Genomic DNA, 115343 nt, shown 5'->3' with positions numbered 1-115343 from the left:
CCGTCCGCGTCCAGCCGGATCAGTCCGTCGCCGACCCGGGGCGCGGCATCCATGTCGGCCTGCTCGACGCCGGGGAACGGGAAGCTGCCGGCGGCGATCATCTGGGCCAGGTCGGAGGCGCTCTGCAGGTAGGTGAGCTCCAGCCGGCTGGGGGTGCGGACGGTCAGCAGGTTGGTGTTGCGGGCGATCACCCCGAGCACCTTGCCCTCACGCCGGACCGGGATGGACTCGACCCGGACCGGGACCTCCTCGCGCCACTCGGGGTCGCCCTCGCGCACGATCCGCCCCTCGTCGAAGGCGGCGTCCAGCAGCGGGCGGCGTCCGCGCGGGACGAGGTGGCCGACCATGTCGTCCTGGTAGGAGGTGGGTCCGGTGTTGGGTCGCATCTGCGCCACCGAGACGTAGCGGATGCCGTCCCAGGTGGGGATCCACAGCACCAGGTCGGCGAAGGAGAGGTCGGAGAGCAGCTGCCACTCCGAGACCAGCATGTGGAGCCATTCCACGTCGGCCCCGGTGAGGGTGGTGTGGCGGCGGACGAGTTCGTTCAGCGAGGGCACATGGCGAGCGTAGCGCCGCCGGTCGGGGCCGGGCGCGGCGGACCGTGCGGTGGCCGCCGCTGACTGTCCGGAGTTGTTTAGACCACTTTCCCGGTCGACCTGGACAACCCAGATTGGTCTAGTCCACAATGAAAGGGCACCAAGGAGAGACCCGCCGCGCAACTGCCCTGACCGCGCGCCGCCTTCTCCTCGGTCGGACGCCACCGAGTGAGGACCCCGCACAGTCCTCGGTCGACTCCGGTGCCCGACGACAGCTCCGGGCTGCGGTGCCGCACGGGTTGAGGGTCCCGTGTCGGCGCCGTGGCCCGTAGTGCTTTCCGGACACTTCACCGTCAGCGGCGGACCGTCGGGCTCCCCCGTCGAAACCATGTTCCGCCGCTCACAGGGCCGGCCCCCGTCCACAGCCTGTGGACGGGGGCCGGTTCGATCCGGCTGCGCCCGTCAGCGGGTCTCGGTGACCTTGGCGAGGGCGCGCGGGGCGTCCGGGTCCTGGCCGCGGGCGATGGTGACCTCGTAGGCCAGGTGCTGCAGCGGCATGATCTCCAGGATCGGCTGGACCTCCTCGGGCACGCCGGCCGGCAGCGCGAAGCCCGCCGAGGCGGCGTCCACCTGGGCCTGCTGGCCGATCACCATGAGGTCCGCGCCGCGCCCGCGCAGCCGGTCCAGTACCGGCTGCAGGGCCTCCCCTCCCTTGCCGTCCGGGACGATCGCGATGACCGGCGAGACGTTGTCCACCATGGCCAGCGGGCCGTGCAGCAGGTCGGCGCCGGAGAACGGGGTGGCCGGGATGTACGTGGTCTCCATCAGTTTGAGCGCCGCCTCACGGGCGGTCGGGTAGCCGTAGCCGCGCGAGGTGATGACCAGGCGCTGGGCGAAGCGGTATCGCTCGGCCAGCGCCTTCACCTCGGCCTGGCGGGACAGCACGCCGGCGGCCAGCGCGGGCAGCTCCTCGGCGGCCGAGCCGTCCCCGCCGCGCAGGCCCTCGACCAGCAGGTAGAGCGCCAGCAGCTCGGCGGTGTAGGTCTTGGTGGCCGGCAGCGCCTTCTCCGGCCCGGCCAGCACGTCGATGTGGAACTCGGAGACCTCGGCCAGCGGGGAGCCGGGGTTGTTGGTGACCGCGAGGGTGATCGCCCCGGCCTCGCGGGCGGCCTTGGTGGAGGCGACCAGGTCCGGCGAGCCGCCGGACTGGCTGACGGTGATGACCAGGACATCGGTGAGGTCCGGCTTGGCGCCGTACGCGGTGGTGGTGGACATCGAGGTCAGGCCGGCCGGCTTGCCGAGCAGAATCTCGATCAGGTACTTGGCGTAGAGCGCCGCGTTGTCGGACGTGCCGCGCGCGGTCAGCAGGACGAAGCGGGGGCTGCGGGCGGCGATCTGGGCCGCGATGTCGCGGATCTTGGGCGCGCCCTCGTCGAGGATGCGCTGGAGGACGGCCGGCTGCTCGGCCATCTCCGCCGCCATGATCCGGCCGGGAACGGAAACAGTCTGCGGGTCGGACATCTGGATGTGCCTCCGATGAGATGGGTCCACCCCGCCCGGGCGGTCACCCGACGGGGATCTCTACGGCGGCGAGTCCGCACACTCGCTGCGGTCTTCCTGGTTTCCTGGTTTCCTGGCGCAATCCTACGAGGGCGCCCCGCGCCGGGCACCCCCGGACCGGCAGCGGCCTTGCGGTGTCAGGACGGGTTGTTGATCAGCTGGTCGATCGCGGCGTCGGCGTCCTTGGTGGCCTGCTCCACGGACTTGCCCTTGAGGATCGAGGTCAGCATGTCGGGGATGATCTTCTGCTTCTCCACCGATCCCCAGCCGGGCGCCAGCGGGGTGAACCAGGCGTCCGGGACGGCGTTGGCCGCGGCGGCGGTGGTGGGCTTGTTCTTCAGCGGGTTCAGCTGGGTGAGGTTGTTCGGCAGGATGTCCTTGTCGGCCAGCGCCTGCTCGGACTTGGTACTGGTGAACATCCGGATCCAGTCGGCGGCCAGGGCCGCCTGCGGGGACCTGGCGGTGACCGCGAGGTCGGAGCCGCCGATGAAGGTGGGCAGCGGCTTGCCGTCCGGACCGGGCATGGTGGCCACCTTGACGGCGTCCTTGAGGCTCGGGTCGCCGGTGACCGGCGCGGTGACGCCGGCCGCCTCGAAGCCGTTGCCGTAGAAGGAGGCGGCGTGCCCGCGGGCCATCGACTCGGACTGGTTCTGCTCGTTCACCGTCAGGTCGCCCTTGTTGTACTTGCGCACCAGGTCGGCGAAGTGGCTGATGCCCTGCTGGGACTTGGGGTCGTGCAGGGTGCCGTGCCAGTTGCCGGCGCTGTCGAACTTGGCGATGCTGCCGCCGTACGCGGCCACGTAGCTCATCGCGGCGTACCAGTACGGGCCGGGCAGGTAGAGCGGGGAGAAGGTCCTGTCGGCCTTGTTCTTGTCGGCGATCCGGTCCAGGGCGGCCAGCAGGTCGGCCTCGGTTCTGGGGAACTCCGCGCTGCCGGTGGCCTGTTGGAAGCTGGTGGAGTTGTAGATGGCGACCCGGGCACCGGCGTAGTACGGCACGCACCACAGCTTGTCCTGATAGGTGCAGGTGTTGGCGAGCGCCTTGATCCAGGTGTCGGAGTTGTCGAAGGTGGTGCGGTCCACCGGGGCGAGCGCGCCGGAGAGCACGTACTTCATGGTCTCGGTGTTGCCGAGTTCGACCACGTCGGGGGCGTTGCCGTCGGCGAGGACCTTGTCGAGCCTGCCGACCTTGTCGGCCCAGCCCTGGTAGACCAGCTTGAGGCTGACGCCCGGGTACTTCGCCGCGAACCCGTCGTTGACCCGCTGGACGATGTCGGGCCAGTTCTTCTGGGCATCGTCCATCAGCCAGACGGTGACAGTGCCGGTGGCGGCCTTCGGGTCGACGGAGGATCCCGTGCCACCTCCCGAGGGCGAGCCGGACGAGGAACAGGCCGTCAGTCCGGCCACCAGGGCCGCGATCCCGGGCGTGGATACGAGCTGGCGCTTCTTCACGCCATCCTCCGAGGGTGTTCAAGAGCCGGTGATGCCCGCCGACAGCGTGATGGGCGCCCGCGGCGGAGAGTCCGGGCAGGGGCGGCGCAGAGCTTCGAGGAGGGCGCGGTACCACATCCGGCGACGTTCGAATTCGAACCGGATGCATGGACTCTGGCCTAGACCAAGTGTGGTGTCAACGGCCAACAGCCCCTGTTTCCAGGGCCGTTGCAGAGCCGTTGTACCGCGCGTCGATCAGTCGTCGGACCGTCACCCTCGGTGGGACCCGAGGCGGATTCAAGGCGCACCTGAGGGAGCCCGGTCACCCGACGAAAGCGCAGGTGGACGCCGGGGGAACGGGACGGGCCCGCCATGCGGCATGCGCACGGCGGGCCCGTCGGCCGACGCCTCCCGGGCACGGCCGGTGACGTCTCGTCGATCCGTTCAGCCGATCGCTCCCGGCTGCCCGGTGAGCACCTCCACGGCCGCCAGCCCGCAGACCCGGGCGGCGCCGTGGGTGGCGATGTGGAGCGCGCCGATCGGCTCGGACTGGGGCAGCCCCATCTCCACCACCGCGGCGTCCGGCCGGGCCGCCACCAGGCGGCTCAGCGCGGCGGACATCCACGCGTGCCGGTGGGCGTCCCGGACCACCAGCACCAGGCGGCGGCCCTCGGCGTCGGCCACCAGCTCGGCGACCAGGGCGTCCAGCAGCTCCGGGGCCGCCTCCGCGGCCGACACCTCGCGGGTGCGGGTACCGGGGAAGCGGTCCGTCAGCATGCCGGCCACGCCCCACGGGGTGACGTCGCCGACCGCGATGTTCGGCTCGTCCGAGAACGAGGCCACGTACGGGCGCTCGCTCACCGGCAGCACCTCGCGGCCCGGCGCCCGGACCACCCGCAGCGCCCGGCGCGCGGCCCGCAGGCCCACCGCCAGGTCCGGCTCCACCCGCTCGCCCTGGGCCGAGATCCGGCCCCAACTGCCCAGCGCCCGGACCCGTTCGGCGGCGTCCGCCAGCCGCTCCTCGGCGAGCCGGCCGGAGCGCACGCCCGCCACGATGGCGTCGCGCAGCATCAGCACGGTCTCCTCGTCGGCCAGCCCGCCGCCGACGCAGATCGCGTCCGCGCCGGCCGCCAGGGCCAGCACGGTGCCCTCGCCCATGCCGAAGGTGTCGGCGATGGCGCCCATCTCGATCGCGTCGCTGACGATCAGGCCCTGGTAGCCGAGGCCGCCGTCGGCCGGGGCGGCGCGCAGCAGGTCGCGCAGCACGGTCGGGCTCAGGGTGGCCGGCAGCATCGGGTCCAGCGCCGGGATCATGATGTGGGCGGTCATCACGGCCTTGGTGCCGGCCGCGATCGCGGCCTGGAACGGCACCAGGTCGCGGGCGCGCAGCACGTCCAGGTCGACGTCGATGACCGGCAGGCCGTGGTGCGAGTCCACCGCGGTGTCGCCGTGGCCGGGGAAGTGCTTGGAGCAGGCAGCCACGCCGGCCGACTGCAGGCCCTCGACCCAGGCAGCGGTGTGCCGGGCGCACAGCTCGGGGTCGGCGCCGAAGGAGCGGACGCCGATGACCGGGTTGCGCGGGTTGGAGTTGACGTCGGCGGTGGGCGCCCAGTTGTAGTTGACCCCGGCCGCGGCCAGTGCCCGACCCAGCTCGCGGGCGACGTCCCGGGTCAGCGCCGGGTCGTCGATCGCGCCGAGCGCCAGGTTGCCGGGCCAGGACGAGCCGGAGCCCGCCTCCAGCCGGGTCACGTCGCCGCTCTCCTCGTCGATGGCGATCAGGAGGTCGGGGTTCTCCGCACGCAGCGCCCGGGTCAGCGCGGAGAGCTGGTCGAGGTCGGCCACGTTGCGGTCGAACAGCGCGACCGAGCCGAGCCCGGCGGCCAGGTGGCGGCGCAGCCAGGCCGGCGGCTCGGTGCCGACGAAGCCGGGCTGCAGGACGGTCAGGGCGTCGCGGTGCAGCTGGTCGCTGTCCGGGGCGGTGGGAACGAGGATGCTCACGTTGGCTCAGCCCTTCACGGCGCCGTCGGTCAGACCGCCGACCGCCTTGCGCTGCAGGAAGAAGAACAGGATCAGGATCGGGACCGCGAAGAGGGTCGACGCGGCCATGGTGGCGCCCCAGTCCGTGCCGAAGTTGGTCTGGAAGGACGACAGCCACAGCGGCAGGGTCTGGCTGTCGGGCTTCTTGTTCAGCCACAGGACGAGCGGGAACTCGTTCCACGCGGTGACGAAGCCGAACAGCGAGGTCGACATCAGGCCGGGGGCCAGCAGCGGGAAGATCACCTTCAGGAAGGCCTGGGTGCGGGTGCAGCCGTCCACCATGGCCGACTCCTCCAGCTCCTTCGGCACCGCGGCGATGAAGCCGCGCAGCGTCCAGATGGTGAAGGGCAGCACCATCATCATGTAGAAGGCGGTGAGCGGGACGAGGCTGTTCAGCAGGTCGTTGTCACGGGAGAGCATGTAGACGCCGATGGTCATGACCTCCCACGGCGCCATCTGGGCCGCCATGACGACCAGCACGAAGGACTTGCGGCCGCGGAACTTCATCCGGGCGACGGCGAAGGACGCCAGGGTCGCGATGAGCAGCGAGATGAGCACCGCGCCGATGGTCACCGTGAGGCTGTTGGTGACGTACGTCCAGAAGTTGTCGGCGTGCACGGCCCGGTCGAAGTGGGCGAAGGTCGCGTCCAGCGGGAGGAAGACCGGGGTCCGGCTGATGATGTCCTTGTCCTGCTTGAAGGACGTGGAGATCATCCAGTAGACGGGGAAGACGAAGAAGACGAACAGGACGACCGCGATCACGTTCGGCCAGGTACGTCCGATGAGCGAGCGCCTCACAGCTCGTCCTCCTGCTTCAGGATGATGCGGAAGTAGTACGACATCAGCGCGGCCAGCATCAGGATGGTGAGCACCGCGATCGCGGAGCCCGCACCGAAGCGCTGGGCTCCGATGCCTTCCAGGAAGGCGTGCACCGGCAGCGTGCGGGTCAGCCCGTCCGGTCCGCCGTGGTTGATCAGGTAGACCTGGGTGAAGGCCTTGAAGACCCAGATGATCTCCAGGAAGGTCGTGGCCAGGAAGAAGGGCTTCAGGCTGGGGAAGACCACCGCGGTGAAGGTCTTGACGGGGCCGGCGCCGTCCATCCGGGCCGCCTCGTAGAGCTCCTTGGGGATGGTGGTCAGCGCGGCGTACATGTTGATCGCCACGAACGGGATCGACATCCACACGATCAGCAGCACGATCACGAAGAAGGTCGAGTACTCGCCGCTGTACCAGTTGAAGTGGGCCATCGAGTGCCAGCCCAGCTGGTCCAGGAACCAGTCGACGACGCCGAAGTTCTGGTCGAAGAGCCAGGTGTAGACGGTGGTCGCGGCCACCACCGGCATCGCCCAGGCGAGGACCAGCGCGACCGACAGCGCCAGGCGCATCCTCTTGCCGAGGCGGTTGAGCAGCAGGCCGATCAGGGTGCCGCCGACCATGATCAGCACCACGTTGACCGCGGTGAAGCCGATCGTACGGCCGGTGACCGTCCAGAACTCCGAATCGGTCAGCTGCTCCTTGTAGTTGTCGAAGCCGTTCCACTCGGTCAGGTGCTGGATGAACTGCCGCTTGTTGAGGTTCTGGAACGACAGCAGGACCGTCTTGAGCAGCGGCCAGCCCAGCAGGCCGATGGTCGCCACGGTGGCCGGCAGCAGCAGCAGGTACGGCGCGAGACGGGCGCCGAGGCCCGGTTCGCCGGTCGTTCTGCCGGCCTTCCCCGGAGTGCTTCCGGTGCCGTCGCCGGCGATCGCGTCGGTGGTGGCCACGGCGGCCTTCCCTGTGCCCGGGGACTGTGTCCGCACCGGGTCCGAATGCACGGCCATCGTTCTCTCTTCCTCACGACCTGACCACGACGGACGGGCGCCGCCCACCGGCCCCCGCCGGGAGCCGGTGAGCGACGCCGCTCAACTGCTTACTGCTTGGTGTTGAGACGCTTCGCGATCTCGTCGTCGGCCTTCTTGGCCGCGGCGGCGTAGTCGCCGGTCAGCGCCGCGGTCAGGAAGTCCTTGATCGGGTTCGGCTCGTTCTCGACGTTGGTCCAGGTCGGAACGTTCGGGGTGATCGCGCCGTTGGCGGAGGCCGGCAGGGCGGCCTTGGCGAAGTCGCCGGCCACCTTGCTGTTGAGCGAGGTCTTGTTCGGGATGGAGCCGGCGGCGGCGAACAGGCCCTCGTTCTTGTCGCTGAGGGCGATCTTCAGGAAGCCCTTGGCGAGTTCGGGGTTCTTGGTCTGCTGGGCGATCGCCAGGTTCGAGCCGCCGAGGAAGACGCTGGACGGCTTGTCCGCGGTCTTGCCGGGCAGCGGGAAGTAGCCGATCTTGTCGGCGGCCAGCTCCTCGGGCTTCGGGACCTCCCAGCCGAGGCCGATGATGGTGCCGATGTCGCCCTTGGCGAAGACGTCCTTCTGCTGCGGGGTGGCCTCGTCCTTGTCCTTCGGCGCGGTGGCCGAGTAGCTCTGCAGCTTCTTGTAGGTCTCGAAGGCCTTCTGCGCCTCGGGGGACGACAGGCCGCCGGCCCACTTGTCGCCGTCCTTCTTGGCGAACTTGCCGCCCTCGCTGGTCAGCAGGCCGAAGTAGGTGTACCACTCCTGACCCGGCATGTAGAGCGGGTCGGTGACGCCCGGGACGGCCTTGACCTTGTCCAGGTCGGCGTAGAACTCGTCCAGGGTCTTCGGCGCGGCGGTGATGCCGGCCTTGGTCCAGATGTCCTTGTTGTAGGTCACCACGCGGTTGGTGAAGTACCACGGGGCGGCGTACTGCTTGCCGTCCAGGACCGAGGACTCGTTCAGGTTCGCGGCCCAGTCCGCGCCGCCCAGGTCGGTCTTGTCCTTGGTGATGTCGAGCAGGCCGCCGGTGGCCGCGTAGCCCGCCGTCTGGGTGTTGCCGATCTCCAGGACGTCGACCGAGCCCTCGGAGAGGCCGGCGGTGACCTTCTGGCCGATGCCGTTCCACTTCTGGGTCTGGATGTCGAGCTTGGCACCCGGGTAGGCGGCGGCGAAGTCCGCCTTGACGCTGTCCTCCCAGCCCTTGGGGGCCGAGCCGTCCATCAGCCACACGGTGAGGGTCTTGCCGTCGAAGTTCTTGGCCGCCGAGGACGAACCGCTCTTGCCGTCCGAGCCGCAAGCCGCGAGACCGACGACCATTGCTGCGACGCCGACCGCCGCGATGAGCTGACGCTTCACGCCATCCTCCTGAGGGATGCCTGGGTTACCCCCGTCGGGCGGCAGCGGCAGACCCACGCGAAGCGGGAGAATTGGTGCCGCGGACCCTGCGGGCGGGTGGGGGGATTCATCGTTACCGGCCTAGTGGTGTAGACCAGATGCCTGGAGCTTGGCCTAGACCAATGGGCCTGTCAACGGCTGTTCGACCGATCTCGACCACCCGTTATCAAGCCGACACCGCACATCGTTCATCGCGTGATGAGGTATTCGTTCCGTAGCCATACATGCAACGATGTGACCCGTTAACGATGTGGCGGGGCTGTAAAGGGCCCCGCGAGAAGCGGGAGAACAGGTCCGATGAGCAGCGACGGGGGAACCACCGCCCAGGCCGACGACCCCGAGGTGAAGAACCTCCCGACGCAGGCCGGCGCCGACCCGACCGCGCGCGTCCCCAAGTACTACGGCCTCAAGCGCCACCTCCTCCAGCTGACCGAGACCCAGCCCGCGGGCACCCCGGTCCCGCCCGAACGGGCGCTCGCCGCCCAGTTCGACACCTCGCGCACCACCGTGCGCCAGGCCCTGCAGGAACTGGTGGTCGAGGGCCGGCTGGAGCGCATCCAGGGCAAGGGCACCTTCGTGGCCAAGCCCAAGGTCGCCCAGGCCCTGCAACTGACCTCCTACACCGAGGACATGCGCGCCCAGGGCCTGGAGCCCACCTCCCGGCTGATCGAGATCGGCTACATCACCGCCGACGACCGGCTCGCCCCGCTGCTCGACATCAAGCCCGGCGGCCGGGTGCTGCGGATCGAGCGGCTGCGGCTGGCCAACGGCGACCCGATGGCCATCGAGGTCGCCCACCTGTCCGCCAAGCGTTTCCCCGCCCTGCGCAAGAACCTCGGCAAGCACACCTCGCTGTACGCGGCGCTGCGCGAGGTGTACGGGGTCACCGTGGCGGAGGCCGAGGAGACCATCGAGACCACCCTGGCCAACCCGCGCGAGGCCGGGCTGCTCGGCTCCGACCTCGGCCTGCCGATGCTCCAGCTCTCCCGGCACTCCTTCGACGCCGAGGGCGCCCCGGTGGAGTGGGTCCGCTCGATCTACCGCGGCGACCGCTACAAGTTCATCACCCGGCTGAAGCGGCCGGAGTAGCCGTACGGAGCAGGCGTCCGACCTGGGCGCACTTCGCCCTTCGGGCCCCCTTCGCACCACGGGCACCGGCGCACGCGACCCGCGCGCCGGTGCCCGCACTGCGAGCAGGCGAGTCCCCGCCCCGAGCGGGCGAGAAGCCCTGTCCGGATGGCGGAAAGTTCCGCCATTCCGGTGACATGGATCACCTCATGCTCTAGATTGCGCAGCCGTACTGACTGCCGATCACCGATGGTGCTGCTCGGCGGGCTCACGGGGGTGCGCGTCGGCTCCCGGGGCTGCGGCGCCGACGGCGAGAACCCTCCGGAGCGGAGCCGATGATGCCGTCTGAACAAGCCCCCACCGATCCTGTCATGCCCGAGCCAGCCGGGCGGCCCGTCCCGGCCGTGACCCCCGAACGGGTGCTGGCCGGGCTCGCCCTGCTCGTGCCGATCGTCGCGATGCTCTGGGTGTCCTCGTACGACAAGACCGACCCGGCGGTGGCCGGGGTGCCCTTCTTCTACTGGTACCAGCTGCTCTGGGTGCCGGTGTCGGCGGTCTTCACCGTCGCCGCCTACCTGCTGATCACCCGGGACGAGAAGGCCCGCGCGGCGGCCCGCCAGGGCGGTGCGCGATGAAGGACGTCAACGTCCCGGCCCTCGTGGTCTTCGTACTGTTCTTCGCCCTGGTCACCGTGATGGGCTTCCTCGCCTCGCGCTGGCGCCGCGCGGACGACGCGGCCCACCTGGACGAGTGGGGCCTGGGCGGGCGCAGCTTCGGGACCTGGGTGACCTGGTTCCTGCTCGGCGGCGACCTCTACACCGCGTACACCTTCGTCGCCGTCCCGGCGGCGGTGTACGCGACCGGCGCGGCGGGCTTCTTCGCGGTGCCGTACACGATCATCGCCTACCCGCTGGTCTTCCTCTTCCTGCCGCGGCTCTGGTCGGTCTCCCGGGTGCACGGCTACGTCACCCCGGCCGACTTCGTCCGCGGCCGGTACGGCTCGCGGCCGCTGTCCCTGGTCGTCGCGCTGACCGGGATCCTGGCCACCATGCCGTACATCGCCCTCCAACTGGTCGGCATCCAGGCCGTGCTGGACGTGCTCGGCGTCGGCGGCGGCGAGAACGCCAACTGGTTCGTCAAGGACCTGCCGCTGTTCATCGCCTTCGGCGTGCTGGCCGCCTACACCTACTCCTCCGGCCTGCGCGCCCCGGCGCTGATCGCGTTCGTCAAGGACGCCCTGGTCTACATCGTGATCATCGTCGCGGTGATCTACATCCCGATCCGCCTCGGCGGCTACGGGCACATCTTCAGCGCGGCCGCGGACCACTTCAAGCAGACCAGGACCGGCTCGCTGACCGTCCCGGACAACAAGCAGTGGACGTACGCGACGCTGGGCCTCGGCTCGGCGATGGCGCTGTTCATGTACCCGCACTCGGTGACCGGCGTGCTGGCCTCCAAGTCCCGCAACACCGTGCGCCGCAACATGGCGATCATGCCCGCGTACTCGCTGATGCTCGGCCTGCTGGCGCTGCTGGGCTTCATGGCGATCGCGGCGGGCGTCGGCAGCGGCGTCAAGGGCTACAACTCCCAGCTCTCGGTGCCGCAGCTGTTCGCGAACATCTTCCCGGACTGGTTCACCGGCGTGGCCTTCGCCGCGATCGGCATCGGCGCGCTGGTGCCGGCCGCCATCATGTCCATCGCCGCGGCCAACCTGTTCACCCGCAACGTCTACAAGGAGTGGCTCAAGCCCGCCGCCACCCCGGCCGACGAGACCCGCATCGCCAAGCTGGTCTCGCTGCTGGTCAAGGTCGGCGCGCTGGTCTTCGTGCTCGGCATGGACAAGCAGGCCGCGATCAACCTCCAGCTGCTGGGCGGCCTGTGGATCCTGCAGACCTTCGTGGCCATCGTCGGCGGCCTGTTCACCCGCTGGTTCCACCACTGGGCCCTGTTCGCCGGCTGGGCGGCCGGCATGGTCTACGGCACCTGGAAGGCGTACGGGATCGCCAGCCCGGCCACCAAGCACTTCGGCGGCAACGCGGACAAGATCCCCGGCATCGGCGAGATCGGCTACATCGGCCTGACCGCCTTCGCGCTCAACCTGATCGTCGCGGTGGTGCTCACCCTGGTCCTGCGCGCGGTCAAGGCGCCCGACGGCCCGGACGAGACCAAGCCGTCCGACTACAGCGCCGAGGCCGGCGACGACGAGCTGGAGAACGCGCCGGAGCCCGTAGCGGCGCACTGATTGCCGCTGCGCGCGCCCTGTGATCGCGCCGCCTTCTCCGTGAACACTGGAGAAGGCGGCGCGATCATATGTATGAACAGGCGTGCACGCCGGGCACCACCAGACCGGACCGGCAACCGGCCGGAACCTGATCGACCCACGGGGAGCTCGCGGCATGGCAGAACTCGGCACCACCCTCAACGGCCAGCACCAGTCCACCCAGAGCCCGCACCACCACGTCGCCGCCCACCGCCCGGCGTCGGCCACCCGGCTGCCGTCCGTGCTGATCGCCACCCGGCACGGCGAGTCCACCGCCAACGTCGAGTTCCAGCTGGCCGAGGCCGCCGGCGCGCTCAGCGTCCCGATCAGCTGCCGCGACGCCGACATCCCGCTGTCGCTGCAAGGCCAGCGGCAGGCCCAGGCGCTCGGCCGCTGGTGGGCCGCCCTGCCCAGCGCCGACCGCCCGCGCAGCGTCTGGTGCTCGCCGTACACGCGCACCGCCGAGACGGCCCGGATCGCCCTCGCCCAGGCCGCCGGGCTCGGCGCCGTCCCCGTCACCCTGGCCGTCCGCTACGACGAGCGGCTGCGCGACCGCGAACTCGGCGTCCTGGAGATGCTGCCGAAGGCCGCCATCGAGACCAAGCACCCCGAGGAGGCGGCCCGGCGGCGCAAGATGGGCGAGCTGTACTACCGCCCGCCCGGCGGCGAGTCCTGGGCCGACGTCGCGCTGCGGGTGCGCAGCCTGCTGCGGGACGTCTGCGAGGAGGAGGCCGGACGGCCCGTCCTGCTGGTCGCCCACGACTGCACGGTGCTGATGCTGCGCTACGCGCTGGACCGGCTGACCGAGCAGCAGCTCACCGCGCTCGGGCCGGTGCACAACTGCTCCACCAGCCTCTGGCGGGCCCAGGAGGGGCGGCTGCGGCCGGACCGCTGGAACACCGTCGACCACCTGGCCGCCGACACCGGCTGACGACCGGCCGGGATCAGCAGCTGTCGGCGAAGCAGCGCCGGTAGGCCAACGGCGTGGTGCCCAGCCGGCGCCCGAAGTGGTGGCGCAGCGCGGCCGCGTTGCCGAAGCCGCAGCGCGCGGCGATCACGTCCACCGACTCGGTGGTCGACTCCAGCAGCCGCTGCGCCAGCAGCACCCGCTGCCCGGTCAGCCAGCGGTGCGGGGTGGTGCCGGTCTCCTGCTGGAAGCGCCGGGCGAAGGTGCGCGGCGACATGTGCGCCCGAACGGCCAGCTGCTCGACGGTGGCCTCCTCGTCCAGGTGGTGGCGCATCCAGTCGAGCAGCGGCGCCAGCGAGTCGCCGTCCCCCTGCGGCAGCGGACGGTTCACGAACTGGGCCTGCCCGCCCTCCCGGTGCGGCGCCACCACCATCCGGCGGGCGATCGCCCGGGCCACCTCCGCGCCCTGCACCTTGCGCACCAGGTGCAGACAGGCGTCGATGCCGGCCGCCGTCCCCGCCGAGGTGACCACCGGGTCGTCGTCCACGTACAGCACGTCCGGCTCGACCACCGTCCTCGGGAAGCGCTCGGCCAGTTCCTCGCTGTGCCGCCAGTGGGTGGTCGAGCGGCGGCCATCCAGCAGCCCGGCGGCGCCCAGCACGAAGGCGCCGCTGCAGATGGACAGCACCCGGCCGCCGTTCGCCACCACCGCGCGCAGCGCCTCCAGCAGCGGCTCCGGGTACCGCTCGCGGATCCCCGAGGCCGTCACCACCGCCAGGTCCGCCGCGGCCAGCCGCTCCGGGCCGTACGGGACGTCCACCGCGAAGCCCGAGTGGGTCGCGTGCGGGCCCGGACGGGCTCCGGCCAGCGCGAAGTCGTACCCGGGCAGGCCGTCCGCGGTGCGGTCCAGGCCGAAGACCTCGCAGGCCACGCCCAGTTCGAAGGGGTGGATCTCCTCCAGCACCACCGCGACCACGTTCTTCAGCATGCCGACCAGCATGCCCCGGCCGACCGGATGCGGGGAAGGGGCGGGGTGGCAGGATTTCGAGGCAAATGGTCATTCCTGCCACTCGTGGGCACCCGCGCCGCCCGGCCACAGTGGTGCCTATGGAACCCGGCACCCTCGCAAGCGCACTCGGCCTGGTCGGCGCCGTCGGCGGCTTCGGCCTGCTCGGCACCCTGATCGGCCGCGAACTCTCCCGCGGCCCCGCCTCCGGCCGCGACAACTACCACCGCCCGGGCGGCTACCCCGCCGACCCCGACCGCCCCGACCGGCTGTACGGCACCATGCCCGCCGCCTCGCTGCGCCCCTCCGCCGACCCGGCCACCCTCCCGGTCCGCTCCACCCCCGACATCAGAACCCCGCACGGCTCCGGCACACTGGCCCGATGGACTTCCTCATCCGCCAGGCCCTCCCTCACGACCTCGAAGAGGCCGGCCGGATCACCGTCGAGGCCTTCGTCGGCGACGGTTACACCAAGCCCACGAGCGGCTACGTCGACCTGCTGCGGGACGCCGGACGCCGCTCCCGCGAGGCCGAACTCCTGGTCGCCGTCGACACGGCCGACGAACGGGTCCTCGGCTGCGTGACCTTCGCCGTCGGCGGCACCGAGTGGGCCGACATAGCCACCCCCCGGGAGGGCGAGATCCGGATGCTCGCCACCGCCGCCGCCTCCCGCGGCCGCGGCGTCGGCGAGGCCCTGGTGCGCGCCACCGTCGGCCGCAGCCGCGAACTCGGCCTGGCCGGCATGGCCTTCTCCACCCGCCCCGAGATGACCGCCGCCCACCGCGTCTACGAGCGCATCGGCTTCGTTCGCACCCCGGCGCGCGACTGGGCGCCGTACCCGGGGATGGACCTGATGGTCTACACGATGACGTTCTGACACCCCACGGCAGCTCACCGGCCGTCCCCCTCCCGGTGACCGGCAGACGATCACCAAACGTCTTTTGATATAAACCACAGATCAAGACACGTCTCATTGACACGTCGCGACAGTCGATCGACCCCGGGGGGACGCACCACATGGACGACGCGCCCGGCCTCGGCGCGCCCGGAAGCGGCCCCACGCTCCAGGACATGCGCGAAGCGCGGGGCTTCCAGGCCCCGACCGTCAGCCGTTACGCGATCCCCGCGCCGACCCCCGAGCCGCGCGGCCCCCTGCCGCCCTCGGTCCGCTTCAAGGCGGTCGACGGGCTGCGCGGCCTCGCCATCGCCTCCGTCCTGCTCTACCACACCGACTGGTTCCAGAACGGCCTGTTCGGCGTGGACGTCTTCTTCGTGCTCTCCGGCTTCCTGGTCAGCCTGGTGCTGATCCGCGAGCTGGACCGCACCGACGGCATCCGGCTCGGCGTCTTCTACCGCCGCCGCGCCAAGCGGCTGCTGCCCGGCCTGCTCGCCACCATCATCCTGGTCGTCGCGCTGTCCGCCCTGGTCAGCCCGCTACGGGACGTCAAGGACCTGCGCCCGCAAGCGCTCGCCGCACTCGCCCAGGTCGCCAACTGGGCCCAGCTGGCCCGCGGCGACGCCTACTGGCAGCACTTCGCCTCGATCGACCCGCTCGCGGCCATGTGGTCGCTCAGCATCACCGAGCAGTTCTACCTGGTCTGGCCGCTGCTGCTGCTCATGGTCTTCGGCCTGTGCCGCCGCTCGCTGCGCGCCACCGGCATCGCCACCGCCCTCCTGTTCGTCGCCGCCGCGGCGGTCGCCCCGCTGCTGTGGAACGGCCACAACAGCGACCGCCTCTACCTCGGCACCGAGACCCGGGCCGTCGGCTTCGCGGCCGGTGCCACCGCCGCCTTCGGGGTCTACCTGTGGCTGCGCCGCCGGGCCCGCGCGGCGGCCGCCGACGGCGCCCGCACCCCTCGGAGGCTGCCGGGCGGCGCCGCCCTGCCCACCCTGGTCGGTACCGCGGCCCTCGGCGGCCTGGTCTGGGCCAGCCTGTCCGTCAGCTCTTACCACGAACCCTTGCTCTACCAGGGCGGACTGGCCGTGGTCGCGGCGCTCGCCGCCGTCCTGACCGCCTCGCTCTGCTTCGACCGCGGCCCCCTGGTGTGGCTGCTGTCGCTGCCCCCGGTGCGGCTCACCGGCACCATCTCGTACAGCCTCTACCTGCTCCACCTGCCGGTGTACTGGCTGCTGCAGCACTACGTCGACGACATCTCGCCGCAGAAGCTGCTGCTGATCGGCGGACCGGTCTCCTGGGTGCTGGCCTGGCTGCTGCACACCGCCACCGAGAAGCTGCGGGTGCTGCGCTGGCGGGCCTTCCCGGCCGTCCCGCTGCTGGCCGTCACGACCGCGGTGGCCACCACCGGCGCCTGGTACCTGCCGGCCTGGATCACCCACGACATGAAGTCCGGGCCGAGCAGCAAGCCCGTGGTCCTCGTCCTCGGCGACTCCTTCGCCCAGGACCTCGCCACCGGCCTGTACCGGCAGGGCGACCGCTACCGGGTGGTCGACGGCGGGATCAGCGGCTGCGGCGTGTTCGACCCGGACGAGGTGCGCACCACCTCCCAGACGGAGTTCGAGACCAGCACGGACTGCCGCGACCGGGCCGCCGAGTGGGACCAGCGCCTCGCCTCCGCCGCGCCGAAGGCCGTCGTGATCCACCTCGGCTGGGACGCCGCCGAGCAGTACCTGGACGGCACCTGGCTCAACCCCTGCGACGAGGACTACCGCAACCGGTACCGCACCCAGCTCACCCAGGCCGTGGAGCAGGTCCGCCGGCGCGCGCCCGGCGCCCAGGTGCTGCTGATGAACGAGCGCGTCGAGAACGGCGCCATCAGCAAGGCCTGGGGCACCTGCTACAACCAGCAGGTCGGCGACTTCGTGAAGTCCGCCGGCGGCACCGTCCGGCTGGTCGACCTCGACACCTTCTACTGCCCGTACGACACCTGCGTCTGGAAGGACAAGGACGGCCACTGGGTCACCCCCGCCAACGACGGGGTGCACCTGACCCCGGCCGGCATGCGGTTCGTGACCCCGTGGCTGGAGAAGCAGATCGCGGACGCGCTGTCCGGGGCCCAGCCGGACCACCCGGCCGGCCCGGCGCCCACGCCGACCCCCACCGCGACGCCGACGGCCACCCCGACGCCCACGCCCACGGCCACCCCGACGCCCACGGCGAGCGCCAGGCCGACGGGCCGGCCGACGACCACGGCCAAGCCGACCCGGACGCCGACCGCCAAGGCGACGTCCGGCGCGGGCGAGCACCCGGCCGAGCCCCAGCCGTAGCCGGGCCCCGGCCGGGACTGCGGCCGGGGCCGGGGACCGCTACTGCTGCGGGACCTCGTAGGTCTGCGCGAAGCAGTCGCGGATCGCCTTCTCGGAGCCCGGGCGCCCGGCGTAGTCCATCCGCGGGGTGTCCGGGTTGGTCGGCAGGGTCGGGTCGATGCCGAAGTACAGCGACCAGAAGTACACCCCGCGCAGCTTGCGCTCCTGCGCCACCTGGCAGACCGCGGTGAACCAGGTGGCCTGGACGGCCTCGTTCAGCTCGGTCTTCTTGTAGTACTCACCGGGCGTCTTGTACGCGCCCTTCTGCGCCGGGATGCCCACCTCGGTGAGCTTGGTGGTCGGCTGGGGCCCCTTGCCGCGCTTGTCGAGCCAGGCGTTCCAGCTGGCCTTCAGGTCGGCGATCGGCGCGTCGTCGTCGGCGTTCTTGGCCGGCGGGTAGGCGTCCACGCCTGTGCCGTCGACCGGTATCGCTATCGGGCCGTTGGACCAGTTGTCGAAGTTCGCGTCGTACACCAGCTCGCCGTGGAAGGTCTTCCGGGCCTCGTCGATCAGGCCCTGCCAGTGCGGGTCGCCCTCCAGCGAGTTGAACTCGGTGCCGACGGTGAACTCGGCCGCCGAGTGGTCCTGGGCGGTCTTCAGGTACGGCGCCAGGAAGGCGGCGTAGCTGGCGAACCAGGCGTCCCGGTCGGCCGGCGCGATGTTGCCGCGCCACTTGAGGGTGTGGACGTAGTCGAACACCTCCTCGTCCATGATCGGACGCACGGTGGTGCGCAGACCGGCCCGGTGGGCGGCGTCCAGCAGCAGCGCGAGGCGCTCCGGGCTGGGCGAGGTCGGCCGGGCGGCGACGGCGTTCGACTTGGTGCCCGTGGTGTAGTACGGGAACGACACCGACAGGGAGTTGGCGTTCAGCCCGACCACGTACTTGACGATGCGGTCGACCTTGCCCTGGACGAAGCTGTCCGGGTCCGCCGGGTCGTCCAGCCAGTACACCTGCACGCCCCACTCGGGGCTGCCCTTGGTCCACGGGCGGGCCACCTTGGGGCCGGTGTCCGCGGGGGTCGGCGGCGCGTCCTTGCCGAAGCCCCAGACCCGGCCCTGCTCGGTCGGGGCGCCGGCCCAGTGCACCTCGGTGGGGCGCCGCTGGTCGAACCTGATCGGGTGGTCACCCCAGACCATCGGGACGACGACGGTGATGCCGAGCACCAGGGTCGGCAGGACGAAGATTGCGGGGCGTTTCACTGTCGTGGATTCCGATCAGGCCGGCTTGGCGATGACGACGAACTTGTTCTCCTCGCGCTTGAGGAACTTGATCAGTCCCCGCAGGCCGCCCCAGCCCTCCAGGAAGGAGAACACCGGGATGCAGGCCACCACGACGATCGGCTCCCACCACTTGCGCCGGTGGTTGGCCGAGGCGACCACGTTCAGCCGCAGCCCCTCCCAGTAGGTCCAGATCACGTAGGCGAAGTTGATCGCCCACAGCAGCACCACGGACTGGGTGACCGGCGAGGTGTTCCAGGTGCCGGTGAACCAGGCGACCATCAGCACCAGGCCGACGTGCTGCAACGGGCCGAGCACCCAGCTGACCATGCCCATCCCGATGAACAGCCGGTACCGCAGCGGGATCGTCTTGTTGAAGCAGAGCGCGACCAGGCCCCAGGCCCAGCGCTCGCGCTGCTTGAGGAAGTCCTTGACGCCGGCCGGCGAGGCGCCGTAGCAGCGCCCGTTGAACCAGTCGCTGCGCCCCGGGTAGCGCTGGCAGAAGTTCAGCGCCATCTGGGCGTCCTCGACGATGGTCTTCGGCCCGAAGTCCCAGCCGATGGTGGCCTCCACCGAGGAGCGCACGATCAGCAGCTCGCCGTGCACGCCGGCGATCGGGGTGCCGGTGCCGGTCATCGCGCGGAAGCGGGCGATGTCGTCGGCCGGGCGGATCGCGTCGGCGAGCCAGGTGAAGGTGGAGACGGCGTTCTCCCGCGGGTACGTCAGGATGCCCTGCGCCATGTGCTTGGCGTCGTCCCCGGCCCGGCGCTGCCGGTTGACGAACTGGGCGACGGCGGCGGCGGTGTCCGGCCCGACGCCGGTGTCGTCGTCCATGTGCAGCACCCAGACGTCGTCCTCGGCCTCGCCCTCCTCGATCCGCAGCTCGTGCGAGTAGTGGTTGGCGCGGGCCTTGAACTTGGTGCCGTTGGCCGTCTCGTACGCCTTCGGCACGGTCACCACCCGGATCAGCGGGTGGCGCTCGGCCAGCTCGTCGATCTTCTCGGCGGCGGCGCAGCCCTCCTCGGTGAGGATGTCCACCCGCATCCACGGGAAGTACGGCGGCAGGTGCTCGACGTACGAGAGCACCGAGCGCTCCAGCGCCGGGTAGGTGTCGTGGCGGCCGATGGTCGGCACCAGCACGATCAGGAAGTCGTCCTCGGCCGGCGCCGGCGGGGTCATCCTGTTCACCTGGCGCAGCCGCCGACGGACCATCAGCACGCCCTGGAAGCCGATCAGCACGCCGAACACCGGCATGCCCCACAGGATGGTGATCGCCCAGCCGAGCGGGGTCGGGTTGGGCACGTACGCCCAGATCGAGAAGGTGAAGATGATCAGGAAGGCGACGTAGAACGGCAGCACCCGGGGCTTCCACGACATCTGTCGCTCGGCGAGCCGGGCGGCCTCGCGGGACGTGGTGAGCACCGTCCGCACGGGGGCTGTCGATGTCATGGTGAAAGTCGTTCCTCGTCTGCTGTGGGTCCGGTCCCCGGGCGGGGCACGGGTTCTTCGCGGTCGGTCAGGCCTGCGGCGGACGGTCCGCGGGCGGGGCGTCGGCCGGCGGCGGCACGACCGGGCCGGGCGCCATCGGGCCGGGGGCGACCGGCCCCGGGGGCACCGGGCCGGGGGCCGGCTGGCCGGGCGCGGGCGGGGCGGCGGGCCACTGCTGCTGGGCGACGGTCGGCTGGTACGGCGGCGCCGGCTGGGTCGGCTGCTGGGCGTACGGGACGGGCTGCGGCGGCACCGGCTGGGCCTGCTGCGGCTGGACCGGCTGGGGCTGCGCGGGCGGCCAGGCGCCGGGCTGGGGCTGCTGCGGCGCGACCGGCTGCTGCCACGCGGGCTGGGCCGGCGGCTGCTGCGGCCACCCCGGCTGGGCCGGCGGCTGCTGCTGCCACCCGGGCTGCGGCTGGACCGGCTGCTGGGGCTGAATCGGCTGGGGCTGGGCGTACGCCACGGGCGTCGGCGCGGACGGCACGGTCTGCATGATCGACCAGTGCGCCTCCCCGCCCGGCGCCCCCGCGCCCTCCGGCTGCTCCCGCCACTTGGAGCGGGCCAGCAGCAGGATCAGCGCCGTGGTGACGACCACGCCGAGCGCGAAGGTCGCGAGCTTCAGCCCGCCCTCGGTGGTCCCGGTGAACCACTCCCGCTGCGGCTTGTCCAGCAGCGCGCCGGTCAGGCTGCGCACCCGGTTGTAGCCCTCGACCAGCGCCACGCCCGCCGCCACCCCGAGCGCCCAGTTGCGCCCGCGCAGCAGCAGCAGGCCCGCGACCAGGTACAGCAGGCCGTAGTTGAGGCTTCCGGTCTCGGCGTCCACCGAGGTCCCGCCGTAGTAGAAGATGCCCTTGAGGTACGTGGCGAAGCCGACCTGGCCGAAGCAGTTGTACGCCGCCCAGCCGAGCAGCACCACGCCCCAGCCGATCGCCAGGCCACCGGCCCCACGCATCGGACGCGTCTGTGTCATCCCCAACCCCCGCCCCTTCGGCCCTCTCCCGACCGTCCACCCAGCCCTCGGTTTCGCCGCCACAGGATGCCACACGGCGCAACGGACCCGGAATTCCACCCGTTCGACGAATCCCGAGGAATCTCGGCGGGCCTCGCCGGACCTCGCCCGCCCTCAACGGACGTGCAGCCCGCCCCAGTCGATGCTCCCGCCGGACGGACCGGAGCCGCCGGTGATCGCCAGCGGGCTGTGGTAGGTGGCGTTGACGTCCGCACCGGAGTTGCGCGGCTGGTCCGGGGCCTGGTTGTTCGCGGTGAGCGACTGCCCCCAGACCGTCCAGATCGTCCAGGGCGTGCGCCGCAGGGTGTCCGGCTGGCGGGAGTTGACGGGCACGGCGAAGGACTCGGCCAGAATCCGCGGTTTGTCGTAGGCGGCGAGCCCGTCGTAGTAGCGCTTGGTCCACACCTCGCCGGTGCCGATCGGGTGCGCCGGACTGCCGCTGTAGTCGTCCACCCCGACCACGTCGACGTACTGGGCGCCCGGGTAGTAGTCCCACGGGTCCACGCCCGGGGCGCCGTCCCAGGACACCGGCGTCCAGGCGAACAGCAGGTTGTGCAGGCCCCTGGTCTCCACCAGGTACTTGTAGGTGATCTTCCACAGCGCCTGGTAGTCGGCCGGCTTCTGGCCCGCCCACCAGAACCGGCTGGAGCAGTCCTGGACGTTCATCTCGTGGTACGGGCGCAGCAGCACCGGCACGTCGTGGGCGGCCAGGTACTCCAGGTGGTCGGCCAGGTAGGACAGGTCGGTGATCAGCGCGCGGTACTCGGGGGTGTCGTGCGCGGCGTCCACGACCCGGCCGAACCAGCCCGGGTCCTTGGCCGCCGGGGAGTTCGAACAGAGCACCCGGTCGAAGGACTTGACGTCCGATCCGGGGTAGGGCTCGTGGAAGGACATGCCGACGATCCCGGCCGGGGCGCCGCCGTTGTCCGGCAGTTCGGTGCTGCTGCCGTCGCAGTTCTGCTGGACGCCGGAGCTGCCGTAGGTGCCGTCGTCGGCGCGCGGGTGGCCGGACCAGACGGCGGTCATCAGGTCGACGGCGTCGTCTGTGTACTGCCAGCCGGTCCGGCAGGTGGGCCAGCGGCCGGCCGAGTAGGAGCGCGGGTTGCCCACGCCCCAGGCGTTCTGGCCGTATCCGGGGCCGAGGTCGGTCTCCAGGAAGCCGGGCAGCCTGCCGGTGATGTCGGCGGCCTTCTTGTAGTAGTAGCCGACCTGCTTGGTGCCCCGGTAGTCGCCGTACTCGGGGTTGTTGCGCTCGTTGTGCGCCTCGACGTGCTGGCCGATCACCGTGCCGCCGCTCTGCCCGGTGCGGGCCTGGCTCTCCAGGTCCGCGAGGAACTGCTGGACGGCGCGGGCGTTCGGCGAGGCCTGTGGGTCCCGGGCCAGCAGGTCCCGGCCCACGTCCGGCGGCAGGGTGCGTCCGGGGGCGCCCACCGACACCGGTACCCGCGCGGGCTGTTCGCCGTCGACCCGGTCGTCCCGGCCGAGCAGCGCGAAGGTGCCCGCGACGACCACGATCCCTGCCGCGGCCAGGAGGGCGGGCTTGCCGCGCAGGGCACTGGGCAGGGCCACGACCGCTCCTCCGGTTGCTTGCCGGCACCGACCCCCACGGACGCAACCGGAACACACGTACGAATGACCCCTGAGAGCCTGCCACACTCCCCCGGCCCCGGCGAACGGATCCGCCGGCACCGGGGTGTCACGGCAGGTCAGCCGGCCGGGGTGGCCGCCGGCGTGCCCTGCGAACCGGGCGTGGCGGAGCCCGCCGCCTTGGCCCGCTGGAGCAGCTGGCCCTTCACGTGCTCGGCGAAACCGGAGGCCGCCGCGGTCGCGGTGGCATCGGGGGCGTTGCCGCCCTTCGCCGAACCCTCGACGGTGAAGTAGTCGTACCGGCCCAGGCTGCTGTGCGTGCTGGTGCAGCCGGGGTTGGCGCAGAACGCCGGGGCGCCGGGCGCCGGAAGGCCCTTGAGCTGGCCGGCGTAGTTCTTCACCGCGGTCTCGGCCTGGATCTTGTGGTCGAAGACCGCGACACCGACGGTCACCGCGCTGTCGCCGGAGACGTACGTCGCCCGGAGCACCTTCTGGCAGCCCTGGTCGCCGAGGATCTTGCCGAGACCGCCGGTGGTGGAGTTGCCGTCCCAGCAGGGCTGGTCCAGCGAGACCACGGTCCGGTTCCAGGTCGCGCCGTTGACCGTCACCTGCATCGCGGAGAACAGCGCCCCCGCGTCCTGCGGCGCCGGGTCGGTGGCGGCTTCCCAGATCGGCTTCGACGGGTCGTCCGTCTGGCCGCCCGGGGTCGCGCTCGCGCTCGACGGCCCGGGGGTCGGCTTGTTCGAGGCGGACGCGGTGGTGACCGGACCGACCTTCTTGGTGTCGTCCTTCTTGCCCATGAGCAGCACGCCGCCCGCGGCCAGACCACCCACCACGACGACGGCGGCCACGATGCCGATGACCCTCATCCGGCGCTTGCGCTTGCCGTCGGCCTCGTTGCGGTCCGCCAGCGCCTCCCAGTTCGGCTCGACGCGCTGCGGCGGCACGGGCTGCTGGGGCGGCTGCTGCTGCCACTGCGGCTGAGGGGCCGTCGGCTGCACCGGCTGCGACTGCGGCTGCGGCTGCGGCTGCGGCATCGGCTGGGGCTGGGGCTGCGCGACCGGCTGCGGCCGGGGCTGCGGCACCGGCGGGACGGGCTGCGAGAGCGGCTGCGCGGACGGCACCACCGGCCCGTACGAGGCCGGCGGCGGGCCGAAACCGCCGCTCGGCGGCGGCACCGGACCCGGCGCCACCGACTGCTGATTCTGTGCGCCCCCCGGCCCGGCGGGAGGCGTTCCCTGCGGCCCGTGCCCAGGTACGCCGGTTCCGTCGCTCATGCGCCCAGATCGTAGGGCATCCCCCTGACCGTCGATCCGCCCGGTGACCATTCCGTGCCGAAACCAGGACGCGGGCGTGTGGATCCGGGCCGCCCGAGGCGCGGATCCGGGCACCGGACGGGCACGAACCGCCACCCGCCCCGGTACCGCCGGTCATCGCGCCAACACACCACGCCGCACTACATGTGGTGCCACATCAGTGAGGCACCACTACATGTATGCTCGTTCCTGCTGTCGATGCAGGGGAACCCGGTGGGAATCCGGGACTGCCCCGCAGCGGTGTGCGGGCGGCTCCAGCAGCCGTGTCCGCGAGTCCGAGTACCTGCCGACGGCGTGCCCACGGCCCTCCCGCAGAGGCCGCGCCAGCACCAGCAGTACACCTCCGGGCCTCGCGGGCGGGCCGGGGAGACACCGTCGCGCGGCGCCGTTTGCGTTCGCGCCGTGCTCCCCTGCCCAGATCGGTCCGGTGCCACCCGATCACTGCCGCCGATCGCCGCCAGGAGAGAGCGCCTTGACCACCGCTGCCTCAGCCACCCTGCCCGCCCAGGGCTCCGGTACCGCCTTCACCGACCGGACGGTCTCCGACCCCGGCGGAGCGCTGCTGCGGCTTCTCACCGACCGGAGCGCCGACCTCACCGAGGTGGACCCCGGCCATGTCGCCGCCGCCGCGCTGCGCGGCCGCCACGCCGGCTCGGACTTCGCCGAGCTGCGCGGGCTGGCCGTGGACGCCGCCGCGTCGATGATCGCCGAGGACCCCCAGTACTCGAAGCTGGCGGCCCGCCTGCTCGCCCTGGAGATCGTCGACGAGGCGAACAGCCAGGGCTCGGTGTCCTTCTCCGCCTCGATCGCCGTCGGCCACGCCGAGGGCCTGATCGGCGACACCACCGCGGCCTTCGTCGCCAAGCATGCCGCCGCCCTGGACGCGCTGATCGACGCCGCTGGCGACGACCGCTTCGAGTACTTCGGCCTGCGCACCGTGCAGTCCCGCTACCTGCTGCGCCACCCGATCACCCGCAAGGTGATCGAGACCCCGCAGCACTTCCTGCTCCGCGTCGCCTGCGGCCTGGCGGTCGGCGACTCCGAGCAGTCGGTGCGCGAGGTGGCCGAGCTGTACGGCCTGATGAGCCGCCTGGAGTACCTGACCTCCTCGCCGACGCTCTTCAACTCCGGCACCCGGCACCCGCAGATGTCGAGCTGCTACCTGCTCGACTCCCCGCTGGACAACCTGGACTCGATCTACAACCGCTACGCGCAGATCGCCCGGCTGTCCAAGCACGCCGGCGGCATCGGCCTGTCCTACTCGCGCATCCGCTCGCGTGGCAGCCTGATCCGCGGCACCAACGGCAAGTCCAACGGCATCGTCCCGTTCCTGCGCACCCTCGACTCCTCGGTCGCCGCGGTCAACCAGGGCGGCCGCCGCAAGGGCGCGGCCTGCGTCTACCTGGAGACCTGGCACGCCGACATCGAGGAGTTCCTGGAGCTGCGCGACAACACCGGTGAGGAGGCGCGCCGCACCCACAACCTCAACCTGGCGCACTGGATCCCGGACGAGTTCATGCGCCGGGTCAACGCCAACGCCGACTGGTCGCTGTTCTCCCCCGCCGACGTGCCCGAGCTGGTCGACCTGTGGGGGGCCGACTTCGACGAGGCCTACCGCAAGGCCGAGCTGGCCGGCAAGGCCGTGCGCACCATCCCGGCGCAGACCCTGTACGCCCGCATGATGCGCACCCTGGCGCAGACCGGCAACGGCTGGATGACCTTCAAGGACGCCTCCAACCGCGCCGCCAACCAGACCGCGCTGCCGGGCCGCACGGTGCACTCCTCCAACCTGTGCACCGAGATCCTGGAGGTCACGGACGACTCCGAGACCGCCGTCTGCAACCTCGGCTCGGTCAACCTCGGCGCGCACGTGGCCGCCGGTGCCTCGGTCGAGGACCTGCTCGGTGCGATGGACTGGGAGCGGCTGGACGCCACCGTGCGCACCGCCGTCACCTTCCTCGACCGCGTGGTGGACATCAACTTCTACCCGACCACCGAGGCCGGCACCTCCAACTCCCGCTGGCGGCCGGTCGGCCTCGGCGTGATGGGCCTGCAGGACGTCTTCTTCAAGCTGCGGATCGACTTCGACTCGGCGGAGGCGAAGCAGCTGTCGACGCTGATCGCCGAGCGCATCATGCTCACCGCCTACGAGCGCTCCGCCGACCTGGCCGAGCAGCTGGGCCGCCACGAGGCGTACGGCGAGACCCGCGCCGCCCGCGGCGAGCTGCACATCGACCACTTCCCGAGCGCCGCCCCGCAGTGGGCCGACCGCTGGACCGCGCTGCGCGCCCGGATCGCCGAGACCGGCCTGCGCAACTCGCTGCTGCTCGCGATCGCCCCGACCGCGACCATCGCGTCCATCGCCGGCGTGTACGAGTGCATCGAGCCGCAGGTGTCCAACCTGTTCAAGCGCGAGACGCTGAGCGGGGAGTTCCTCCAGGTCAACCCGTACCTGGTGCGCGAGCTCAAGGAGCTCGGCGTCTGGGACCAGCAGACCCGTGACGCGCTGCGCGACGCCAACGGCTCCGTCCAGGAGTTCAACTGGCTGCCCGCCGAGGTGCGTTCGCTGTACCGCACGGCGTGGGAGCTGCCGCAGCGCGCGCTGATCGACCTGGCCGCGGCCCGTATGCCGTACCTGGACCAGAGCCAGTCGCTGAACCTGTTCATGGCGGCGCCGACCATCGGCAAGCTCAGCTCGATGTACGCCTACGCGTGGAAGGTCGGTCTGAAGACCACCTACTACCTGCGCTCGCGCCCCGCCACCCGGATCGCCCAGGCCGCGTCCGGCACCGCCCGCGCCGCCGCGCCGGTGCCCGCCAACACGATCCCTGTGGGCACCCCGACCCTCACCCCGGAGCAGGAAGCCGCCATCGCCTGCTCCCTGGAGAACCCCGAGTCCTGCGAGGCCTGCCAGTAATGTCCGACGACCGCGAGAAGATGCTGCTCGACCCCGGGTTCGAGCTGACCCTGCGCCCGATGCGCTACCCGTCGTTCTACGACCGGTACCGCGACGCGATCAAGAACACCTGGACCGTCGAGGAGGTGGACCTGCACTCCGACGTCGCCGACCTCGCCAAGCTGAGCGAGGGCGAGCGGCACATGATCGGCCGGCTGGTCGCCTTCTTCGCGACCGGTGACTCGATCGTCGCGAACAACGTCGTGCTGAGCCTCTACAAGCACATCAACTCCCCGGAGGCGCGCCTGTACCTGTCGCGCCAGCTGTTCGAGGAGGCCGTCCATGTGCAGTTCTACCTGACGCTGCTGGACACCTACCTCCCGGACCCGGAGGACCGCGCGGCGGCCTTCGCCGCGGTGGAGAACATCCCCTCCATCGCCCAGAAGGCGAAGTTCTGCTTCAAGTACATGAACGCGGTCGACCACATCGACTCGCTGCAGACCAAGGAGGACCGCCGCGCGTTCCTCCTGAACCTGATCTGCTTCGCGGCCTGCGTCGAGGGCCTGTTCTTCTACGGCGCGTTCGCGTACGTGTACTGGTTCCGCAGCCGCGGCCTGCTGCACGGCCTGGCCACCGGCACCAACTGGGTGTTCCGCGACGAGTCCATGCACATGGACTTCGCGTTCTCCGTGGTGGACACCGTCCGCGAGGAGGAGCCCGACCTCTTCGACGACGAGATGGCCAAGCAGGTGACGGAGATGCTGGAGGAGGCCGTCGAGGCCGAGCTCCAGTTCGCCCAGGACCTGTGCGGTGACGGCCTGCCCGGCATGAACACCGCCTCCATGCGGGAGTACCTCCAGGCTGTCGCGGACCAGCGCCTGGCCCGCCTGGGCCTGCCGATCCGGTACGGGTCGGCGAACCCGTTCGGCTTCATGGAGCTCCAGAACGTCCAGGAGCTGACCAACTTCTTCGAGCGCCGGGTGTCGGCGTACCAGGTCGCTGTCGAGGGCTCGGTCTCCTTCGACGACGACTTCTAAGAACCGAGGTTCAGAGGGGGAGCGCCGCTCGGCGCTCCCCCTCTTTCGGTGCTCTCGGCGATGGGCCAGCGGGGGCCGTCCGGATCGCGCAGCCACACCCACTGCCGCTCCGGCGTGACGGTGACCCCGTAGTCGTACGGCGTCGGCCGGCCGTTCGCCTCCCACTGCGACCAGGCGGTCAGCAGCTCGTCGCCGATGCGGCGCGGGCCGCCTTGGTACAGTGCGGCGCTGCCGTCACCACGCGCGGACAGCGCCGCCCATGACGCATTGCCGTCGTGGACCCACGCGTTGACGCCGTCCTCGTCCCGGCCGGTGATCACCACGACATCCGGGACGGCGACGCGCACCGCGAACCGCAGATCCCAGTCGCCGGCGAGCGGGGCGAGGTCGCGTTCGACGACTTCCTCGGCCTCAGGTTCGCCGCTGCCGCGCACCTTCGCATAGCCGTCGTACCCGGCCGACACCAGGGCTGGGCCGCATCGGTCGGCCATGAACTGGCCGAGCCCCTGAACCCAACCACTCGCAGTACGCCCGTCGGCGGCCACGGTGAGCGCCACATGGCCGAGCCGTCCCCACGGGTAGACGATCCGCCCGCCCGGCCTGGCGGCTTCGATCCACTCGTAGGGAACGGTTTCGACGGAGTAGGTCACGTGGATCCGGTCGAACGGGCCACCGGGCGGCACGCTCCTCGTGCCGTTGCCGACGAGCACCTCGGCATCGACCCCGGCGGCGGCGAGCCGCTGCCGGGCGAGCACGACGAGGCCTTCGTCGATCTCCGTGGAGACGACCAGTCCGGGCCCGGTGCGCCAAGCGGCAAGCGCAGAGGTCCAACCCTGCCCGGTGCCGATGTCCCACACCGTGTGGCCGGGATCCAGCACCAGGCTGTCCAGCATGTCCGCCACCACGGCCGGTGCCGAGAGGCTGGAGGACGGAAGTCCGTCGGTGACCTGGGTGACCGCCGCCGCGTCCGGACCGGCGTACAGCTCGTCCGCCCACTCCACCGGATCGGTCGCACGGTCGAGCGGCACATGGGCGCGGCCGTCCCACCGCCACAGCCGATCCGGCGCGAACGCATCACGGGGTAGCGCGGCCATGGCTTCGCGCAGCCACGACGCGCAGGCCGACCACACCCCACGCCGGTCCAACACCGCGTCCAGGTGCGTGCGGTGGCCCACCAGGTCACCACTCACTTCTTGTGCTTTCCGTCGCTCGGCGGCGGAGGCGGCACCTGCCCATCGGCGTTGCCCGGCGGCGGGTTCCCCTGCCCCGGGTCCGGCGGCGGCTTCTCGTGCTGACCCATGCGTCGCTCCCTCTCAGAGGCGGAACTCGCTACCGGTCACACATTGTTGTGGCGCGCTGGCGCTCGACGGTAGGTGGCGCGGACGCGCACCTGGGGCGTGCCCACCCGAGACGCGCGCCGGTGCGGCCAGGCATGGGGCATGAAAAGTTGCGCCCGCACGGCCACAGCCCGTGCGGGGCAAGGGTTGGACTTGTTGAGCACCTGCTGCCGCTCCATCCGAGCAGTCACCAGGGCATCCACCTGCTCGACTGTCAGCCCGGAAGGCTTGGCCTGCATCACCGCGCGAGCGTAGTCGGACGTCTGCAACAGGCCCGAGATCAGCGTGTTCTCGAACGATCCTCCGTCCAGCACGCCCGTGCCCCGCGCGGCCGCCTGATCTTCGTCCGCTTCCACCTCAGCCCGGACGCCCGTCGACCGCCACCGCGACCAGCCGCTGCCCCTCCCCGTAGATCGCGGTCACTTCGGAACCGTCGTACCGCTGCCAGGACAGCTCGCCCTCCACACCCTGCGACACATAGGCGATGGCCCCGTCCAGGGCCGCCTTCACCTCCTCGGGGCTCATCCCGAACCGCAGCGGCCCGACCCCCACCAGCGGATCGAGCACCCACCGCTCCCGCTCATCCCCCGGCTTCCTGCTCCACCAACGCACCACGCCACACACCCCCGCAAGCTCGCTCCACCCGCCCCCGGCACCACCTACCGACGATCTTGCCGGTCACCCAAGGGGCCCCTACCGACAGCTGGCCCCGCCGACTTCCCGGGCAGCGCGCGCAACCGGAACTCCAGGGAAACAGAAAAAGCGGACAGGTCCGGCATGCCGTGCATGCCGGGCCTGTCCGCACTGTCGAGCAGGACGACCCTGCGGCCTCCGAGCCGCGAGCTCAGCGAACCACCGAGCCGTCCGCTCGGACGTCAGGAGGTGCGCTGGAGCGTGATCTTGTTGACCCCGTTGACGGTCGAGCAGGCGAGCACACCACTGTTGTCGAGGTAGCTCTTCTCGATGGTCCAGCCCGCCGGAATCGGGCTGTCGGCACAGGCGGTCACCTGGGTGCCGATCGGGAGGCCGTCGACCTTCTCGATCATCCGCACGCCGGCGGGGAACATCATCCAGCACCCCGGCTGCATCCACCCAAGGTCGACGTACCCGGCCGGCGTCGGGGTACCGAAGCACACCGTCGTGGTGCTACCCGGGGCCGCGGTGTCGGCCTGGGCAGGGGCAACGGACAGGACGGCGGTGGCGGCGGCGAAGCCCAGGGCTATGCCGACGCGGGTGACGCGCTTCATGGTTGCGAAACTCCCCTTCAATACAACATTGATATGTACATGGATCTTTATAGCTCGCGACAGAGCCGGCCCGACAGTGTTTTTCGGGTATCAGGCGACGCGCCATGTCCGAAAAAAATCGCCTGCAGAACCAGCGAACAAAGGCTTTGCAGGGAATGCCAGTTTTCGACTGCCATCCTCGCCCCCGCGACCGACGCGCTCGCCGCCGGCCGGCTGCGCTCGTCACGGCCGCAGCCAAAACCCCCAGGGCGTACCGAAGTTGTCCCACCCGCCCTCGACCAGCCGCTCATCGACAGCGAGTTCCGCAGGAGCATCACGGCGATCCCGGCGACCGGCGCGACCGGCGCGACCGGCAAGGCCGACCGGAACGTCGTCCGGCGACTCGTCGAGGCAGGCGAGGAGTGCGTGCGCCGACAAAATGATTCGCACGCTCGCTCACAGCCACGCTTCCCATTCGGTGGCATCCGGAGCGAACGCCAGGAGGGCGGCAATCCGGGGGCAACCGAAAATCAGACAGGTCCGGCATGCCGTGCGTGCCGGACCCGTCCGCACCATCGGGCAGGACGACCCTGCGGCCTCCGAGCCGCGAGCTCAGCGAACCACCGAGCCGTCCGCTCGGACGTCAGGAGGTGCGCTGGAGCGTGATCTTGTTGACCCCGTTGACGGTCAAGCAGGCGAGACCACTGTTGTCGAGGTAGCTCTTCTCGATGGTCCAGCCCGCCGGAATCGGGCTGTCGGCACAGGCGGTCACCTGGGTGCCGACCGGGAGGCCGTCGACCTTCTCGATCACCCGCACGCCGCCGGGGAACATCATCCAGCACCCCGGCTCCCTCCACCCAAGGTCGACGTACCCGGCCGGCGTCGGGTAACCGGCGCACACCGTCGTGGTGCTACCCGGGGCCGCGGTGTCGGCCTGGGCAGGGGCAACGGACAGGACGGCGGTGGCGGCGGCGAAGCCCAGGGCTATGCCGACGCGGGTGACGCGCTTCATGGTTGCGAAACTCCCCTTCAATACAACATTGATATGTACATGGATCTTTATAGCTCGCGACAGAGCCGGCCCGACAGTGCCTTTTCGGGCACCAGGCGACGCGCCATGTCCGAAAAAAATCGCTTGCAGAACCAACGCACAGGGCTTTGCAGGGAATGCCACTTCCCGATCCCACAACCCCGAATCATTACGCCCTCGATCAACCGGAATTACTGCCGGTTCACGCCTCGCAGTTTCCTTCCCCGACTGACCCCCCTCCCCGCGGACCACAGCACGAAGGCCGGTGCGGATCGCTCCGCACCGGCCTCCAACTGACCATCAAGCCTTACTCGTTCGGCACCGTCGCGTACTTCGCGGTGCCCTCGGCCATCTGCTTCAGGGCGTCCTTGCGGTCCCGCTTCGACAGCTTGTCGATGTAGAGGGTGCCGTACAGGTGGTCGGTCTCGTGCTGCAGGCAGCGGGCGAAGAAGCCGGTGCCCTCGACGCGGATCGGCGTGCCGTCCTTGTCGACGCCGGTCACGGCCGCGTAGTCCGGGCGCGGCAGTTCGGCGTAGGCGGTCGGGACGGACAGGCAGCCCTCGTTGCCGTCGTCGAGCACCCGGCGGCGGTCGGCCGGGTACTCCTCCAGCGTCGGGTTGATCACGTGGCCGATGTGGCGCACGCCCTCGTCGTCCGGGCAGTCGTAGACGAAGACCTTGAGGTCCACGCCGATCTGGTTGGCCGCGAGGCCCACGCCCTCGGCGGCGTACATCGACTGGAACATGTCGTCGATCAGCGCGGACAGTTCGCCGTCGAAGGCGGTGACGTCCTTGACCTCGCGGTGCAGCACCGGGTTGCCCACGACGGTGATCGGACGCGCGGTGCCCTTGGTGAGGTCGGGCTCCTCACCGATCACCTTGGCCGGCGCCTCGGGCGCCGCCCCCTCCACGTCGTGCTCGTGCTCGTGGTCGTGCTGCTCCGCCATGTCTTCCGCTTCCATAGGTCTACGCGTACCTCACCAGGGTACTCAGCACACTTCTTCGAGATCCCGGTAAGCCCGGGTTCCCGGGGCGGCCGCGACCCAGCGGTCCAGCAGTGCGCGGACCAGGTTCGCCGGGGCGGCGATCCCGCACTCGCGCTCGACCAGCCAGGACATCCCGGCGGCGCCGCCCTGGCTGAGGTGGCTGAGGTGGCCGGGGTGGGCGGCGTCGCCGTCGTCGTGCGGGTCGTGGTGGGCGACGATGCCGTCGTCGGAGGCCATCCGGCTCTCCGAGCAGGCCCGGCACAGCAGCCGCACCGAGGAGGTCCAGTCCTCGGCGGCGTAGCCGGCCTCGGCGACCAGCCGCTCCAGGGCGTCCCGGTCACCGGACGTGGCGGCCTGCAGCAGCACCACGTAGGTCGGCACCGGGGAGGGCGCCCACAGCTCGATCTCGTCGAACACCGGGTAGGCGACGCCGTCGGTGACCCGCTCGCCGTGCGGGGCGCCGTCGTGCAGCACCACCTCGCCCCAGCGGCGGCCGGAGGAGGGCAGCGGGATGGACAGCACCTCGATCCGGGCCGGGTCCAGGCGCCGGCCCCACACCACCTCGGACTCGCCCTCCGGGGACAGCCGCACCGGGGTGGTGCCGAGGTCCAGGCTGACCGGGCCGTCCCCGCCGGGGCCGCCGGGCAGCTTGAGCCCGTACGCCTGCCAGGCGCGGCGGGCCAGCGGCCAGTCCTGCAGGGCGGTGGCGGTGATGCCGAGGTTCCACCAGTCGGGGGCGCCGTGCTCGCGGTCCAGCAGGGCGACGGCGCGCAGGCCGGCCGAGCGGGCCTGCTCCCAGTCCCGGCGGAACTTGTGCAGCAGGGCGAGGTTGAACCAGGAGTCGGACAGCCAGGGCTCCAGGTCGGCGGCCATCACCAGCAGGGCGCCGGCGTCCTCGTAGCGGCCGTCGCCGATCAGCGTGAAGGCCCGATCGGTCGTCTGCCGCCAGGTGGCGGACGGCCGGTGCCGTGCCCGGTGGAAGATCCTCACGTTCGTCCCTGCCGTCGTCGTCCGCTCAAGTCCCGTGACCGACGGGCCCGTCCCGTCCTCGACGGGGTCCGGGTCCCGGTGCCCCGGGTCGGTGTTCCACGCTACGACCGCATCCAACCACGCTCGCCCCCGCCCGCGCTCCCCACCGCCGAGGTTGGGGCCCGCCCCTCCCCAGCCTGCCCGCCGGAGCGCGCCTCCTCAACCCCTGGACGCACGGGCCCGACCCGAGGCCGAGCGGGCCTCGATCCACCGACGGGACGGTCGCGGACGGGACGGGCTCAGCCGCGCGCCTGCCCGCCGACCCGGACCAGGGCGTCCACCACCCGGGCGTCGTAGAGCCGGCCGCGGCCCAGCCGCAGCACCTCCAGCGCCTCCAGCCGCCCCACCGCCTCGCCGACGCCCCGGCCGCGGGCCGTGGTCAGCAGGTCGTCGTGGGCGTTGGCGACCCGGATGATCCGGGCCGCCAGCGGCGCCGGGCCCTCGCCGCCGACCGGCCCTGCGCAGGGATCCGCCAGCCGGGCGACCTGCTCGGCGACCTGCCGGGGCACCCCGGTGCGGCTGATCACCTCGCTGCCGAGGCGGGCGATGCGCTGCTGCTCGTCGCAGGGCAGCAGCGCGGTGGCGCCGTCCGGTACGGGCTCGACCAGGGACAGCTGACCGACGTCGTGCATCAGCGCCGCGTACTCCAGCAGGGCGAGCTCCCGGGTGCCCAGCCCCAGCTCGCGGCCGAGCGCGCACGCCGTGTCCGCGACCCGGCGCGCGTGCCCGTGCGGGGTGTAGCCGGCCACCTCGGTGGCCCGGGCCAGGCTCGCGATGGTCTGCCCGGTGGTGGCCCGCACCGCGGCGGCCCGCCGGAAGGACACCTGGGCGAGCAGCAGCGAGGTGCAGAACAGCGGCAGCGCCCACAGCCCCACCTCGCCGGCCGCGAGGCTGACCAGCATCCCGGTGGCGACGATCGCCGAGCCGATCCCGAACAGCGAGCGCAGCTCGTCCTCCAGCGCCGCCGGGAGCCGCAGCCCGCTCTCGGGGCCGGCCGAGTCGCAGCGCAGCAGGGCCGCCAGGGTGGCGTCGCAGAGCGCGGCCAACGCGGCGACCGTGGTCAGGAACGCCCCGTAGGCCGGGCCCTCGGGCGAGAAGCGGTCGACCAGGCCGCCGTTGTACAGCGGCTGGAAGACGGCGGCGGCGAAGCCGACCGCGAGCAGTCGGCGGGCGGCGCCGTCCCGGCGGGCCGGGTCGGCCCAGGCCGGGCGCCGGTGCGGGCGCTCGGGGCGGTGCGGCAGGGCGAGGCCGGGCAGCCAGGCCAGCAGCAGGCCGGCCCCGGTCACGGCGACCACCTGGAGCGTGCCGTGTGCGGTGGGCACTCCGCGCAGCGGCCCGAGCAAGGCGTACGCCAGCGCGCCGGCCGCGCCGATGGGCGCCTGCTCGCGATCACCCGGAAGGGTGATCCGGACGCACTCGCCGAGCGCGATCAGCGCGGCGAACGCCAGCGCGACCCCCGGCTCCGCGACCCCGCGCAGCGCGACCGCGCCGAGCGCGAGCGCCAGCAGCACGGCGGCGGCCGTGTGCACCGCGCGGGCGGTGCGTCCGCGGGCCGCACGGCCGGGCGTCGCCCGACCGAGCCCCTTACGGCCGAGCCTCTTACGACCGGGCCCCGTACGGCCGAGCCCCTTACGACCGGAGCCGGCCCGACCGGGGCCCGTCACGGCTGCCCGACCGCGGGGACGGTCCGGCCCTGGGCGGGCACCCGGCCGGGCGCGGCCCGCACCGGCTCGGGCACCCCGAGCGGGATGTCCGGGACGGCCCGCACGCAGTCCTCGGAGTACACCACCGGCTGCCAGTCGTGCGCGGCCAGCGCGTCGATCAGGGCGCGCACCATCACCGGGTCGAACTGGCTGCCCGAGCAGCGCTCCAGCTCGGCCACCGCCTCGGTGACCGGGCGCCCGCGCCGGTAGGAGCGGGTGGAGGTCATCGAGTCGAAGGCGTCGGCGACCGAGATGATCCGGGCGAACTCGGGGATCTGCTCGCCGGCCAGCCCGCTGGGGTAGCCGCGCCCGTCCATCCGCTCGTGGTGGTGGAGGATCCCGGCGTGCGCCTCACCGAGGAAGTCGATCCCGCGCACCAGCTCGTACCCGTACACCGGGTGGACCTCCACGGCCCGGCGTTCGTCCTCGCTGAGGGGACCGTTTCTGCGCAGCAGCTCGGTGGCCACCCCCAGCTTGCCGATGTCGTGCAGGATCCCGGCGAAGCGCAGGGTGCGCAGTCGCTCGGCCTCCATGCCGAGCTGAGTGGCGATCAGCACCGAGGCCCGGCCGACCCGTTCGCTGTGCCCGCGGGTGTACGCGTCCTTGATCTCCACGGCCTGCACCAGCGACTGCACGGTGGCCTGGTGGGCGTCCCGCTCGCGCTGGCCCTGGGCGAACACCCAGGCGGAGATGGACAGCGGCAGCAGCGCCAGCAGCGCGGCGAACGCCCCGTACGGGCCCTGCCAGAGCACCGAGACCATCAGCCCGCCGGCCGCGTGCACCAGCACCGGCAGCCCGCACACCGAGCAGGCCCCGCGCAGCACCACCCCGGCCCCGCGGCCCTCGCTGAGCATCACCATCACCCCCACCACCACCCCGTTGACCAGGCAGAACGTGGCGACGGCGACGAAGCCGGGCACGAGCGCGGCCGGGAAGCGGGAGCCGAGCAGCAGCTGCGGGCCGTGCAGCAGGTGGAAGGCGACGGAGGAGGCGAAGGCGCACAGCGCGAGCTGCGCGCCGTTGAACAGCTGGCGCCGGCGACAGCCGGGCCCGGTCGGGCCGCCTAGCAGCGCGGCGGGGGCGGCGACCAGGGCGGCGGCGGCCGGTGGGAGCATCAGCACCCCGGCGAACAGCACCGGGAAGAAGGCGTTCACCCCGGGCCGGGCGGGGGCGCGCCTGGTGGGCGCGGGGCGGCGCAGCAACCGGCGCACCAGGAGGGAGCAGGGGGTGGGCAGTCCCTGGGCGAGTGACTCCCAGCAGCCGTGCAGGAAGGCCAGCAGTCCGACCTTGGGCCAGTCCACCGGGTGGCCGAGCCAGCGCGGCACCCCGGGGGTCACGGCCTGCGGCAGCAGCGGCAGCAGGCAGCACAGCGCCGCCACCGGGACGACCGCCAGGTAGCGCGCCGCCCCCTGCGGCAGGGTCGCGCCTCCACTGTCGGTAGCGATCTCGACCTCCCCGCCATCCGGGCCCGTGTTGCCTCAGCGCGCCGGGGGTACCGACGGTGAGTGTCCGTCAGGAGGATAGGCCGCCGTCCGGGCACGGGGACGCATGATCGCGCGATGACGCAGTTGGCGCACCGCCAACTCACTCGAACGAGTGACGGCGCATGCGGGCAGAACGGGAGCGGCCCCGGGAGCGCACGCTCCCGGGGCCGCTGAACTCCTTGCCCGAACCGCCGGGCCGCCCTCGTCGACGGGCCGGCGCACTACCGTGCCCGGTCGGCGGCCGTGTGGCCGCGCGCCGACCGGCCGCTCACTCCGCCGGGGCGCCGGCCTCGACCGGCGCACCGGGGCGCACGGCCGGCTCCTCGGCCGCGCCCTCCCCCGCCTGGGCCTTCGTCATGGTCGGTGCCGGGCGGGCGGACTCGGCGTGCACCTCGACCGAGGTCTCCGCGGCGACCACCACCGGCTCTCCCGAGCGCTGCCCGGCCCGGATCGAGTCGATCCTCGCCAGCACCTTGCCGCGCAGGTCGGTCGGGGTGTCGTCGCAGCCGCAGGAACGCTTGATCAGCGCCTTGATCGCCTGCTCCAGCCCGTACTGCTTCAGGCACGGCGAGCACTCCTCGAAGTGCACGCGCAGCTTGGCGCAATCACCCTCGGCCATCTCGTTGTCGAGGAATTCATAGAGGTGGTCGAGGACCTCGCCACACTCCGTTTCGTGCGGATCGCCGCAGCTCATGAGCCCGAGCCCTTCGCTTCCTGCCCTGCCCCGCTGCCGGCCGGGACCAGCCCGCGCTCACGGGCGTAATCCTCCAGCATGCCGCGCAGCTGCCGGCGGCCGCGGTGCAGCCGGGACATCACCGTACCGATGGGAGTACCCATGATGTCCGCGATCTCCTTGTACGCAAAGCCTTCTACGTCCGCGAGATAGACGGCGATCCGGAATTCCTCCGGGATGGCCTGGAGCGCGTCCTTCACATCGCTGTCGGGGAGGTGGTCGAGCGCCTGGGTCTCGGCCGAGCGCAGACCGGTCGACATGTGCGACTCGGCCCGGGCCAGCTGCCAGTCCTCGATCTCCTCCGCCGCGGTGCGCTGGGGCTCCCGCTGCTTCTTGCGGTACGAGTTGATGAACGTGTTGGTGAGGATGCGGTACAGCCAGGCCTTGAGGTTCGTGCCCTCACGGAACTGGTGGAAGGACGCGTACGCCTTGGCGAACGCCTCCTGGAGCAGGTCCTCCGCATCCGCCGGGTTGCGCGTCATGCGCAGCGCCGCCGAGTACATCGGATCCAGGTAGCCCAGGGCGTCGCGCTCGAAGCGCTCCCGCCGGGCCTCCTCGGTCTCCTCCGCCGACACCCGGAAGGTGTCCTCGCCGATCGCCTCGGCCAACTCCTCACCAATGAGCGCCTCGTCCGCAGGCAGGGCCTCGTCCGGGCCACGGCCCGGCTCGGCCTCGTGCTCGGTCCCGACGACCGGACCCACCTCCTCGGCATGACGGGAACGACCCACGGCGGGCCGCCCAGAAATGGAGGATATCGGGCTGACGGGCTTCTCGCCCGCGTCGAGCCACTCCGACCAGGAGGGGGCGAACGCCGTGGTGGCCTCGCGCTCCTCAGGCCGTTCGGGGCACGCGATCGAACCCATCTGCCCTGCCTCTCACCGGTCACTCGTGCTGACGGACACGACAACCGCCCGGGCCCCGCCCGCATTCCCGCCCGCGCACACCATTCACTCGCACGAGTGATCGATCGCGAACTCCCTGCTCACGGCCCTCCCGGCGACGCCCCACTCACACCAGCCGCAGCACCCAGTCCCCCACCGCCGAGCAGATCAGCCCCAGCACCTCGTCCTCCCCGACCGGCGCCCGCTTGGGCACCGCGAACCCGTGACCGCCGTACGGCACCTCCACCAGCTCGTGCCCCCGCGGCAGCTCCGGGAACTCCGCCGGCCCGCCGAACGGATCCGCCGTCCCCTGCACCACCAGCGTCGGCAGCCCCGACGCCAGCAGCTCCTGCGCCCGGCTCTTCTCCGGCCGGCCCGGCGGGTGCAGCGGGAACGCCAGCGCCACCACCCCCACCGCCCCGGTCGACGCCCCTGTACGGCACGCCACCCGCGCCCCGGCGCTGCGCCCGCCGACCACCAGCGGCAGCCCCTGCCCGGCCAGCCGCTCCGCCACCGGCCGCCAGCCCAGGTCCAGGGTCTTCGGCGCCGGCCCCAGCTTCCGGCCCGCCACCCGCCACGGCTGCTCGACCAGCGCCACGGTGATCCCGCGCGGCGGCAGCCGCTCGGCCAGCGCCACCAGGTCCGGCGCCGCGGTCCCGCCGCCCGCGCCGTGCCCCAGCGCCAGCACGGCCCTCGGGGCGGCCGCCCGGTGGTAGGTGATCCGGGCCTCGCCGGCCCCGGTGGCAACGAGTTCGGAGGTGGTCATCTCGGCGGCTCCAGCCGGCTTGAATCCAAGGACGTGGATCCGGGACGCGAGTCCGGAAAACGTCAGAACAATGTGGTCTCGTACTCGGTCTCGGCCCACGGCTCCTTGAGCTCCGGGCCGTTGTTGCGGATGCTGCCGACCGCCGGGGACACCGGGGTGGCCAGCAGCGCGCCGGGCGGCGGGGGTATCAGCAGTCGGCGCAGGCGGTCCGGGTCGCTCAGCCGCGGGTCCAGCCACTCGCTCCAGGACTCCCGGTCGAGGAACAGCGGCATCCGCTCGTGGATCGGTGCCAGCGCATCCTCGGCGTCCGTGGTGACGATGGTGAACGTCACCAGCCAGGCCTGCGGATGCTGCGGCGGCACCGCCCGGTCGCGCCAGAACTCGTACAGCCCGGCCAGTGCCAGCGGGCCGCCGTCCGCCCGGGAGACGAAGAACGGCTTCTTGCGCGCCTTGCCCCGCTCGCCCGGCACCGTCTGCCACTCGTAGTAGCCGTCCACCGGCAGGATGCACCGCCGCGAGGCGAAGGCCTGCCGGTACGCCGGCTTCTCGTGCACCGTGTCCGACCGGGCGTTGATCATCTTCACCGCCGTCCCGGCGGAGTCCGACCACGGCGGCACCAGCCCCCAGCGCAGCGCCCGCAGCTGACGCAGCGGCTGCGGCCGCTGCTCGGACAGCCGCTCCAGCACCACGAACGCGCTGTTGGTCGGCGCCACGTTCCAGTTCGGGTCCAAGGTCTCCTCGGGATCCCAGTACTCCACGTCGAACAGCTCGACGATGTCCTCGGGCTTGCTGCTGGCTGCGAAGCGACCGCACATGCGGGCCAGCTTGCCATGCCGCCCCTTCTCACCCCTTCCTCATCCCCCGACCGGAACCGCCCGCTCCCGCCCACCCGTCCCCGCATGGGAGGCTGCCCCGAACGGCCCAACGCAGCGAACGGAGGCGAGACCCCCCGATGAACGCCAACGACCAGAACCTCGGCGCCCTGTGGGACCAGGTCACCGGCACCCAGGCCGCCCCGCCCGGCTGGCTCGTCCTGGCCACCGGCGCCGCCGCCCTGCTCACCGTCCTCGCCCGCCCGCTCTGGCACGTCGCCCGCAACGCCGTCACCATCGCCCACGAAGGCGGCCACGGCCTCGCCGCGCTCGCCACCGGCCGCAAACTCGCCGGCATCCGGCTGCACTCCGACACCTCCGGCCTCACCCTCTCCTACGGCCGCCCCACCGGCCCCGGCATGGTGCTCACCGCCGCCGCCGGCTACACCGCCCCCGCCCTGCTCGGCCTCGGCTGCGCCGCCCTGCTCGCCGCCGACCGGATCACCCTGCTGCTGTGGCTCGCCATCGCCCTGCTGCTGGCCCTGCTCATCCGCGTACGCAACGCCTTCGGCCTGTTCACCGTCCTGGTCGCCGGCGGCGCCTTCTTCCTGGTCTCCTGGTTCGGCAGCGCCCAGGTCCAGGCCGGCTTCGCCTACCTCGGCTGCTGGTTCCTGCTCATCGGCGCGGTGCGCCCCGTCCTGGAACTCCAGCACCAGCGCCGCATCGGCTGGGCCCGCGACTCCGACGCCGACCAACTCGCCCGGCTCACCCACGTACCCGCCCTCGCCTGGGTGACCGTCTTCCTGCTCGTCGCCCTCGCCTGCCTCGCCCTCGGCGCCGCCTGGCTGCTCCAGCCCCTGCACTGACCGCCACGCCCACCCGCCCGGCGCGCGGGCGGGCGGGCGGGTATCGCCATGCGGCCACCGACCGGGGTCGTTCCGGTACGGCGCCTAGACTGGCCTCCATGACCGAGACCCTGTGGCCCGCCCCCGTCGCCACCGCCCCCGTCGACGCCACCGTCACCATCCCCGGCTCCAAGTCGGTCACCAACCGGGCCCTGGTGCTGGCGGCACTCGCCGACGGACCCGGCTGGGTGCGCCGCCCGCTGCGCAGCCGCGACTCCCAGCTGATGGCCGACGGCCTGCGCGCCCTCGGGGTCACCATCGAGGAGAAGGTCAACAACGACTCCGGCGGCACCGGCGGCGGCGAGGCCTGGCGGGTCATCCCCGCCCCCGTCCTGCGCGGCCCCGCCAACGTCGACGTCGGCAACGCCGGCACCGTGATGCGCTTCCTGCCCCCGCTCGCCGCCCTCGCCGACGGCCCCGTCCACTTCGACGGCGACCCGCGCAGCCACGAGCGCCCCCAGCACGGCGTGATCAACGCCCTGCGCACGCTCGGCGCCCGCATCGAGGACGACGGCCGCGGCACCTTCCCGCTCACCGTCCACGGCACCGGCGGCCTCGACGGCGGCCCGGTCGAACTGGACGCCTCCTCCTCGTCCCAGTTCGTCTCCGCCCTGCTGCTCTCCGGCGCCCGCTACAACCACGGCGTCGAGGTCCGGCACGTCGGCGGCCCCGTCCCCTCCCTGCCGCACATCCGGATGACCGTCGAGATGCTGCGCCTGGCCGGCGTCCAGGTCGACGCCCCCGAGGACGGCGGCGAGAAGGACGTCTGGCGGGTCACCCCCGGCGCCCTGCTCGGCCGCGACCTGGTGGTCGAGCCCGACCTGTCCAACGCGGCGCCGTTCTTCGCCGCCGCCCTGGTCACCGGCGGCCGGGTCACCGTCCGCGACTGGCCCAAGCACACCACCCAGCCCGGCGACCAGCTGCGCGACCTCTACACCCGGATGGGTGGCGCCTGCGAGTTCACCGACGAGGGTCTGCAGTTCACCGGCACCGGCCGGATCCACGGCATCGAGGCCGACCTGCACGACGTCGGCGAGCTCACCCCGGTGATCGCCGCCGTCGCCGCCCTCGCCGACTCCGAGTCCCACCTGTACGGCATCGCCCACCTGCGCCTGCACGAGACCGACCGGCTCGCCGCGCTCGCCAAGGAGATCAACGACCTCGGCGGCGACGTCAGCGAGACCGAGGACGGCCTGCGGATCCGCCCGCGCCCGCTGCACGGCGGCGTCTTCCGCACCTACGAGGACCACCGCCTGGCCACCGCCGCCGCGGTGGTCGGCCTCGCCGTGCCCGGCGTCGAGGTGGAGAACGTGGCCACCACCGCCAAGACCCTGCCCGACTTCCCCAAGATGTGGTCGGAGCTGCTCGGCGGAGCGGCGGCGGACGCCTGAGCGGAGACTGAAGCCATGCGCCGCTACGGCAAGGACGCCGACGAGGACGACATCCGCAACCGCCCCGCCCGCCGGGGCTCCCGGCCGCGGACCCGGATCCGGCCCAAACACGAGGACGCAGCCGAGGCGATGGTGCTGACCGTCGACCGCGGCCGGCTCACCTGCCTGGTCGACCCGGGGACCAAGCAGGAGCGCCAGGTCGTCGCCATGAAGGCCCGCGAGCTGGGCCGCAAGGGCGTCGTCGTCGGCGACGTCGTCAACCTGGTCGGCGACCTCTCCGGGGACGCCGACACCCTCGCCCGGATCGTGCGGGTCGAGGAGCGCAGCTCCGTGCTGCGGCGCACCGCGGACGACGACGACCCGTACGAGCGGATCGTCGTCGCCAACGCCGAGCAGCTGGCCATCGTCACCGCCCTGGCCGACCCCGAGCCCCGCCCCCGGCTGATCGACCGCTGCCTGGTCGCCGCCTACGACGCGGGCATGGAACCGCTGCTGGTGCTCACCAAGTCCGACCTCGCCCCGGCCGCCCCGCTGCTGGAGTCCTACGCCCCGCTCGGCATCGCCTACGTCGTCACCCGCCGGGACGAACTGGAGACCACCGGCGCCGAGGCCGTCCGCGAGTACCTGCGCGGACGCTCCACGGTGTTCATCGGCCACTCCGGCGTCGGCAAGACCACCCTGGTCAACGCCCTCGTCCCGGACCGCCAGCGGCAGACCGGCCAGGTCAACGCCGTCACCGGCCGCGGCCGGCACACCACCGTCTCCGCCCTCGCGCTGCGGCTGCCCCCGCCGCCCGGTGCCAAGGAGGGCTCCAAGAAGGCGCTCAACTCCGGCTGGGTGATCGACACCCCCGGCTTCCGCTCCTTCGGCCTCTCGCACATCGACCCGGCCCGGGTCATCCACGCCTTCCCCGACCTGGAGCCCGGCACCGTCGACTGTCCGCGCGCGTGCAGCCACGACGAACCGGACTGCGCCCTGGACGCCTGGGTCACCGAGGGCCACGCCGAGGCCGCCCGGCTCTACTCGCTGCGCCGCCTGCTGGCCAGCAAGGAGTCCCGCGAGGGCGACTGAGGTCTCCCGCGGTCCGTGGGCCGTTCGAGGTGTCGGAGCGGGCCCGCCTGGCGATCATAGGAAAGTCGGGCCGGGCACGGTCCGTCCGTCGATCGACAGGAAGGGCACGCGATGGCATGGGCCCTGGTGGTCCTGGCCGGCCTGCTGGAGACCGGCTTCGCGATCAACCTCAAGCTCAGCGAGGGCTTCACCAAGCTCTGGCCCACCGTCAGCTTCTGCGTGTTCGCCCTCGGCAGCTTCGGCCTGCTCACCCTGTCCCTGAAGAGCCTGCCGGTCGGCCCCGCCTACGCGGTGTGGACGGGCATCGGCGCGGCCGGCACCGCGGTCTACGGCATGGTCTTCCTGGACGAGACCACCTCGGTGCTCAAGCTGGTCTCCATCTCCCTGGTGATCGCCGGCGTGATCGGCCTGCAGCTCAGCGGCACCGCCCGCTAGCCGGGAGGCGCCCGGTGGGAGGCATCCGGTGGGAAGCGTCCCGCTCCGCGAGCCCGGCTGTGCCGATCGGGGCGGGCTCGCTAGGGTTTCGGACATGGCCGACTACCACGACGATCTCCGACTCGCCCATGTCCTCGCCGACTCGGCCGACTCGGTCACCCTGGAGCGCTTCCGCGCCCTCGACCTGACGGTCGAGACCAAGCCGGACCTCACCCCCGTCAGCGACGCCGACAAGGCCGCCGAGGAACTCGTGCGCGGCGTGCTCCAGCTCGCCCGGCCGCGCGACGCGGTCCTCGGCGAGGAGTTCGGCCTGCAGGGCTCGGGCCCGCGCCGCTGGGTGATCGACCCGATCGACGGCACCAAGAACTACATCCGTGGCGTCCCGGTCTGGGCCACCCTGATCGCCCTGCTGGAGGACGGCCCGGACGGTGTCCAGCGCCCGGTGGTCGGCATCGTCTCCGCCCCGGCGCTGCAGCGCCGCTGGTGGGCCGCCAAGGGCCTGGGCGCCTTCGCCGGCCGCAGCCTGGCCAAGGCCTCCCGGATCCACGTCTCCGGGGTGTCCCGGATCGAGGACGCCTCCCTGTCCTACTCCTCCCTCACCGGCTGGGAGGACCGCGGCCGCCTCGACCCGTTCCTGGACCTCACCCGCGCCTGCTGGCGCACCCGCGCCTACGGTGACTTCTGGTCATACATGATGCTCGCCGAGGGCGCCGTGGACATCGCCGCCGAGCCCGAGCTGTCGCTGTGGGACATGGCCGCGCCCTGCATCGTGGTCGAGGAGGCCGGCGGCCGCTTCACCGGTCTGGACGGCATCCCCGGCCCCGGCGGCGCCGACGCCGTCGCCTCCAACGGCCTGCTGCACGAGGAGACCCTGCGGCGGCTGTCGGTCTGAGGGTTATTCGCCCACTCGCAGCTGCTCGCCCGCTCGCCTCCGGGGCGCTCTGATACTCGCCCGCTCGCCTCCGGGGCGCTCGGACCCGGTGCCGACGGTCGGCGCTCCCTCGCTCCTCCGTCGCTCCCTCGCTTCTCCCTTTCGGCACCGGCGCGCCCCTTCGGCTCGGGGCGGCTTCGGTTCGGAGGCGGGCACTTCGGCTCGGGCGGCAATGGTGCGGGCCCCTTGACCAGTTCGTGCTGGTCAAGGGGCCCGCCGCTTCAGCCGGTCCGGGCTACTGCTTGCGCAGCTCCCGCACCGCCGCCTCCAGCCGCTGCCCGTAGTCGGCGTCGGCCTTGCGGAAGTTGTCGACCGCCCGCTCCACGATGTCCTCGCGGTCGGCGGAGACCTTGGCGATGAAGCCCGCCAGGTTGGCGATCAGGCGCTGCCTCTCCTCCTCGGAGTACAGCCGGTACAGGTTGCCGGCCTGCACGAAGTCGTCGTCCTCGGCGTGCGCGGGCGTCGCGTGGTTGCCGGTGGGGCCGTCGACGACGGTGGCGGCCCACAGCGGGCGGCCGGTCTGCACCGGGCCGCCGAAGCTGTTCGGCTCGTAGTTCTTCTGGCGCCCGTGGCGGCCGTCGTACAGGTAGCCGTCGCGGCTGTTGGTGCGGGCCTCGGTGGCGTGCGGACGGTTCACCGGCAGGTGGTCGGCGTTGATGCCGACCCGGTAGCGGTGGGCGTCCGCGTAGGCGAACAGGCGGCCCTGGAGCATCTTGTCCGGGGACGGGCCGATGCCGGGCACGAAGTGCGCCGGGGAGAAGATCGACTGCTCGACCTCGGCGAAGACGTTCTCCGGGTTGCGGTTGAGCTCCAGTCGGCCGACCTCGATCAGCGGGTAGTCGGCGTGCGGCCAGACCTTGGTCAGGTCGAAGGGGTTGAAGCGGTAGCCGGCCGCGTCGGCCGCCGGCATGACCTGGACCTGCACCGTCCAGGTGGGGTACTCGCCGCGCTCGATCGACTCGCGCAGGTCGCGCTGGTGGCTGTCCGGGTCCTCGCCGGCGAGCTTGTTGGCCTCGTCCTGGGTGAGGTTGCGGATGCCCTGGTCGGTCTTGAAGTGGTACTTGACCCAGAAGTGCTCGCCGGCCTCGTTCTGCCACTGGAAGGTGTGCGAGCCGTAGCCGTTCATGTGCCGGTAGGTGGCCGGGATGCCGCGGTCGCCGAACAGCCAGGTCACCTGGTGGGTCGCCTCGGGCGACAGGCCCCAGAAGTCCCAGACGTTGTCGGCCTCCTGCGAGCCGGTGTACGGGTCGCGCTTCTGGGTGTGGATGAAGTCCGGGAACTTGATCGCGTCCTTGATGAAGAACACGGGGGTGTTGTTGCCGACGAGGTCGTAGTTGCCCTCCTCGGTGTAGAACTTCACCGCGAAGCCGCGCGGGTCGCGCACCGCGTCGGCCGAGCCGAGGTTGCCGGCCACGGTGGAGAAGCGCAGGAAGACCTCGGTCTGCTTGCCGACCTCGGACAGGAACGCCGCGCGGGTGTACTGCGAGACGTCGGCGGTCACCGTGAAGGTGCCGTACGCCGCGGCGCCGCGGGCGTGCACCACGCGCTCCGGGATCCGCTCGCGGTTGAAGTGCGCGAGCTTCTCGAACAGCAGCTGGTCCTGGATCAGGGCCGGGCCGCCGACGCCCGCGGTCTCGGTGTTCTGGTTGTCGGCGACGGGGGCACCCGCCTCCGTGGTGAGGGTCGGGCGCAGCTCGTCCTGCGTGGTCATAACGGGTGCCTCCGAGGGATCCGGTCGTGATGACACGATCCTAACCTGGACTTTGTCTAAGTCAACACTGGAACCAAACTCAGAGCGTGACTTACTCTGGTGCCATGAGTGACCTGCTGGAGAGACTGCGCGGACACGGCTGGCGGCTCACCTCGCAGCGCCGGGTGGTGGCCGAGGTCCTCGACGGCGAGCACGTCCACCTCACCGCGGACGAGGTGCACGCACGCGCCGCCGCCCACCTGCCCGAGATCAGCCGCGCCACCGTCTACAACACGCTCGGCGAACTCGTCGCCCTCGGCGAGGTGCTGGAGGTCGCCACCGACGGCCGCGCCAAGCGCTACGACCCCAACGCCCACCGCGCCCACCAGCACCTGATCTGCTCCGGCTGCGGCGCGATCCGCGACGTCCACCCGCACGGCGACCCGCTGGCCGACCTCCCCGCCGCCGAGCGCTTCGGCTTCACCGTCACCGCCGCCGAGGTCACCTACCGCGGCCTGTGCCCCGACTGCCGCCCCTGACCGGCGGCCGGCCGACGGCCCCGTTCGGGGCGACGGGCTACGCGCTGAGCTCCGCGTGCAACGCACCCAGCAGCCGCCCGGCCCGCTCGGCGACCTCGGCCGGCCCGTAGTCGATCGCCCGGCGGCACCAGTTCTCGGCCTGCACCGGCTCGCCCCGGCGCAGCGCCAGCAGCGCCAGGCGCAGCGCGGCGCGCCCGTGTCCGGCGTCGGCGGCCCGGGTGTACCAGAGCATCGCCTCCGCCTCGCTGTCCTGCCGGGCCAGCAGCAGCCCCAGGTTGAACGCGGCGCTGCGACTGCCCGCCTCGGCGGCCCGCCGGTACCAGCTCTCGGCGATCTCCAGCGCCCCGCGCTCGGCCGCCCGCACGCCCATCCGCACCTGCGCCCGCCGGTGCCCGGCGTCGGCCGCCACCGCGTACCAGTGCTCGGCCTCGGCGTCGGCGTCCCCGCGCCGGTCCAGCACCGAGGCCAGCCGGAACGCGCCCTCGGCCGAACCGCCGGCCGCCGCCTGCCGGTAGCGCTCCAGCGCGCCGGGCAGGTTGCCGCGCTGCTCCTGGGCGACCGCCAGCTGCAGGGCCGCCTCGCCGTGACCCTCGGCGGCAGCCCGCGCGTACCACTCCTGGGCCTGGCGGTGCTGGCCGCGCCCGGCGTGCAGCACGCCGAGGTTGAAGGCGCCGTCGACGCTGCCGGCCTCGGCGGCCTTGGAGAACCACGGCTCGGCGCCGGACTCGTCGCCGCGCTGGAGCAGCACCACGGCCAGCGCGTTGCAGGCCTCCCGGTGCCCGGCGTACGCGGCCCGGCGGTACCACTGCTCGGCCTGCTGCTCGCGGCCGGTGCCGGCGCAGAGCAGGCCGAGGTTGAAGGCGCCGTTCTGGTCACCCGCGTCGAGGGCGGTGCGGTACCAGTGCTCGGCCTGCTCGGCCTCGCCGCGGCTGGCGTGCAGGGCGCCCAGCGCGTTGGCGGCGTTGCCGTCACCGGCCTCGGCGGCCTCCCGCCACCACTCGGCGGCGGCGACGACCTCCCCGGAGTCTCGCAGCAGGAAGCCGAGCGCGCAGGCGGCGCGCGGCTCGCCGTTCTGGGCGGACTGGCGGTACCAGCGGGCCGCCTCGTCCAGCAGCGACTGGTCGGTGCCGGCGCGCTCCTCCAGCAGCACGCCCAGGCGCAGCGCGGCGCGGGGGTGGCTGCGGGCGGCGGCGGTGCGGTACCAGGCCTCGGCGGTGTCCTTGTCCCCGGCGGCCTCGCGCATCCGGGCCAGCCGGTAGGCGGCCTCGCGGTGCCCGGCGTCGGCGGAGACCTTGAACCAGCGCTCGGCCCGCACGTCGCGCCGGTGCTCCATCAGGTCGCCCAGCGCGTAGGCGCCGAGCGGGTGGCCGTGGTCGGCGGCGAAGTGCAGCCAGTACTCGGCGGCCTCCTCCTCGCCCTGGTCGCGCAGCTGGAGCCCGAGCGCGTGCGCGGCCGGGGCGCTGCCCGAGACGGCGGCCTGGCGCCACCACTGAGCGGCCTCGGCGCGGTGGCCCTGCTGGTGCAGCAGCACGCCGAGGTTGTTGGCGGCGGCGCGCAGCCCGGCGGCCGCGGCGGCGCGTAGGTAGGGCTCGGCGTCCTCCAGGTCGCCGCGGCGCAGCAGCAGGGTGCCGAGCCGGCAGGCGGCGTCCGGGTCGCCGTCGTCGGCGGCCTGCCGGTGGCGGGCCTCCAGGGCGGCGCACTCGCGGGCGGCCAGCGCGGTCTCGAAGCTGGTCGGGTCCAGGCCGGCCGCATCCAGCGCGGCGCCGGCAGGCGCGTCCTCGCCACCGGCCGCGCCGTACGGGCCGACGGCCGCGGAGAACTGACGGGTGGACACGTGGACCAGGCTGTCCGGGCCGAAGCCGCCGACCGAGGGGCGTTCGGACAGTCCGCTGGTGCGCTGGGCGGGCAGGGCTCCCGGGCGACCGTCGGGGTTCTCGGCGCTCTCCGCCCAGGCGTCGGTGTCCGCCTCGACGGCCGCACCGGACCTGGTCCCTGACTTGCCGATCAGCCTCATGCCGACTCCCGCTCCCCCAGAGTGTCGCGGCATCGTGCCCCGGCCCGCGGCCGGAGGGACTCGCGGGAGAGGCGCCGGACCCGACGGCCAGTCAGCAACCGTGCACCGTCCCCCATGTGTCCCATCGTCGCATCACCCGCTACCCGCGTACACCTGCCCCGGCCGAATTCAGGCGGGGCGAACCCGAAGCCGACGAAATTGCTTCGGCGCTTTGTCGATTTCCCGACACTTCCACCCCACAAACCCCAATGCCGTCCCCGTTGGCGACGGTCGATAGTACCGGAGCGGTTCCCCCCGCTTGGGGAGGGAAACGTCCGCGCCCGAAAACGCGAAGGGCCCGGAGGAAGAATCCTCCGGGCCCTTCGGCTACTGAGTAGCGGGGACAGGATTTGAACCTGCGACCTCTGGGTTATGAGCCCAGCGAGCTACCGAGCTGCTCCACCCCGCGTCGGTGGTTAAACCATAGCACGGACACGAGGTGGAACCGAAAACGGTTACCGCGGCTCAGCAGGGACTACGGGGTCGGGCTCGGCGACCCCGAGCCCGTCGGCGTCGCCGCCGGGGTCGGCGCCGGGCCGCCGCCGCGGGCCGCCTCGGCCGCCTTCAGGGCGTCGCCGAGCGCCTTCTGGGCGTTGCCGTACGCCGCCCAGTCGCCGTTCTTGAACGCGGTCTGGCCGTCGCTGTACGCCTTCTCCGCGTCCGCGAGCGCCTTCTGCAGCTCCGGCGAGATCGTCCCGCCGGCGCCCGGGATGGCCGGCCCGGTGGGCGAGGGCGTCGCCGGCGAGGTCGGCGTCCCGCCGACGCCCGTGGTGGACGGCGCGGTCGGGGTGGTCGCCGGGGCCGCCCCCGCGAACACCTTCTTCAGCGCGTCCTCCAGGGTGTTCTCGAACGCCACGTTGTCGTCCCCGTACACCGCCAGGACCTTCTGCAGCGTCGGGTACTTGGCGCCGCGTCCGCGCACGTACACCGGCTCGACGTTCAGCAGCCCGTTGCCGACCGGCAGGGTCAGCAGGTTGCCGTACTCCAGCTCCGAGTCGCCGCCGCTCTTCAGCAGCGTGATCTGCGAGGCCACCTCCTGACGGGAGTTGAACTTCGACTGCACCAGGCCCGGGCCGGGCGCGCCGCTGTCCCCCGTCATCTTCAGGATCCGGATCTTCCCGTAGTCGTCGCCCGGATCCGCGTCCACCGCCATGAACGCCGCCAGGTTCGGCCGCTGGTTGGGAACGAAGGTGCTGGTCAGCGAGAAGCTCGCGGCCTTGGTGTCCGGCATCCGCACCGTCACGTAGTACGGCGGCTGGACCTGCTTGGTGTCACTGGTCGGGTCCACCGGGACCTGCCAGATGTCGCTGCCGTTGAAGAAGGAGTTGGCGTCCGTCACGTGGTACTGGCCCAGCAGGTCGCGCTGCACCTTGAACATGTCCTGCGGGTAGCGCAGGTGCGGCAGCAGCGACTGCGGGATGTCCGCCTTCGGCTCGACCGTGCCCGGGAAGGCCTTCATCCAGGTCTTCAGCACCGGGTCCTTCTCGTCCCACTGGTAGAGCTTCACCTCGCCGGTGTAGGCGTCCACCGTGGCCTTGACCGAGTTGCGGATGTAGTTGACCTGGTTGGCGACGGCCAGCAGCTCACCACGCTGGTTGGTCAGCGAGTCCTTGGTCGCCGTGCCCAGCGTCGTCTTCGACGAGAACGGGTAGCCGTCCGAGGTGGTGTAGCCGTCCAGCACCCAGACCACGCGGCCGTCCTGCACCACCGGGTACGGGTCGGCGTCGATCGACAGCCACGGCGCGACCTTCTCCACCCGCTCCTTCGGCGTCCGGTTGTAGATCACCTTGGCGCCGTCGGTGATCGCCCCCGCGTACAGGATCTGCGGCTCGGTGAAGCGCACCGCGTACGCGGCCCGGGTGATCGGGTTGTCCAGCGAGACCCCGCTGTCCCCGGAGTAGGTGTACTCGGCGTTCTGGCCGGTCTTGGAGTCGGTGTAGTCGATCTCCTTGTTCGAGCCGCCGACGATCGAGTACGTCGTCGTCTTCTCGCCGTAGTAGATCCGCTGCTGGTAGTCGCCCAGCGTGCCGGTGGCCGGCAGGCCCGACTCGGTGAACACCGGCTGGCCCCGGTCGTCGACCTGGTTGCCCTTGGCGACCACCGCGCCGTAGCCGTGGGTGTACTTGAAGTGGTCGTTGATCCAGTTGCGCTGCACCCCGTTGAGGTCCAGCTCGCGCAGGCCGATCACGGTGTCCTGCTTGCCCGTGCCCGTGCCGTAGCGGTCCACGTCCAGCGTGCTCGGGAAGGCGTAGTAGTTGCGCTGCTGCTCCAGCGACTGGAACGTCGGCGAAACGATGTTCGGGTCCAGCAGCCGGATGTCCGCGATGGTCTGCGCGTCCGGCTTCAACGCGTCCGCGTTGGTCGAGCCCTGCGGGCTGTACTGGGTGGTCTGCGCGTCCGCGATCCCGTACGCCTGACGCGTGGCGTCGATGTTCTTCTGGATGTACGGCGTCTCCTTGGCCTGCTCGTTCGGCTTGACCTGGAACTGCTGCACGATCGCCGGGTACAGCCCGCCGATCAGCACCGCCGACAGCACCATCAGTCCCAGCCCGATCAGGGCCGGCGCCCAGGTGCGGCGGATCGGCGTCAGGAAGAACAGCACCGCGCAGATGATCGCGACGAAGAACAGGATCGTCTTGGCCGGCAGGAACGCGTTGGCGTCCACGAAGCGCAGGCCCGTCCAGCCCGAGACGCCCTTGTACGAACCGGTCTTCACCGCCAGCGCGTACCGGTCCAGCCAGTACGCCACCGCCTTCAGCAGCACGAACACGCCCAGCAGCACCGCCAGGTGCCCCTGCGCGCCCGCGCTCGCCCGCCGCCCCGGGCCCTGCAGCCGCAGCCCCCCGTACAGGTAGTGCACCAGCGCCGAGGTCAGCAGCGAGACGATCACCGCGCTGAACGCGAAGCCCAGCACGAACTCGTAGAACGGCAGGTCGAAGGCGTAGAACGAGACGTCCATGCCGAACTGGGCGTCCTTCTCCCCGAAGGACGTCGCGTTCGTCCACATCAGCCAGGTCCGCCACTGGCCCGACGCCGCCGCACCCGCCACCAGACCGATCACCAGCGAGACGCCGATCAGCGCCCAGCGTTTGAACGGCGCCAGCCCCGCCCGGTAGCGGTCCAGGCTCTGCTGCTCGACCGACATCGCCGACAGCGGCGGGCGCAGCCGGTGCGCCAGCCAGACGTTGAAGCCGACGATCACCGCCATCAGCAGGCCGAACACCGCGAACAGCCCGATCTTCGTCCACAGCTCGGTGGTGAACACCGAGGAGTAGCGGACCGACCTGAACCACAGCCAGTCCGTCCAGAACCCGGCGAACATGACGAACAGCAGGAACAGCACCGCGAGCACGCCCAGGGTCAGCAGGGCCACCCGCGCCCGCCGGGAGGGCGGGCCTACCCTGCGCCGGAAACCCGGCCCTGAGCGTTCCGGCATCTGGAATACCACGGTGGCACCTCAGCTGTGTCGTCTGGAATCGGTCGGTCGTCAGAGCAACTTAACCAGGCTTCGACCGAGTTCCCACCGTTAGCAGACGGTTACTACGCCGCTCCCCCACACCCCGCCACCTCACCCCCGCGCCCGCCGGGCGGGCGCCACCCGCCCGGCGTGTGAGGATTGAGTCATGTCCGACGCGTCTGCATTCACGAACTCCCCCGGCTCTGCCGACGATGTATCCAAGCTCCCCGCCGCCAACCCGCTCACCCGGGCCGCGCTGGAGATCGACGAGTACGCCGCCACCCTCGGCTGGGACCTCCCGGCCCGGCTGTTCGCCCTGGTGGACAGCGCCGCCCTGCGCAAGGCCGACCCGAGGATCGCCGAGCAGCTCGGCCTCGCCGAGGGCGACGAGCCCGGCCTCACCCCGGTCGAGCAGGACGAGCTCCCGGCCGGCATGGAACTCGACAAGTTCCTCGGCACCATCGCCTGGCCCGACGCGGTGGCCGGCTGCGCCCTGGTCGTCGAGCGGCTGATGCTGCCGCCGGGCGCCGAGCAGTCCCGCCCGCGGGGCGCCAGCGACGCCCAGCTCGCCGAGTGGGTGGCCAACCACCCCAAGCGCGAGGAGGTGCGGATCACCGCCGCGGTGCTGCGCGACGGCAAGAAGGAGATCGCCCTGCGGCTGCGTTCCAAGGACGTCGCCCGCGAGGTGCTGACCGGCCCGGACCTGGTGCCCGGCCTGACCGACGCGCTGCTGGCGACCTTCTCGTAACCGTCCCCGGGTCCGGGGCTACTTGGCGCAGGACGGCAGCGCGGCGGTCTGCCCGGAGCGGATCTGCTCCAGCGATTTCAGCGCGCCGTCCAGCGTGTCCGTCTTGATCAGGGTCAGCCCGGACGGGACGTTCTTGGTGGCCTCGGCGCAGTTCGAGGACGGGGTGAGGAAGTACTCGGCCCCGGCGTCCCGGGCGGCGATCAGCTTCATCGATATCCCGCCGATCGGACCGACCTTGCCGTCGTCGTCGATGGTGCCGGTGCCGGCGACGAACTTGCCGCCGGTGAGGTCGCCGCTGGGGGTGAGCTTGTCGATGATGCCGAGCGAGAACATCAGCCCAGCGCTGGGGCCGCCGACGTCCTGCAGGCCGATGTCGATCTGGAACGGGTAGGTGTGCCGGATCCCGGTGCCGATCCCGACCACCGCGAGGTCGGCGCGCTCGGCCGGGGCCTTCGGGTCGAGGTCCTTGGCCCGCACGGTCGGGACGGTGACGTCGGTCCTGGCCCCCGGGGTGGCGGTGCCGTTGCCGGAGGCGTCCTTGGCCCGCGGGACCACGGTGAAGACCACCGACTCGCCCGGCTTGTGCTTGGTGACGGCGGCGACCACCTGGTCGACCGAGGTGACCGGGGTGCCGTCCACGGCGACGATCTGGTCGCCCGCGTGCAGCCGGCCCTCGGCCGGGGCGCCCGCGGTGACCGACTTGACGATCAGCTCGTTGCCGACCGGGATGCCCAGCTGGTTGAGCGCGGCGGTGCGGGCGCTGTCCTCGGAGGAGGCGAACTCCTCGGCGTTCTGCTTCTTGGCGTCGGCGTCCGACTGCCCCTTGGGGTAGACGTTGTCGTGCGGCACCACCAGCACGTCGTCGCGCAGCCAGCCGACCACGGCGTTGACCAGGCTGGGCTCGTACTTGGCCCCGGTGACCTGGACGGTGGTCATGTTGAGGTGCCCGCTCGTCTTGTACGAGTCGTGCCCGGTGATGGTGATCACCGGCTTGCCGCCCTGGTCGCCGAGCGTGTTGTACGTCGGGCCCGGGCTCATCTCCGTGTACGGCACCTTCATCAGCACCGAGACGCAGAGCAGCGCTATGAGCAGCAGGGTGGCAGCGAGCATCGTCGCGGAGCGGCGTGGCATGCCTCGACAGTACGGGACGCGGGTGACGCGACGCCCGGCGGGCTACCGGCCGGCGTGCTCGCCGGGGCCGACGGTGTCGGCGGTGGTGCGTTCCATCGCAGCCATGAAGCGCCGGTGCTCGGCGAGTGAGGCAGGGTCCCCCGTGGCCTTCGGGGCCCGCTGGGCCCAGCCGGCCCAGACGGCGGCGGCAAGGACGGCGATTACCGGAATGATCAACCAGGCGAGCGCACCCATATCAGTACTCCCAGCTCGTCGTGTCTATGAGCAGATTAACCACTCCGGCGGACAACGCGGCTGGCGCCGTCCGGGTAACGGGACGGCCGATCGGCTCACTTCCAGGGACTATTCGGCGCAGCCGCCCAGACCCGTTCGGGTGAGGAGACGGCGCGCCTGACCCCGGGGACGCGCTCCGTGTGCATCCGGTTCCGCCGCACACCCGACGAGGGTCAGCAGCCGCCGGCGCCGACCCACTCCTCCTCGCCGTCGGCGAAGACCTGGTGCTTCCAGATCGGCACCTCGTGCTTGAGGTCGTCGATCAGCCGGCGGGCGGCCGCGAAGGCCTCGCCGCGGTGGGCGCAGGAGACCGCGACGATCACGGCCTTGTCGGTGATCTCCAGCCGGCCCACCCGGTGGACCGCGGCGAGCGCCTTGACCGGGAAGTCGGCGACGACCTTCTCGGCGATCCGGCGCATCTCCTGCTCGGCGGTGGGGTGGCAGCTGTACTCCAGCGCGGCGACCGACTTGCCGCCGTCGTGGTCACGGACCGTCCCGACGAAGACGGTGGTGCCGCCGGCCGCGTCGTCGCCGACCGCCTCGTACACCTCGTCCAGCGAGAGCGGGGTGTCGCGGACGGCGAGCAGTCGGATGGGGTCGTGGTTCTCGGACATGACCCCATGATTCCCCATCCCGGCCGGATCCGGGCAAGGGGTTTCCACATCACGATGTGGAAATTTCGCATCGTGAGAAGTGTCGCCGCTCGACGGGCTCGACGGGCGCCCCGGGCCGATCCGGGGGCCGACCCCGGGCCGGTCAGAACCGGCGGCGCTTGCGCGCCCTGCGCACCAGCGCCGCCGTACCCACCAGCGCCACCGTCGCCCCGGCCGCCCCCAGGCTGGTCGCCGCCTCCTTGCCGCCCAGCCGGCGCCCGGCCACCGCGTGCTTGCCGGACACCTGGGCCAGCAGCTCCGCCAGCACCTGCTCGTTGGTGAACTCCGGACGCCACCCCGCCTCGTGCAGCCGGCTGCCCGACACCACCCACGGGTACATCGTGTACGCCAGGTCCCCCGCCGGGGCCGGGGTCAGGCCCAGCCGGTGCAACCGCGCCGCCGTACCCAGCGCCAGCGACGCCGGCAGCTCCATCCGCCGGATCCCCGACAGCCGCTCCACGTCCTCCTGCTCCAGCCAGCCGTCGCAGCCGACCGTCACCTCGCCCTCAACCAGGCCCAGCGCCGCGTACTCCAGCGCCGCCGACAGGTCGTCCACGTGGCAGAACTGCCAGCACGGGCGCGAGCCGGCCACCACCAGCAGCCGCGGCGCCTCGAAGTGCCGGGTCAGCACCGTGTCCACACCGGGGCCCACCACCACGGCCGGGCGCAGCACCGTCACCTGCAGCCCCGGGTGGGCGCGCGGCGCCCGCCGGGCCAGGCGCTCGATCTCCAGCAGGTCCCCGACCAGCGAGGCCTCCTCGGTCGCCCGCAGCTCCGAGTCCTCGGCCAGCGGCACCTCGTTGTCGGCCAGCGCCCCGTAGACCATCGCGGACGTGCACAGCACCACCCGGTGCACCCCGGCCGCCGCGGCCGCGGTCAGCACCGTCTGGGCGCCCCGCACGTTGTAGGCGCTGCGCGCCCGGGGGTCGGACTCCATCCCGAAGTCCATCGCCAGGTGCACCACCACGTCCACCCCGGCCAGCCGCTCGGCCACCGCCGGGTCCCGCACGTCCAGCACCCGCCACTGCACACCCGGCACGTCACCGCGCCGGTCGTCCACCGCCAGCACCCTGCGCACGTGCGGGGAGGCCACCAGCCGGGCGGCGACCCGCTCGCCCAGCACCCCGGCGGCACCGGTGACGGCCACGGTCAGCGGCCGCCCGCCGTAGGCTGGAGGCGGCGACGCCGTGGTGTCCGACGCGTCCTCTCCTCCGGTCAGCCCAGAGCGAACGTCCGAGGGCGGGGAACTCACCGGCCATCCTCCACGGTTAGCTTATGTGCGTACGGACGTGTGTCACGTACGTCCATCCTGCCCGAGGCGAAGGCCCGGCGGTGCACCCGGCGCGGGCCTGCCGCGTGGGAGCCGCCCACGAGTCCGCTCCACCGCAACCCCGGGCGGGCAGTACTTCCCGCCACACCCGCATGACGGCCGACCGGATCGAGGACCCCGTGAGCGACCTTCCCTTCGGATTCGGCGTTCCGCCCGAGGAGCCCGAGGACGGCAAGGCCAAGCCCGACGACGCGCAGAAGAAGAAGGACCAGGGCCCGGCCGGCTCCGGCGACAGCGGCCCGCAGCCCTTCGGCTTCGGGGTCGGCAACCCCTTCGGCGCGATCTTCGGCATGCCCGGCGCCCCTGGCGGCCCCGGCGGCGCCGGTGCCGACAACCCCTTCGCCGCGATGTTCGGCGGCCTCAACCCCGGTGATCTCGGCGCCGCCTTCCAGCAGCTCGGCCAGATGCTCTCCTTCGAGGGCGGCCCGGTGAACTGGGACCTCGCCACCAACATCGCCCGGCAGACCGTCGTCGCCGAACCCGCCGAGGGCAAGAGCAAGGACCGCTCCGTCAGCGCCACCGAACGCGCCGCCGTCGCCGAGGCCGTCCGCCTCGCCGACCTGTGGCTCGACGGCGTCACCGAGCTCCCCTCCGGCGCCGGCACCGCCGTCGCCTGGAGCCGCGCCGAGTGGATCGAGGCCACCCTCCCGGTCTGGAAGGACCTCGTCGACCCGGTCGCCGAGCGCGTCGGCAACGCCATGGGCGGCGTCCTGCCCGAGGAGATGCAGGCCATGGCCGGCCCGCTGATGGGCATGATGCGCTCCATGGGCGGCGCCATGTTCGGCACCCAGATCGGCCAAGCGCTCGGCGCCCTGGCCGCCGAGGTCGTCGGCTCCACCGACGTCGGCCTGCCGCTCGCCCCGGCCGGCAAGGCCGCCCTGCTGCCGCAGAACGTCGCCGAGTTCGGCGAGGGCCTGAGCGTGCCCGCCGAGGAGGTCCGGCTCTACCTCGCCCTGCGCGAGGCCGCCCACCAGCGGCTCTTCGCCCACGTGCCGTGGCTGCGGGCCCACCTGCTGGGCGCCGTCGAGGCCTACGCGCGCGGCATCAAGGTCGACACCTCCCGCATGGAGGAACTCGTCGGCCAGCTCGACCCGAGCAACCCCGAGGCGCTCCAGGAAGCCCTGGCCGGCGGCCTGCTCCAGCCCGAGGACACCCCCGAGCAGAAGGCCGCGCTCGCCCGCCTGGAGACCGCGCTCGCCCTGGTCGAGGGCTGGGTCGACGCCGTCGTGCACGCCGCCGCCGAACCCCACCTGCCGCAGGCGGGCGCCCTGCGCGAGACCGTCCGCCGCCGCCGCGCGGCCGGCGGGCCCGCCGAGCAGACCTTCGCCACCCTGGTCGGTCTGGAGCTGCGCCCGCGCCGTCTGCGCGACGCCGCCCGGCTGTGGGCGCTGCTCGCCGACGCCCGCGGCGTCGAGGGCCGCGACGCCCTGTGGGAGCACCCCGACATGCTGCCCACCGCCGCCGACCTCGACGACCCGGACGCCTTCGTGCACCGCGGCGGCAGCGACGACCTGGAGGGCGGGATCGACTTCGACGCCCTCGACAAGCTGCTGGGCGAGGCCGCGGCCGGCAAGCCCGACCTGACCAAGAGCGACCAGCCGAGGGCCGAGGAGCCGAAGCCCGACCAGGACGGCACCGATGGAAAGGGCGAGCCCACCGCATGACGGCCACCGACACGGGCGCGTCCGCCCTGCACGCGGACGCCGTCCGCACCCTGACCGACTGGCGGCCCGCCGACGAGGACCAGGAACAGCTGCGGCGCGACTACCTCGCGCACCTGGCCGAGCAGCCCGGCGGCCTCTACCGCTCCTGCCTGCCCGCCCACATCACCGCGAGCGCGGCGGTCGTCGACCCGGCCGCCGGGCGGGTGCTGCTCACCCTGCACCCCAAGGTCGGCATGTGGCTGCAGATGGGCGGACACTGCGAGCCCGGCGACGCCGACCTCGCCTCGGCCGCGCTGCGCGAGGCCGTCGAGGAGTCCGGCATCCCCGACCTGACCCTGCTGCGGGACAACGGCACCCCCGTACCGGCCAAGCTGGACCGGCACCTGGTCCGCTGCACCGGCAAGGACCGGCCGGAGAACACCCACCTGGACGTCCAGTACATAGCACTGGCCCCGGCCGGGGCACAGGCGCTGATCAGCGAGGAGTCGCTGGACCTGCGCTGGTTCGACTACGACCGGCTGCCGGAGCTCACCGACCACTCGGTGCGTGACCTGGTCGCCCGGGCGCGGCAGCTGACCGGCTGAGGTGCGACGCGGAAAGGGGGCGCGGGCCATATCGGCCCGCGCCCCCTTTCGTCGGCCCTTTTCGTCGGCCCTTCTCGTCGGCCCGTTCCCTCGGCCCTTCCCGGTGGCGTTCCTCCCGGACTCAGCCGCAGGAGGCCGCCGGATCCTCCCCCGGGGTGCCGTGCCGGGCACCCGGGATGTGCGGCAGACGGGCGGCGGAGACCACGCCCTCCAGATAGCCGCGGGCCCGCTCCGTACGCGGGTAGGCCTCCAACAGCGCCCAGAACGCCGGCCCGTGGTCCGGCACCAGCAGATGCGCGAGCTCGTGCAGCAGCACGTAGTCCAGCACGTACTCCGGCATGCCCTGCAGCCGGTGGGACAGCCGGATCGTCCCCTCACTGGGCGTGCAGGAGCCCCAGCGCGAATTCTGGTTGGTCACCCAGCGGACCTGCGCGGGTTGGGCGCGACCGTCCAGGTAGGCCGCCGCCAGCTCCCGGGCCCGGGCCATCAGGGCGTCGTCCCCGAGGATCCGCCGACGCTCCTGGGCGGCGAGCTTCTCCAGCATCTGCGCGACCCAGCGCTGCTCCTCGGCATGCGACATCCGGGCCGGGATCAGCACCACGGTGCGGTCGCCCTCGCGGTAGGCGGAGACGGTACGGCTACGGCGGGCGCTGCGCCGCACCTCGACCCGGCTGCGGTCGTGCGCTTCGGGCGGCACCGCCCCGGTGGGCGGGTGCTGCGGCCTCGCCTGCGGCTTCTCGTGCTGCTGCTCGTGCTGCTTCTCGTCCGGGCGCCCACGTGTACTCGGCGCCGCCGCCTGAGACCCGGACGCTGCACGGGCACGCCGACGCGACACCGGTGGATGGGAGTCCCGCTCGGCCGCCATGGCACACGACGTTACCCGGTACCACTGACAGAAGTCCGCTGCCATGGCCGAAATCTTTCGTGGAGCGATCGGGAACGAAAGGCCGACGGAGGGTGTCCGGAAATCGACATTCGGGCGGATGAGCAGTTATCCACAGGGCCTGCGAACAGATGGTGTGATCATGCGCCCGGACCTGTGGATAACTTTCAGCACGCGGTCGGCGCGATGGGGCATGCTGCGGTCAGCCGTCCGGAAACGATCGGAAGGGAGATCGTCGTGCGCCTCGCCCTGAAGCCCGCTCTGTCCCGCAGCTGGCGGGACTCCGAGACCCTGCAGTTCGGCACCGTCACCCGACATGCGGGGGTGCTCGAAAACGCCGACAAGACCCTCTGCGACTTCCTCGGGCTGGTCGACGGAACGCGCGACCGACCCGAGCTCCTGGAGGCCGGCGAGCGAATCGGCCTCGGCCGCGAGCCCGCCGACACCCTGCTGACCGAACTGGAGGAGATCGGGCTGCTGGACGACGCGGAGGCGACCGACCGGGTGCTGTCCCGCTTCCCCCAGCCCCACCGGGACCTCCTCGGTCCCGACCTCGCCTCGCTGTCCCTCGTCCACTCCGGCCCCGGCGCCGCACCGGCGGTCCTGACCCACCGGGCTGAGACCCGGATCGAGGTGCGCGGCGCGGGCCGGGTCGGCGCCGCCGTGGCGGCGGTGCTCGCCGCGGCGGGCACCGGCACGGTCACGGTGTCCGACGGCGGCCGGGTCAAGCCCGGCGACTGCTCCCCGGCCGGGCTGCCACCCGCGGACATCGGGCGGCTGCGTTCGACGGCCGCAAGGGAGGCGGTGCAACGGGCCGCGGGCCGGCCACTGGTGCCCGTCCTGCGGCGGAAGTCAGAGGACCCGCCGCCCGACTTCGTGGTCCTCGCGCCCCGGGACGGCAGCGCCGCCTTCGCGGGCGGGACGTACGAGGCCAAGCTGCTGCTCCGGGCCGGGGTGCCGCATCTGTACGTGGGCGTGGTCGAGGAGTTCGGCATCATCGGGCCGCTGGTGATCCCCGGAAGGTCGGCCTGCGGGCACTGTCTGGTGCTGCGCAGGGAGGACGAGGACGCCGCATGGGCGCGGGTGCTGGCCCAACTGGCGAACAACGGCCCGGGCCGGGCCCGCACCCCGGCCTGCGACACGGCACTGGCGACGGCCGTCGCCGGACTGGCGGCCCTGCATGTGCAGGTGTTTCTGGACGGCGGCCGACCGCCGAGCGTCGACGGCTGGTGCGAGGTGTCGGCGAGCGACGGGATGCCCCGCCGCCTGCGGCTGCGAGGACACCCGGACTGCGGCTGCCTGTGGCAGCCGCTGCCGCCGGGCTGAGGAGTCGTCGAGGGAGGAGGAATGAGAAGGGTGCCGGGAGCAGGCCCGGCGGCTGCGGGGCTCAGCAGCCGCCCGACCTCGACCCGGGGCGCAGGGCGCGGGCCGGGAGAAGCGGGAGCCGCTGTTCCGGGAGCAAGTCGGCCCCGCCGACTTCCTGCGCAGCCCCCGAGAGAACGCCGATGGCCGGCGCCCCCCGAGGGCACCGGCCATCTCAGCGAGCTCCCGGCCGAACCGGCCTCAGGCGGCGATCCCGATCTCCCTCGCCGGCTCCGCGGCCTCCTCGGCCGCGCCCTCCCCCGCCTTCCGGTCCCGCATCACCAGTACGGCCACCAGCGCCGCCGCCAGCACCCCGATCGCGCTGACCGTGAAGGTCGTCGACATCGCCCCGGCGAACGCCTCCCGGGCGGTCCGCACCAGCCCGGCGTCCCCGTTCGCGGCCGCCAGCGCCCCGGCGATGGAGCGCTTGGCCTGCTCCGGCGTCCCGGCCGGCATCCGGCTCGCGAAGCCGCTCGACAGCAGCGAGCCCAGGATCGCGATGCCGAGCGCCGTACCGGCCTGCTGGATGGTGTCGTTCAGCGCCGAGCCGACACCTGCCTGCTCCGACGGGATGGTCCCCATCAGCGCGCCGACCGCCGCCGGCATCGCCAGGCCCGCGCCGAGGCCGAGCAGTCCGAGCGCCGCCGCCGGGACGGCGAAGCCGGTCTCCGCGGAGACGGTGGTCAGCAGCGCGAAGGAGGAGGCCATGACGAGCATCCCGGCGAGGATCAGCAGCCGGTTGCCGAGCTTCGCCGCGAGCTTGGCGCCGACCCCGTTGCCGAGCAGCGCGGCGAGGGCCAGCGGCAGGAACGCGAGGCCGGCCTTGACCGGCGAGTACCCGAGCACGAACTGCAGGTACTGGGTAAGCACCAGCAGCAGCCCGCCATTGCCGATCTGTACGAGGGTCAGCGACAGCGAACCACCGCTGAAGTTGCGGGCCTTGAAGAGTGCCAGCGGCACCATCGGCGCGGAGGTGACGTTCTCCCACACGACGAACCCGGCGAGGGCGAGGACCGCGACGACCAGGGTGACCAGCGACCGGCCGGCGAAGGCGCCGTGCTGCGGGATCTCGATGATCCACCAGATCAGCGCGGTCATGCCGACGGCGGAGAGCACCGCGCCGAGCGGGTCGGGCTTCTGCCACGGGCCCTTGGACTCCGGCATCAGCAGCAGCCCGGCCAGGACCGCCAGCGCGACGACCGGCACGTTGATGAAGAAGATCGAGTGCCACGAGAAGTGGTTGATCAGCACCCCGCCCAGCACCGGGCTGCCGACCAGTCCGAGCATCGACACCGAACCCCACGCGGCCATCGCCTTGTTGCGCTCCTCCTCGTCGAAGACGGTGATGAGGATCGACAGCGTCGAGGGCATGATCAGCGCGCCGCCGACACCCATTGCGATCCGGGCCGCGATGACCTCGCCGGGGCTGGTGCAGAAGGTCGCCGCGAGTGACGCCGTCCCGAAGAACAGCAGTCCGATGATCATGACCTTCCGGCGGCCGAACCGGTCACCGAGGCTGCCCGAGGTGAGCAGCAGTCCGGCGAAGACGAGGACGTAGGAGTCGAGGATCCACTGGGTGTCCTGGGCGCCGGCGCCCAGGTCGGCGGTCATCGAGGGGACCGCGACGGTCAGGGCCATGCTGTCGACCACCAGGACGAGCGAGCTCAGGCAGAGCACGATCAGGATCCACCAGCGGTGCGGGTTGCGGCCCTCGGCCGGGTTGCTCGCTGTCATCGGACACCCTCCCCTTCTTGCGCACACCGTTCCCTCGATGCGCACTGCGTTCCGTCGATGAGAACACTGTACGCACAGCGGAACGGTGTGCGCAACACCCGGCTCCTGTACGCTCAATGCGAACGGCGTGCGCACCTGTCGGCCGGCCGACAGCGCGAGCGGCACCGGAAACAGCGCCCCCGCGAGAGGGCCCAGGAAGAGGAGCCACCCATGGCCGCCCGAACGAACCCCGTCCCGTCCGTCTGGGCCCGCCAGCCGCGCGAGCCCGAGCAGCCCTCCCTGAGCCGGGCCGCGATCGTCCGCGAGGCGGTCGTCATGCTGGACGCCGAGGGCATCGACGCCCTGAGCATGCGCAAGCTCGCCACCCGCCTGAACGCGGGCGCGACCTCCCTCTACCGCCATGTGGCGACCAAGGACGAGCTGATGGAACTCGCGGTGGACGAGGTCTTCGGCGAGATCGCCCTCCCGCCTGCCGACAGCCCGAACTGGCGCGCCGCCGCCGTCGAGGCCGCCCAGGCCTTCCGGGCGACCGCCCTGCGCCACCCCTGGCTGTCCTCGGTGCTGGGCCAGGCCGGTCTCGTCTACCTCGGCCCCAACCTGATGTCCTTCTCCGAGCGGCTGGCCGCCCTCTTCGCCGCGGCCGCCTTCCCCGAGCCGGCCCGGGCGATCGAGACCCTCATCTCCTACGTCGTCGGCATGAGCACCGCCGAGGCGGCCTGGCTCACCGCCGTGGCCCGCTCCGGCGAGAGCGAGGCCGAGTTCGTCGCCCGTCTGATGCCCGCCGCCGAGCAGGCCACCGTCGGCTACGAGCACCTCAACGGCGACTCCACGGCCGCCGCCGCCGAGGACCCGGCCGCCGCACGCGACGCCAAGTTCTCCTACGGCCTGGAGGTCGTCCTGGACGGCCTCGCCCTGCGGCTGCCCCGCTGACCCGTCGGTCCACCGGACCAAGCCGCCCAACTCCCCGCAAAGACCCCGCAAGGGACTCCGCGAGGGAACGGCGCCGCCCGCCCGCCCCGTAAAACACCGGCGGCCGCGGGGTGGGGAGCGGGCACAATGGCGTAGTGATGGTGGGCCGTCCGGTGTCGGGGGGCCAGGGATTGGAGGCCCGGGTGAGCGATCTTCCGCGCAAGGCAGTGACCCGCACGGCACGGCTCGCCGCCCTACCGCTGGGGATAGCCGGACGCGCCACGCTCGGACTCGGCAAGCGCATCGGCGGCCGCTCCGCCGAGGTGGTGACGGCCGAGCTCCAGCAGGCCACCGCCGACCAGCTGTTCAAGGTCCTCGGTGAACTCAAGGGCGGGGCGATGAAGTTCGGGCAGGTGCTGTCCGTCTTCGAGGCCGCGCTGCCCGAGGAGGTCGCCGGGCCGTACCGGGCCGCACTCACCAAACTGCAGGACGCCGCTCCCCCGATGCCCGCCACCAAGGTGCACGCCGCGCTCGCCCAACGGCTCGGGGACGGCTGGCGCGAGCTGTTCCGGGAGTTCGACGACCGCCCGGCGGCCGCCGCCTCGATCGGCCAGGTGCACCGGGCGGTCTGGCACGACGGCAGACGGGTCGCGGTCAAGGTGCAGTACCCGGGAGCGGGTGACGCGCTGCTCGCCGACCTGTCCCAGCTGAGCCGGGTGGCCTGGCTGCTCGGCCCGCTGGTTCCCGGGCTGGACATCAAGCCGCTGATCGCCGAGCTGCGCGAGCGGGTCTCGGAGGAGCTGGACTACGAGCTGGAGGCACAGGCCCAGCGCCGGCACGCCGAGGAGTTCGCGGGTGACCCGGACATCCTGGTGCCGAACGTGGTGGCGCAGGCCGACCAGGTCCTGATCACCGAGTGGATGGACGGCACCCCGCTGGCCGAGGTGATCGCGCGCGGCACCCAGGAGGAGCGCGACCGCGCCGGGCAGCTGCTGGCCCGGTTCCTGTTCGCCGGCCCGTCGCGGACCGGTCTGCTGCACGCGGACCCGCACCCGGGCAACTTCCGGCTGCTGACGGACGACGGCCCGGCCGCGGGCTGGCGGCTGGGCGTGCTGGACTTCGGCACGGTGGACCGGCTGCCGGGCGGGCTGCCCGAGCCGATCGGGGCCTCGCTGCGGATGGCGCTGGACGGGGACGCGACCGGCGTGCTGAAGATGCTGCGCGAGGAGGGCTTCGTGAAGCCCTCGATCCGGCTGGACCCGGACGCGGTGCTGGACTACCTGCTGCCGATCATCGAGCCGGCCACGGTGGACAGCTTCCACTTCACCCGGACGTGGATGCGCGCCCAGGCGGCCCGGATCGCCGATCCGCGCTCGCCCGCCTACAACCTTGGCAAGCAGCTGAACCTGCCGCCCGCGTACCTGCTGATCCACCGGGTGACGCTGAGCACCATCGGGGTGCTGTGTCAGCTGGGCGCCAAGGCGCCGTTCCGCGCCGAGATGCTTCAGTGGCTGCCCGAGTTCTCGGACGGGCCGTCAGCGGAGCCGGCCGAGTCCGTGGGGCGCGCCAAGCCCGCCCGCAGGCGCTGACCGAGGGCACCGAACGGCCGCAGGCCGCTCCCCGTGGACGGGGGGCGGCCTGCGGCACGACAGGGGCGGTACTACGGCGGTCGGCGCTTACATCAGCGCGACGGCGAGGGCCTTGCGAGCCCGCAGCGAGGCCCGCTCGGCCCGCTGCCGGAGCTTGCGGGCCCGGACGACCCGGCTGACGAGCCGTTGGTTCTCGGCCTCGTGCAGCCTGTCTTGCATATGGGCACGGGCCAGGGATTCATGCAGGAGTTGCATCTCGAGGATCCTGTTCTGGGTCTGAAGTTCGGCGGCCTGCTCGGCGCGGACGGTCGGATCGATGGCGGCGGGGGTCATGTGGTGGTCCTGCTCGTGGTGCGTGCTCGGGAATGGGCGGGTGCGGGCCTCTGAGTCAGCCTTGGCGGCGGCGATCCGTACGGACCGGCGGAGGGCGGTATCCAGCGGGGACTGCTCTCCCCGGCGGATGGCCCTGGCGTGGTCGGCGGGGTTCACGCCATGACCTCGGTCTTGCGCGGACGGCCACGCGGCCGCTTGCGGGCCACGACGACGCCCTGGACGAAGAGCTCGCCACCCCAGACGCCCCACGGCTCGCGCCGCTCCAGTGCGCCGGCCAGGCAGGCCTCCTTCACCGGGCAGGTGCCGCAGAGGGACTTCGCGTACTCGACGTCGGCGGGCGTCTCGGCGAAGAAGACCTCGGGGTCGAAGGCGCGGCAGGGGATGGGGAGACCGAGTGCCTCGGCCTGCTCGATCGAGCTGATCTGCATGGAAGGAACCTCCGGGGGGTCGGCCTGGTCGGCCTTGGTGATCTGGCTTGTCGGCGGTACGGACGGGATGGGCGGCGTGATGACCGTGGACACTGTGGGCGTCTTCCTCGTCTTCTCAGTGGTTCCGGCCCAGTGGACTGGTGGTGCTGGGCCGGAGGCCCCGGGGGGCCTGGGTGGTCTTGCGTACCGGACAAAACAGAAGGGCCGCGGATCCCGGTGTGACGGGTTCCGCGGCCCTGGAGGTGCCGACCTGAGGCTGACTCAGGTTCGTTCTCTCCAGGGTTCAGGCCCGCGGAAGGCCCGCATCCGGATGGCCTTGGCGCCGATAAAGGCGGCCGTGGCCTGCTTGATCTGCTGCTCGTTCTGCTCCTGGGCGTTTCCGGCACCGATGACCTGCGCATAGCCGCCATGCATGGCGGCGGCTACGGCCGCCTTCGGTGCCTGGATCGGTCGCTCATCGCACATGGGACGCGACGCATCGACCGACGCCCAGTCACGGGACAGACCGGCCTCGACAACGGTGCCTTCGACACTCCTGCCGCCCGTGATGCGCAGATCAGTGTGTCCAAGACCACTGACAACGGAGGCGACGGAGACACCGGTGGTGTCGAGACCCAGACCGGTTCCACCGAGCTCGGCGAGCGCCCGCAGGCGGGCGGCACGCAGGGAGGCAGCGACAACGGTCTGGCCAGTCATTTTGGTGATCATGATGTTTCCCACTGTCTTCGCCTCCTCTCGGCGTCTCGCGGAGCCTGGTTCCCCTGGCTCCGAATGTTCGGATGTCTGTCTCGGTAAAGCTGTGGGGCGAGGGGAATCGGCACAGGTGTCACCCCGTGCGACCGCGTCCCCTTGACCGCTCCGGCAGGCTATTGCGCTCCCGGTATGCCGCGCAAACTATTTTTCACGCGAGTTCTGCGGCGCGTTACACGGCGCGATCCGCGACACGTTCCGCGGCGGCTTCGAAGTCCCCCGAGCAGTCCCCTGGACCGCGCCCGCGCCGGCTCACACCGGATCGACCGGACCGTCGTCCTCGACGCCGTCCGGATCCTCCTCGGGCTCCTCCCCCGCACACAACGAGAGCACGGCGGCCCCGTACTTGTCCAGCTTCATGGCGCCGACCCCGGAGATCAGGGCCAGTTCCCGGCTGCTGGAGGGCACGTCCTCGGCGATCGCCATGAGCGTCGCGTCGGTGAACACCACGTAGGCCGGGGCGCCCTGCTTCCTGGCCTGCCGGGCCCGCCACTCGCGAAGTCGCTCGTACAGGCCCTCGTCCATGGAGGAGGGACAGTCCTCGCAGCGGCGCAGCTTGCGTTCGACGGCCTCGGTGAGGACCTTGCCGCAGACCCGGCAGGTGACCGGGCCGCGGACCCGTCGGGCGGCTGAGCGCTCGCCGGTCTCGACACTCCCCCTTCCGCCCCGCGCGCCGGTGCGCGCGCCGGGGGCGGCGGAGCCGGGGCGCAGTCCGTCGAGGAAACGGCTGGGCTTGCGGCCGGCGCGGCCACCCGGGGAGCGGGCGAGGGCCCAGGAGAGGCTGAGGTGTTTGCGGGCGCGGGTGACGCCGACGTAGAGGAGGCGGCGTTCCTCCTCGATCTGTTCGTCGGTCTTGGCGTAGATGATCGGCAGGGTGCCCTCGGTGAGGCCGACGAGGAAGACGGCGTCCCATTCGAGGCCCTTGGCGGCGTGCAGGGAAGCGAGGGTGACGCCTTCGACGGCGGGGGCGTGCTGGGCGGCGGCGCGGGCGTCGAGTTCGGCGACGTAGGCGGCGAGGTCGGTGGTGCGGCCGTCGGCGGTGCGGGTGCGCTCGAACTCCTCCGCGAGGCGGACGAGGGCGGCGAGGGATTCCCAGCGGTCTCGGACGGCGCCGGAGCCGGCGGGGGGTTCGGGGGTGAAGCCGCGGCTGGCGAGGACGGCGCGGACCTGGCCGGCGAGGTCGGGGGCGCCGGCGATGAGCGGGTCGGCGGCGGCGCGGGCGGCGCCGCGCAGCAGGACGCCGGCGTCGCGGACCTCGGGGCGTTCGAAGAACCGTTCGGCACCCTTGAGCTGGTAGGGGACGCCGAGGTCGGCGAGGGCCTGTTCGTAGACCTCGGACTGGCCGTTGGTGCGGAACAGGACGGCGATCTCGCTGGCGCGCACGCCGGTGGCGAGGAGGTCCTTGATGCGGCGGGCGGTGGTCTCGGCCTCGGTGGGTTCGTCCTCGTACTCGGTGTAGACCGGTTCGGGGCCGGCTTCGCGCTGGGAGACGAGTTCGAGGCGGTGGCGGGCGGCTTCGCCGCGGGCCTGGGCGAGGAGTCCGTTGGCGAGGTGGACCACCTGGGGGGTGGAGCGGTAGTCCCGGACGAGTTTGACGACGGTGGCCTCGGGGTGGCGGCTGCGGAAGTTGAGAAGGTAGTCGGGGGTGGCGCCGGTGAAGGAGTAGATGGTCTGACTGGCGTCGCCGACGACGCAGAGGCTGGCGCCGCCGCCGGGGCCGGTCCACTGGTCGAGCAGACGCTGCTGGAGCGGGGAGACGTCCTGGTACTCGTCGACGGTGAAGTGCCGGTACTGGGAGCGGACCTGGTCGGCGATGTCGGGGCGGTCCTCCAGGATGGCGGCGGTGAGGAGCAGGACGTCCTCGAAGTCGATGGTGCCGCGGCGGCTCTTGGTCTCCTCGTAGACGCGGTAGACCTGGGCGGTCTCGGCGGGGTCGCGGGGGGCTTCGCGGCCGGACTTGGCGACGGCCGCGGGGTAGTCCTCGGGGCCGGTCTGGGTGACCTTGGCCCATTCGATCTCTGCGGTGAGGTCGCGCAGTTCGGTGCGCTGGACGCGCAGCCCGCAGCGGCCGGCGGCTTCGGCGACGAGCTGGACCTTGCGTTCGAGGAGCTGGGGTACGGGGCCGCCGACGGCGCGGGGCCAGAAGTACTGGAGCTGGCGCAGGGCGGCGGCGTGGAAGGTGCGGGCCTGGACGCCGTCGGCGCCGAGCTGGCGCAGGCGCCCGCGCATCTCGCCGGCGGCGCGGGCGGTGAAGGTGACGGCGAGGACCTGCGAGGGCTGGTAGACGCCGCTGCGCACGCCGTAGGCGATGCGGTGGGTGATGGCGCGGGTCTTGCCGGTGCCGGCGCCGGCGAGCACGCAGACCGGGCCCTGCAGGGCGGTGGCGACGGCGCGCTGTTCGGGGTCGAGCCCGGCGAGCACGGCGTCGGGGCCCGTGGCGGCGCCGGGGTCGGCCCAGGGGGAGCCGTGGGGGCCGTCGTAGGGGCTGCCGCTCAAGAGGTCTTCCTGCATGCGTTCCATCCTCTCAGTCCGGTGGGACAACGGGGGCGGGGTTGTCCACAGGCCCGGTGTGATCGCAGGATGATCGCGCCGCGTGCCGACCGTTGGCATGGCGGAATGCCCGCCGCCCGGCGGACGTTTGGTCCAGGGACCGCGTGAACCTCTCTTTCGAAGGAGCCCCCTCAATGTCCGGCACCGTGACGATGTACAGCACGACCTGGTGTGGGTACTGCAACCGCCTCAAGAGCCAGCTGGACCGTGAAGGCATCGGCTACACCGAGATCAACATCGAGGAGGACCCGACTTCGGCGGCCTTCGTGGAGTCGGTGAACAACGGCAACCAGACGGTGCCGACGGTTCTGGTGCAGCCGGTCGGCGGCGGCGAGCGGGTCGTGATGACCAACCCGAGCCTGCTGCAGGTCAAGAAGGCCCTGGCGGCCTGATCCGCCCGGTCCCGGCCGGGTCGGCGCGCGTCACGGCGCGTCGGCCCGGGCGGGGTCGACGGGGGCGGCGGGGGCGGGCAGGGTGGTGCGCGCGCCGAGGTCGCCGATGCCGTAGACGAGCCGGCTGCGGTCGGCGGAGTAGCGGGTCTCGATGACCCGTACGGGCCCGCGCCGGTCGTAGGTGACGCGGGTCTGCACCATGAGCGGGACGCCGGGGCCGCCCTGGAACCACTGGGCCTCCTCGGGGCCGGGCATCCGGGCGACGAGGTGGTCGACGGCGCCGATCTCGGTGCGGCCGAGGGCGGCGAGGACGGCTTCGTCGCCGCCCTCGACGGGGTCGGGTTCCATCAGCGGGGTGCCGGCGGCGAGTCCGGCCCGGTAGTGGCTCTCCTCGATGGAGTAGGGCTCGCGGTCGAGCAGCCGCAGTTGGCGGCGGACCACGATGGCCTCGCCGGGGCGCAGTCCGAGGCGTTCGGCGATATCGACGCGGGCCCGGACGATCATCATCTCGAAGTCGGTGCCGAGTTCGCGCCCGGCGTCGGCGGCTTCGCCGAGGTAGACGGCGGAGGGCGCGCCCAGGCAGTCTCGGGGCTCGGGGGCCAGGTCGGGGCCGTAGGCGCGGTGGTCGAGGACCGGGTGTTCGCGCAGGTAGGTGCCCTTGCCCTGGAGGCGGACGAGTCGGCCTTCGTTGACGAGGACGTCGACGGCGAGGCGGACGGTGTTGCGGGCGACGCCGTACTGGCGTTCCAGTTCACTCTCGACCGGCAGGGCGGCGTCGGCGGTGAACTCGCCCTCGGCGATCCGGCGGCGCAGGTCGGCGGCGAGGCGCTGGTATTTGGGGGATTGGGCGGTGCCCCGGGGGATTGTCACCCGAGTGAATGTAGCGAGCGCGGCGACGCGGTTTCAGCCGTTTCCGGCAATGTCGTCCGCGCGGGTTGACGGTGGGGGCAAGGGAACGTCCTGCGGTAGCAGAACTGGCCCGTCCGGCCACGAACAGCAGGTCGTGGCGGGTTCGGGAAGGGCTGGAAAAGAAAAACGGGGGCGCGCGGCATAAGCCGCACGCCCCCTTTCGCACGGAAGCATCGGGAATTCGTACAGGATTACCAGCGCGCGGCCGCCGGCAGCGGCTCCCCGTACCAGAGTTCGACCAGGTGACGGGCGATCGAGATGCCGGAGGGCGGCAGGATCTCGCCCGCGGCCATCCCGGCCCGCAGCTCCTCGCGGGAGAACCAGCGCGCCTCGGCGAGCTCCTCGCCGTCCACGGTGATCTCGGTGCCGCCGGGCAGCGCCTTGCCCGCGAAGCCGAGCATCAGGCTGGACGGGAACGGCCAGGGCTGGCTGGCGACGTAGCGCACCTCGCCGACCCGCACCCCCGCCTCCTCCTGCACCTCGCGGGCCACCGCCTGCTCGATCGACTCCCCCGGCTCGACGAAGCCGGCCAGCGTGGACCAGCGGCCCTCCGGCCACAGCGCCTGGCGGCCGAGCAGGCAGCGGTCCTGCTCGTCGGTGATCACCATGATCACCGCCGGGTCGGTGCGCGGGTAGTGCTCGGCCGCGCAGGAGGTGCAGCGCCGCACGTGCCCGGCGCCGGCCTTCTCGGTCGGGTGCCCGCAGCGCGAGCAGAAGCTGTGCAGCCGGTGCCAGTGCTCCAGCGCGACGGCGTGCACCAGCAGCCCGGCGTCCCGGTCGGACAGCAGCGCACCGACCTCGCGCAGCCCGGCCGGGCGGGCGTCGCCGTCCAGCCGGCCGGGCAGGCTCTCGCCGGCCAGCGCGAAGTAGGAGACGCCGTCCTCGTCGGTGCCGAGGAAGTACCGGTCCCCGGTCTGCGGCGCCTCGAAGGAGGGCAGCAGCACGAGTTCGGTGCCCTGCGCGGTGTCGACGACGAAGGCCTCGCCGCCGGCGATCGGCAGCACCCGGGTGGCGGGGTGGCTCCACGCGGCCGCCAGCCAGGGCTCGTCGAACCGGTGCTCGGCCGCCCGGTCCACCCCCGACCTGGCCAGGGCCAGGGCCAGTGGGCGCTCGGTCTCAGGCACGGTGCTCACGTCGTTCCATCCCCACGTGGTGAATCATCCGGATGAGTGATCTGACTGCCATGTGCACGGACCCGTGCACCGAACGGACTCATGCGCCTGCCTCGCTTCGCTCGACAGGGGCATGCGCCCACGCGCACCCCTCGATGGTGAGCTCGCTCCGCTCGCTCACGCGCCCACCTCGCTGCGCTCGGCAGGCGCTTCGCGCAACGCGCACCCTCGATGGTGAGCTCGCTCCGCTCGCTCACGTGCCGGGCCGGAAGTTCTCGGCCAGGTCGCCCCACAGGTACGCGGCGGTCTCCACGCCCTTGGCCAGCAGGTCCAGCTCGACCTTCTCGTTGACCGAGTGCCAGCCGTCCGAGGGCACCGAGATGCCGAGGAACAGCACCGGGGCGCCCAGCACGTCCTGCAGGTCGGCGGCGGGGCCGGAGCCGCCCTCGCGGGTGAAGAGGATCTTCTGCCCGAAGGCGCGGCCCATCGCACGGACGGTGGACTGCAGCGCCGGGTGGTTCAGCGGGGTCAGGCACGGCCGGGTCGCGCCCGGGAAGGCCAGCTCGTACCGGATGCCCTCGGGCACCTGCTCGGCGACCCAGGCGCGCACGGCCTCGCGGACCTTCTCCACCTCCATCCCGGCGACCAGCCGGAAGGACAGCTTCAGGTGCGCCGAGCTCGGCACGATGGTCTTGCCGCCGGGGCCGGTGTAGCCGCCCCAGATGCCGTTGACCTCGGCGGTCGGGCGGGCCCACACCCGCTCCAGGGTGGAGTACCCGGCCTCGCCGCGGGTGCCGTACGACTTGGCGACGCGCAGCCACTGCGCCTCGTCGAAGGGCAGCTCGGCGAACAGCTCGCGCTCGCGGTCGGTCAGCTCCACGATCCCGTCGTAGAAGCCCGGGATCGCGACCTTGCGGTCGGCGTCGTGCAGGGCGGCGGCCAGCTCGGCCGCGACCTGGGCCGGGTTGGGGACGGCGCCGCCGAAGGAGCCGGAGTGGATGTCGGTGTCCGGCCCGTACAGGTCGAGCTGGGCGTCGGCCAGGCCCCGCATGCCGGTGCAGACGGTCGGCGTGGTCTCGGACCACATACCGGTGTCGGAGATGACCACCACGTCGGCGGCCAGCCGCCCGGCCTCGCGCCGGACCAGGTCGGCGAAGTGCGGCGAGCCGGACTCCTCCTCGCCCTCGATCAGCAGCTTGAGGTTGACGGCGGGCGCGGTGCGGCCGGTGGCGGCCAGGTGGGCGCGCACCCCCAGGGTGTGGAAGAACACCTGGCCCTTGTCGTCGGCGGCGCCGCGCGCGTACAGCCGCCCGCCGACCACGGTCGGGGTGAACGGCTCGGTGTCCCAGCCGTCCTCCTGCGCGGCGGGCTGCACGTCGTGGTGGCCGTAGACCAGGACGGTCGGCGCGGACGGGTCCCCGGAGGGCCACTCGGCGAACACCGCCGGCAGCCCGTCGGTCTCCCACACCTCGGCGACCGGGAAGCCGGTGTCGCGCAGCTTGGCGGCCAGCCACTCGGCGGAGCGGCGCACGTCGCCGGCCCGCTCCGGGTCGGCGGAGACCGAGGGAATGGCCAGCCACTCGGAGAGGTCGGCGAGAAAGGCGGCCTGGTGCTGGTCGATGTAGGAGCGGACGGCGCTGTCCGGGGTTCTCGTCATACCGACGACTGTAGTTCGCCCGTGCGGGTGCCCGCCCCGGCCGTCCGGTTGCTGCCGCCCGTCGGGGCTGTAACCTCCGTCACCCCCGCCGCCGGGAGGGGCGGACGGGGGTGACGGAGGCCGCGTGGGAGGTCAGCCCGTGCGGCGCAGCAGCGAGATCCGCGAGCGGGTGAGCAGCGCGGCCAGGCCGGCGGCGAGCAGCGGCAGCGCCACCACGGTGGCGGCGATGGTGGGCCAGGGGAAGACCACGGACGACCTGTCGGCGAGATCCTCGGGGCTCATGCCGGGGTAACTGTCCGCGATGCCCTGGATCTTGCGCAGCGCCACGGCCGGCAGAACGCCGCAGACGGTGCCGAGCAGGGTGCCCATGGCGGCGATCACCCCGCACTGGAAGCCGGACAGCGAGCGCCGGATGCGCGGTTCGGCGCCGACTGCGGCGAGGGTGGTCAGGTCGCGCTGGGAGTCGGCGGCGGCCAGTCCGGTGGCGATGCCGGCCGCGCCGAGGGCGACCAGGGCCGCGAAGCCGGCCAGGCCGAGGCCGACGAGTCCGGCCTTGGACTGGTAGCCGCGTTCGACTTCGAGGACGGTGTGGTCGGTGAGCTTGGCGAGCGCGCCGTCGGCCTTCTGCTGGTCGCCGTCGGAGGGTGCGGCAGCGGGCAGCCAGACCGAGCCGGCCGGCCTGGTGGTGAAGCCGAGCCGGGTGGCGGCGTCCGGGGTGATCACGGCCTGGCCGGGGGCCGGCGCCGCGGCGGAGGCGAGGACGGCGTCGACGGCGGCCTCGGTGATCTTGGGCTTGCCGGGCACGGTGCCGTCGGCGCCCGTGGTCATCGGCTCGCTGTACTGGAGGACGACCTTGCCGTCCTTGATGTAGCGCGGGTCGAAGACCACGGCCTTGCCGGCGGCGAGGGCCTGGCCGGCGGCCGGGTCGGTGACGCCGTACAGGTTGCGCAGCAGGGTGGCGTCGCCGGCCGTGATGTCGCCGTAGTGGCTGCCGCGGCGTTCGTGGACCTGGCAGCGCGGGTCGCTGTTGCGGAGCCGTTCGGCCTCGCCGGAGCTGAGCGGGGTGTCGCCGTCGTAGATCGGGCAGCGCCGTTCCTTGGGCGGCATGACCTGGATGTAGCCGCAGGATCCGCCGTCCCGGCAGTCGCCCTTGTAGTCGACGTGGGAGACGTCGGCGCGCGGGCCGAGGGCGGGGATGCTGCGTTCCACGCTGTCGCGCATCTGCGGCAGCAGCTTGCCGTCGGGGCCGCTGGTGTAGCCGCTGCCGAGCATGACGGCGCCGGAGGGACCGGAGGCGACGTACTCGCGGCGGTACTGGTCGTCGTAACTGGCGATGTAGACGTTGACGGCGACGGAGCCGGCAACGGCGGCCATCACGGCGGCGACGGCGGGTGCGGTGCGGCCGCGGTGGCGGACGGAGTCGCGCAGGGCGAGCCGGGGGCCGAGCGGGAGCAGGCGGCCGAGCTTGCCGAACAGGCCGACCAGGTACGGGGTGAGGGCGACCATGCCGAGTTCGGCGACGAGCGAGCCGCCGAGGACGGCGATGCTGCGGCTGGCGAAGCCGCTGGTGGCGCCGAGCAGGGCGAACGCGGCGCCGCCGGCGAGCATCAGCAGGCCGAGCAGGGCGAGTTTGCGGCTCGGGGGCTTGAGCGAGTCGCGGCCGGTGAGGGCGGAGACGACGTCCTGGCGGGAGGCCTGGACGGCGGGTACGACGGCGGCGAGCAGTCCGGTGACCAGGCCGACCAGGAGTACGCCGAGCAGGTCGAGCGGCTGCAGGTTGAAGTGGCCGAAGCGGGCGCCGGAGTACTCCTCGGCCCGGGTGCGCAGCAGGGCGACCAGGCCGACGCCGAGGCCGAGGCCGGTGGCGGCGCCGGTGAGGCCGAGGACGATGCCGCCGCCGAGGACGACCGCGCGGACGTTGGCGCGGTCACCGCCCGCGGCGGCGAGCAGGCCGAGCTGCCGCCGTGAGCGTCGGGCCCCGACGGCGAAGGCGGGGCCCGCGAGGAGGACGATCTCCAGCAGGGCCATGCCGACGACGGTGGCGAGGATGACGACGGAGGTGCGGTCGAGGAGGGCGGTACGGAAGCCGCTGTTGTGCCGGTCCATCTCGACGTAGTAGGGCACGTCGCCGCGCGCGGGCGGGTCGAGCAGGACGGCGCGGGAGGTCAGGACGAAGCCGTAGCCGTTGAGTTCGGTGACCTTGGCCCAGTCGAGGGTGGCGCCGGCGGGGAGCCTGACCAGCCAGCGGGTGGCCGGGCCGGAGTCGTGGCCGGGGTCCTGGGAGAGCTTTCCGATCAGGGCGCCGGGCCGGGCGATGAGTTCGGTGCCCGCGAGGTCGCCGGGGTACTCGACGACGGCGGTGATGGTGAAGGGGCTGGACTCCAGGCCGCGGACGGTGGTGCGGTCGCCGATCCTCAGGCCGGAGCGCTTGAGGAACGCCCGGGTGACGGCGGCCTGTTGGTCGTTGGTGGGGGCGCTGCCCTCGACCAGGTCGACCCGGCCGTTCCAGATCGGGTCGGTGAGGTCGGCTTCGCTGGTGCGGGTGCTGAGCAGGCCCTGGGTGCTGGTGGCCGCGGTCTCGGGGCCCTGGGACTCGGGCACCAGGGTGCTGCCGGGCGGCAGCAGCTGCCGAGCCAGCTGGGCGGGTTCGGTGTCGAGGGCGCGTCGCTGGGCAGGGGTGTACTGCGGGGCGGCACCCTCCTTGGCCTCGTACCTGGGGTTGTCGACCATGAGTCCCTGGTCGGGGTCGGGGGCCTGCTTGACGGCGGATCCGCGCTGGTCCATGGCCAGTTCGCCGTCGGCCCGGCCCATGATCCGCACGACCTTCTCGGCGGGTTCGAGGGTGGCGCTGCGGAAGACCACGTCGGCGCCGGTGACGCCGAGGACGGGCAGCGCGACCATGGCGATGACCAGGGCGCTGCGGCCCTTGGCGCGTAGGGCGTCGCGGCGGGCGATGCGCAGGGCGAGCCGCCAGGCTCCGGGCTTCACTCGTCCACCTGCTTGCTGTTCGCGGCGGCGCTGACGAGCAGGCTGGCGGCGTCCTGGCTGACGGATTCGTCGACCATGCGGCCGTCGCGCAGGAAGACCACGCGGTCGGCCCAGGCGGCGTGGCGGGCTTCGTGGGTGACCATCATGGCGGCGGCGCCGGCGTCGCAGCGGGCGCGCAGGACGGCGAGGACGGCTTCGCCGGTGGTGGAGTCGAGGGCGCCGGTGGGTTCGTCGGCGAGGACGAGGCGGCGGTCCCCGATCAGGGCGCGGGCGATGGCGACGCGCTGCTGCTGGCCGCCGGACATGTCGTCGGGGAAGCGGTCGGCGAGTTCGGGGATGCCGAGTTCCTCCAGGGCGGCGAGGGCTTCGCGGCGGGCGGCGCGGGCGGAGAGGCCGTCGAGTTCGCGCGGCAGGGAGATGTTCTCGGCGGCGGTGAGGGCCGGGATCAGGTTGTAGTCCTGGAAGACGTAGCCGACGGAGCGGCGGCGGACCTGGGCGAGTTTCTTGCGGGTGAGGGCGCCGAGGGCGACGCCTTCGACGAGGACCTGGCCGTCGGTCGGGGTGTCGAGGCCGCCGGCGAGGGTGAGCAGGGTGGACTTGCCGGAGCCGGAGGGGCCCATGACGGCGACGAATTCGCCGGGGTGGACCTTGAGGTCGACGCCGCGCAGGGCCTGGACCTCGGCGGCGCCCTGGCCGTGGACGCGGGTGACGTTCTCCAAGTGCAGCACCGGTTCCTGCCGGGGCTGTCGGGTGTGGGACATGCTTCCCCCCTTGTTCTGGGACATGGTTCCCCCGTTGTGCTGGGTGCGGGTCCGGCGCCGGGGCGCCGGCCGGTGGTTCGGGACGGCCGGTGGTTCGGGACGGCCGGTGGTTCGGGTCGGCCGGGGCCGATGGGACGGGCTCTAGGTGCGGGTGCGGCGGCCGAGCCGGGTGGGCTTCTTGGGCGTGGCCTCGGCGTCGCGGGTGGTTTCGGCGGCGCGGGCCCGGTGGAGTTCGGCCTGTTGGGCGAGTCGGGTCTCGCAGTGGTCGAGCCAGCGGATCTCGGCTTCGGTCTGGAAGATCAGCTGGTCGAGGACGAGCAGCCAGGCGAGTTCGTTGCTCCCGGTGGGCACGGTGCCGGGTCCGACCTCGCCGGCGAGGGCGCGGCCCTTGAGCCGGGTGTAGTCCTGCAGTGCCTTGATGCTGTGCCGGCGCTGGCCCTGGACGACGGCGGAGACGTCTACTCCGGGGACGGTGACGGCCATGGCGAGTTTGATGGCGAGTTCGTCGCGCGGGGGGTTGGTCCGGGGCACCGGGGTGTCGAACCAGGCCCGCAGTTCGGCGCGGCCGGCGTCGGTGGCGGCGTAGAACTGGTGGCCCTCCTCGTCCTCGCCCGCCGGTTCGACCAGGCCGTCGCGCTCCAGTCGGGAGAGCGTGGTGTAGACCTGCCCGACGTTGAGCGGCCAGGTGGCGCCGGTGCGGGCCTCGAACTCGGTGCGCAGTTGGTAGCCGTAGCGGGGGCCCTGGTCGAGCAGGGCGAGCAGACCGTGGCGGATGGACATACTCGGTATGTATACCCGGTATGCCCTGCCGCCTCAAGCCGCGGCCCCTCGGGTACCGTCGTGCGGTGTGAGCCATTTGCGCATCGCCACCTTCAACCTGTTGCACGGTCAGCCGCTCGCCCCGGACGGCGCGCCGCGGCCCTACCCGGCCGACGCGGGCGCCCCGTTGGCGGAGGCGGTGGCCGCGCTGGACGTCGACGTGCTGGCCCTGCAGGAGGTGGACCGGCACCAGGCCCGCTCGGGCGGCACCGACCAGGCGGCGGTGGCGGCCACGGCCATGGGCGCCGGCGACTGGCGCTTCGCCGCCGCGCTGCACGGGCGCCCGGCGCCGGTGGCGGGCTGGGTCCCGGAGCCGTCCGGGCCGAACGGGCTGCGGGTGTACGGGCCGGGCGAGGTGGGCGACGGCGCCCCGCCCTCGTACGGGACGGCGCTGCTGACCCGGCTGCCGGTGCGGCACTGGCGGGCCCGGCGGTTCGCCCCGGCACCGTTCGGGCTGCCGCTGCGGGTGGCCGGGCGGCGTGGGCTGACCCCGGTGCCGGACGAGCCGCGGGCAGCGCTGGCCGCGGTGCTGGAGGGCGGGCGCGGGCCGTTCACGGTGGTGGCGGCGCACCTGTCCTTCGTCCCGGGCTGGAACATGGCGCAGCTGGCGGGCATCCGGCGCTGGATCGCCGATCTGCCGCAGCCGCACCTGGTACTGGGGGACTTCAACCTGATCGGCGCGGTGCCGCGCACGGTGCTGGGCGGGGCGACGGCGCTGGAGCGCACCGCGCCCCGGGCGCGGGTGCGGGTGCGCGAGCTGCGGGCGGCGCGGCGGGTGCGGCCGGCGTTGGCGGAGCCGCGCCGGCGGCGGGTGCGGGAGCCGCGGGCGCGGCTGCAGGGCTGGTACGACCTGGCGCGCACGCCGACCTATCCCTCGCATCGGCCGGCGGTGCAGTTCGACCACGTGCTGGCGGTCGGGGTGCCGCGCGCGGCGGTGGGCCCGGCGGCGGCGCCGCGCGCGGTGGTGTCGGACCACCGGCCGCTGGTGGTCCGGGTGTCGCTGTGAGCCGTCGTTGAGCTAGTGGGTCGTCAGGACGGCGTTCTGCTGCGGCAGCTGGAAAGCCGGGGTCGGCTGGGGGTCGTACTGCAGGAGCAGCATGGCCGCGTCGTCACAGAGTTGGCGGCCGACGTGGCGTACCACGTCCTCGTGCAGGCGCTGCAGGACGTCGGCGGGGCGGCCGTCGGCGCAGCGCGGGAGGCGTTCGGCGAGCGGGTAGAAGGCGCCGGAGCGGTCGCGGGCCTCGATCACCCCGTCGGTGAACAGCAGGACCCGGTCGCCGCTCTGGAGCGGGACCCGGTGCACCGGGGGGTGGACGTCGGCCGGGTCGAGGACGCCCAGCGGCGGTACGGTGTCGGCGAGTTCGAGCGGGCGGACGGTGTCGCCGCGCAGCAGCAGCGGCGCGGGGTGTCCACAGTTGACGAGTTCGGCGGTGCCGTCGGGGCCGACGCCGATCAGCACCAGGGTGACGAACTCCTCCTCCACGCCGGGGTGGTCGTTCTCGTGCAGGGCGCGGTCGAGGCTGACGGCCAGCCAGCCGGCCACCCGGTCGAGCGCGGGTTCCTGGTGGGCGGCCTCGCGGAAGGCGCCGAGGACGGCGGCGGCGGTCTCGACCGCACCGAGACCCTTGCCGCGGACGTCGCCGACCACGGCCCGGACGCCGTGGCGGGTGTTGACGACCTCGTACAGGTCGCCGCCGATGCGGGCGTGTGCGGCGGCGGCCTCGTAGTGGACGGCGGCGCGCATGCTGCCGACCTTCTCGGGGACGGGCCGCAGCAGGACCCGGCGGGCGATCGAGGCGACCAGCTGGGCGTCGGCGAGGGCGCGCTCCTGGCGAAGTCTCAGGGTGGCGCTGACCCAGCCGATCGTGGCGACCAGCAGGACCGCGATGACGCTGGCGGCGTGCACGGACTCGCCGAGCGCGTCGCTGTGGAAGGCCATCAGGAAGGCCGCCGCCTCGGTGTACAGGCCGATGACGAGCGGGTACCAGGTGCGGCGGCTGACCACGGCGGCCAGCGCGGGAACGGCGGTGAGGGCGGGTTCTACCGTCACCTCGGTGCCGCTGAGGTAGTCGAGGACGACGATCAGCGCCATGCCGATGAGGGGCAGCGCGAGCGCCGTCCTCGGCCAGGTGCCGGTCGCGCCCGGGGCGGGTCCCGGGGTCGGCCCGGTGAACCGCTCTCTGATCCATCCGGTCGCGCTCAACTTCGGTCTCTCCAGCAGAAGGCGCCGATGCCCGGGGGCACCTGCGGTGATGACTGAGGGTTAGGGAACGCGGGCCTCGCTGGCGGCCGGAGCACGGGGGTTGACCGGTTACCGACCCCACAATAGGCGCGAAACGTGCGCGACGCACAGGTTTCGGACGTCGACGTGATGACTTGGATGCTCTGCGTGACTCATTAGTCACTGTTCCCGATCAGGAGCCGTTCCAACTCTTTTCGGTCGGGAAGTCCTTCCGGACGGACGATCCGCCCGCTGCGGACGTACAGGAACGAAGCCGTGACCTGCTCGGGATCCACGCCTGCCTGCTCGGCCCAGGCCAGTCGGTAGACCGCGAGCTGCAGCGGGTCGGCGGTCTCCTCGCGATGGGTCTTCCAGTCCACCACTTCGTAGCGTGACGCACCACCCGATTCTGACAGTACGTCACCGCCCCGATAGACCGCGTCGATCCGGCCGCGCACCACCCGCCCCGCCAGCACCAGCTGGAACGGCGCCTCCACCCGGTGGGGCTTGCGCTGGGCGTACGGGGTGCGCAGGAACGCCTCCTTGAGCCGCTCCAGGTCCTGCTCGTCCTCGATGCCGTCGTCGTCGGCGCCGGGCAGCGCGCCGGGCTCGATCAGCAGCAGCGGCTCGATCCGGGACTGCACCCAGGCGTGGAAGCGGGTGCCGCGCCGGGCGGCGGGCTGCGGGGGGCGCGGCATCGGGCGGGCCAGGTCGCGCGCGAAGCCGTCCGGGTCGGCGGCCAGGCGCAGCAGCTGGGTGGCGGACAGCGCGGCGGGCAGCGGCACCTCGCGGGCGGTGCGCCGGGAGCGCTCCAGCTCGCCCAGCAGCGCGGTCAGGTCGCGGTCCCAGGAGGCCACCTGGCGCTGGTCCTCGGCGGACATGGGCTCGGGTCCGCCCTGAGCCGGCGCCGGATCCGAGGGCCCGGCGGCGAACGGGCGAGTCACAGCTCCGCCCGCGATCCTGCCGCGCACCACCTCGGCGACCCGGCGGCGGGCGTGCTGCGCGGCCGGGTCCAGCGGCAGCGGCCAGGGGCGTTCGACGGCGGCGGCCAGCGCCGGGTTCTCGGCGCCCTTGTCCGGCTGCTCGGCCCAGTGCTCGACCTCGCCGGCGCCCGGCCGCTCGCAGTGCTCGCGCAGCCGCTCCAGGAAGGCGGACGGGCCGCGGACGGTCTTCTGGCTGGGCCCCCACCAGTGGCCGGAGGCCAGCAGCAGGGACCGCGGCCGGGTGAACGCGACGTAGCCCAGGCGCAGTTCCTCGGTGCCGGAGTGCTCGGTCAGCTCCTTCTTGAACGCGGCCATCGACTTGCCGTTCCAGCCGCCGCGCACGTCGGGCAGGGTGGCGGCGTCGCCGCGCAGGGCGTGCGGGAGCACGCGCTTGGTGCTGGTCCAGCGTTCGCGCGGGGTGCCGGACGGGAACGCCCCCTTGACCAGGCCGGGGACGGCCACCACGTCCCACTCCAGGCCCTTGGACTTGTGGGCGGTGAGCACCTTCACGGTGTCCTCGCCGCCGGGCAGGCTGCTGTCCAGGCCCCGCTCGTACTCCTGGGCGGCGCGCAGGAAGCCGAGGAAGGCGGCCAGGCCCGGGTCGCCGTCCAGGTCGGCGAAGGAGGCGGCGACGTCCAGGAAGGCGTGCAGGGTCTCCCGCCGCCGGGCGGCCAGCGCCTGCGGGGAGGCGGCGAGTTCGACCTCCAGGCCGGTGGCGGCCAGCACCCGGTGCAGCACGTCCATCAGCGGGTCGGCGAGCGAGCGGCGCAGCTCGCGCAGTTCGGCGGCGAGCCGGGCGAAGCGGACCCTGGCCTCGGCGGAGAACGGCAGGTCGTCCGGCTGGTCACCCCCCTCACCGGGTGAGGTGGTGAGGAAGGTCTCCACCGCGTCGGCCAGCGAGACCACCTCGGTAGGGTCGGCCTCGGCGACGGCCGCGGCCAGCGCCGTCACGCCCTCGGGCCGCTCGGTGCGCACCAGGTCGGCGGCGCGGCGGCCGAGCAGGGCGAGGTCGCGCGGGCCGATCCGCCAGCGCGGACCGATCAGCAGGCGCACCAGGGCGGCGTTGGCGGTCGGGTCCTGCAGCACCTCGCAGACCGCCACCAGGTCGGCCACCTCGGGCAGTTGCAGCAGCCCGCCGAGGCCCACGACCTCGACCGGCACCTCGCGGGCGACCAGGGCGGCGTGGATGTCGGGGAAGGCCGCGCCGCCGCGGCACAGCACGGCGATCCGGCCGGGGGCGGTGCCGGTGCGCACCAGGTGGGCGATCGAGTCGGCGAGCCAGTCGACCTCCTCGGCGTGGGTGGGCAGCAGCGCGGCCCGCACATAGCCGTCCTGTTCCGCGCCGGGGGCCGGGCGCAGCGCCTCGACGCCCTCGTGCATGGCACGCAGCGGGGCGGCGAGTTCGTTGGCGAAGGCGAGCAGGCGCCCGCCGCTGCGGCGGTTCTCGCTGAGCGCGTAGCGGTCGGCGGGGCGGCCGTCGGCCTTCGGGAAGTGCCTCGGGAAGTCGTCCAGGTTGGCGACGGAGGCGCCGCGCCAGCCGTAGATGGCCTGGCAGGGGTCGCCGACGGCGGTCACCGGGTGGCCGCCGCCCTGCTGGTCGGGGCCGGCGCCGAACAGGCCGGCGAGCATGAGCCGCTGGGCGACCGAGGTGTCCTGGTACTCGTCGAGCAGGACGACCTTGAACTGACCGCGGAGCAGTTCGCCGACCTCGGGGCGCTGCTGGGCGAGGCGGGCGGCGGCGGCTATCTGGTCGCCGAAGTCCATCAGTCCGGCGCTCTGCTTGCGGCGACGGTACTCCTCGACCAGGCGCAGCAGTTCCAGTCGGGCGCGGGCGGTGGCGGGGACGGCGCGCAGGTCGTCGTTGCTGAGCTTGACGGTGGCGAGGGTGTCGAGCAGTTCCTCGTCGTGGGCGCGCAGGGCGGCGGGCTCGACCAGGTGTTCGGCGAGTTCGCCGTCCAGGGCGGTGAGGTCGGCGACGAGATTGGCGAAGGTGCCGGTGAGGGCGGGGAAGGGGCCGCGGGCGGTGCGCAGCACCTTGGCGGCGAGCTGGAAGCGGGTGGCGTCGGCGAGCAGCCGCACGTCCGGTTCGATGCCGATCCGCAGGCCGTGCTCCTTGAGGAGGCGGCCGGCGAAGGCGTGGTAGGTGGAGATCTCCGGGTCACCGAGGGGGTCGGTGTCGGCCCGGTCGGCGACCCCGGCCCGGAGCAGGCTGGCGCGGACGCGTTCGGCGAGCTCGCCGGCGGCCTTGTTGGTGAAGGTGAGGCCGAGGACCTCCTCGGGCCGTACGGCGCCGGAGCCGACCAGCCAGACGACCCGGGCGGCCATCACGGTGGTCTTGCCGGAGCCGGCGCCGGCCACGATCACGGCCGGTGCCAGGGGGGCGCCGATGGCCGCCATCTGCTCCCGGTTGAACGGGATGCCCAGCAGCTCCTTGAGCTGGTCGGGATGGCTGAGCACGGCGGTCACCCCGCAACCGTAACCGGAGCGGCGGACATTCCCCGCCGGGCGTTCCCCTAGCCGAAAGGCGCTCCGCCCCGGAGGCGAGCGGGCGCTCAAAAAGTCAGAGAAGCTGTGCGCCGTCGCGCTGGGCGGAGCAGCTGCGGCGGAAGGTGCAGCGGTCGCAGCCGCTGCCGGTCTGCGGGACGAAGCGCTCGGCGAGGACCTTGCCGGCGGTCTCGGCGAGCAGGTTCTCGATCCACGGGTCGCCCTCGGGCGGCTCCTGGCGCTGCACCTTGGGGGCGTCCGGGGCGGCCTTGGCGGCGGGTTCGCGCAGGTGGACGAGTTCGGCGCCGCCGGTGGCCGGGGGGCGGGCGGTGAAGCCGGGCAGCTCGTTGAGGGCGCCGGCGCGCACGGCGAGCTGGTAGACGGCGAGCTGCTTGTGCTCGGGCAGCGACCTGTCGGTGGGTATCTGCTTGCCGGTCTTGAAGTCGACCACGTAGGCGCGCCCGGCCCGGTCCTTCTCGACCCGGTCCATGGAGCCGCGGATGCGCACCGAGACGCCGCCGACGTCGAGGGTGACGTCGAAGCCGTGCTCGGTGGCGACGACGTCGCGGCCGCGTTCCAGGACGTGCCAGTTGAGGAAGCGCTCCAGGGCGGCCCGGGCCTCGCCCTTCTCCTGCTGGGACTTCCAGGGGGCGTCGAAGGCGAGCGCGTCCCAGACGGTGTCCAGGCGTTCCATGAGGACGGCGAGGTCGGCGGGGGTGCGGCCGGAGCCGACCTCGTCGGCGAGGGCGTGCACCACGTTGCCGAAGCCCTGGGCGGCGGAGCCGGCGCTCCGGGCCTTGACCTCCTTGTCCAGGAACCACTGCAGCGAGCAGTTCTCCAGCTGTTCCAGGCCGCTGCCGGACAGCCGTACGGGCAGGTCGGCGCTGCGCAGCGGTTCGGGGGCGGCGGTGGCGTCGTCCAGGCCCCACCAGCGGTCGGGGTGGGCGGCGGGCACCAGCGGCAGGCCCTCGTCGTCGGTGGCGGCGGCGAGGGTGGCGAGGCGTTCGGCGGCGGCGCGGCGCAGTTCGGGCGAGCGGGCGGGGTCGACGGTGACGGCGCGCAGTTCGGCGACCAGGGCGGCGACCGACAGCGGGCGGCGCGGGCGGTGGGTGACGTCCTCGACGGTGACCGGCGGGGTGCGGCGCAGTACCTTGCCGGTGCGCGGGTCGACGTCCTCGCGGTAGAGCTCGCGCAGGAAGCGGGAGGGCTTGTCGCCGTCGTCGGCGGGCGCCTTGACGGCGGTGACGATCAGTCGTTCCTCGGCGCGGGTGGCGGCGACGTAGAAGAGGCGGCGTTCCTCGCCGAGCAGGGCGGCCGGGGAGAGCGGTTCGGCGAGGCCGTCGCGGCCGATCCGGTCGGCCTCCAGCAGGGAGCCGCGGCGGCGCAGGTCGGGCCAGAGGCCGTCCTGGACGCCGGCGACGACGACCAGGCGCCATTCCAGGCCCTTGGAGCGGTGGGCGGTCATCAGCCGGACCGCCTCGGGGCGCACGGCGCGGACGGTGAGGGTGTCGGCGGCGATGTCCTGGGCTTCGAGTTCGGCGAGCAGGTCGAGGGCGCTGCGGTGGCCGGTGACCTGTTCCTCGGCGCGGGCGGCGGTCTCGAACAGGGCGCACAGCGCGTCCAGGTCGCGGTCGGCGTTGCGGCCGGCGGCGCCGCCGCGCAGGGCGGCGCGTTCCAGACGTTCGCGCCAGCGGCGGCTGCCGTCCCACAGCTCCCACAGGGCGTCCTCGGCGGTGCAGCCGCCGGCGAGGCGTTCGCGGACCTTGCGCAGCAGGGTGCCGAGGTCGCGGGCGCGGCGGGCGATCGCCGGGTCGAGGGCGATCAGGCGCTCGGGTTCGGCGAGGGCCTCGCGGATCAGTTCGCCGGCCGGGCGCGGAGCGGCGGCGGGGCGGCCTTCGGCGCGCAGGGCGGCGCGTTCCTCCTCGCGCAGGGCGCGGCCCAGGCGCCGCAGGTCGGAGCCGTCGAGGCCGCCGAGCGGGCCGGTGAGCAGGGCGTGGGCCAGGTCGACGGTGAGGGGGTCGGGGGTGTCCGGGCCGGCAGTGTCCTGCTCCGCGGAGTCCGGGTCGTCGTGCCGGTCGCGGGCGGCGAACCGGGTCGCCTGTTGGGCGCAGACCCGCAGGGCGAGCAGCAGTTGGGCGACGGCGGGCTCCTCGCGCAGCGGCAGGTCGTCGCCGTCGATCTCCAGCGGGACGCCGGCCGCGCCGAGCGCCCGCCGCACGCCGGGGATGGAGCGGGCGCCGGCCCGTACCAGCACGGCCATCTCGCCCCAGGGCACGCCGTCCTCCAGGTGGGCGCGGCGCAGCAGGTCGGCGATCGAGTCGAGTTCGGCGCCGGGGGTCGGGTAGGTGTAGACCTCGGCCCGGCCGCCCTCGCGGGAGGGCAGCAGGGCGCGGTGCTGGGCGAGTTTGTCGGCGGGCAGCCGGCCCATCGGCATCCGGCGGGCGAGTTCGCGGGAGGCGGCGAGCAGGACGGCGCCGGAGCGGCGGGAGACGCGCAGCACCTTGACCTCGGCCGGGCTGCCGTCGGCCTGTCGGAAGGTCTGCGGGAAGTCGAGGATGCCGTTGATGTCGGCGCCGCGGAAGGCGTAGATCGACTGGTCGGGGTCGCCGACGGCGACGAGGTCGCGTCCGCCGCCGGCGAGCTGGCGCAGCAGCCGGACCTGGGAGGGGTCGGTGTCCTGGTACTCGTCGACGAAGACGACCTCGTAGCGCTGCCGGAGCTCCTCGCCGACCTCGGGGCGTTCGGCGAGCAGGACGGCGCGGTGGACGAGTTCGGCGTAGTCGAGGACGCCGCGCAGGTCGAGGACGTCGAGGTAGTCGGCGAGGAAGTGCGCGGCGGCGGCCCAGTCGGGGCGCTGGACGCCCTGGGCGAAGCGTTCGAGTTCGGCCTCGCCGAGGCCGAGTTCGCGGCTGCGGGCGAGGACGGCGCGGACCTCGTCGGCGAAGCCGCGGGTGGTCAGGCAGGCGCGCAGGTCCAGCGGCCACTGGATGCGGGTACTGCCGAGCTTGGCGTCCTCGGCGCCGCCGGCGAGCAGTTCGCGGACCATGACGTCCTGCTCGGGGCCGGAGAGCAGCCGCAGCGGTTCGGCGTAGTCCTGCGGGTCCTGGTGGGCGCGCAGCAGGGCGTAGCAGAAGGAGTGGAAGGTGGTGGCCTGCGGGGCGGCGGCGGTGCCGAGGCGGCCGGACATCCGGTCGCGCAGTTCCATCGCGGCCTTGCGGCTGAAGGTCAGGACGAGGATCTTCTCGGGGTCGGTGCCGTCCTGGACGCGCCGGGCGACCGCCTCGACCAGGGTGGTGGTCTTGCCGGTGCCCGGTCCGGCGAGGACGAGCAGCGGGCCGCCGGCGTGCTCGACCACGGCGCGCTGGTAGGCGTCCAGCACGGGCGGGTCGGGCTGGACGAGCGGGCTGCGCACGAGCCGGTACGGCGAACTCACGCGCCCGCCCCGCCGCGCTCGGCAGGGGCGTTCGCCCACACGCGCCTTTCGATGGCTCGCTCGCTTCGCTCGCTCACGGATTTTCCCAGGTCGTACAGAGGGGCATGGCCGGGCGGGCCCGCCGGGGCCCGCCCGTATCGAGCCTACGATCCTGCCCCGTCAATCCCGCCCGCGCGAAGGATCCGGTGAAATCTGCTCGCCGTCCCAGCGGGCCCGCCTCAGGTCGACCCGGGGCGGGTCGGCGAGTTCGCGCAGCGGGGTGCCCTCCTCGCTGTAGTGGGCGAGGGCGCGGTGCTCGTGCCCCGGCAGAAAGCGGCCGTCGGCGCGGATCACCCGCCACCAGGGCACCGAGCCGCCGTACAGTGCCATCACCCGGCCGACCTGCCGGGGGCCGCCCTGGCCGAGGTACTCGGCGACGTCGCCGTAGGTCATCACCCTGCCGGGTGGAATCCGCTCGGTCAGGTCGAGCACGAGTTCGGCGAAGGGCGGTAGGGCGCCCGGGAGGCCGTCGTCTGTTACGTCCGTCACCTGCGGCATTCTTCCCTACAGGGGCGCACGAGCGGCCCCGCGCCTCCGATCCGCCGCGCCCGATCCGCCCCCTGTCCAGCACAGGGGCGCGGGGCATGCCACCATCTTCGGGGCGGTGAGTGGTGATACGAGGACAAGACCAGATGACCGGGACGGCTGACGTGGGCGTGGACAGGGACTCCGACGAGTCCGGATCCGCCGTGCCCCCGGCGCCCGGCGGCGAGTCCGACGGCGGGCCCGAGCACGGGCCGACGCCGGAAGTCTCCCTGATCAAGGACCCGACGATCAAGACCCCCACGCCCGAGAAGACGCCCGAGCCGGTCGAGCGGCCCCTCGTTCCGGTGCAGCCGGCCCAGCGGGGCGAGTACCACGACCCGCTGGACGACGCCCCGCACCTGGACGTCGACGAACCGCTGCTCGCCGCCCGCGCGCACCGCCCGTCCGACCTGATCCGCTTCCTGGCCGGTGTCCTCGGGATCGTCGCCGTCTTCGTGCTGGCGGGCATCGCCACGTCGACCACCACCGGCATCGAGCAGGACATCGCCACCAACGCGCCGCACTTCTCCGCGGTGCTGTCCACCATCACCGGCCTGGTCTCCAGCGTCGCGGTGCTGGCCGTTCCGCTGGCGTTCGCCGTCGAGCGGCTGATCAAACGCGACGGCCTGCGGGTCGCCGACGGCGTGCTCGCCTCGGTGCTGGCGTACGGCGTCTCGCTGGGCATCGACTGGTGGGTGGCGGAGGGCGCCTCCGAGCACATCCAGGTCGCGCTGACCCGGCTGCCGCTGGACAGCAACGGCACCCTCACCGACCCGGTGCACGGCTACCTCGCCCCGGTGATCGCCTACATGACCGCCGTCGGCATGTCGAGCAGACCCCGCTGGCGGGTGGCCCTGTGGGTGGTGGTGGTCTTCAGCGGCGTCACCGAGCTGCTCGGCGGCTACACCACCCCGCTGTCGCTGCTGCTGACCGTGCTGATCGGCTGGTCCGTCGCCTACGGCACGCTGTACGCGATCGGCTCCCCCAACATCCGGCCCACCGGCCAGCACCTGATGATCGGCCTGCGCAAGGTCGGCTTCACCCCGGACAGCGCCCACCGTGCCCCGGACGCGCCCGGCGGCACCCGCCGCTACTACGTCACCCAGCAGGACGGCCCGCCGCTGGACGTCCACATCATCGACCGCGAGCAGCAGGCCTCCGGCTTCTTCTACCGGGCCTGGCGGCGGCTGCGGCTGCGCTCGGTGGCGGTGCGCCGCAGCCCCCAGTCGCTGCGCCAGGCGCTGGAGCAGGAGGCCCTGATCGCGTACGCGGCGGCCGCCTCGGGCGCCCGCGCTCCGCAGCTGGTCGCCACCTCCGAGCTGGGCCCGGACGCCGCGATCCTGGTGTACGAGAACGTCGAGGGCCGCACCCTGGACGAGCTCGCCGACGAGGAGGTCACCGACGAGGTGATGGCCTCGCTGTGGCATTCGGTGGCGGCCCTGCACGAGCGCCGGATCGCCCACCGCCGGCTCACCGGGGAGTCGCTGCTGGTGGTGGACGGGAAGACGGCCTGCCTGGTCAACCTGTCCGGCGGCGACATCGCCGCCACCGACCTGACGCTGCGCATCGACGTCGCCCAGCTGCTCACCACCTTCGCGCTGCGGATCGGCCCCGAGCGGGCCGTGGCCACCGCCAACGCGGTGCTCGGGGCCGACCGGGTCGCCCAGGCGCTGCCGCTGCTCCAGCCGGTCGGGATGAGCCGCTCCACCCGGATCGACCTCGCCAAGCTCACCAAGGAGCGCAAGGCCGCCGCCCGGGCCAGGGCGCTGGAACAGGTCGCGGCCGGCGAGCGCACCCAGCAGCAGGCCGAGGAGGACATCGCGGCGGCCGGCGAGGACCTGCTCAGCCGCATCCGCGGTCAGATCCTGCAGATCGCCCCCGAGGCGCCGATGGAGCCGGCCAGGCTGGAGCGGCTGAAGCCGAAGACGCTGATCATGGTGATCGCGCTCACCTTCGCCGCCTACCTGGCGCTGACCACCATCAAGCCGGCCCAGCTCAAGCTGTCCCAGATGAACTGGGCGTGGGCGGCGGCGGCCCTGCTCGCGGCCGCGTTCAGCTACGTCGCCGCCGCGATGAGCCTGACCGGCTTCGTCCCCGAGCGGCTGCCGTTCCGGCGCACCGTCGCGGCCCAGCTGGCCGGTTCCTTCGTCAAGCTGGTGGCCCCCGCCGCGATCGGCGGCATCGCGCTCAACACCCGCTACCTGCAGAAGGCCGGCATCCGCCCCGGCCAGGCGGTCGCCTCGGTGGGCGCCTCCCAGCTGGCGGGCCTGGCCGGGCACCTGCTGCTGCTGTTCAGCTTCGGTCTGATCACCGGCAGCCAGACCAACGGCGACCTCTCCGCGTCCCGCGCGGTGATCATCGGTGTGCTGACCGCCGCCGTGCTCGCCCTGGTGGTGGCCGCCGTCGCGCCGCTGCGGCGCTTCGTGCTGGGCCGGCTGCGCGCGCTGTTCTTCGGCGTGGTGCCGCGGATGCTCGACCTGATGCAGACGCCCAGCAAGCTGTTCACCGGCTTCGGCGGCATCCTGCTGCTGACCCTCTCCTTCACCGCCTGCCTGGACTTCTCGGTGCAGGCCTTCGGCGGTGACGTCAGCTTCTCGGCCGTCGCGGTGGTCTTCCTGACCGCCAACGCGGCCGGCTCGGCGATCCCCACCCCGGGCGGCATCGGCCCCGTCGAGGTCGCGCTGATCGGCGCGCTGACCGTCGCGGACGTGCCCCCGGCGGTCGCCACCCCGGCGGTGTTCCTCTACCGGGCGCTCACCTTCTGGCTGCCGGTGCTGCCGGGCTGGATCGCCTACAACGTGCTGCAGCGCAAGCACGCGCTCTGACCGTACGGGAAGACCCACGGGGGACGTACGGGAGGACACGCGAAGGGAGGGCCCGCCGTCCGGCGGGCCCTCCCTTCGCGTCAGCCTCTCAGTAGACCGGCTTGTGCGGCTCGATCTGGTTCACCCAGCCGAGCACGCCGCCGCCCAGGTGGACGGCGTTGGCGAAGCCCGCGGCCTTCACCACGGCCAGCACCTCGGCCGAGCGCACGCCCGACTTGCAGTGCAGCACGATCTTCCGGTCCTGCGGCAGCTTCTCCAGCGCGTCGCCCATCAGGAACTCGTTCTTCGGGATCAGCACCGCGCCGGGGATGTTGACGATCTCGTACTCGCCGGGCTCGCGGACGTCGATGAGGTAGATGTCCTCCTTGTCGTCCTGCCACTGCTTGAGCTGCTTCGAGGTGATGGTCGAACCGGCGGCGGCGGCCTGCGCCTCCTCCGAGACGACGCCGCAGAAGGCCTCGTAGTCGATCAGCTCGGTGACCGTCGGGTTCTCACCGCAGACGGCGCAGTTCGGGTCCTTGCGGACCTTCACCTGGCGGTAGTTCATCTCCAGGGCGTCGTAGATCATCAGCCGGCCGACCAGCGGGTCGCCGATGCCGGCCAGCAGCTTGATCGCCTCGTTCACCTGGATCGAGCCGATGGACGCGCACAGCACGCCCAGCACGCCGCCCTCGGCGCAGGAGGGGACCATGCCCGGCGGCGGGGCCTCCGGGTACAGGCAGCGGTAGCAGGGGCCGTGCTCGGCCCAGAACACGCTGGCCTGGCCGTCGAAGCGGTAGATCGAGCCCCACACGTACGGCTTGCCGAGCAGCACCGCGGCGTCGTTCACCAGGTAGCGGGTGGCGAAGTTGTCGGTGCCGTCCACGATCAGGTCGTAGCCGGAGAAGATCTCCATCACGTTGGAGTTGTCGAGGCGCTCCTCGTGCAGGATCACGTCGACGTAGGGGTTGATCTCCTTGACCGAGTCCCGCGCCGACTCCGCCTTGGAGCGCCCGATGTCGGCCTGGCCGTGGATGATCTGGCGCTGCAGGTTCGACTCGTCGACCACGTCGAACTCGACGATGCCCAGCGTGCCGACACCGGCGGCGGCCAGGTACATCAGCGCGGGCGAACCCAGGCCACCGGCGCCGACGCACAGCACCTTGGCGTTCTTCAGCCGCTTCTGCCCGGCCATCCCGACGTCCGGGATGATCAGGTGGCGGGAGTACCTGCGGACCTCGTCAACGGTGAGCTCGTCGGCCGGCTCGACCAGGGGTGGCAACGACACGGGGACTCCGATGGGTGTCTTGTTCAGGTGGCCCGGGGCCGCCTCGGACGGGGTTGTTGCTCCGCCACTCAGGTGGCTCTCTAGGCCAACAGTGTCACGCCCCTCCGGTATTCCGAGACAGCCCGTCCGATGGGCGAGACGGCCGACGCCGGATCGTGGAACCGGCCGACGGGCCCCTCCGGGCCGCCCCGGGCCCGGGATTCCGGGCCCGGGACACCCCCGGTGCGAGCTCACACCCGGCAGGCCGTCTCCAGCCAGACGTCCCCCAGCGACTCCTCCAGCGGCACCTGTGTCCGCCAGCCGAGACGGTCCCGGGCGGTGCGCACGTCCGCCTGCCGCCACGGCACCGGCTCGCCCGGGGCGGGCCGGCCCTCCGGCCGCTGGCCCTCCGCCCGGTGCCCCGGCAGGTACTGCCCCGGCGGGTGGTGATGGCCGGGCAGGTGGTCGCCGCCCGGCCCGCCGGCCTGCGCGGGCAGCAGGACCTGGCGGTTCTCCTCGACGATCGACCCCTCGAAGCCCGAGGCCCGCACCAGCAGCTGGGCCGCGTCCCGGGCCCGGACGGCGTGGCCGCTGCCGATGTTGATCACCCCGGTGGCGGCCGAGACCGCCGCCGCCTGGATCGCCCGCGCGACGTCCCGCACGTCCACGAAATCCCGGTATCCGGACAGGTCCGGCATCCGCACCTGGTTCTCGTCCCGCTCCAGCGCCCGCCGCAGGCCCTCGGCGAGCCGCCCGAACAGCGAGGCGGTCGGTGCCCCCGGGCCCACCACGTCGAACACCCGCAGCACCGCCGCGTCCAGCCCGGAGGCCAGCACCAGCTCCGTCCCGGCCAGCTTGGACACCCCGTACGGGCCGACCGGCCTCGGCTCGGCCTGCTCCGAGACCGGCACCCCGCCGGGCACCGGCCCGTACTCGGCGGCCGAGCCGACGTGCACCAGCCGGGCGGGCTCCCGGCTGCGCCGGATCGCCTCGCAGACGGTCGCGACGGCCAGCGTGTTCGACCGGATCAGGGTGCGCGAGCTGCCGTAGGTGGCGCCCGCGCAGTTGATCACCACCTGCGGCGCGACCGCGTCCAGGAAGCGGGCCAGCGCGCCCGGGCTCCCGGTGGTCAGGTCGAAGCGGATGTCGGCCGAGTCGCGCCGGCCGAGCACCGTCACCTGCAACTCCTGGTCCATCAGCAGACGATCGGTCACCCGGCGGCCGATGAAGCCGTCGGCGCCCAGCAGCAGCACCCTCATCGGGGGCGTCCTTCCACGAAGCGAGGTCGGGGACGACCTGGCGGACTGAGAACTACGAACGAACAGCGTTTTTCGAGCGTCGGTGGGTCGGGGCGTCGGGGCGGCGGAGGGTCACGGCGGCGTACGGCCGGGCGTCGGGACGTCAGCGGTGGGCGTCGGCCCGGCCGAGCAGCGCCCAGGCGTACGCCAGCAGCGCCGCCGCGACCGCGCCACCACCCAGCAGCACGGCGGCCGGCACGGAGCGGCCCAGGGCGAGCGGCACCGCCGCCGCGGCGGGCCCGGCCAGCGCGCCCAGCGCGGCGGCCGTCCTCCGGCCGCAGCGGGCCAGCAGCACGGGCAGCACCAGCAGCAGGCCCAGCACGCCCTGCGCCGCCCACTGCGCGGGGCCCGCCCGCTCGGCGGCCAGGTGCAGCAGCCCGCCGCCGTGGCCCGGCCCGGGGTGCGGCGCCACCACGGCGAGCACCGCCAGCGCGGCGTACGTCAGCACCGCGAGCACCGCCAGGTGCAGCGCGACCGCGACCGGTAGCACCGGCCGCATCCGGGCCCGGAACCCGGCCAGCGTGCGGGCCGCCCCCAGGTGGCTGCGGCCGACCTGCCGGTACCAGCGGGCCGCCCGCTCGGCCGAGCCCGCCGACACCGCGGCGGCCAGCACCAGCGCGACGGCCAGCAGCCGGTCCCCGCCCGGTACGGCCAGCGGGAGCAGCAGCAGCGCGGCCAGGCCCAGCCCGTGGCCGAGCGCGGCGGGGCGCAGCCGGGAGCCGGCGGACGGGGCCGGGACGCGGCCCGGGGCGGGGCCCAGGGCGTCGGGGCGGGCCGGGGCGGTCGGCGGCGGGCCGGGCTCGGCCGGGGCGGTCAGCGCGGGCAGCAGCACCAGCGGTACGGCGGCGGGCAGCAGCACCGGCCAGCGGGCGCCGAGCGCGGCCACGGCGGCGCAGGGCGGCGCGGCCAGCACGGCGGCGGTCAGGGCGGCCCGAGCGGCGGCACCGCGCCGCCCGGGCCGGGGTGGGTCCGGCGCTGCGGGCGGGCGGCGGGGCACCCGGGCGTACAACTCCTCGGCGAGCGAGAACAGGTCGGTGTGCCGGCAGCGGGCGGCGGCGTCCGGGCCGAGTCCGGCCTCCTCCAGCCCGGCGGCGATCTCCAGCGGGTCGACGGCGCGCTCGCACAGCTCCCGGTGCTCGGCCATCACCTCACGCACCGGGTCGACGCTGCCCGCCGCCGCGCCGCCGGGCATCAGACGGCCCCCGCGAGCTCTTCGGCGTGCTCCCGCCCGCCGGGGTCGTCGTCGCGCTCCCGTCGGGCGTCGGTGCCGGAGGGCAGTGCGGCGAGGTGGGCACCGCGGGGGTGCCGGACGGCGGGCTGCTCCGGGGAGCCGGGGTCCTCGCCGCCGCCGTCCGGGGCCCCGCCGTGGCCCGGGCGCGGGCCGTCGGTGAGCCAGTACTCGGCGGGGCGGGCGAAGGGGCGCGGCGCCCGGCCGTCCTCGCTGCCGTCGCCGCCGGGGAAGGCCGGGTAGTGGGAGACCAGTTCCAGGTAGATCTCCCGGAAGGCGCCGATCACCGGCTCGACGGCGAAGCGTTCCTGCGCCCGCAGCCGCCCGGCCAGCCCGAGCCGGGCCCGCCGCTCCCCGTCGCGCAGCAGCGCCAGGCAGGCCCCGGCCAGGGCGCGCGGGTCGCGGGCGGGCACCAGCAGCCCGGTCGGGCCGACCACCTCGCGGGCCACCCCGACGTCGGTGGTCACCACGGCCCGCCCGCTCAGCATGGCGTCCGCGAGCAGTCCGGGGCCGCGCTGGGAGAGCGCCGTGAAGACGGCCACCGTGCCGCCCTCCCAGGCCCGGGCGAGGGAGCCGGGCCGTCCGGCGAAGTCCACCGCCCCGGTGACGCCCAGCCGCTCGGCGACCGCCGCGCAGTGCGCCCGGTAGCCGGGGGCCGTCTCCTCGCCGTGGATCACCAGGCGGGCCTCGGGCAGTTCGGCACGGACCCGGGCGAAGGCGTGCAGCATCAGTTCGGGGTCGCGGCCCGGTTCCAGCGCGCCCGCCCACACCAGGGTGGGCCGCTCGGGCTCGGGCCCGGCCGCCGGGCGGTCCACGGCCGGGGTGCCCTCGTACACCACCCGGGTGCGCGCCGGGTCGGCCCCGCAGCGGCGCTGCCACTGCTGGTCGTGGGCGCTGCCCGGGGTGAGTATCGCGGCCCGCCGGTAGGTCTCCTCGGTGAGGGCCCGGAAGAAGGCCAGCAGCAGCGCCCGTACCGGCCATCGGTACGGCGCCTCGCGGTAGCCGAGGTACTGCTCGCGCAGGTGCAGGCCGTGCTCGGTGACGACGAACGGCACCCCGTGCAGGTGCCGGGCGACCAGGGCGGGCAGTGCGGCGGGGCCGCCGCCGACGACGTGGCACAGGTCGACCCCGCCCAGGCCCCCGGGCCCGGTGCCGTACCAGGGCGCGGACAGCGGCCGCAGGCACTGCTCCAGCAGGTCCGCAGCGACCAGGACGTCGCACACCAGCGGCTGCCCGGCGGAGGTGTCCGCGCCGGGCAGCCGCCAGGTGCGTTCCAGGACCCGCCGGGCGTGCGCGGAGGCGAGGAAGGCGGGCAGCGTGCCGTCCTCCCCGGCCAGGGCCGCCAGCCGGTACAGCCCGGCTCCGAAGCCGGCCCGCTGCCCGGGCAGCACGAGCGCCCGCACCAGTTCCTCGTACGCGCCGGCGTACTGGCGTCTGCGCAGCGCGCCCGGCGCCCGGCCGCGCGGCCGGCGCCCCCACAGCGCGAGGTCGCGCGCCCCGCGCCAGGCGGGCGAGAGCCGCTCGGCGGCGCCCGGGACGGGCCCCGTGCGCTCGGGGCCGGTCAGCAGGTACAGCTCGAACCGGTGCTCCGGCAGGCCCTCGGCCAGCCGGTCGCACCAGGCTCCGGCACCACGCCGGGGATGCGGACGGGTACCCTCGGTGAGCAGGGCGACGCGCACGGAAGACCTCCTTCTGCCTCGGAGCGGGGTGGTGACGGCAGCCCTCGGTCAGGGCCGGCTGTCCCCTCGCGCCCCTGGGACGCCCCTCGGGAAGGGGCCACGGGAGCCGCGGGGCCGTACGCCGGGACCCTTGCTCGGGCCGCCCGCCGTGTGCTCCGGCGTCAGCGGCCCTCCCCCACACCTGTTCGGTCCGGCAGCAGAAAGGTAGGACCGGCCCGGGGCGATCCATCGGTCACATGCCTGGCTGCCACCTGAACGAGTGAACCGTCGTGACCTCGCCCCGAACCGGGCCGTTACCGGGCGCTATACGCGGGCGTCGTCCGCGGGGCGCCCGGTGCGCCGTGCTCAGCGGCCGGCGTGTGCGATCAGCTCGCGGACGGCGCGGGCGACCGCGTCGGGGTGCTCCATCATCGCCACGTGCCCGGACTCCGGCAGCACCAGCAGCCGGGCGTCCGGGAAGGCCGCGCAGGCGCGGTGGGCCGAGCGGTAGGCGACCAGCTTGTCGCGCAGCCCGTACACCAGCAGCACCGGCGCCTGGACCTGCTCGGCCTGCCGCCACAGCGCCTGGTCGCCGCGCTCGGTGTACGCCGAGACGATGCCGCGGGCGGAGCCGATCAGCGCCTGCATCGCGTGCGGCACCTCCAGCCTGCGCCGGTACTCGGCCACCGCCTCGGCCCGGGTGGCCGGGCTCAGGGCGGCCGGGTCGCCGTAGACCAGCCGCAGCAGGTCCTCGGTGGCGGCCTCGACGTCGCGCCGGCCCGCGGGCAGCCGTCGCAGCCGGTGCAGCAGCGCGGGCACGCCGGGCAGGGCGAGCAGGCCGGTGGGCCAGGCGGAGCGCTGCGGGGGCAGTTCGGGCAGGGCGGGCGAGACCAGGGTGAGGCTGCGGACCAGGTCGGGGCGCAGCGCGCTGAGCCGGACGGCGACGGCGCCACCGAGCGAGTTGCCGAACAGGTGGACCGGTCCGCGCCCGGTCGCCTCCAGGTAGCCGATGACGGCGCGGACGTGGCCGGAGACGCTGAGGTTGCCGTCGGTGGGCGGGGTGGAGCGGCCGAAGCCGGGCAGGTCGACGGCCTCGCCGTCGACGAGGCCGCCGAGGCGGTCCATGAGGGCGGTCCAGTTGGCGGCCGAGCCGCCGAGGCCGTGTACGAAGAGGCCGGGTTCGCGCCCGTCGGGGCCCGCTCCGTCGGCGGGGCGGTGCACCGCGAGCACGGCGCCGGGGACCTCGACCGTTCGTACCTGCTGCTCAGTGCTGCTCATGGTGGACGATGGTATTGAGCCCCGGCCGGGGGCGGTGTGGGGTGGTCCGGCCGTTCTACCCCTCGTCACACCACTGCCGACGCCGAGGTCAGCGCCGTATTGTGGGCTCCTGACAAGGAGGCCGGGCAGCTTTTCTCGCCTTCGCCGAACGCGGGCGCGGTTACCGAAAAGTAGAATCGGCCCTCTTGCCAGCCCCGAACAACCCGAAGTGAGGAGCGCCGTGACGGCCATCCAGGAGGCGCAGGAGCGCCCGCGCGGTGCCCGCCTGCCGCGAAGCGCCCGCCGTGAACAACTGCTCGGTGCCGCCCAGGAGGTGTTCGTCGCGCAGGGTTACCACGCGGCCGCCATGGACGACATCGCCGACCGCGCCGGGGTCAGCAAGCCGGTGCTCTACCAGCACTTCCCCGGGAAGCTGGAGCTGTACCTGGCACTGCTGGACAAGCACTGCGACGCCCTGGTCGAGTCGACCCGCGAGGCACTGGGGACGACCACCGACAACAAGCTGCGGGTGGCCGCGACGATGGAGGCGTACTTCAACTACGTCTCCAGCGAGTCGGGCGCGTTCCGGCTGGTCTTCGAGTCGGACCTGACCAACGAGCCGGCCGTGCGCGAGCGGGTCGAGCGGGCCTCCGAGGCGAGCGCGACGCTGGTCAGCCAGGTGATCCAGGAGGACACCGACCTTCCGGAGTCGGAGTCCAAGCTGCTGGCCGCCGGGGTCTGCGGCCTGGCCCAGATCACCGCCCGCTACTGGCTCTCGCAGGGTCTGGAGATCCCGCGCGACGAGGCGGTGCGGCTTGTCGCCAGCCTGGCCTGGCGCGGGCTGAAGGGCTTCCCGATGCACCCGGGCGATCAGGCCGGGGAGGCCTCCGCCCAGCAGTGACGATCCGCTGACCTTCGCCTGGGCGGTGATCGGGTGCTCTATGGTGAAGCCGTACGGCGCGGTCGCCGCGAACGCCTGTTCCGGGCGGTCCGGTGCCGCGCGTGGAGGCTGCAACCCCGGAGGGACGGAAGCCGTGGAGGTCAAGATCGGCGTGCAGAACGCGCCGCGCGAGATCGTGATCGAGAGCTCGCAGACTGCCGATGAGGTCGAGAGCCTGGTCGCGAAGGCGCTGGAGGGCTCCACCAAGCTCTTCTCGCTGACCGACGAGCACGGCCGCCGCGTCATCGTCCCGGCCGAGCGCCTGGCGTACGTGGAGATCGGCGAGCAGGCCGCCCGCAAGGTCGGTTTCGGCACCCTCTGAGGCGCCGCCCGAAGCTCGTCCCGGTGCCCCGTTCCCCTCAGGGAGCGGGGCACCGGCGCGTGTACGGCGGGGTGGGGCGGGGTACGCCGACAGGTGCGGCACCGCTGCCGCACGCCCGTCCCCCGGGGAGGCTGCCTTGCTGGTCGAGTCGATCGCCTTCGCCCTCGTCGGCCTGGTCGCGGGCGCGGCCGCGCTGCTGGGCCTGCCCCGGTACTTCCGGGCGTCCCGTCCGCTGATCACCGGCACGGCGCTGGCGGCGGCGCTGCTCGGCGGGGTGGTCGCGCACTTCTGCCTGGACGGGCGCTACCCGGTGGTCGCGGTGGCCTTCTCGGCGCTGGCCGCGGGGGTGCTCACCTCGCTGCTGGCCCGGCCGGACCTGGCCGCCGGGCGGGCGCCGGCGCACCGACACCACCCGCACCGGTCCGGTGCCCACCGCGCGCCGCGGCGGCACCGGCCGGCGTGACGCCGCTCAGGAGGCGAGGCCGAGCGCGGCCATCCGCCTGGTGTGCGCCTCGGTGATCCGGTTGAACATCTTGCCGACCTCGACCAGGTCGAAGCCCTGCACATGGACGCCGCCGACCAGCAGGTTGGACAGCGCGTCCCGCTCGGCGACCACCCGCTGGGCCTGGCTGAGCGCCTCGCCCATCAGCCGCCGGCCCCACAGGGCGAGCCGTCCGCCGGCCCGCGGGTCGGCCTCGATGGCCTGGCGGACCTTGTCGACGGCGAACTGGGCGTGGCCGGTGTCGGACATGACGCCGAGGACCAGCTCGCGGGTGTCGTCGTCCAGCCGGACGGCCACCTCGCGGTAGAAGTCGGTCGCGATGGCGTCGCCGACGTAGGCCTTGACCAGGCCCTCCAGCCAGTCCGAGGGCGCGGTCATCCGGTGGAACAGCTCCAGCGGCTCGACGAAGGGGCGCATGGCCTCCTGCGGGTCGGCGCCGATCTCGGCGAGCCGGTCGTGCAGCCGCTGGTAGTGCTGGAACTCGGAGGAGGCCATCCGGGCCAGAGCCGCCTTGTCGGCGAGGTCGGGCGCCAGCTTGGCGTCCTCGGCGAGCCGCTCGAAGGCGCTCAGCTCGCCGTACGCGAGCGCGCCGAGCAGGTCCAGCACCGCCGCGCGGTAGCCCGGCTCGGCCGAGCACGTGGCCCAGTCGCCGATCGAGCCGGCCCCGCCGTCCTGCGTCTCACCATGGGTCTCCATGACCCGCCACCTTAGTCCCGCCACGGCTTCCGCCCCACCACCCGGCGCGGTCGGGTGACCGCCCGGAGTGCCCGTTCACGGGCCGGTCCCCTGGGGCAATGTCAGACGCGTCACGTGTTCGAGTCGTCGCCTGACTGTATGGTGGTACGGAGCCCCGTCGTGCTCGCACGGTGTCACCGCCGTCTCGGTGGCCCGCGCAAGCCCGCTCCGTAGCGGCACCGTCCCCTCGGACGTGTCCGCACCGGAGGCACGGGTACTCACGTACGCGGATGCCCGGTCGGAGAGCCGATCGGCTCCGACCATGGCTTGGACTTCAAGCCTTGGCACCGCATCAGTGGCCGAGCGAGGGCCGCCGAGACCACGCCCCCTGGCGGAGGTCCCGCGCAGGTCCCTCACGGGAACCCTCCCCGACGCCGCCGGCGACGCGCCCCGCACCGGGCCGCGCGCACCGGCCGGCCGCAGGGACCGGCGCGGTTGTGCGTCCGCGCAGCTGTAATCGGGGCCGCCCAGGCCCGTTCGCAGCCGCGCGGCTGCCCGCCCGCCGCTCGCTCTCGGCCCCTCCGAAAACGGAAGAGGCAGCACCCTGTCCACCACCGCTGAACCCATCAAGACGACGTTCCGGGACCTGGGGATCCTCCCGGAGACCGCCGAGGCGCTCGAGTCCGTCGGCATCGTCCATCCCTTCCCGATCCAGGAGATGACCCTCCCGGTCGCGCTGACCGGCCACGACGTCATCGGCCAGGCCAAGACCGGCACCGGCAAGACCCTCGGCTTCGGCCTCCCGCTGATCGAGCGGGTCGTCGTGCGCGCCGACGTGGACGCCGATCGGGCCACCGAGGAGCAGCTCTCCGAATTCCCGCAGGCGCTGATCGTCGTCCCGACGCGTGAGCTCTGCACCCAGGTCACCAACGACCTGCAGACCGCCGGCAAGGTCCGCAACGTGCGCGTCCTGGCCGTCTACGGCGGCCGGGCGTACGAGCCGCAGGTCGAGGCGCTCGCCAAGGGCGTCGACATCGTGGTCGGCACCCCCGGCCGACTGCTGGACCTGGCCGGGCAGCGCAAGCTCAACCTGTCCAAGGTCCGCGCGCTGGTCCTGGACGAGGCCGACGAGATGCTCGACCTCGGCTTCCTGCCGGACGTCGAGAAGATCATCACCATGCTGCCGGCCAAGCGGCAGACGCTGCTGTTCTCGGCCACCATGCCGGGCCAGGTGATCAGCCTCGCCCGCCGGTACATGAGCCAGCCGACCCACATCCGGGCCACCGCGCCGGACGACACCGGCTCGACCGTCGCCAACATCGAGCAGCACATCTTCCGTGCGCACTCGCTGGACAAGGTCGAGATGGTCTCGCGCATCCTGCAGGCCGACGGCCGCGGGCTGGCGATGATCTTCTGCCGCACCAAGCGCACCGCCGCCGACGTCTCCGACCAGCTGACCCAGCGAGGCTTCGCGGCCGGCGCGGTCCACGGCGACCTCGGCCAGGGCGCCCGCGAGCAGGCCCTGCGGGCCTTCCGCAACGGCAAGGTCGACGTGCTGGTCTGCACCGACGTCGCGGCCCGCGGCATCGACGTCGAGGGCGTCACCCACGTCATCAACTACCAGTGCCCCGAGGACGAGAAGACCTACCTGCACCGGATCGGCCGCACCGGCCGGGCCGGCGCCTCCGGTACGGCCGTCACCCTGGTCGACTGGGACGACATCCCGCGCTGGCAGCTGATCAACAAGGCGCTGGACCTGCCGTTCAACGAGCCGGAGGAGACCTACTCAACCTCGCCGCACCTGTACGAGCTGCTGAAGATCACGCCGGGCACCAAGGGCGTGCTGCCGCGCTCGGAGCGCACCCGGGCCGGGCTCGGCGCGGAGGAGATCGAGGACCTCGGCGAGACCGGCGGACGCGGTTCCCGCTCCGGCCGCGGCGGGCGAAGCGGCCCGGGCCGCGCCGCCGTCGAGACCCCGGCGGAGGAGAAGCCGCGCCGCACCCGTGAGCGCCGCCGCACCCGCCGCGGCTCGGAGGTCGGCGCCGAGGGCGAGGCCGCCGCTGCCGCTCCGGTGACCGAGAGGGCCCCGGCCGTCGAGGGCGCCGAGGGCGAGGCCGCGCCGCGCCGTCGCCGCCGCCGTTCGCGCGGTGGCGCCGCCGTGGCCGAGGCCGCCGTGGCGGCGACCGAGGCCGTGGTCGAGGCGGCTCCGGCCGTCGAGACCGTCGCCGAGCCGGTCGCCGAGGAGAAGCCGCGCCGCACCCGGACCCGCAAGCCGAAGGCGGAGGCCGTCGAGGTCGTCGAAGCCGTCGTCGAGGCGCCGGTCGAGGCCGCCCCGGCCGAGAAGCCGGCGCCCCGCACCCGGACCCGCAAGCCGAAGGCCGAGGCCGTCGAGGCGGCGACCGAGGCCCCGGCCGAGGAGAAGCCCGCCCCCCGGACCCGCACCCGCAAGCCGAAGGCGGAGGCCGTCGAGGCCGTCGTCGAGGCGCCGGCCGAGAAGCCCGCGGCCCGTACCCGGACCCGGAAGCCGAAGGCCGTCGCGGAGACCGCCCCGGAGGCTCCGGCCACCGAGGCCCCCGCTGAGGTCCCGGCCCCGCGCAAGCGCACCCGCACCCGCAAGGTCGCGGCCACCCCGGAGAGCTGACACTCCCACCCCGAGGGGGCGGGCGGAGCCGTAACGGCCCCGCCCGCCCCCTCGGGCATTCCCACCCGCCACCACCGGGACGACAGCCGGCGACGCGCCGTCGGCGTCCGGGCTGGTAGGAGTGGGTGTCAGGGACCCCTAAGCTCGGGGTGTCGGCCTGTCGCGGGAGGGAAGCTACCCATGAGTACTCCGCCGTTCCTGACCCTGCCCGGTTGTGCCCGGGCGGAGCGCGTGGTGACCGCGCGCGGGGAGTTCGCGGCGTTGCGGGCGGAGCCTGACGGGCCTGTTCGGGGGGCGGCCCTGCTGGTGCCGGGGTTCACGGGCAGCAAGGAGGACTTCATCGGGCTGCTGGAGCCGCTGGCGGCGGCCGGGTACCGGGTGACGGCCGTGGACCAGCGGGGGCAGTACGAGACCGGCGGGCCGGACGAGGCGGCCGCGTACGAGCTCCCGGCGCTGGGCGCGGACGTGCGGGCGCTGACCGAGGTGCTGGCGGCCGAGGGCGGGCCGGTGCACCTGCTGGGGCACTCCTTCGGCGGTCAGGTGGTGCGGGAGGCCGTGCTCGCGGCCGCCGCGGCGGGGCCGCTGCCCTGGTGTTCGCTGACCCTGATGGCCACCGGGCCGGGGGCGATCGACGCGGCCGAGGCGGCCCGGACCAAGCTGCTGCTGGACGCCCTGCCGGTGCTGACCCTGGAGGAGATCTGGCAGGTCATGCGGCAGATGGACGAGAGCAGCGACACGCCCAAGCCCGTCCTGGAGCCGGATGTCACGGAGTTCCTGCACCGCCGCTGGGTGGCGAACGTGCCGCAGGCACTGGCCGTGGTCGGCGGGCACCTGGTGGCCGCGCCGGACCGGGTGGACGAGTTGGCGGCGGTGGCCGCCAGGGCGCTGCCCGTACTGGTGCTGTCCGGGGTGCGGGACTACGCCTGGCCGGTGCCGGAGCAGTCCCGGATGGCGCAGCGGCTGGGCGCCCGCCGGGTGGTCGTCGCGGACGCGGGCCACTCCCCCAACGCCGAGCAGCCCGCCGTCACGGCCGAGGCACTGGCGGCGTTCTGGGCCTGAGCTGCTGCTGCTCGCCCGCTCGTACTCGCCTGCTCGCCTCCGGGGCGGGGGCCCCGCCCGGCACCCTCACCGGAGTGGTCTGAACCACTTTTGGCAGTCCGGCCGTCCTCCACGCGGGACAAAATTCGTTAGTTACGGTAATCTTTGATTCTGTCCGGGAATCATCGCCGGCCCGCACGCGGTTGCCGATCAGGCGAAACCTGGACGTTACGGACGGGCAACGGCCCAGTAGCACCGCCACGACACCGTGGTTGCACGAGGCATTGGACGCACCAGGCAAGCAGGGGGAGCCCTTGCCGCAGCAGACCGCCGCACGTACGACGCGATCGGTCCGGCCGTACCGCCGGATCCGCAAGACCCCGAATGGGCTGATACCGACTCAGCCGCAATCGCCCCGCCCCGCGGGGCCAGGAAAGGAGACGCCCATGACCAAGCCCATGCGCTTCGAGATCCTCCGACTGGACGACACCGACGGCTCCGCCACCGACCGCCTGATCGCCGACGCCGAGACCGTCCGCGAGTACGTCGAGGCCGCCGCCCGCACCGGCGAGCGCCTGCTCATCCGCCCGTGCCCGACCGTCTGACCAGGCGCGGCGCCTCCGACCGGGAGCCCTCACCCGCCGCCGACGAGCCCGGCGCGTCCGATCCGGACGTTCCGATACCCGACTGACGCCCTGTCACCGCATTCGCCGATGACGGGGCGTCAGTGCGTCCGGGGCCTGACCCGCGCGACGTTTGCCGCCGGCCGCGACGGGACATCCCCCAACGGGAACCGCCCGCGCCGCGCCGGCCGGGAGTCCGCCACCGACAGGTGCCGCCGAGCCCTCCGTACGGGTGATCGTCCTTGACGCGGCGGTCCGGAGGGAGGAGCGTTGTCGGCTATGAGGGGCGAGCCAAGCTGCCCGAGGTGCGCCGGTCGGGTCCGCGCCCCCGGTCTGTTCTCAGACACCTGGCAGTGCGATCGGCACGGAGCCGTGCACCCGATGCAGCCGGTGCTGCCCCCGAGTGTGGAAGCCCTGGGGGTGGCCGTCGCCCGCTCACAGGTCCCGGTCTGGCTGCCCTGGCCGCTCCCGGTCGGCTGGCTCTACACCGGCATCGGCCACGTCGGCGACGACGTCTCGGGTGCCCGCGCCACCGCCGTCGCCTGCTCCGGTCCGGCGCCGCTCGGCGGCTTCGGCGAGCTGGTGCTGATCGCCGAGGAGCTGGGCGTCGGGCTCGGTGCACGCTACGCCGGGCTGCCCGGGCCGGACCCGGGCGACTCGGTCGGCCTCTACAAGCCCGCCGACGCCAAGCTGATGGCCGCAGGGCGCCCCACCCCGATGTTCCACGTCCCGGACGCCCCGGCCGACCGCGCGGTGTTCGCCGGCGAGGCCCGCGGGCTCTGGCTCTGGGCGATCGCCTGGCCCGAGCAGTCCGCCTTGGTGATGTACGACGAGCTGGTGCTCACCGACCTGCGCGAGGCCGGCGCCGAGCTGGACCTGCTGCCCTGTGGGGCCCTCTCCCCCCGTCTGCTCGGCTGAACGCCCGAACGGCCTATCCTGGGCGGCACCCACGAGCCTCCAGGAGTCCGCCCCGTGCGCATCGACCTGCACGCCCACAGCAACGCCTCCGACGGCACCGACAGCCCGGCCGAGCTGGTCGCCGCGGCGGTGGCCGCCGGCCTCGACGTGGTGGCGCTCACCGATCACGACACCGTCGCCGGCCACGCCGAGGCCGCCGGGGCGGTGCGCGCGCTGCCGGACGGTACCCGGCTGACCGTCATCCCGGGCGCCGAACTGTCCTGTGTGGTGGGCGACATCAGCATGCACCTGCTGGCGTACCTGTTCGACCCGGAGGAGCCGGAGTTCGCGCGCGAGCGGGAGCTGGTGCGCACCGACCGGTTCCGGCGCGGGCGGGCGATCGTCGAGCGCTGCCGCGAGCTCGGCGCGGACATCAGCTGGGAGCAGGTGCAGCGGATCGCCGGGGCCGGCTCGGTCGGGCGGCCGCACATCGCCAGCGCGCTGGTCGAGGCGGGCGTGGTGGCCACCGTCTCGGACGCCTTCACCCCGGACTGGCTGGCCAACGGCGGTCGGGCGGACGTGCGCAAGCACGAGACCGACCCGGTGGAGGCGGTCCGGCTGGTCCGGGCGGCCGGCGGGGTGCCGGTCTTCGCCCACCCCGGCGCGGTCAAGCGCGGCCGGACGGTCTCGAACCAGGTGATCGCCGACCTCGCGGCGGCCGGGCTGGCCGCGCTGGAGGTCGACCACACCGACCACGACGAGGAGACCCGGCAGCGGCTGCGCGGCCTGGCGGGCGAGCTGGGCCTGCTGGTCACCGGCTCCAGCGACTACCACGGCAGCCGCAAGCCCGTCCGGCTCGGCGAGCACACCACCGACCCGGCGGTGTACGAGGCGCTGCTGGCGCAGGCGACCGGGGCCAAGCCGATCGAGCGCTGAGCCGGTCCGGCGCGCTGCGCCGAGCCGATCGGCCGCACGAGCAGCCGTACGGGTAACCGTGCGAGCGGCTGGCACTCCCCGGCCGCGCTCCGGCGTACGGGGGTGCGGCACGGGCGCGCACAGCAGCCCGCACGCCCCGTACGCCCCGGCCCCCAACGCCCCGCCTGGGCGTCCGTCAGTCCAGCCGGACGCCGCGCCGGTCCGGGTCCCTCAGGTCGGTGCCCTGGTCCAGCCAGCGTTCCTGGAGCGCGGCCGCCCCGTGCACCCGCTTCCAGCCCGCCTCGTTGGGCGTCATCGGCAGCAGCGGCAGGAAGCGCACCGGCTCGGCGGGTTCGGCCAGTTCGAGGTCCTCCACCAGGCCGCCCGGCTCGGCGGCCAGCACCGAGGTGAAGGGGGCGCCGTCCCACAGCGGGGCGCCGAGGTCCAGCGAGCCGCCCGGGGCCACCACCAGGCCCTCGACCTGCGGCGTCGCGGCGAAGGTGGCGAGGCTGCGCAGCACGCTGTCGTGCCCGCCGCGCACGGTCAGCACCAGTTCGACCCGGGGGCCGCGCAGCTGGTCGGCGACCAGTGCGGTCGGGTCGGCCATCGGCGCGGCGGCCATCCCGAGCGTGGTGTAGCGGACCAGGCCCTCGGCGTCCGGGCCGAAGCGCAGCACCTCGATCCGGTCGGCGCCGAGGAAGGTGACGGCGGCGCGGCCGCTCGGCTCGCCGAAGGTGGAGATCAGCCGGGCCTCGACGGCGGCCAGCACCGCCTCCCGGGTGAGCTCCGGGGAGCTGCCACCGTGGGGGTCGCCGAAGGACGGGAAGTCATGGGCCATGCCGGTGAGCGTAACCCGCCGGGTCGCGCGGGCTTCGTGCGGGCGGCGGACCGGGCGGCGGGCGGGGCGGACCCGTCAAGGGCCCGTAAAGGACGGCTGAATCCCTCGGCGCCGACGCCCGGTCAGATGTTAGGGTGAGCGACTGGCCACCGGGATCGTTCGTCCCGGGGCGGCGGCGCGAAGGAGGTGGTTGCGGTGGATACCGGCCGACCATGCAGTACCGGCAGCTCTGCCCGGCCCCGACTTCCCCGCATCCCTCGCCTCGCAGGCCGTACCGGCTGATCCAGCCGTAAGCGGCCCCGGGCGCGGGTCGACGGCGGACGGACCGGCCGGGAGAGCACCCTCATCCCCTTCACCGGTGTTCCTCGCCGTCGCACCACGGCCCTGCGTTCCCGCGTTCTCCGTGCCGCCGTGCGACGGCTCCTGTTCCAGGGAGCCTGCCATGTCGATGATCAACAGCCTGCGCGCCGCCGTCCGCACCAACCGTCGTCGGGGCGTCCCCGGCCCGTACGACGCCGTGCCGGAAGGCAGCGGCTCGGCGGTCGTGGACTGCGCGGTCTACCAGCACGGCCGGCGCAACGGCGAGACCTGCAGCCCGCGCGAGGCCGCCCGCCGGGTCAAGGCGGCGCACCAATTCCCGGACAGCGCGGGCTCGTTCAGCTGGATCGGGCTGCACGAGCCGACCGAGGCGGAGTTCGAGGGCATCGCCCAGCGCTTCGGCCTGCACCCGCTCGCGGTGGAGGACGCGGTGCACGCCCACCAGCGGCCCAAGGTGGAGCGCTACGACGACGTCCTCTTCGCCGTCTTCAAGACCATCCGTTACGTCGAGCACGACCAGCTCACGCCCACCAGCGAGGTGGTGGAGACCGGCGAGCTGATGGTGTTCGCCGGGCGGGACTTCGTGATCACCGTCCGGCACGGCGGCCACGGTTCGCTGCAGGAGCTGCGGCACCGGCTGGAGGCGGACGCGGACGAGTCCGGGCTGCTGGCCAAGGGGCCGTCCGCGGTGCTGCACGCGATCGCCGACCACGTGGTGGACAACTACCTGCTGGTCGCCGAGCGACTGCAGAACGACGTGGACGAGATCGAGTACGGCGTCTTCTCAGCCAAGGGCGGGCGCAGCGCCGATGTCGGCCGGGTCTACCAACTCAAGCGCGAGGTGCTGGAGTTCAAGCGCGCGGTGGCGCCGCTGCTGCGTCCGATGCAGCTGCTGTCGGAGCCGTCGCAGGGCCTGGTGGACCCGGACATCCAGAAGTACTTCCGGGACGTCGCGGACCACCTGGCCCGGGTGACCGAGCAGGTGCACGGTTTCGACGAGCTGCTGAACTCGCTGCTGCAGGCGAACCTGGCGCAGGTGTCGGTGGCGCAGAACGAGGACATGCGGAAGATCACCGCCTGGGCGGCGATCTTCGCGGTGCCCACCATGATCACCGGCGTGTACGGGATGAACTTCGACTACATGCCGGAGCTGCACAACCCGTACGGCTATCCGGCGGTGCTCGGCGCGGTCACACTGATCTGCGTGGGGATGTACCGGGGCTTCCGCCGCAACGGCTGGCTGTAAGCCCGCTACCGGCGTCCGCCGCGGGCGACCAGGACCAGTCCGAGCAGGATCAGCACCACCGCCGGGTAGGCGGCCGCCGGGGGCCACTGGCCGAGCCAGAGGGCGGCGATCAGGGCGGCACCCGGGGTCTCCAGCAGGATCGCGGTGGAGGTGATCGACGGGCCCAGGTTGCGCACCACCCGGTTGCTGAGCGAGTGCCCGAGCAGCTGGGCGGCGACCATCAGCAGCACGATCTGCCACCAGGCCCCGGCCGACCAGCCGGACAGCGGCGTCCCGGCGGCCAGGCAGATCACCAGCAGGCCGACCGCCGTGGTGGTGTAGCAGACCAGGGTGTACCCGGTGGTGCTGACGGTCTTGCGGACCTCGGCGCCGAGCAGCATGTACCCGGCCGCGGCGAGGCCGGCGGCCAGGGCGAGGGCGTCGCCGAGCAGGGCGCGCGGGGAGAGCGAGAGGTCCACGCCGGTGAGCACCAGCACGCCGGCGAAGGCGACGACGGTGCCGAGCCAGACCATGCGGGGGGCCCGGACGCCGAACAGCCGCATCAGCAGGATGGTCCACAGCGGGGTGGTGGTGACCAGGGCGGTGGCGGAGGCCACCGAGGTCATCCGCAGGCTGGGCATCCAGAGCGCGAAGTGGACGGCGAGCAGCGCGCCGGCGGCGATCGCGAGCAGCAGCGCCCGGCTGCCGATGCCGCGCAGTTCGGCGCGGTGGCGCAGCAGCGCGTAGGGGCCGAGGACGCCGACGGACATGACGTTGCGCCAGAGGGCGATCGCCAGGGCGGGCGCGGCGGTGGCGCTGATCAGCGGGCCGGAGAACGAGATGCCGGCGATGGAGACGGCGAGCAGCAGCAGGTCGAGGGTGGGGAGCGGATGCGCGGGCCGCGGGTCGGCGGCGGGGATGGCAGGGGCGGTCGCGGGCCGGGCGGCGGGCACGGCGCTCCTTCGCTGGTCACGGTGGTTGGGCGCTCATACGGTAAGGCCCGTGCCGCCGCAATGGAACTGTCGCCCGGAGGCTGAGACATCTGGTGGACAGGAGCTGAGACGTCCGGTGGACGGGAAGGGACGGCGGCGGGGGCGAAGCCGTACGCTGTCCGCCATGGACCGTACGCCCGCCGCCGCGACCGCCGACGACTTCCTCGACCAGGCCCTGCTGGAGGAGGCCGCGAAGAAGTCCGGTCTGCTCTGGGTGCGCGCGGACGGCCAGGAGCAGGCCCGTCCGCTCTGGCACGCCTGGCACGACGGCGCGGTGGTGGTGGTCGGCGGGGGCGGCGAGCAGCCGCTGCACGGCCTGGAGCCCGGCGTCGTGGCCGTGGTCACGGTGCGCAGCAAGGACAAGGGCGGCCGGCTGACCGGCTGGGGCGCCAGGGTGGTGGAGCTGGCGCCGGACGGCGAGGCCTGGCGGGGCGCCGTGGAGGAGCTCAAGGGCAAGCGGCTGAACGCGCCCGACACCGACGCCATCGCCGAGCGCTGGGCCCGGGAGTGCCGGGTGCTGCGGCTGGAGCCGGTCGGCGCGCTCAGCGAGCGCCCGGGCGCGATGCCGGACGACTCGCACGCGGCCCGGCCGATGCCCACCCCGGCCACCACCCGCCGCCCGATCCCGGCCGGACTGCCCAAGCTGCTGTTCAAGCGCCGCTGAGGGCCGCTGAGGGCCGCCCAGCCGTAAGCAGGAGTTGGCGTCCACGACTCCTGCGGCCGCTACCGTGCCCAGCGGGCCCGGCCCCGGACACACGGGTAGCCTTGGGCCGCGGGTGTGTTCGGCGCACCCTTGCCGAGGCGTCGAGCGATCAGAGGGAGTCCATGGCAGGGCCAGGCACCCGGGTCTTCATCTCCCATCTCTCCGCCATCGCGGTCTTCGACCCGAACGGCGACCAGGTCGGGCGGGTCCGGGACGTGGTGGTCTCGCTGCGGCTCGGCGGCCGCCCGCCGCGGGTGCTCGGCCTGGTGGTCGAGGTCGTCGGCCGGCGCCGGATCTTCCTGCCGATGACCAGGGTGACCAGCCTGGAGTCCGGCCAGGTGCTCACCACCGGCCTGATCAACCTGCGGCGCTTCGAGCAGCGCCCGTCCGAGACCCTGGTGCTCGCCGAGCTGCTGGACCGTACCGTCACCTGGTCCAAGACCGGTGAGGACGTCACCGTGCTGGACATCGGCATGGTGCAGACCCGCCTGCGCGAGTGGGAGATCAGCAAGGTCTTCGTCCAGGTCGGCCGGGCCGGCCGGCTGCGCAAGGGCAAGGGCGAGCGGCTCACCCTGGACTGGCAGGACGTCACCGGCTTCTCGCAGCCCGAGCAGGACCAGGGCGCGGCCAACCTGCTCGCCACCTTCGAACAGCTGCGCCCGGCCGACCTGGCCAGCGTGATGCACCACCTGTCCGCCAAGCGCCGCGCCGAGGTGGCCGCCGCGCTGCCGGACGAGCGGCTCGCGGACGTCATGGAGGAGCTGCCCGAGGACGACCAGGTCGAGATCATCGGCAAGCTGAAGGACGAGCGCGCCGCCGACGTCCTGGAGGCGATGGACCCGGACGACGCCGCCGACCTGCTGTCCGAGCTGCCCGGTGACGAGGCCGAGCGGCTGCTCCAGCTGATGGAGCCGGAGGAGGCCGCGCCGGTGCGCCGCCTGCTGTCGTACGAGGAGGACACCGCCGGTGGTCTGATGACCACCGAGCCGATCGTGCTGGAGCCGGACGCGACGGTCGCCGAGGCGCTGGCGCGGATCCGGATCAGCGACCACAAGCCCGCGCTGGCCGCCCAGATCTTCGTCTGCCGCCCGCCGAACGAGACCCCGACCGGCCGCTACCTGGGCACCGTGCACTTCCAGCGGCTGCTGCGCGAGCCCCCGTACATGCTGGTCGGCTCGCTGGTCGACGACGACCTGGACCCACTGCCGCCGGACACCCCGCTGTCGCTGGTCACCAGCTACCTGGCGACCTACAACCTGGTGTCCGCGCCGGTCGTGGACGAGGCGGACCACCTGCTGGGCGCGGTGACCGTCGACGACGTGCTCGACCACCTGCTGCCCGAGGACTGGCGCGACGCCGCGCTGCACGCCCGCGACGACGAGAGAGAGGAGATGGCCGATGGACGGTGACCGCAACGGACGGCCGGACGACTCCGCGCGCCGGCGCCTGCAGGGCGAACTTCGGGAGCTGCGCCAGCTGCGCGAGCTGCGCACCCGCGAGGGCGGCGGCCGGCTGGAGACCGCCCCGATCAGCGGTTCCAGCCGTACCCGGCTCGACCAGCCGCGCACCGTCCGGCCCGGCCTGCTCTCGCTGCCGTCCTACGACCCCGAGGCCTTCGGCGTGCTGTCGGAGCGGATCGCCCGCTTCCTCGGCACCGGGCGGTTCATCGTCTGGATGACGGTGGTGGTCGTCATCTGGATAGGGTGGAACTCCCTGCTGCCGACCACCGTGCGCTTCGACGAGTACCCGTTCATCTTCCTGACCCTGGCGCTGTCGCTGCAGGCCTCCTACGCGGCGCCGCTGATCCTGCTGGCGCAGAACCGCCAGGACAACCGGGACCGGGTCAACATGGAGCAGGACCGGGCCCGCAGCGACCGCAACATCGCCGACACCGAGTACCTGACCCGCGAGGTCGCCGCGCTGCGGCACGGGCTCGGCGAGGTCGCCACCCGAGACTTCATCCGGTCCGAGCTCCAGTCCCTGCTCAAGGAGATGGACGAACGCCGGGACGCCTCCGGGACGTTGTGACCGGCAGCACGCTACCGACCGGTTAAGCGGTTCGCCCGGAGCCGTACCATCAAGGCATGGCCAACGAGACAGAGGTCGCTGCCGGCGTCACGGAGGAGTCCGTACGCGAGGCCCTGGCGACCGTCAACGACCCGGAGATCAACCGCCCGATCACCGAGATCGGCATGGTGAAATCGGTCGAGATCGCCGAGGGGGGCGCGGTTCGCGTCGCGGTCTACCTGACCGTCTCCGGCTGTCCGATGCGCGACACCATCGTCACCCGGGTCCGCGACGCGGTCGGCCGGGTACCGGGCGTGACCGGCGTCGAGGTCGAGCTCGACGTGATGAGCGACGAGCAGCGCAAGGAGCTCTCCCAGCTGCTGCGCGGCGGCGCCCCCGAGCGGGAGATCCCGTTCGCCAAGCCGGGCACGCTGACCCGCGTCTACGCCGTCGCCTCCGGCAAGGGCGGCGTCGGCAAGTCCTCCGTGACGGTCAACCTGGCCGCCGCGATGGCCGCGGACGGCCTGAAGGTCGCCGTGGTGGACGCCGACATCTACGGCCACAGCGTGCCGCGCATGCTGGGCGTCGAGGGCCGACCGACCCAGGTCCAGGACATGATCATGCCGCCGCAGGCGAACGGCGTGAAGGTCATCTCGATCGGGATGTTCACCCCGGGCAACGCCCCGGTGGTCTGGCGCGGCCCGATGCTGCACCGCGCACTGCAGCAGTTCCTCGCCGACGTGTGGTGGGGCGACCTGGACGTGCTGCTGCTGGACCTGCCGCCCGGCACCGGCGACATCGCGATCTCGGTGGCCCAGCTGATCCCCAACGCGGAGATCCTGATCGTCACCACCCCGCAGATGGCCGCCGCCGAGGTGGCCGAGCGGGCCGGCACCATCGCGGTGCAGACCCACCAGAAGATCGTCGGCGTGATCGAGAACATGTCCGGCATGCCGTGCCCGCACTGCGACGAGATGATCGACGTCTTCGGCACCGGCGGCGGCCAGACCGTCGCGGACGCGCTCACCCGCACCGTCGGCGCGACCGTCCCGGTGCTCGGCTCGATCCCGATCGACGTGCGGCTGCGCGAGGGCGGCGACGACGGCCGCCCGGTCGTGCTCGCCGCCCCCGACTCCCCGGCCGGCGCCGCCCTGCGTGCCGTGGCCGGCAAGCTCGGCGGCCGCCAGCGCGGCCTGTCGGGCATGTCGCTCGGGCTGACGCCCAAGAACAAGTTCTGACGGGGCGGGCGAGTCCCCGCCCCGAGCCAGCGACTCACAGGCGAGCGGGCGAATAGCAGGGCCCGGGTGGATCCCACCCGGGCCCTCGACGTATCCACGACTCCTACGGCCGGGTGTAGCCGCCCAGATCGGCGACGGTGGCGAAGCCGACGCCGTAGGCGCTGACGCCGCGGCCGAAGGCGCCGAGGAGGACACCGGGGGCCTCACCCGCGAGCACCCAGCCGTACTCGGACTCGCGGTAGCGGAAGGGCTGCGGCAGGCCGTTGACCGGCAGGCTGAGGGTGGACCAGCCGGGGCCGGCCAGATCGTCGGCGAGGTCCCACGCCAGGCTGCTCTGCTGGTCCAGCCAGTCCTGGCGCAGCGCGCGGTCGAGCTGGCCGGGCCAGGTCGCGGCGAGCAGGCCGGAGCCGGCCAGCCAGGCGGCGGAGGAGGCGGAGGTCGCCTCCAGAGTGCCGGTGTTGTCGGCGCTGCGGCGGCTGTCGCGACGGGCCACGGTGACTACGACCGCGAACTTGCGCATCTCGCGCGGCTCGTACTGCTTGGCCGGCTCGTCGCCGTGGCCGAGGGTGCCGTAGTCGATGCTGCCGGCCGCCCAGCCGCGGGGGCCGCTGGCGCCGGCCTGCATCAGGTAGCGGCGGCCGGTCCAGCCGTCGTCCAGGCCGTACCAGGGGAAGTCCGCGGACAGGTAGGGCACCAGCGGATCCGCCGGACCGGCCTGCCCGCCGACCACCGGGCCGCCGGCCGTGGCCGTCGCCCCTCCCGCCTGACTCGTCGCGTCCATCCCCGGGCCTCCTCAAACGCACGTGTGCCTGCCGTGGCGCGCTCCCATGGTGGCGCACCTCGGCGTTCCCGGGGGCCGTTCCTGGTCCGCGCAAGCGCGGATGTGACGGACGGCTCAGCGGGAACAATCAGCACAATAGCGGCGCGGATGCCGCCGCCCCGCTCAGCCGGACGGCCGGGCGGGGCGGTGGCGTCGTGTTCCCGCGGGGTGCGCGCGGGCTCGATCAGGTCGCGTCGGGGTCGAACGGGGGCCGTTCGCCGGGCTGCAGCGGGGCCCCGGCGGAGGCGGGCGCCGGGGCGGCCTTGTCGAAACTCACGCTGCCCGCGCGGCCGTTCACCGGTGCCGCGGGCTTGTCGTCCAGGACGGAGCGGATGTCGAGCGAGTCCTTCATGTCCTTGAGGCCCAGCGGGTCCTCCTCGCCGCCCATGAGCTGCTTGCGGACGAAGGTCTTGGGGTTGAGGTCCTCGAACTCGAAGTCCTTGAACTCGGGGCCCAGCTCGCTGCGGATGTCCTCCTTCGCGTTGTCGGCGAAGGAGCGCACCTTGCGGATGAAGCCCATGGTGTCCTGGATCAGCTTCGGCAGCTTGTCAGGGCCGAAGATGATGATCGCCATCACGATCAGGGTCAGGATCTCCAGCCCGCCTACGTCGCTGAACACCTATGCTCCCTAGCTCGCCGGACGACGGTTCCTCCAGAGTAGTGGCCACCGGCGGGTCCCCGCTCCACGCTGCGATGAAGCCGTGGTGAAGACCAGCCGGTGGCCGGGCCCGAAGGCGGGGTGTCGGCTAGCGGATCTGCTGGCGCAGGGCCGCGATGCCGCCCGGGTAGCGCTCCGGCGAGGAGGAGGGGCTCGCCTCGCGGGTGGCGGCGACCGGGCGGGCCGGGAAGTCCACCGGGACCTGCGCGGTCATCGGGACCAGGCCGCCGCGGCCGGTGGTGCCGCCGCCGATCGGGCTGACGGTGGTGCCGTGCTGGTCCTCGCCCTGGGCGAGGCCGCCGACGCCGCCGAGCGTCACCGCGGCGACCGAGAACGCGCCCGCGGCGGCGAAGACCAGTCGGCGGCCGCGCGCGGCGGAGCGGACGGCGGCCGGCAGCGGCCGGGCGGCGGTGCGGTCGGGGCCGACGGCGGATTCCGGACGGCCGGTGCGCCGACCCATCAGCGGCCGCAGCATCGAGCCGCGGCCGAAGGCGCGCGGGTCGACCCCGGGCACCGGGGTGTCGGCGCCGAGCGCGCCCGCGCCGAAGGAGGCGCCGGCGCCGCGGCCGAAGGAGCCACCGGTGAGCCGGCTGCCGCCGAGCGTGCCGGTGACGCCGAGCCCGCCACCGGGCAGGTCGTCGTCGTCGCGCCGACCGCCGCCCTGGCCCGGCCAGCCGCCGTCCGCCGGGCCGTCCTCGGGCAGGTTGCCGACGGCCATCAGCCGGGCCATCAACGAGGAGGAGGGGCCGGGGGTGTCGGTGCGGGTCAGCAGGTGCTTCACGGCGCGGCCCTCGTCGGCCTCGGCCAGGCACTGGGGGCAGGTGGCCAGGTGGGCCTGGACCCGCTCGCGCGAGTCGTGGCCGAGCTCGCCGTCCAGGAATCCGGACAGGCGCTCACCGAGGTGGTGTTCCTCGGCGGCGGGCTCGGCGGGGCGTACGGGCACG

Annotated in this window: 96 protein-coding genes, 1 tRNA gene and 1 riboswitch (2 of these 98 cut by a window edge); of the genes, 36 read left to right on the top strand and 61 right to left on the bottom strand. The window is 73.1% G+C overall.

The genetic code is table 11. The features are described 5' to 3' along the window. The 7 genes from ACIRYZ_RS11840 to ACIRYZ_RS11810 all read right to left on the bottom strand — a co-directional run. Nucleotides 1-557: the start of a sensor histidine kinase gene (locus tag ACIRYZ_RS11840; RefSeq protein ID WP_402942398.1), read on the bottom strand. The gene continues 964 nt to the left of window position 1, outside the view; 557 of the gene's 1521 nt are visible here — the first part of the coding sequence; its start codon is at nt 555-557; the stop codon falls past the left edge of the window. 441 nt (nt 558-998) lie between these two features. Then, nucleotides 999-2057, bottom strand: a complete 1059-nt coding sequence (locus tag ACIRYZ_RS11835; protein WP_402942395.1) for an SIS domain-containing protein — start codon at nt 2055-2057, stop codon at nt 999-1001. A 176-nt stretch (nt 2058-2233) separates the two neighbouring features. Beyond that, nucleotides 2234-3547: an extracellular solute-binding protein gene (locus ACIRYZ_RS11830; protein WP_402942392.1), complete on the bottom strand. Its 1314-nt coding sequence runs from the start codon at nt 3545-3547 to the stop codon at nt 2234-2236. 423 nt (nt 3548-3970) lie between these two features. Continuing rightward, nucleotides 3971-5524 carry a glycoside hydrolase family 3 protein gene (locus ACIRYZ_RS11825; protein WP_402942389.1) on the bottom strand — a complete coding sequence of 518 codons (1554 nt, stop codon included), beginning with the start codon at nt 5522-5524 and terminating at the stop codon, nt 3971-3973. A gap of 6 nt (nt 5525-5530) precedes the next feature. After that, entirely contained in the window at nt 5531-6361 is an 831-nt protein-coding gene (locus ACIRYZ_RS11820) for a carbohydrate ABC transporter permease (RefSeq protein ID WP_393025004.1), read from the bottom strand. After that, on the bottom strand, nt 6358-7383 hold the full coding sequence (locus ACIRYZ_RS11815; protein WP_402942386.1) for a carbohydrate ABC transporter permease: 1026 nt from the start codon (nt 7381-7383) through the stop codon (nt 6358-6360). Before ACIRYZ_RS11815 ends, ACIRYZ_RS11820 begins: the two co-directional genes overlap by 4 nt. An 89-nt stretch (nt 7384-7472) precedes the next feature. Beyond that, nucleotides 7473-8738 carry an extracellular solute-binding protein gene (locus tag ACIRYZ_RS11810; RefSeq protein WP_402942383.1) on the bottom strand — a complete coding sequence of 422 codons (1266 nt, stop codon included), beginning with the start codon at nt 8736-8738 and terminating at the stop codon, nt 7473-7475. Nucleotides 8739-9074: 336 nt separating this feature from the next. On the opposite strand from ACIRYZ_RS11810, the gene ACIRYZ_RS11805 reads away from it, so the two are divergent. The 4 genes from ACIRYZ_RS11805 (at nt 9075) to ACIRYZ_RS11790 (ending at nt 13036) form a co-directional block, all read left to right on the top strand. After that, nucleotides 9075-9866: a GntR family transcriptional regulator gene (locus ACIRYZ_RS11805; protein ID WP_402942380.1), complete on the top strand. Its 792-nt coding sequence runs from the start codon at nt 9075-9077 to the stop codon at nt 9864-9866. A 350-nt stretch (nt 9867-10216) separates the two neighbouring features. Next, nucleotides 10217-10480: a DUF3311 domain-containing protein gene (locus ACIRYZ_RS11800; protein ID WP_393024991.1), complete on the top strand. Its 264-nt coding sequence runs from the start codon at nt 10217-10219 to the stop codon at nt 10478-10480. Beyond that, nucleotides 10477-12087 carry a monocarboxylate uptake permease MctP gene (mctP, locus tag ACIRYZ_RS11795; protein WP_402942377.1) on the top strand — a complete coding sequence of 537 codons (1611 nt, stop codon included), beginning with the start codon at nt 10477-10479 and terminating at the stop codon, nt 12085-12087. Before ACIRYZ_RS11800 ends, mctP begins: the two co-directional genes overlap by 4 nt. A 154-nt stretch (nt 12088-12241) precedes the next feature. Beyond that, nucleotides 12242-13036 carry a histidine phosphatase family protein gene (locus ACIRYZ_RS11790; protein WP_402942374.1) on the top strand — a complete coding sequence of 265 codons (795 nt, stop codon included), beginning with the start codon at nt 12242-12244 and terminating at the stop codon, nt 13034-13036. 13 nt (nt 13037-13049) lie between these two features. Here ACIRYZ_RS11790 and ACIRYZ_RS11785 read toward each other — a convergent pair whose 3' ends face one another. Beyond that, a complete protein-coding gene (locus ACIRYZ_RS11785) occupies nt 13050-14000 on the bottom strand; it encodes a helix-turn-helix domain-containing protein (protein ID WP_402942372.1) in 951 nt (316 codons plus the stop codon). Nucleotides 14001-14400: 400 nt separating this feature from the next. On the opposite strand from ACIRYZ_RS11785, the gene ACIRYZ_RS11780 reads away from it, so the two are divergent. Together ACIRYZ_RS11780 and ACIRYZ_RS11775 are read left to right on the top strand one after the other, a co-directional pair. Then, a complete protein-coding gene (locus ACIRYZ_RS11780; RefSeq protein ID WP_402942370.1) occupies nt 14401-14895 on the top strand; it encodes a GNAT family N-acetyltransferase in 495 nt (164 codons plus the stop codon). A gap of 140 nt (nt 14896-15035) precedes the next feature. Beyond that, nucleotides 15036-17243: an acyltransferase family protein gene (locus tag ACIRYZ_RS11775; RefSeq protein WP_402942367.1), complete on the top strand. Its 2208-nt coding sequence runs from the start codon at nt 15036-15038 to the stop codon at nt 17241-17243. A gap of 39 nt (nt 17244-17282) precedes the next feature. Here the strand turns inward: ACIRYZ_RS11775 and ACIRYZ_RS11770 are convergent, their stop codons facing one another. The 5 genes from ACIRYZ_RS11770 to ACIRYZ_RS11750 form a co-directional block, all read right to left on the bottom strand. Then, nucleotides 17283-18482 carry a glycoside hydrolase family 113 gene (locus tag ACIRYZ_RS11770; RefSeq protein ID WP_402942364.1) on the bottom strand — a complete coding sequence of 400 codons (1200 nt, stop codon included), beginning with the start codon at nt 18480-18482 and terminating at the stop codon, nt 17283-17285. Nucleotides 18483-18497: 15 nt separating this feature from the next. Next, complete coding sequence (locus tag ACIRYZ_RS11765) at nt 18498-19949, bottom strand: glycosyltransferase family 2 protein (protein ID WP_402942361.1); 1452 nt, start codon at nt 19947-19949, stop codon at nt 18498-18500. Nucleotides 19950-20016: 67 nt separating this feature from the next. Beyond that, entirely contained in the window at nt 20017-20958 is a 942-nt protein-coding gene (locus ACIRYZ_RS11760; protein WP_402942359.1) for a hypothetical protein, read from the bottom strand. A gap of 153 nt (nt 20959-21111) precedes the next feature. Next, entirely contained in the window at nt 21112-22566 is a 1455-nt protein-coding gene (locus tag ACIRYZ_RS11755) for a glycoside hydrolase family 26 protein (protein WP_402942356.1), read from the bottom strand. A 137-nt stretch (nt 22567-22703) separates the two neighbouring features. Next, nucleotides 22704-23861 carry a hypothetical protein gene (locus tag ACIRYZ_RS11750; RefSeq protein WP_402942353.1) on the bottom strand — a complete coding sequence of 386 codons (1158 nt, stop codon included), beginning with the start codon at nt 23859-23861 and terminating at the stop codon, nt 22704-22706. A 201-nt stretch (nt 23862-24062) separates the two neighbouring features. Next, a riboswitch (cobalamin riboswitch) is annotated at nt 24063-24206 on the top strand. A 190-nt stretch (nt 24207-24396) separates the two neighbouring features. Here ACIRYZ_RS11750 and ACIRYZ_RS11745 point away from each other — a divergent pair. Together ACIRYZ_RS11745 and ACIRYZ_RS11740 are read left to right on the top strand one after the other, a co-directional pair. Continuing rightward, nucleotides 24397-26817, top strand: a complete 2421-nt coding sequence (locus tag ACIRYZ_RS11745) for a ribonucleoside-diphosphate reductase subunit alpha (RefSeq protein ID WP_402942664.1) — start codon at nt 24397-24399, stop codon at nt 26815-26817. Further along, entirely contained in the window at nt 26817-27833 is a 1017-nt protein-coding gene (locus tag ACIRYZ_RS11740; RefSeq protein WP_387628968.1) for a ribonucleotide-diphosphate reductase subunit beta, read from the top strand. Before ACIRYZ_RS11745 ends, ACIRYZ_RS11740 begins: the two co-directional genes overlap by 1 nt. Here ACIRYZ_RS11740 and ACIRYZ_RS11735 read toward each other — a convergent pair. From ACIRYZ_RS11735 to ACIRYZ_RS11675, 13 genes are all read right to left on the bottom strand, one after another. Beyond that, nucleotides 27830-29023 (bottom strand): protein-L-isoaspartate O-methyltransferase, encoded by a 1194-nt coding sequence (locus ACIRYZ_RS11735; RefSeq protein WP_402942351.1) that lies wholly within the window; start codon nt 29021-29023, stop codon nt 27830-27832. The genes ACIRYZ_RS11740 and ACIRYZ_RS11735 overlap by 4 nt on opposite strands. A 146-nt stretch (nt 29024-29169) precedes the next feature. Further along, a complete protein-coding gene (locus ACIRYZ_RS11730) occupies nt 29170-29526 on the bottom strand; it encodes a Scr1 family TA system antitoxin-like transcriptional regulator (protein ID WP_402942348.1) in 357 nt (118 codons plus the stop codon). A 1-nt stretch (nt 29527) separates the two neighbouring features. Next, nucleotides 29528-29737 carry a hypothetical protein gene (locus ACIRYZ_RS11725; protein ID WP_402942345.1) on the bottom strand — a complete coding sequence of 70 codons (210 nt, stop codon included), beginning with the start codon at nt 29735-29737 and terminating at the stop codon, nt 29528-29530. Nucleotides 29738-30045: 308 nt separating this feature from the next. Continuing rightward, on the bottom strand, nt 30046-30417 hold the full coding sequence (locus ACIRYZ_RS11720) for a hypothetical protein (RefSeq protein ID WP_402942342.1): 372 nt from the start codon (nt 30415-30417) through the stop codon (nt 30046-30048). 622 nt (nt 30418-31039) lie between these two features. Beyond that, nucleotides 31040-31408, bottom strand: a complete 369-nt coding sequence (locus tag ACIRYZ_RS11715; protein WP_402942339.1) for a hypothetical protein — start codon at nt 31406-31408, stop codon at nt 31040-31042. Between the two features lie 325 nt (nt 31409-31733). Beyond that, nucleotides 31734-32387: a peptide deformylase gene (gene def, locus ACIRYZ_RS11710; protein WP_402942337.1), complete on the bottom strand. Its 654-nt coding sequence runs from the start codon at nt 32385-32387 to the stop codon at nt 31734-31736. Between the two features lie 27 nt (nt 32388-32414). Then, entirely contained in the window at nt 32415-33401 is a 987-nt protein-coding gene (locus tag ACIRYZ_RS11705; protein WP_402942335.1) for a tetratricopeptide repeat protein, read from the bottom strand. Between the two features lie 278 nt (nt 33402-33679). Next, a complete protein-coding gene (locus ACIRYZ_RS11700) occupies nt 33680-34969 on the bottom strand; it encodes an HD-GYP domain-containing protein (RefSeq protein WP_402942333.1) in 1290 nt (429 codons plus the stop codon). 131 nt (nt 34970-35100) lie between these two features. Further along, the gene (locus tag ACIRYZ_RS11695) at nt 35101-36522 is read right to left on the bottom strand and encodes an HD-GYP domain-containing protein (RefSeq protein WP_402942331.1); all 1422 of its coding nucleotides are present in this window, start codon (nt 36520-36522) and stop codon (nt 35101-35103) included. A gap of 373 nt (nt 36523-36895) precedes the next feature. Continuing rightward, a complete protein-coding gene (gene rsrA, locus ACIRYZ_RS11690; protein WP_393024936.1) occupies nt 36896-37321 on the bottom strand; it encodes a mycothiol system anti-sigma-R factor in 426 nt (141 codons plus the stop codon). Next, nucleotides 37318-38223 carry a sigma-70 family RNA polymerase sigma factor gene (locus ACIRYZ_RS11685; RefSeq protein ID WP_402942329.1) on the bottom strand — a complete coding sequence of 302 codons (906 nt, stop codon included), beginning with the start codon at nt 38221-38223 and terminating at the stop codon, nt 37318-37320. The genes rsrA and ACIRYZ_RS11685 overlap by 4 nt, the downstream gene beginning before the upstream one ends. 145 nt (nt 38224-38368) lie before the next feature. Further along, nucleotides 38369-39007 carry an alpha/beta family hydrolase gene (locus tag ACIRYZ_RS11680; protein ID WP_402942327.1) on the bottom strand — a complete coding sequence of 213 codons (639 nt, stop codon included), beginning with the start codon at nt 39005-39007 and terminating at the stop codon, nt 38369-38371. A gap of 62 nt (nt 39008-39069) precedes the next feature. After that, on the bottom strand, nt 39070-39822 hold the full coding sequence (locus tag ACIRYZ_RS11675) for an SOS response-associated peptidase (protein ID WP_402942325.1): 753 nt from the start codon (nt 39820-39822) through the stop codon (nt 39070-39072). A gap of 137 nt (nt 39823-39959) precedes the next feature. On the opposite strand from ACIRYZ_RS11675, the gene ACIRYZ_RS11670 reads away from it, so the two are divergent. The 5 genes from ACIRYZ_RS11670 to hisN all read left to right on the top strand — a co-directional run bounded on the left by ACIRYZ_RS11670 (nt 39960) and on the right by hisN (nt 44513). After that, complete coding sequence (locus tag ACIRYZ_RS11670; protein ID WP_387628947.1) at nt 39960-40685, top strand: M50 family metallopeptidase; 726 nt, start codon at nt 39960-39962, stop codon at nt 40683-40685. Nucleotides 40686-40783: 98 nt separating this feature from the next. Next, a complete protein-coding gene (aroA, locus tag ACIRYZ_RS11665) occupies nt 40784-42115 on the top strand; it encodes a 3-phosphoshikimate 1-carboxyvinyltransferase (protein WP_402942323.1) in 1332 nt (443 codons plus the stop codon). Between the two features lie 15 nt (nt 42116-42130). Further along, complete coding sequence (rsgA, locus tag ACIRYZ_RS11660; protein ID WP_402942321.1) at nt 42131-43186, top strand: ribosome small subunit-dependent GTPase A; 1056 nt, start codon at nt 42131-42133, stop codon at nt 43184-43186. A gap of 111 nt (nt 43187-43297) precedes the next feature. After that, nucleotides 43298-43621, top strand: a complete 324-nt coding sequence (locus tag ACIRYZ_RS11655; protein ID WP_402942319.1) for a DMT family transporter — start codon at nt 43298-43300, stop codon at nt 43619-43621. 94 nt (nt 43622-43715) lie between these two features. Then, a complete protein-coding gene (gene hisN / locus ACIRYZ_RS11650; protein WP_402942317.1) occupies nt 43716-44513 on the top strand; it encodes a histidinol-phosphatase in 798 nt (265 codons plus the stop codon). 274 nt (nt 44514-44787) lie between these two features. On the opposite strand, the gene ACIRYZ_RS11645 is transcribed toward hisN, so the two are convergent. Continuing rightward, the gene (locus tag ACIRYZ_RS11645; protein ID WP_402942316.1) at nt 44788-46263 is read right to left on the bottom strand and encodes a catalase; all 1476 of its coding nucleotides are present in this window, start codon (nt 46261-46263) and stop codon (nt 44788-44790) included. A 104-nt stretch (nt 46264-46367) separates the two neighbouring features. Between ACIRYZ_RS11645 and ACIRYZ_RS11640 the strand changes: the two genes are divergently transcribed. Continuing rightward, nucleotides 46368-46781, top strand: coding sequence for a Fur family transcriptional regulator (locus ACIRYZ_RS11640; protein ID WP_402942314.1), 414 nt, complete (start codon nt 46368-46370; stop codon nt 46779-46781). 37 nt (nt 46782-46818) lie between these two features. On the opposite strand, the gene ACIRYZ_RS11635 is transcribed toward ACIRYZ_RS11640, so the two are convergent. From ACIRYZ_RS11635 to ACIRYZ_RS11625, 3 genes are all read right to left on the bottom strand, one after another. Then, a complete protein-coding gene (locus ACIRYZ_RS11635; RefSeq protein WP_402942312.1) occupies nt 46819-48795 on the bottom strand; it encodes a tetratricopeptide repeat protein in 1977 nt (658 codons plus the stop codon). Between the two features lie 374 nt (nt 48796-49169). Beyond that, nucleotides 49170-49243 (bottom strand) — tRNA-Met (locus tag ACIRYZ_RS11630). 66 nt (nt 49244-49309) lie between these two features. Beyond that, a complete protein-coding gene (locus tag ACIRYZ_RS11625) occupies nt 49310-52270 on the bottom strand; it encodes a UPF0182 family protein (protein ID WP_402942661.1) in 2961 nt (986 codons plus the stop codon). Nucleotides 52271-52457: 187 nt separating this feature from the next. Here ACIRYZ_RS11625 and ACIRYZ_RS11620 point away from each other — a divergent pair, with 187 nt between their 5' ends. Next, on the top strand, nt 52458-53039 hold the full coding sequence (locus ACIRYZ_RS11620; RefSeq protein ID WP_393024911.1) for a PPA1309 family protein: 582 nt from the start codon (nt 52458-52460) through the stop codon (nt 53037-53039). An 18-nt stretch (nt 53040-53057) separates the two neighbouring features. On the opposite strand, the gene ACIRYZ_RS11615 is transcribed toward ACIRYZ_RS11620, so the two are convergent. From ACIRYZ_RS11615 to ACIRYZ_RS11600, 4 genes are all read right to left on the bottom strand, one after another. Further along, on the bottom strand, nt 53058-54170 hold the full coding sequence (locus ACIRYZ_RS11615; RefSeq protein ID WP_402942310.1) for a PDZ domain-containing protein: 1113 nt from the start codon (nt 54168-54170) through the stop codon (nt 53058-53060). A gap of 42 nt (nt 54171-54212) precedes the next feature. Continuing rightward, the gene (locus tag ACIRYZ_RS11610; RefSeq protein ID WP_402942309.1) at nt 54213-54386 is read right to left on the bottom strand and encodes a hypothetical protein; all 174 of its coding nucleotides are present in this window, start codon (nt 54384-54386) and stop codon (nt 54213-54215) included. A 230-nt stretch (nt 54387-54616) separates the two neighbouring features. Next, nucleotides 54617-55057: a molybdenum cofactor biosynthesis protein MoaE gene (locus tag ACIRYZ_RS11605; RefSeq protein ID WP_393024902.1), complete on the bottom strand. Its 441-nt coding sequence runs from the start codon at nt 55055-55057 to the stop codon at nt 54617-54619. Nucleotides 55058-55199: 142 nt separating this feature from the next. After that, on the bottom strand, nt 55200-56348 hold the full coding sequence (locus tag ACIRYZ_RS11600; RefSeq protein ID WP_387630856.1) for an NAD-dependent epimerase/dehydratase family protein: 1149 nt from the start codon (nt 56346-56348) through the stop codon (nt 55200-55202). A 197-nt stretch (nt 56349-56545) separates the two neighbouring features. On the opposite strand from ACIRYZ_RS11600, the gene ACIRYZ_RS11595 reads away from it, so the two are divergent. Both ACIRYZ_RS11595 and ACIRYZ_RS11590 read left to right on the top strand, forming a co-directional pair. Further along, nucleotides 56546-58090 (top strand): zinc-dependent metalloprotease, encoded by a 1545-nt coding sequence (locus ACIRYZ_RS11595; protein ID WP_402942306.1) that lies wholly within the window; start codon nt 56546-56548, stop codon nt 58088-58090. Beyond that, on the top strand, nt 58087-58674 hold the full coding sequence (locus tag ACIRYZ_RS11590) for an NUDIX hydrolase (RefSeq protein ID WP_402942305.1): 588 nt from the start codon (nt 58087-58089) through the stop codon (nt 58672-58674). The genes ACIRYZ_RS11595 and ACIRYZ_RS11590 overlap by 4 nt, the downstream gene beginning before the upstream one ends. Before the next feature lie 121 nt (nt 58675-58795). Here ACIRYZ_RS11590 and ACIRYZ_RS11585 read toward each other — a convergent pair whose 3' ends face one another. After that, complete coding sequence (locus ACIRYZ_RS11585) at nt 58796-59371, bottom strand: M48 family metallopeptidase (protein WP_387630849.1); 576 nt, start codon at nt 59369-59371, stop codon at nt 58796-58798. Nucleotides 59372-59794: 423 nt separating this feature from the next. Here ACIRYZ_RS11585 and ACIRYZ_RS11580 point away from each other — a divergent pair, with 423 nt between their 5' ends. Continuing rightward, on the top strand, nt 59795-60883 hold the full coding sequence (locus ACIRYZ_RS11580; RefSeq protein ID WP_402942304.1) for a TOMM precursor leader peptide-binding protein: 1089 nt from the start codon (nt 59795-59797) through the stop codon (nt 60881-60883). Between the two features lie 237 nt (nt 60884-61120). Here ACIRYZ_RS11580 and ACIRYZ_RS11575 read toward each other — a convergent pair whose 3' ends face one another. Then, a complete protein-coding gene (locus ACIRYZ_RS11575; protein WP_402942302.1) occupies nt 61121-62653 on the bottom strand; it encodes an MFS transporter in 1533 nt (510 codons plus the stop codon). Between the two features lie 210 nt (nt 62654-62863). On the opposite strand from ACIRYZ_RS11575, the gene ACIRYZ_RS11570 reads away from it, so the two are divergent. Then, nucleotides 62864-63583 carry a TetR/AcrR family transcriptional regulator gene (locus ACIRYZ_RS11570; RefSeq protein WP_402942301.1) on the top strand — a complete coding sequence of 240 codons (720 nt, stop codon included), beginning with the start codon at nt 62864-62866 and terminating at the stop codon, nt 63581-63583. Nucleotides 63584-63765: 182 nt separating this feature from the next. After that, complete coding sequence (locus ACIRYZ_RS11565) at nt 63766-65151, top strand: ABC1 kinase family protein (RefSeq protein WP_402942299.1); 1386 nt, start codon at nt 63766-63768, stop codon at nt 65149-65151. A gap of 87 nt (nt 65152-65238) precedes the next feature. On the opposite strand, the gene ACIRYZ_RS11560 is transcribed toward ACIRYZ_RS11565, so the two are convergent. The 4 genes from ACIRYZ_RS11560 to ACIRYZ_RS11545 form a co-directional block, all read right to left on the bottom strand. After that, on the bottom strand, nt 65239-65640 hold the full coding sequence (locus tag ACIRYZ_RS11560; protein ID WP_402942297.1) for a hypothetical protein: 402 nt from the start codon (nt 65638-65640) through the stop codon (nt 65239-65241). Next, nucleotides 65637-66005 carry a WhiB family transcriptional regulator gene (locus ACIRYZ_RS11555; RefSeq protein ID WP_380615870.1) on the bottom strand — a complete coding sequence of 123 codons (369 nt, stop codon included), beginning with the start codon at nt 66003-66005 and terminating at the stop codon, nt 65637-65639. The genes ACIRYZ_RS11560 and ACIRYZ_RS11555 overlap by 4 nt, the downstream gene beginning before the upstream one ends. 168 nt (nt 66006-66173) lie before the next feature. Beyond that, on the bottom strand, nt 66174-66632 hold the full coding sequence (locus ACIRYZ_RS11550) for a hypothetical protein (protein ID WP_402942295.1): 459 nt from the start codon (nt 66630-66632) through the stop codon (nt 66174-66176). 282 nt (nt 66633-66914) lie between these two features. Further along, nucleotides 66915-69182, bottom strand: coding sequence for an ATP-dependent DNA helicase UvrD2 (locus ACIRYZ_RS11545; RefSeq protein ID WP_402942294.1), 2268 nt, complete (start codon nt 69180-69182; stop codon nt 66915-66917). Nucleotides 69183-69346: 164 nt separating this feature from the next. On the opposite strand from ACIRYZ_RS11545, the gene ACIRYZ_RS11540 reads away from it, so the two are divergent. Beyond that, nucleotides 69347-69604: a mycoredoxin gene (locus ACIRYZ_RS11540; protein ID WP_402942292.1), complete on the top strand. Its 258-nt coding sequence runs from the start codon at nt 69347-69349 to the stop codon at nt 69602-69604. A 30-nt stretch (nt 69605-69634) separates the two neighbouring features. On the opposite strand, the gene ACIRYZ_RS11535 is transcribed toward ACIRYZ_RS11540, so the two are convergent. The 6 genes from ACIRYZ_RS11535 to ACIRYZ_RS11510 all read right to left on the bottom strand — a co-directional run bounded on the left by ACIRYZ_RS11535 (nt 69635) and on the right by ACIRYZ_RS11510 (nt 77811). Continuing rightward, the gene (locus ACIRYZ_RS11535) at nt 69635-70474 is read right to left on the bottom strand and encodes a GntR family transcriptional regulator (protein ID WP_393024874.1); all 840 of its coding nucleotides are present in this window, start codon (nt 70472-70474) and stop codon (nt 69635-69637) included. A 230-nt stretch (nt 70475-70704) separates the two neighbouring features. Beyond that, complete coding sequence (gene nudC / locus ACIRYZ_RS11530) at nt 70705-71646, bottom strand: NAD(+) diphosphatase (protein ID WP_402942290.1); 942 nt, start codon at nt 71644-71646, stop codon at nt 70705-70707. 232 nt (nt 71647-71878) lie between these two features. Continuing rightward, nucleotides 71879-73282 (bottom strand): dipeptidase, encoded by a 1404-nt coding sequence (locus ACIRYZ_RS11525; RefSeq protein ID WP_402942288.1) that lies wholly within the window; start codon nt 73280-73282, stop codon nt 71879-71881. A 132-nt stretch (nt 73283-73414) separates the two neighbouring features. Continuing rightward, a complete protein-coding gene (locus ACIRYZ_RS11520) occupies nt 73415-76270 on the bottom strand; it encodes an FtsX-like permease family protein (RefSeq protein ID WP_402942286.1) in 2856 nt (951 codons plus the stop codon). Next, on the bottom strand, nt 76267-77031 hold the full coding sequence (locus ACIRYZ_RS11515) for an ABC transporter ATP-binding protein (protein WP_402942284.1): 765 nt from the start codon (nt 77029-77031) through the stop codon (nt 76267-76269). The genes ACIRYZ_RS11520 and ACIRYZ_RS11515 overlap by 4 nt, the downstream gene beginning before the upstream one ends. Before the next feature lie 141 nt (nt 77032-77172). Further along, nucleotides 77173-77811 carry a PadR family transcriptional regulator gene (locus tag ACIRYZ_RS11510; protein WP_402942282.1) on the bottom strand — a complete coding sequence of 213 codons (639 nt, stop codon included), beginning with the start codon at nt 77809-77811 and terminating at the stop codon, nt 77173-77175. Between the two features lie 67 nt (nt 77812-77878). On the opposite strand from ACIRYZ_RS11510, the gene ACIRYZ_RS11505 reads away from it, so the two are divergent. After that, nucleotides 77879-78856 carry an endonuclease/exonuclease/phosphatase family protein gene (locus ACIRYZ_RS11505; RefSeq protein ID WP_402942280.1) on the top strand — a complete coding sequence of 326 codons (978 nt, stop codon included), beginning with the start codon at nt 77879-77881 and terminating at the stop codon, nt 78854-78856. Nucleotides 78857-78868: 12 nt separating this feature from the next. On the opposite strand, the gene ACIRYZ_RS11500 is transcribed toward ACIRYZ_RS11505, so the two are convergent. From ACIRYZ_RS11500 to ACIRYZ_RS11485, 4 genes are all read right to left on the bottom strand, one after another. After that, on the bottom strand, nt 78869-80053 hold the full coding sequence (locus ACIRYZ_RS11500; protein ID WP_402942279.1) for a PP2C family protein-serine/threonine phosphatase: 1185 nt from the start codon (nt 80051-80053) through the stop codon (nt 78869-78871). 194 nt (nt 80054-80247) lie between these two features. After that, entirely contained in the window at nt 80248-83520 is a 3273-nt protein-coding gene (locus ACIRYZ_RS11495) for a UvrD-helicase domain-containing protein (RefSeq protein ID WP_402942277.1), read from the bottom strand. Nucleotides 83521-83614: 94 nt separating this feature from the next. After that, entirely contained in the window at nt 83615-86971 is a 3357-nt protein-coding gene (locus ACIRYZ_RS11490; protein ID WP_402942275.1) for an ATP-dependent helicase, read from the bottom strand. A 159-nt stretch (nt 86972-87130) separates the two neighbouring features. Then, nucleotides 87131-87508, bottom strand: a complete 378-nt coding sequence (locus ACIRYZ_RS11485; RefSeq protein WP_393024848.1) for an MGMT family protein — start codon at nt 87506-87508, stop codon at nt 87131-87133. Nucleotides 87509-87642: 134 nt separating this feature from the next. Between ACIRYZ_RS11485 and ACIRYZ_RS11480 the strand changes: the two genes are divergently transcribed. Next, the gene (locus ACIRYZ_RS11480) at nt 87643-90360 is read left to right on the top strand and encodes a flippase-like domain-containing protein (RefSeq protein WP_402942273.1); all 2718 of its coding nucleotides are present in this window, start codon (nt 87643-87645) and stop codon (nt 90358-90360) included. 88 nt (nt 90361-90448) lie between these two features. Here ACIRYZ_RS11480 and moeZ read toward each other — a convergent pair whose 3' ends face one another. The 5 genes from moeZ to ACIRYZ_RS11455 form a co-directional block, all read right to left on the bottom strand. Beyond that, nucleotides 90449-91627, bottom strand: a complete 1179-nt coding sequence (gene moeZ, locus ACIRYZ_RS11475; protein WP_387628238.1) for an adenylyltransferase/sulfurtransferase MoeZ — start codon at nt 91625-91627, stop codon at nt 90449-90451. Between the two features lie 230 nt (nt 91628-91857). After that, a complete protein-coding gene (locus ACIRYZ_RS11470) occupies nt 91858-92865 on the bottom strand; it encodes an NAD-dependent epimerase/dehydratase family protein (protein WP_402942271.1) in 1008 nt (335 codons plus the stop codon). 142 nt (nt 92866-93007) lie between these two features. After that, entirely contained in the window at nt 93008-94096 is a 1089-nt protein-coding gene (locus ACIRYZ_RS11465; protein ID WP_402942270.1) for a hypothetical protein, read from the bottom strand. After that, nucleotides 94096-95811 carry a DUF3492 domain-containing protein gene (locus tag ACIRYZ_RS11460; protein WP_402942268.1) on the bottom strand — a complete coding sequence of 572 codons (1716 nt, stop codon included), beginning with the start codon at nt 95809-95811 and terminating at the stop codon, nt 94096-94098. Before ACIRYZ_RS11460 ends, ACIRYZ_RS11465 begins: the two co-directional genes overlap by 1 nt. 345 nt (nt 95812-96156) lie before the next feature. Then, nucleotides 96157-97068: an alpha/beta fold hydrolase gene (locus tag ACIRYZ_RS11455; protein WP_402942266.1), complete on the bottom strand. Its 912-nt coding sequence runs from the start codon at nt 97066-97068 to the stop codon at nt 96157-96159. Between the two features lie 220 nt (nt 97069-97288). Here ACIRYZ_RS11455 and ACIRYZ_RS11450 point away from each other — a divergent pair, with 220 nt between their 5' ends. The 3 genes from ACIRYZ_RS11450 (at nt 97289) to ACIRYZ_RS11440 (ending at nt 98772) form a co-directional block, all read left to right on the top strand. Next, entirely contained in the window at nt 97289-97948 is a 660-nt protein-coding gene (locus tag ACIRYZ_RS11450; protein ID WP_393024832.1) for a TetR/AcrR family transcriptional regulator, read from the top strand. Between the two features lie 133 nt (nt 97949-98081). After that, complete coding sequence (locus ACIRYZ_RS11445) at nt 98082-98309, top strand: DUF3107 domain-containing protein (RefSeq protein ID WP_387626451.1); 228 nt, start codon at nt 98082-98084, stop codon at nt 98307-98309. Between the two features lie 136 nt (nt 98310-98445). Further along, on the top strand, nt 98446-98772 hold the full coding sequence (locus ACIRYZ_RS11440; RefSeq protein WP_402942263.1) for a hypothetical protein: 327 nt from the start codon (nt 98446-98448) through the stop codon (nt 98770-98772). Nucleotides 98773-98778: 6 nt separating this feature from the next. Here the strand turns inward: ACIRYZ_RS11440 and ACIRYZ_RS11435 are convergent, their stop codons facing one another. Continuing rightward, nucleotides 98779-99507 (bottom strand): ferritin-like fold-containing protein, encoded by a 729-nt coding sequence (locus ACIRYZ_RS11435; protein ID WP_402942262.1) that lies wholly within the window; start codon nt 99505-99507, stop codon nt 98779-98781. A 697-nt stretch (nt 99508-100204) separates the two neighbouring features. On the opposite strand from ACIRYZ_RS11435, the gene ACIRYZ_RS11430 reads away from it, so the two are divergent. The 5 genes from ACIRYZ_RS11430 to ACIRYZ_RS11410 all read left to right on the top strand — a co-directional run bounded on the left by ACIRYZ_RS11430 (nt 100205) and on the right by ACIRYZ_RS11410 (nt 105621). Then, nucleotides 100205-102127, top strand: a complete 1923-nt coding sequence (locus ACIRYZ_RS11430; RefSeq protein ID WP_402942261.1) for a DEAD/DEAH box helicase — start codon at nt 100205-100207, stop codon at nt 102125-102127. 180 nt (nt 102128-102307) lie between these two features. Continuing rightward, nucleotides 102308-103186 (top strand): alpha/beta fold hydrolase, encoded by an 879-nt coding sequence (locus ACIRYZ_RS11425; RefSeq protein WP_402942259.1) that lies wholly within the window; start codon nt 102308-102310, stop codon nt 103184-103186. Nucleotides 103187-103611: 425 nt separating this feature from the next. Next, nucleotides 103612-103770 carry a hypothetical protein gene (locus tag ACIRYZ_RS11420; protein WP_380615731.1) on the top strand — a complete coding sequence of 53 codons (159 nt, stop codon included), beginning with the start codon at nt 103612-103614 and terminating at the stop codon, nt 103768-103770. A gap of 297 nt (nt 103771-104067) precedes the next feature. After that, nucleotides 104068-104706, top strand: coding sequence for a DUF6758 family protein (locus ACIRYZ_RS11415; RefSeq protein ID WP_393024820.1), 639 nt, complete (start codon nt 104068-104070; stop codon nt 104704-104706). Between the two features lie 54 nt (nt 104707-104760). Continuing rightward, entirely contained in the window at nt 104761-105621 is an 861-nt protein-coding gene (locus tag ACIRYZ_RS11410; RefSeq protein ID WP_402942257.1) for a PHP domain-containing protein, read from the top strand. A gap of 175 nt (nt 105622-105796) precedes the next feature. On the opposite strand, the gene ACIRYZ_RS11405 is transcribed toward ACIRYZ_RS11410, so the two are convergent. Further along, nucleotides 105797-106438: a suppressor of fused domain protein gene (locus tag ACIRYZ_RS11405; RefSeq protein WP_402942255.1), complete on the bottom strand. Its 642-nt coding sequence runs from the start codon at nt 106436-106438 to the stop codon at nt 105797-105799. Nucleotides 106439-106880: 442 nt separating this feature from the next. Here ACIRYZ_RS11405 and corA point away from each other — a divergent pair, with 442 nt between their 5' ends. After that, nucleotides 106881-108002: a magnesium/cobalt transporter CorA gene (gene corA, locus ACIRYZ_RS11400; protein ID WP_402942253.1), complete on the top strand. Its 1122-nt coding sequence runs from the start codon at nt 106881-106883 to the stop codon at nt 108000-108002. A gap of 5 nt (nt 108003-108007) precedes the next feature. Here the strand turns inward: corA and ACIRYZ_RS11395 are convergent, their stop codons facing one another. Next, nucleotides 108008-108934, bottom strand: coding sequence for a DMT family transporter (locus ACIRYZ_RS11395; RefSeq protein ID WP_402942251.1), 927 nt, complete (start codon nt 108932-108934; stop codon nt 108008-108010). Nucleotides 108935-109097: 163 nt separating this feature from the next. On the opposite strand from ACIRYZ_RS11395, the gene ACIRYZ_RS11390 reads away from it, so the two are divergent. The 4 genes from ACIRYZ_RS11390 (at nt 109098) to ACIRYZ_RS11375 (ending at nt 112921) form a co-directional block, all read left to right on the top strand. Continuing rightward, complete coding sequence (locus tag ACIRYZ_RS11390) at nt 109098-109637, top strand: hypothetical protein (protein WP_402942250.1); 540 nt, start codon at nt 109098-109100, stop codon at nt 109635-109637. 161 nt (nt 109638-109798) lie between these two features. Beyond that, on the top strand, nt 109799-111085 hold the full coding sequence (locus ACIRYZ_RS11385) for a magnesium transporter MgtE N-terminal domain-containing protein (RefSeq protein ID WP_393024803.1): 1287 nt from the start codon (nt 109799-109801) through the stop codon (nt 111083-111085). Then, the gene (locus ACIRYZ_RS11380; RefSeq protein WP_402942247.1) at nt 111075-111704 is read left to right on the top strand and encodes a DUF1003 domain-containing protein; all 630 of its coding nucleotides are present in this window, start codon (nt 111075-111077) and stop codon (nt 111702-111704) included. Before ACIRYZ_RS11385 ends, ACIRYZ_RS11380 begins: the two co-directional genes overlap by 11 nt. A 56-nt stretch (nt 111705-111760) precedes the next feature. Further along, nucleotides 111761-112921 (top strand): Mrp/NBP35 family ATP-binding protein, encoded by a 1161-nt coding sequence (locus ACIRYZ_RS11375; protein WP_393024797.1) that lies wholly within the window; start codon nt 111761-111763, stop codon nt 112919-112921. Between the two features lie 103 nt (nt 112922-113024). Here the strand turns inward: ACIRYZ_RS11375 and ACIRYZ_RS11370 are convergent, their stop codons facing one another. The 3 genes from ACIRYZ_RS11370 to ACIRYZ_RS11360 all read right to left on the bottom strand — a co-directional run. After that, nucleotides 113025-113702 carry a hypothetical protein gene (locus ACIRYZ_RS11370; protein WP_402942245.1) on the bottom strand — a complete coding sequence of 226 codons (678 nt, stop codon included), beginning with the start codon at nt 113700-113702 and terminating at the stop codon, nt 113025-113027. 223 nt (nt 113703-113925) lie between these two features. Next, nucleotides 113926-114360, bottom strand: coding sequence for a sec-independent translocase (locus ACIRYZ_RS11365; protein ID WP_387626423.1), 435 nt, complete (start codon nt 114358-114360; stop codon nt 113926-113928). 127 nt (nt 114361-114487) lie between these two features. Beyond that, nucleotides 114488-115343, bottom strand: the 3' portion of a protein-coding gene (locus ACIRYZ_RS11360; RefSeq protein ID WP_402942243.1) for a zf-HC2 domain-containing protein. Its footprint extends 155 nt past the window's final position; the window shows 856 of its 1011 coding nt (coding positions 156-1011); its start codon lies beyond the right edge, outside the window; the stop codon is at nt 114488-114490.

This window comes from Kitasatospora sp. NPDC101155, from assembly GCF_044768305.1.
Taxonomy (GTDB): Bacteria; Actinomycetota; Actinomycetes; order Streptomycetales; family Streptomycetaceae; genus Kitasatospora.
This window is presented reverse-complemented; position numbering and strand designations above follow the sequence as displayed.

Coding starts and splice junctions, on each gene's coding strand:
- ACIRYZ_RS11540 (WP_402942292.1), top strand. CDS start 69,347: ATGTCCGGCACCGTGACGATGTACAGCACGACCTGGTGTGGGTACTGC.
- ACIRYZ_RS11780 (WP_402942370.1), top strand. CDS start 14,401: ATGGACTTCCTCATCCGCCAGGCCCTCCCTCACGACCTCGAAGAGGCC.
- ACIRYZ_RS11740 (WP_387628968.1), top strand. CDS start 26,817: ATGTCCGACGACCGCGAGAAGATGCTGCTCGACCCCGGGTTCGAGCTG.
- ACIRYZ_RS11815 (WP_402942386.1), bottom strand. CDS start 7,383: ATGGCCGTGCATTCGGACCCGGTGCGGACACAGTCCCCGGGCACAGGG.
- ACIRYZ_RS11415 (WP_393024820.1), top strand. CDS start 104,068: ATGAGGGGCGAGCCAAGCTGCCCGAGGTGCGCCGGTCGGGTCCGCGCC.
- rsgA (WP_402942321.1), top strand. CDS start 42,131: ATGCGCCGCTACGGCAAGGACGCCGACGAGGACGACATCCGCAACCGC.
- ACIRYZ_RS11715 (WP_402942339.1), bottom strand. CDS start 31,408: ATGAAGCGCGTCACCCGCGTCGGCATAGCCCTGGGCTTCGCCGCCGCC.
- ACIRYZ_RS11380 (WP_402942247.1), top strand. CDS start 111,075: ATGGACGGTGACCGCAACGGACGGCCGGACGACTCCGCGCGCCGGCGC.
- ACIRYZ_RS11575 (WP_402942302.1), bottom strand. CDS start 62,653: ATGACAGCGAGCAACCCGGCCGAGGGCCGCAACCCGCACCGCTGGTGG.
- ACIRYZ_RS11385 (WP_393024803.1), top strand. CDS start 109,799: ATGGCAGGGCCAGGCACCCGGGTCTTCATCTCCCATCTCTCCGCCATC.
- ACIRYZ_RS11680 (WP_402942327.1), bottom strand. CDS start 39,007: ATGACCACCTCCGAACTCGTTGCCACCGGGGCCGGCGAGGCCCGGATC.
- ACIRYZ_RS11635 (WP_402942312.1), bottom strand. CDS start 48,795: ATGAGGCTGATCGGCAAGTCAGGGACCAGGTCCGGTGCGGCCGTCGAG.
- def (WP_402942337.1), bottom strand. CDS start 32,387: ATGGAAGCGGAAGACATGGCGGAGCAGCACGACCACGAGCACGAGCAC.
- ACIRYZ_RS11790 (WP_402942374.1), top strand. CDS start 12,242: ATGGCAGAACTCGGCACCACCCTCAACGGCCAGCACCAGTCCACCCAG.
- ACIRYZ_RS11670 (WP_387628947.1), top strand. CDS start 39,960: ATGAACGCCAACGACCAGAACCTCGGCGCCCTGTGGGACCAGGTCACC.
- ACIRYZ_RS11480 (WP_402942273.1), top strand. CDS start 87,643: ATGACCGGGACGGCTGACGTGGGCGTGGACAGGGACTCCGACGAGTCC.
- ACIRYZ_RS11685 (WP_402942329.1), bottom strand. CDS start 38,223: ATGGGTTCGATCGCGTGCCCCGAACGGCCTGAGGAGCGCGAGGCCACC.
- ACIRYZ_RS11655 (WP_402942319.1), top strand. CDS start 43,298: ATGGCATGGGCCCTGGTGGTCCTGGCCGGCCTGCTGGAGACCGGCTTC.
- ACIRYZ_RS11760 (WP_402942359.1), bottom strand. CDS start 20,958: ATGACACAGACGCGTCCGATGCGTGGGGCCGGTGGCCTGGCGATCGGC.
- ACIRYZ_RS11485 (WP_393024848.1), bottom strand. CDS start 87,508: ATGCCGCAGGTGACGGACGTAACAGACGACGGCCTCCCGGGCGCCCTA.
- ACIRYZ_RS11805 (WP_402942380.1), top strand. CDS start 9,075: ATGAGCAGCGACGGGGGAACCACCGCCCAGGCCGACGACCCCGAGGTG.
- ACIRYZ_RS11835 (WP_402942395.1), bottom strand. CDS start 2,057: ATGTCCGACCCGCAGACTGTTTCCGTTCCCGGCCGGATCATGGCGGCG.
- hisN (WP_402942317.1), top strand. CDS start 43,716: ATGGCCGACTACCACGACGATCTCCGACTCGCCCATGTCCTCGCCGAC.
- ACIRYZ_RS11800 (WP_393024991.1), top strand. CDS start 10,217: ATGCCCGAGCCAGCCGGGCGGCCCGTCCCGGCCGTGACCCCCGAACGG.
- ACIRYZ_RS11640 (WP_402942314.1), top strand. CDS start 46,368: ATGAGTGACCTGCTGGAGAGACTGCGCGGACACGGCTGGCGGCTCACC.
- aroA (WP_402942323.1), top strand. CDS start 40,784: ATGACCGAGACCCTGTGGCCCGCCCCCGTCGCCACCGCCCCCGTCGAC.
- ACIRYZ_RS11775 (WP_402942367.1), top strand. CDS start 15,036: ATGGACGACGCGCCCGGCCTCGGCGCGCCCGGAAGCGGCCCCACGCTC.
- ACIRYZ_RS11720 (WP_402942342.1), bottom strand. CDS start 30,417: ATGAAGCGCGTCACCCGCGTCGGCATAGCCCTGGGCTTCGCCGCCGCC.
- ACIRYZ_RS11570 (WP_402942301.1), top strand. CDS start 62,864: ATGGCCGCCCGAACGAACCCCGTCCCGTCCGTCTGGGCCCGCCAGCCG.
- ACIRYZ_RS11605 (WP_393024902.1), bottom strand. CDS start 55,057: ATGTCCGAGAACCACGACCCCATCCGACTGCTCGCCGTCCGCGACACC.
- ACIRYZ_RS11590 (WP_402942305.1), top strand. CDS start 58,087: ATGACGGCCACCGACACGGGCGCGTCCGCCCTGCACGCGGACGCCGTC.
- ACIRYZ_RS11615 (WP_402942310.1), bottom strand. CDS start 54,170: ATGCCACGCCGCTCCGCGACGATGCTCGCTGCCACCCTGCTGCTCATA.
- ACIRYZ_RS11405 (WP_402942255.1), bottom strand. CDS start 106,438: ATGGCCCATGACTTCCCGTCCTTCGGCGACCCCCACGGTGGCAGCTCC.
- ACIRYZ_RS11435 (WP_402942262.1), bottom strand. CDS start 99,507: ATGGAGACCCATGGTGAGACGCAGGACGGCGGGGCCGGCTCGATCGGC.
- ACIRYZ_RS11455 (WP_402942266.1), bottom strand. CDS start 97,068: ATGAGCAGCACTGAGCAGCAGGTACGAACGGTCGAGGTCCCCGGCGCC.
- mctP (WP_402942377.1), top strand. CDS start 10,477: ATGAAGGACGTCAACGTCCCGGCCCTCGTGGTCTTCGTACTGTTCTTC.
- ACIRYZ_RS11465 (WP_402942270.1), bottom strand. CDS start 94,096: ATGCCCGGCGGCGCGGCGGCGGGCAGCGTCGACCCGGTGCGTGAGGTG.
- rsrA (WP_393024936.1), bottom strand. CDS start 37,321: ATGAGCTGCGGCGATCCGCACGAAACGGAGTGTGGCGAGGTCCTCGAC.
- ACIRYZ_RS11510 (WP_402942282.1), bottom strand. CDS start 77,811: ATGTCCATCCGCCACGGTCTGCTCGCCCTGCTCGACCAGGGCCCCCGC.
- ACIRYZ_RS11625 (WP_402942661.1), bottom strand. CDS start 52,270: ATGCCGGAACGCTCAGGGCCGGGTTTCCGGCGCAGGGTAGGCCCGCCC.
- ACIRYZ_RS11370 (WP_402942245.1), bottom strand. CDS start 113,702: ATGGACGCGACGAGTCAGGCGGGAGGGGCGACGGCCACGGCCGGCGGC.
- ACIRYZ_RS11430 (WP_402942261.1), top strand. CDS start 100,205: ATGACCCTCCCGGTCGCGCTGACCGGCCACGACGTCATCGGCCAGGCC.
- ACIRYZ_RS11425 (WP_402942259.1), top strand. CDS start 102,308: ATGAGTACTCCGCCGTTCCTGACCCTGCCCGGTTGTGCCCGGGCGGAG.
- ACIRYZ_RS11420 (WP_380615731.1), top strand. CDS start 103,612: ATGACCAAGCCCATGCGCTTCGAGATCCTCCGACTGGACGACACCGAC.
- ACIRYZ_RS11765 (WP_402942361.1), bottom strand. CDS start 19,949: ATGACATCGACAGCCCCCGTGCGGACGGTGCTCACCACGTCCCGCGAG.
- ACIRYZ_RS11470 (WP_402942271.1), bottom strand. CDS start 92,865: ATGAGGGTGCTGCTGCTGGGCGCCGACGGCTTCATCGGCCGCCGGGTG.
- ACIRYZ_RS11750 (WP_402942353.1), bottom strand. CDS start 23,861: ATGAGCGACGGAACCGGCGTACCTGGGCACGGGCCGCAGGGAACGCCT.
- ACIRYZ_RS11675 (WP_402942325.1), bottom strand. CDS start 39,822: ATGTGCGGTCGCTTCGCAGCCAGCAGCAAGCCCGAGGACATCGTCGAG.
- corA (WP_402942253.1), top strand. CDS start 106,881: ATGTCGATGATCAACAGCCTGCGCGCCGCCGTCCGCACCAACCGTCGT.
- ACIRYZ_RS11525 (WP_402942288.1), bottom strand. CDS start 73,282: ATGACGAGAACCCCGGACAGCGCCGTCCGCTCCTACATCGACCAGCAC.
- ACIRYZ_RS11515 (WP_402942284.1), bottom strand. CDS start 77,031: ATGTCCCACACCCGACAGCCCCGGCAGGAACCGGTGCTGCACTTGGAG.
- ACIRYZ_RS11645 (WP_402942316.1), bottom strand. CDS start 46,263: ATGACCACGCAGGACGAGCTGCGCCCGACCCTCACCACGGAGGCGGGT.
- ACIRYZ_RS11375 (WP_393024797.1), top strand. CDS start 111,761: ATGGCCAACGAGACAGAGGTCGCTGCCGGCGTCACGGAGGAGTCCGTA.
- ACIRYZ_RS11390 (WP_402942250.1), top strand. CDS start 109,098: ATGGACCGTACGCCCGCCGCCGCGACCGCCGACGACTTCCTCGACCAG.
- ACIRYZ_RS11545 (WP_402942294.1), bottom strand. CDS start 69,182: ATGGAACGCATGCAGGAAGACCTCTTGAGCGGCAGCCCCTACGACGGC.
- ACIRYZ_RS11620 (WP_393024911.1), top strand. CDS start 52,458: ATGTCCGACGCGTCTGCATTCACGAACTCCCCCGGCTCTGCCGACGAT.
- ACIRYZ_RS11785 (WP_402942372.1), bottom strand. CDS start 14,000: ATGCTGAAGAACGTGGTCGCGGTGGTGCTGGAGGAGATCCACCCCTTC.